The sequence below is a fragment of the Streptomyces sp. NBC_00464 genome (assembly GCF_036013915.1).
GTDB lineage: Bacteria > Actinomycetota > Actinomycetes > Streptomycetales > Streptomycetaceae > Streptomyces.
On the sequence record NZ_CP107899.1, the window covers coordinates 8,359,222 to 8,474,564 of the forward strand.

Sequence of the window (115,343 nt, forward strand, 5' to 3'; positions counted from 1 at the left end):
CTGCCACCAGGACCCCGACGGATCCCCGCCCTGCACGCCGTGGGCGCAGGCCGGCGCCTGGCACCTGGTCCTCCAGGACGTCCAGGAGCTGCCGCTGCCCGTCCCCGTCGACGGGCAGCTCGGACCCTGGAAGCCGACGCCGGACCTGGTGGAGCAGGCGCTCCAGCAACTGCCCGACTTCCGGCCGTGACCCGCAAGCGAGACAAGAAGCCACCGTTCGAGCCGGGCTGCGTTCCGGCTCCCGGCGGCCTTCTCGACTGGCGCGACAGCCAGCACTACGACCACTGGCAGGACCGCCCCTGCGCGCTGTGCGAACAGCCCACACCGCTGCGCTCCCACTCCGGGGAGCCCGCTCACAAAGTGTGCGCTTCCCTGATGATCGAGTGTGTTCTCAGTCGTCAGTAGAGGTGTGTGTTGAACGTGTGGGATGTGGTGCGGGTGCCGAATCGGAGCGGTGGGGGTCGCTGCCGGCTGAAGGTGTCCTGGGAGTACAGGACCTCCCCTCCGCCCGCCAAGCAGCTGAACCTCCCGCCCGCAGGGCCGTCCCGGCTCTCGTCATGCCGGGCAGCCCTCCTCGTTCCCAAGCACCACTTGAGCCCTGCCAGGGGGAGTGAACAGGTTCGGGTGGGACCTGGCGGTCGCCTCGCCGGGGCACCGGGGCACTGTCCCTGCGCCTGGCCTTTGTGCCTCTACGGGATACCGCCCTGGTGGGAGTCAGGTATCCAGAGGCTCTTCCAATGGCAGCGTGAGAGCGGCCGGCGGTCCAGGCCGAGTCAGATGCCGAGGTAGGGGGCGATGGTGGCTGCGGTGGTCGCGCACCGCAGGTAATTCTCGGCGTGATGGAAACGGAAGAGAGCACTGACGGCGGTGGTGTGGTCCAGGGCGATCCCGTCGAAGAACCTGCTTATCTGGGGCGGGACGGCGACGGGGTCACCGGGGTCGGCGATGTTCACCCAGCGCGTCCTCCCGGGCAGGCCCGCACCCCGCAGCTGCGGGCCGTCGGCGGGCCGGGGTGCGGGGATGAGGCGCTCGAAGACCACGCGGGGCAGCGCCAGCGGCGAGCCCAGCGTGAGGAACAGCTCAGGCTGCAGCTCCGGGTGCGCGTGTAGGGCCTCGTAGGCGACGACCGAGCCCAGCGAGTGTGCGACGACGACGCGCGGCCGGTACTGGGCGATTCGCGCGGCAACTTCCTCGCGCGCCGCTATGCGTTCCGGGGCGTCCGCAGAGCGCAGGTACGCGGTAACCTCACTGCACAGCAGCCGGATGAAGACCCCCAGCGGCCCCTCGGCCAGGTTGAACCTGCGCGCCATCCACGACGTCAGAGCGCGCAGCGGCACCGCGGCGTGCCCCTGCGCCACCTCGTCCGGCAGCCCCAGCTCTCGCGCCCACGCATCAAGCATCTCCTGCGCCAGCGGGTCGTTGAGGAAGTCGCTCTCCTGCTCCCCCTGGGCTGCCGGCCCGGGGCGGAGCCTGTCCGCGTAGTAGGCGAAGTCGACGTCGAGCCGGTCCGGGGAGATACCGAGGCCGCTTTGCAGGTCCCGTGCCCAGGCGGCGGCTTTGAGGGCGCGAAGTTCCTCCTTGCGTGCGTCGGAGATTCCGGTGCCGAAGCTGTTGTAGATGCCGTGTACGGCGACGACTCGAAGCCGCGGAGTCGCGATACTGCTCAACGGAGCCTCCTGACGAGGGGTTCAAGGCTGAGGGCGGCCACTTCGTGGCCGAAGCCGGCCACAACGGTGCCGTCCGCGGTGAGGGTCACAGCTCTCACCGCATCCGGGAAGTGAAATGTGGTGAGGCAGGTGCCGGTGGTCAGGTCCCACACCCGCACCGCCCCATCGCGGTCACCGGTGACGGCGTGCGGGCGATCCTCCAGCAGCGCCACCGCCACCGCCCTCACCGCGCCGGTGTGGCCGGTCAGTTCACGGACCGGGGTGCCGGTGGTCAGGTCCCACACCCGCACCGACCCCTCGTAGCCGCCGGTGACGGCGTGCGGGCGATCCTCCAGCAGCGCCACCGCCACCGCCCTCACCGCGCCGGTGTGGCCGGTCAGGTCGCGGACCGGGGTGCCGGTGGTCAGGTCCCACACCCGCACCGACCCGTCGCCGCCGCCGGTGACGGCGTGCGGGCGATCCTCCAGCAGCGCCACCGCCACCGCCGTCACCCCGCCGCCGGCCAGCTCGCGGACCAGGGTGCCGGTGGTCAGGTCCCACACCCGCACCGACCCCTCGTAGCCGCCGGTGACGGCGTGCGGGCGGTCCCCCAGCAGCGCCACCGCCACCGCCGTCACCTCGTCGGCGTGGCCGGTCAGGTCGCGGACCGGGGTGCCGGTGGTCAGGTCCCACACCCGCACCGACCCGTCGCCGCCGCCGGTGACGGCGTGCGGGCGATCCTCCAGCAGCGCCACCGCCACCGCCGTCACCCCGCCGCCGGCCAGCTCGCGGACCAGGGTGCCGGTGGTCAGGTCCCACACCCGCACCGACCCCTCGTAGCCGCCGGTGACGGCGTGCGGGCGGTCCCCCAGCAGCGCCACCGCCACCGCCCTCACCTCGTCGGCGTGGCCGGTCAGGTCGTGGACTGGGGTGCCGGTGGTCAGGTCCCACACCCGCACCGACCCCTCGTAGCCGCCGGTGACGGCGTGCGGGCGGTCCCCCAGCAGCGCCACCGCCACCGCCCTCACCCCGTAGGTGTGGCCGGTCAGTTCACGGACCGGGGTGCCGGTGGTCAGGTCCCACACCCGCACCGACCCGTCGCGGTCGCCGGTGACGGCGTGCGGGCGGCCGTCCAGCAGCGCCACCTCCACCGCCCTCACCCCGTAGGTGTGGCCGGTCAGTTCACGGACCGGGGTGCCGGTGGTCAGGTCCCACACCCGCACCGCCCCGTCGTAGCCGCCGGTGACGGCGTGCGGGCGGCCGTCCAGCAGCGTCACCTCCACCGCCGTCACCTCGCCGGTGTGGCCGGTCAGTTCACGGACCGGGGTGCCGGTGGTCAGGTCCCACACCCGCACTGACCGGTAGCTGCCAGTGACGGCGTGCGGGTGGCCCCCCAGCAGCGCCACCGCCACCGCCCTCACCTCGTCGGCGTGGCCGGTCAGGGTGCGGACCAGGGTGCCGGTGGTCAGGTCCCACACCCGCACCGACCCGTCGTAGCCGCCGGTGACGGCGTGCGGGCGGCCGTCCAGCAGCGTCACCTCCACCGCGCTCACTCCGCTGGTGTGGCCGGGGAGGGTGCGGACCGGGGTGCCGGTGGTCAGGTCCCACACCCGCACCGACCCCTCGTAGCCGCCGGTGACGGCGTGCGGGCGGCCGTCCAGCAGCGCCACCGCCACCGCCCTCACCCCGCCGGTGTGGCCGGTCAGGGTGCGGACCGGGGTGCCGGTGGTCAGGTCCCACACCCGCACCGACCCCTCGTAGCCGCCGGTGACGGCGTGCGGGCGGTCCCCCAGCAGCGCCACCGCCACCGCCCTCACCCCGTAGGTGTGGCCGGTGAGGGTGCGGACCAGGAATGGTGAGACCTGGCCGCCCGTTGCCCATCGCACAGTCCAGTCGGCGTCGCCGGGCAGCTCATCCTGGAGCGGCGTGTCGCGGAAGCGTGCGGCGTCCAGCGCGAGGAACTGGCGGCGTGCCGCAGGTGGCAGCGTGTGGTGGAGGCCCCAGGAGGCGCGGTAGACGGCGGCATTGAGCCTGGCCTGGTCGGAGCGGGCGTAAAACAGGGCGCCGGCGAGGGTGTGGGGGTCAGCGTGCTGGAGGTAGCCGGCGTCGTCGAGGAGTTCATCGATGCGCCCGGCATCGACCGCGTGCTGGGCGGTGTGCCGCAGTAGATAGCCGGCAGCGTGCTGCCACAGCATGCCGCCGGCCGCATCCCGGGGGACGCAGTCCAGGAGCCGCTCGAACAGGCGCTCTGCCTGACCTGGCAGGGGGTTCGCGGTCATCGGGGGGGCCTCGGCGGACGGCGAGCTGGTGGGCCGGCGGAGCCAGTCGGCGAGGCCTTCGTGGAAGAGCCGGTACAGGGTGGTGCCGTCTGTGTCGATGTCGCGGCGCAGATAGAAGCGTGCCTCCCCGTCCAGGAGGACGAACAGGTCCCGTAGGGACAGGGGAGGGTCGCCGTCGACGGTGAAGGCTGCGGCGGCGTGGACCAGGACACTTTCGGGCATGCCCCGGCCCTGGGCGAAGGCGAGGACCGTGAGCACCGGACGCAGGTGAATCCGGTCGGCGTGGCGCTGCAGGTCGAGTTCGAGGAGATCGGGCAGGCGGCGGGGCACGGCCCGGCCCAGCCGTACGGCCTCCTCGGGCGTGTCGGCGGGCAGGCTGGCCAGAAGATGGTGGATGTAGAGTCCCGCGGTGAGGAACTCGCCCCACTCAAGGGATTCGGCGTCGTGGCCCTCGCGGCCGGTCGGGGCGTCGGTGGTGAGGGTTTCGGCGATCGTTTCTGCCAGGGTGTCCCGCATACTCCGCAGGCCACCGCGGGTGTAGGGGCCGTCGGCGGTCAGGAGTCGTTTGGCATAGACGGCCACATCCCGGCGGACCTCGTGCGGTGCAATGGTGCTCAGGTCCGTGCACGCTCCGGCGTCCCGCGCCAGGCCGAGGAGTTGGTCGAACCGGCTGTCCTCGCGGGTGGCGACCAGCAGCCGCAGCCGGCCGGCCGCCGTCTGCGCGTGTCGGGCGAGGGGGAGCAGCAGGGCAGTGGTGATGTCCTGGGGTTTCAGGGCTTCATCGAGGGCGTCGATGACGATGGTGACCGGGGGACTGCCGGGGGGCAGCAGGTTCAGCAGGTGCTGTGCCGGGTTTCCGGCCGTGTCCTGGGTTTCCTCGTCCGATGGCATTGGGCTGTCGGGGGTGGTGATGTGGCGTAGTTGGCGGGTCAGGGAGGCGGTGATGTCGTCGAGGCCGAGGCGTCGTGCGTGGACGGCCGCGATCCGGTTGTTCTCGCCCGGTACGTGGTCGTCGAGTCCGGACCACAGGGGGCGAGTGTGGCGGCGCAGTGCCGGATGGGCGGCGCACAGGAGAATGCCCAGGAGCGCGGACTTGCCGGCGCCTGCTTTGCCGGTGACCACGCGCAGCCCTGGGGCGGCCGTGTCGTCGTCGAGCCACGCGGTGAGGGTGTCGAGCTGTGCGGTGCGGCCGCTGAAGTAGCCCTCGTCCCAGTCGCGGTCCACCGGTTCGCCGCCCCCGGCGCGGCGCATGAAGTGCTGGGGGTCCGCGGCCCAGTCGGCCAGGCGGGCGATTTCCGGGGGCAGTCCCGGTGCCGGTGTGGTGCTTTGGGGGGTGTAGGAGGGGTTGGGGAAGAATGGTAGATGGGACAGGTCGGCGTGGCCGGGAACGAGACTGGTCAGGATCGTCTGCGGCAGCCCGTCGGCCCGATCGGCCAGTTCGCTGACGGTGCTGTCGATGTCCCGCCAGACCGTGCCGGGCGGGATGTACCGCAAGGAGGGATCGAAGCGGACCTCCAGGTCGCGGTACCTCGCCAGCACCCGTACCAGGGCCTGGCTCAGGCGGTAGCCGAACGCCTGCTTGTCCGGTCCGGTCGCGGCCAGCACCCAGGCCCGGCGCTTGTCCACGTCCATCCGCGAGTGCCAGGCGGTCACTGCGGCCTGCCCGGCGTAGCAGACGTCCAGGACGAACAGTGTCATCGGTCGATGCCGCCGGGGGTGGTCTTCGATCAGGTCGATCCACCCGCCCACCGGCCTGCCCAGGCGATCCCCGTCGCTGCCCAGGATGTACAGCTTCTCGCTGCTGCCGTCGGCCAGCTCACCGTGCCCGACGATGTGCACGATCAGCACGTCGGCGTCCTCGGCCTCGACCGCAGCCTCGACCAGCTTCCCGTGGTCGGCCTGTCCCTCCGGCGCTGCGGTCGGGCGCTGCGTGTACCGGAACTCCTCCAGGATCTTTGCGACCCTGGCAGCATGAACGGGGGCGTCCTCCAGGACGTCCAGACCGAACCGCGGCGAGTCACCTTCCTCAGTACGCGTCAACGCGATCCCCAGCGACAGCACCACGTGCCGCGGTTCGCTCACGCCCCCCGCTTGCTCCACGCCCGACGCCACCACCCTCCGCCTCCGGCCCTTTGGCACCTCGATCAGCAACGCGGTTCGACGATAGATACTCGATACCTCCGTGATGGCCAGATCACCGAGATCGGGAAGCGACTGTTCTCCTGGAGGACGACTCGGGAGGGCGCCGGCACCGGGCTCTTTCAGTACACCGGCCGAAGGACTTCCTGAGGTGGGGTCAGGGGGCGAGGGGCCTTGACCCGCGTCCTCCTGCTGGACGGCGAACTCGCGGCTGCCGAACCCAAGAAACTCCGCTACCGGCTCTTGCACGTCGCCGCCCGGATCACCCGGGGCGGCCGCCGCCTCCACCTGCGCATATCAGCGACTTTGCCCTGACGACATGAGCTCGCGGCCGCATTCCGCCGCCTGGCCGCACTGCCTCGCCCCGCCAGCTGACTCGTCGTCCCCGCCCACCTCGACTCAAGGACCTTGGAGAACCCGACCCCGCGTCGGGCCCTCCCCATGCCCCCGGCCGACGCGGCCTCAAACAACCTTGCACAGCCGACCAGCAGCACCAACTGAAAAGCCGAGGTTAGGCTCCGACGGCGGCTGCTGATCTGAACAGAAGGACTTGACAGGGAAGTGCGCTGAGAACTGGATCTCCGAACACCCCACCGAGGCCCGCCTCGGCAGGTTCGCCTCCGACGTCCAGCCCAAACGCCGGCGCGACGACAACCACGCCTGAGCTCCTCCACCTGGAGGCCCCCGTGAACAGCACCCCTCCGCACGACGTCGAACACACCCTCGCCTACCCCGAGCCGCCCGCCTCCCCGCTCTGGCACCGCAGGGTCCGAAGCCCCGGCCACTCACCCCGGAGCAACAGCGTCGCAACTGCGAGCTTCTGCTCCGCGCGCAGCACACCTCCCGACCCCGCTCCCCGCGCACCACCAAGACCCGGGCGGAGGCCCGCTCATGACCTCTCAGACAACTTCGCCATAGACGGCTACGTCGACGCCATCCCGGCCCCCGGCTCAAACTGGGGCACTGCGACGTTCGACCTGATCCACTCCCCCAACCACGCGGGCCGGATCGCGCCCGACACCCCGGACACCGTGTACGCCTGCACCACCGGGACCCGCGTATCGCCCACGCCCTGCTGAACGAGATCCAGCCCGGCGACCTCCTGCGCGTCACCGGCACCGCCGTCCAGCCCGACGGCCCAACCGACCCGGCCCTGCTCACCGTCGGCGCCATGGAAGTCCTCAAGGCTGCCCTCACCCCGATCCTCTACGACCTGGTCCTGGAGCGCTGGGGCGGTTATGCGGCCGTGTTCGATGCTGACCACGAGGCCGTGCCGGTGTTCACCGTGGACGGGAAGTGGGTCGGCGAGGCTGCCAGTTCCGACGTGATCCTCGACCTGATCGGCGCTTTCGAGAAAGAGGACGGCCTGCGATGACGGCCGCACTCCCCGCGCAGCGCACCCTCCTGGAGCGACTCGCCGCCGGCCACCCCCGCGGCTCCTGGCCCGCCGCCGAATACGCCGCCGCCCAGCGCGACCAGGGCCGCGACGCCCACCTCGTGATGGACCTCGCCACCAACCAGCTCCTCCTGGTCACCGACACCACCACCCACTAACCACCCCACCGAGAGGTGCGGTGGTGGGCCGCTTCACCCATGTCCGGCCCGGGGCGGCCGCCGGCCACGAGCCCGGCCGCCCCGAATGCCACCCCCTCAACTTGAGGAGACCTTCGTGACCATCTTCACCGACGCCGCCCCCGACGAACTGTTCGTCCTATCCGGCACCGAGCCGGGCTTCGACCGCCTGCACGGCATCCCGGCCGCCGCCCTGGGCGAGGAAGGCGATCGCCTCCTGGCCCTGAGCCACCTCACCGACCGCACGGTCCTGGCCGTCACCAGCGCCTACCACCGGCGGGTGCTCGGAGAGCTCATCATGCCCACCAACGAACTCGCCGACATGCTCACCATCGGCACCAGGCGCACCCACATCCAGGCCGTCAGAGCGGGCAGGGACGACGACTGTCCCTGGTACGTCGACGATGCCGACCCCGACGCCCCCACCGCCCAGCCCGCCACCTTCATCGCCATCGAGTGGCTGGAGCGGGAGGACATAGCGATCCCATCCAGGTGCCCGGCCTGCACCCGCATCAGCCGCTCGACCCGCTTCACCAAGGGGCCCGACCACACCGGATGGAGCCACTACCACCACTGCCGGCACTGCACCCACCTGTGGCTGCCGCCGGTCACCGCACTCCACCCCATCACTGATCAAGACGCTGCGCACCAGAGGCGAGCGGACCTGGCGACGGTCAAGATCCGCTAGTCCGGAAAAGGGCATCTGGTCTCACCGAACTGCTTGCTCGCGAACTTCGCGCCCGCGGCCGCCAGGTCGACGTCGAACACCTCCACGTCCATCTGCCGCGCATCCTCAAGGCGGCCGGCGCCAGTACCGGAGCGAGCGCATGACCACCAAGGCCCGTAGGAGATCGAGACCAGCGAGGGTGACGACGGCACCCCGCACCCCGTCGAGCAGCTCTGGACGCCGTGCGCCGACGACGCGGCCGACAGCGGCTTCGTCGTCCATCGGGCCTGTACGTCGCCGGGATGCGTCTGGGAGCACACCGACGGGCCGCAGTGAGGCGCCGGCTGCAACCGGGACCGGGCCAGCAGAACCGAGCAGTCACCACACCGCGACGGACTCACCAGGTCCGACGTCGCCGAACTGTGATTCCTAACGGGTCGTCGTGGTGAGCGAATCGGTGACCGGTCCCAGGTTCCGTAGAGGCAACGTCCTCCCCCCGATCCAGGTCCGCCACCCCGTTCCGGACGCCTGCCGCGCAGCTGCCCCGACCCACGTACGGCTCGGGGCAGCTCCGGCCTCCAGACCCAGCCGCCCCGACCCTCGTCTGTTCATCTGCACACCCCATCTGCGAAGGAAGAGACAGACCATGAAGATCCGACTGCCATGGATGAGCCGCGCGGAACGCCAACTGTGGCGGGCCGCATCCACCCTTGATGACCTCGGCGAACTCACCGCCGCATGGCTCGAAGGAAGGGTGCAGAGCCATCCCGCCTGGCAGCCGCGCTTCGGACCGGACAACGAAACCGTGCCGCATGTACCGGTCCTTGCCACCGCCAACCGCGGCGGATACGTCACCACCGCCTCACAGCCCGGCCGTCTCCACACCGGCGCCGACGGCACCCAATGGCGCCAACGCGCAGCAGTCGAGGGATTCGTATCCGACCCCGTCGTTCTCCAGCGTCTGATCGACACTGCCGTCCAGGCCGGCCTGGACGTCGCCCTGAACGATGCCGATCACCACACCAAGAACGGCATCCCCGTCACCCTCAAGAACGGTGAACCTCACACCGCCGTCGGCCGCGCACTCCGGCCCGGGGACCTCAAAGTAATGTGGCGCGGCTTCCCGAACGCTCTCAGCCTCGTGGCCGACGCTCACCAATTGACCATCATCGACCCTGATTTCGGTCCGAGCACCCGGCTGTGGGACGTCCTCACCCACGCAACGACCCGTCCGACGCCTCACCCTCCAGCCCCAGCCCCGACCGTTGTGTGCACCAACTGCGGCTGCTCGGCCATCAGCTGGAACATCTGCGGCGACGGCTGCAGCGGAGTCACCGACCAAACAGACAGCCGATGCACCGCCTGCATCAACCCGAACGTGCTCATCGACTGGTCGAAAGAGATCGACGACCAGCCCAACGAGTGCGCCCTGTGCGGCGCCCCGCACTACTCGGCCCGCCCATACTGCTCGACCGCCTGCAAGATCGCCGACGGCGCAGGACCCGTTGAGTTCCCCGGCGCGACCGAGCCCTCCCGCCCGACCAGAGCGTGAACTGACCGCGTCCCCACCCCCACAAGCGACCACGACCACCACCGCGTCCACAGCCGAACACCGGCGGCAACACCCGACACCTCACCAGCCGTCCCGGCTTCACACCGGGCAGCACGGGCACCCGCCCAGACCTCCCCCATGGAAGGGAACCCTCATGACCAAGTTCCAGGCCCCCATCGTCCAAACCATGCGTACCGTCGGTGCGAACACCCTCATCGACACCCTCACCAGCATCGGCGGCATCGCAGCCGGCACGGCGGCCGGCCGGTGGGCTCACCAGCGCACCAGCGACCTCCACAGCCCCACCGCACGGCTCTCCGCCGCAACCGTCGTCGGACTCACCGCAGCCCTCCTGGCCGACGGCCTGATCAATGGATTGGTGACACCGCTGCGCCGCAAGATCGACACCCCGCGCCGCCCGTCCGAAGTCAGCGGGGATGTGCGCGCCGAGGTCGCACGATCAGCGTGCAACGACGCCGCGTTCACGGCATCGTTCCGCTGGACAGTGGGCGACACGGAGAGCAAGGGCTACCTGAAGAGCCGTGACCTGTGGCGCGGGTACGAGGACGGCACCGCCACCTACTACCTCTCCCCCGGCACCTACCTGCGATTCCAGCCCGCCCATCACGAACTCGGTACCAAGCACTCAGTCGGCTGGACGAACCAGTTCACCCTGGAGTCCGCAGAGGGCACCACCGCCATCACTGGCGCGGCGCACCTTCTCGAAATGCTGTCCGCCGAGGTCGCCGGGGACGACGGCGCGGGTCAGACCATCGACGTCGAGGGTCACACCCTCCCAGCTCTGAACGGTGACCTCCATGACGCGGCCGGCGCGGGGCGCGCAACCGGGCACGGGCCAGCAGCACTCAGGAACGACAGGGACGACGCCATCACACGGCTGAGGGACGGCTTGACCAGCGACTGACGGTCCTTTGTCCTGCGCGGCCGTTGCGGCCGGGGCAGGACAAGTTCGGTGGCACGGGCATCAGCGTCGTCGAGATTGTGTTGAAACGCGCATGCCTGTTCTCAACGAAGTTAGTCGCGGTCTCATCCGATCGAGTCGACACGAGTTGGGCCACGCCGACTGGTTTCAGTGAGAGCACGCGGGCGATCGGCGTGGCCTGCGGAGGGGGACGCGTCACATGCCACTGAGAATCAGCTCGCCCAGCGTGATCTGAGCACCCCACTGCAGCAAGACGACCCCCACCCTGGCGCCCGTCCACCTGACCCGGGGCCACACCAGTGCCAGGAGACCGGCCGCGAGGGCGCCCCAGAAGCAGCCTTAAAGGGCCTCGCCCGGGACCGTCGAGCACTGCTCTCCGTACGTCAGGCAGAGGCTGCCGCGATGGGAGGTGAGTACGGCGATCGACGCGACGACGACCGTCGGCACGAGCAGGACGAGTCCGGCGACGGACCATTTGGTGACGACGCGCGCTGCGGCGGGCTGCGGAGCGGGGTTCATGTCCTCATCCCAGCGCACCGCCCCGTGTGTGGTGATCCGGTCGCGTACTCAACTCTCCTGAGCACACCTGCTCAGCGCGTCCCCCTCGCGATCGCCACCCATGAGTACCCCGACTGGATTGGATGAGACGGGAGCCGGCTTCTGTGAGAACGAACAGCACATTCCACTCAAAAGCGAAGCCCAGAACGGGGCCGTGCGCGAACGATCTCACACCCGCCGGTACGAGAGGGAGTTCGCAGGGCTCACAGGCCGTCAGGAAGGCGTACAGCGGCGCGTCGACTTCCATTTGGCGTTGCCAGGTAAGTAAGCTCGCCTCATGCCGCCCCAAGACAAGCAAGATGACCGACAGAAGGTTACCTTCAAGCTCCCTGCGTCGCTGAAGGCCGATCTGAAGATCCGTTCAGCGGAACTCGGCGTCGACATTCAAGACGCGGTTGCCGTAGCGATGACCGAGTGGGGATCCGCCCCCAAGGACGAGTCCTCAGTCGTCGACACAGCCGGATCGCCGCCCTTCGCGACCTGGCTGACCGACGCGATGACCACTCAGTTCAAGGCAGAGTGCAGCGCCCGAGGAATCCCCTACGTTCAGGGCCTCGCCCAGTCAGTCTCCCTCTGGCTCACCACACACCCCTCCCCCCGCCATCGCCCGCCGGAAAGCACCACCCGACGCATCATCGTCTGCAACCAGAAAGGCGGCGTAGGGAAAACCGCCGTCACCGGAGGCCTCGGGGGTGCATTCGCAGAGGACCGCGAGCTGGCCCGCCTCGCAGGAGGCGCAGAAGTCACGGGCCTGAACGCTCTCCTGACGAGCAGGGAGGAATCGCTCCCCACCCCCGACGGCGAGACCCCTGTCGAGGCAGACGACACCTATGACGCCCCTGAACTCCGCGTCCTGCTCGTCGACTACGACCCTCAGGGCCACCTGTCCAAGCAGCTCGGCTTCAAACAGCTCCCCGCGACCGGCCCCAGCCTCGCAAAGTTCATGGCCCGCCAGGCCACAGGAGACATCCGGGATCTCATCGTCCCCGTAGAGGACGACCGATTCGGCGGCCGGCTCGACCTGCTGCCCTCCTGCCAGGACGCCTTCCTGCTGGACGTGATGATCTCAACGGCCCGCAACCGGCAGGCCACGCTCGAGCACGCCCTTGAACCCCTTGAGCAGCACTACGACGTCATCATCATTGACTGCCCACCCAGCCTGGGAATGGCGATGGACGCGGCGATCTACTACAGCCGCCATCGCGACGGCGAGCGCGAGGGCGACTCCGGCATCCTGATTGTGGTTCAGGCAGAAGACTCGTCGGCAGACGCCTACACCATGCTCGTCGAGCAGATCGACGACGGAATGACGGACTGGCGCATCAACGCCTCCTACCTCGGACTCGTGGTCAATCTCTACGACGCCCGAGACGGACACGTCGTCACCAGCTCCCTCGCGGAGTGGCGGGCACTCGGAGAGCCCCGCGTCATAGGAGTCATCCCCCGGCGAAAAGAGCAGCGCGAAGCAGCTCGGGTACGGCGCCCGCTGCTCGCCTACGACCCGTCCTGCGAGCAGTCCCGCGTCATGCGTCAGATCCTCAAGGAGATCTCGTGAGCCCCAACCCTCGACAGCGCGCCGCTGACCGGACAGGCGCCAGCGCCGCCTTCGGAGCAGCCCAAACGCGTAGTACCCGTGGTCAGATCATCGAGTCCGTCGTGGGAGCTGCTCCAACACTGATCTCCGTGGACCGCGTTGCCGAGAACCCCGGTAACCCACGGCAGGAGTTCGACAAGGACTACATCACGCAGCTCGCGCAGAACATGCGAGAGGTCGGGCAGGTCCAGACCGCCACGGTCATGAGCCGACTGGCGTTCCTCGTCTCGCACCCCGAGCACAAGGACGCCATCCCTCCGGACCACGAGTACGTCGTCATCGACGGTCACTGCCGACTCCGTGCGGCACGCGAAGCGGGAATCGACTTCCGGATCACCGTCGACGATTCCTCGGCCGGCACCCGTGAGGACCTCCTCGCCGCAGCGCTCTCCGCCAACCATTTCCGCAAGGACCTCACGCCGATCGAGGAAGCCGAAGCCATCGAGGCACTCGTGCAGTTCCACGGCAGCGCATCCGCGGTCGTGTCGATCCTGGGGGGCGCCGTCAACGCCTCCTGGATTTCCACCCGCCGCGCTCTCCTCAACCTGCCCGAAGACATCCAGCAACGCGTTGCCGAAAAGCAGGTGCCGATTGAGATCGCGCGCAAGGCCGGCAGTCTGAAGAGCGCGGAAGACCAGACTGCGTATGTCGAGACCAAGATGGCCGAGCGGAAGGTCCAGCAGGACCAGAAGCCAAAGGCAGTGAGAGGTCGCGCCGCGGCTGCGGAGAAGCGGCAGCTGCAGCACCCCTCCCCCGAACCCACCGAGACCGCAGCAGCCCACGAGTCCGTATCGCCCGCTGCCACGACCACGCTGACTCCAGCGCAGAGCGTGCCGGAACCGCGCCTTGAAGCAGCGTCACCCACAGACCGTCAAGGCCCGATCGACTGGACGAACCCTGAGTCAGTCACGACGGCCATCCTCGAGCGCTGCACCCCTGAGGTCGTACAAAAGATCGCCCAAAGCCTTACCAACACCCTGTAGTGGAGGGCCGCGAGTTTTACGGCGTAAAAACTCGTGATCTTGAACGGCGCCGTTCGTGCCACTCCCCCGGTGGTGATCTGGTTTCCACGAGGCGCCTCGGGCTGGCGCGAGGGCGGTCAGACAAGTGCTGCCGCCCGGCCGAGACCCTCACAAGACGGTCCGGAGTTTTACGGCGTAAAAACTCGTGATCTTGAACGGCGCCGTTCGTGCCACTCCCCCGGTGGTGATCTGGTTTCCACGAGGCGCCTCGGGCTGGCGCGAGGGCGGTCAGACAAGTGCTGCCGCCCGGCCGAGACCCTCACAAGACGGTCCGGAGTTTTACGGCGTAAAAACTCGTGATCTTGAACGGCGCCGTTCGTGCCACTCCCCCGGTGGTGATCTGGTTTCCACGAGGCGCCTCGGGCTGGCGCGAGGGCGGTCAGACAAGTGCTGCCGCCCGGCCGAGACCCTCACAAGACGGTCCGGAGTTTTACGGCGTAAAAACTCGTGATCTTGAACGGCGCCGTTCGTGCCACTCCCCCGGTGGTGATCTGGTCTCCAGGAGGCGCCTCGGGCTGGCGCGAGGGCGGTCAGACAAGTGCTGCCGCCCGGCCGAGACCCTCACAAGACGGTCCGGAGTTTTACGGCGTAAAAACTCCAGCTCTGGAAGGCCGCTGTCCGCAACGCTCCAAGCCAGGCGGCCGGACTCCAGACCAGCGCGAACCACCCTGTAATCACTATTCGCTGACGATCCACGATGGGCGTCCTCGAACACGTAGTGCTCATAACCCATCGTGAGAGTGTGAGCAGATGATGCAGCTGACGCGTACGCACCGGATACTCATCGGGCTCGTGGTCGCCGGTGCGGTGCTCATCGCAGCAATCGGATTCGCGGGCTCATACGCGGCCGTGCGCGAGCTCGCCGAGCAGAAGGGCTTCGGCGGTTTCTCCGTCGTCTTCCCGATCGGCATCGATGCCGGCATCTGCGTCCTGCTCTCGCTGGACCTGCTGCTGACCTGGCTGCGCATCCCGTTCCCGCTGCTGCGCCAGACCGCCTGGCTGCTCACCGCCGCCACGATCGCGTTCAACGGCGCAGCCGCCTGGCCCGACCCGCTCGGTGTCGGCATGCACGCCGTGATCCCCGTCCTGTTCGTCGTCTCCGTCGAGGCCGCCCGCCACGCGGTGGGCCGGATCGCGGACATCACGGCCGACAAACACATGGAGGGTGTCCGCCTCACTCGCTGGCTGCTCTCCCCCGTGCCGACGTTCCGGCTGTGGCGGCGGATGAAGCTGTGGGAGTTGCGCTCCTACGAGCAGGTCATCAAGCTCGAACAGGACCGGCTGATCTACCAGGCCCGCCTCCAAGCACGCTTCGGCCGCAGCTGGCGCCGCAAGGCCCCCGTCGAATCCCTGATGCCGCTGCGCCTCGCCAAGTACGGCGTCCCACTCGCCGACACCGGCCCCGCCGGACTCGCCGCAGCCAGCATCGAACCGGCCCTGCTGCCGCCGGCCCCCGCCCAGGCGATGGCCCAGGCTGCCGCCGCCGTGGAGACGGCCCCGCAGCCCGAGCTCGTGGGGGCCCCGCAACATGTTCTGGCTGCAGGAGAGGCGAATGAAGCCGCTGCTCAGCTCGTGGCACCGGTGCGCACGGAGCCCAGTCAGAACACCGGTCACGTTGGCGAAGGAGAGCAGCCGGCGCTGCCTGAGGTCGACTACAACGACGCAGTACTGGGCTATCGCAACCAGTTCGGGCAGCTCCCGAACGCCCGGCAGTTCGGGCTGTTCCTCGCGCAGTACGGAGTCGTCGACCCCGTCACGGGCGGCGTACTTCCGGAGGGACTCCTGAGGCCCGTCCTCCAGGACTTCAAGGCGACGCAGTATCAGGCCGGTGATCCCGAAGCGGCTGAAGCTCCAGGCGGTGCCGACGAGGGAGCGTCCGTACCGGCCGACGATGCTGAGCACGTCGACGGAGAACCTGACGCTGCGGCGGTTAGTGCGTCCGAGGCCGGTCGGTCCGTGGCCATGTCGTCTTCTCCGGACCCGAAGGCGGCCTCCCAGCAAGAAGGCCAGCCGACTCTGGAGCCGGTCTCGCTGATGAACGAGGCCGACCACGGTGGAGGGACACCGCAGCAGATCCAGCTCGATCTTCCGGCACCGAGAGCGCCTGAAGCACCCGTTGGCAAGCCAGGTGTCTGGGAGGCCGCCGGCACCAGCACGGGAGTTGCTGCTGCGCTGGTGCCCGCGCAGCAGAGCGTCGAGCCCGAATTGGACCCGGTTGAGCAGCAGCTCGTGACCGTGGTCAGGTGGTTGGTCGAGGCGGAGGAGTCCGGTGGCCGGCTCACGGGTGCCGAGGTCGCCCGTCGGCTGGGCCTGTCGCCGAAGACGGGTCAGCGGCGCGTGAATGCCGCGGCCGAGCGCCTCGAAGAGCAACGGCGGCAGCAGGGCCGCGCGCATCTGCGATCGGTCAACCGCTGACCGAACCAGCCCTCGCGCGTGGCCGGTGACTGTTCTTGGTCATCGGCCACAGCTATGTCCGGCCCCGAACTGCCAGGGCGGCTGATCACCGCGTGACCGATTCTCTGGCCGATGGCCGGTGACCGGTCTCCAGCCAGACCGATGCCAGCTAGTCGGTCACCCTCTGGTCGGAACGGTCACCCTCTCAGCGCACGATCTGAGTTGTCGACCAGAGCGACCACGCTCCGCCCATTGGCCTTCGTGCTCCTGCCCAGTCTTGACCTGGGCAGCTAGGGCTGTGATTCCCTGCTCGACGGAGCCTTCGTTGACGCCGCAGACCAGTCGGGGCGCGACCGATGCTGTGGCCGGTGACCGGTCCGGAGTCCGTGACCGGCGGCCGGTGGCCGACGAGCACGGTGACCGATCCGGAGTCCGTGACCGGTGACCAGTGACCGACGAGCACGGTGACCGATCCGGAGTCCGTGACCGGTGACCAGTGACCGACGAGCACGGTGACCGATCCGGAGTCCGTGACCGGTGACCAGCGGCCGACGACCACGGTGACCGATCCGAAGTCCGTGACCGGTGACCGATCTGACCTGCATCGGTCACCGGTCATGACCGGTCCTGCGTTTCGGTCATGGTCAAGGACCGGCCACTCTGACCTCGTGCCTACAGGCCCATCAGGGCTGGAGCGCGGCCGGCACGCACCAAGCCGTGGTGAGTTCTCGTGGTGAGTTCGCCTGGTGAGTTCCGCGCGGGCTCACCACGGCTTGGTGAGTGCTCATGGTGAGTGGTTGCCTCCGCCTTTGGCAGATCGGTGGCGGCCACACTATGGGCAGCTGAGGCGAGCCAGGATGTCGCGGCAGAGGCGCTGTACCTCCGCGTCGTTGCTGACGCTCTTGAATCGCCCCCCGCGTCGGGGCAGTGCGAGCTCGGCCTGGATGCGGGGGAGGGCTGTTGCCGCAGCCGGGCCCATCCGGTCGAGGCAGGCCAGGACGTGGTTGGCTGTCGCGTCGTTCTTCTCCCAGGCGGCCAGCAGCGTCTGCACGACGACGTCGGCTTCGGCCTCGCCTCCGATGTCCCAGAGCGCGGCTGCGGCGTGGACCCGGGTCCACTCGTACCCGGCGTCCAGCAGTTCGCGCAGTCGGGGCAGCGCGGTCTGGGCCGGCGGGCCGATCCGGCCGAGGGTATCGGCGGCATTGCGGTTGCAGTGGCTGTCGAGCAGTACCTCCAATCTCGGCACGGACTCGGCGGCGTTGCGCCCGAGTTCCCACACTGCGGCCGCGGCGGCCGCGCGGAGATTCACGTCTTCGGCGTCGGCCAGCGGGCGGATGACCATCAGGGCCGGTGCGGCTCCGGGCCCGAAGGACGCGAGGGCGTTCACGGCGGAGGTGGCGGTGGACCACTGCTCATGCCGGGCCGCGGCGCTGACGGCATGGGTGAGTGCGGGTAGGCCCGCAGGGTGACGCAGTGCGGCCAGGGCGGATATGAGGGCGCCGGTGTTCGTTTCGGGCCACTTCTTTGAGAGGTCGGCCTCGGCAAGGAGCCGGGCCAGTCTCGGCACGAGTTCCTCGGCGGCCGAGCTCAGGTGCCCGGCGACCTGTATGGCACGCCACGCGTCGCACCCTGTGTCCAGCGCGGTCAACAGGCAGGGCAGGGCCCGTACGTCGCCGAGGCGTGCCAGCGCCATGACGGCTTCCTGATGCGCACGGCGCCGCAACGGATGGGGAGTCGCCCACACGTCGTGTCCGTGTGTAGCGCGGTTGGCGTCGATGTAGGCGGCGAGGGCTTCGCGGGCCGGTTCGGAGACGAAAGTCAGGGATCCAAGAGTTTCGGCGGCCGCGGCGGCGGTGTACGGGTCCTCGGGTGCCAGGCATTCCGTGAGGAGCATGACGAGGTCGGTGTGCTCGCCCCTCCAGGAGGTGATGAGGTTCTTGGCCATACGGATTGCGTCGTACCGGGTGGCGGGGTCCGGGCTGCGGAGCTGTTCGGTGAGCAGCGCGGTGCGCTCGGGCAGGCGGGCGTCGAGCGTCGCGTGGAAGCGGCGCAGGAGATCTGTGGTGGGTGCGTGGACACGGTTGTGCCGTTCGAGGTCGTTGAATGCGGCAGCTAGCTGCGGCGGCACGTCCTGCGCCGTTGTGGTTGCCGGCTCGGCAGCACAGGCGCAGGCGTCGGGGCCGGCCTCGCACTTCTTGCCTCGTGGTTCGGGCTTGGGTGCGGGCGTGAGCTGTCGGAGCAGGCTGATCGCCGTGGGGACGGTGTCGGCGCCGATGCTCGCGGGGGAGCACCGTGACTGGTGGACGAGGGCGGCCAGGCGGATGTCGGGATCTGCTGTGGCTTGCCGGGCCAGGGCGTCGAGCCACGCTGTGGCGGAGGAACGGGCTGCCGGCAGCCGCAGCGCCAGGTCTGCCATCGTCCGGATGACCAGCAGTCGCTCGACAATCCCGCGTTCTGCGGACAGCCGGTCGCGGAGGAGTGCGACGGCTTGGTCGGCGTCTTCCAGGAAGTGGCCGAGGCCCTCGATCGCCGGCTGGCGTACGAAGGGGTCGGGGTCGTTGGAGTGGGAAATGAAGATGTCGGCGCGCTCACGTATGAGGGCCAGGCTGTCTGCGCCTGCTGTCGACTCGGTGCCGTCAGGTGAGTAGTACAGGCCGTCGCTTCGGTCGGCGGATTCGCGGCCGATGCTGAGCAGCAGCTGCACGATGGAGGCACGGTCGGGGGTCGCGGCGCCGTCGGCCATGGCAAAGAGGAACGGCAGGCTGGCCGCTGTACAGGGATACACGTCACCTTGGTGGTGGGCCGCGCTGTAGAAGTCGTTGAATGCCTTGTCCCGGACTTCTGGGTCAGGGGAGGCCATCGCCCGCAGCCACGTAGGGACTTCGACGGCCGGGCCATAGGCGTGACTCATCGACGACCAGTCGATCCTGTCCAGTTCGTTGATCATGAGCGGCACTCTGCCGGAGGGCACTGACAATCACCCCCGCCGCCGGCTGACGGGGCTCTGCCTCCACGTATCCGCAGAGGCACCCGCGTGTCCAACACGTTGGGCGAGCTGTCCACGACGAGCGGTCAGGCTTGTTTCGCCATACGGTCGGTGTGGGTGCCCTGACAGGACGGCATTCTCTGAGTTGGCCCCGCGGTCACTTCGCACGTACGCGGGGCCAACTGCTGTCCGGACGACTCGATGCTGATGGCCTGCGAAGATCTAGGGCTACCGCCTGGGCGGGGTGAGCCGTGCAGGCCAGACGGTGATCAGGTCTCCGTCGTGGCTGACGGTTCGTCCGGGGTGCGCGGCTTGGACGGCGCTGTGGTCCCGCGCGTCGAAGCGGCCTCGGATGACGACCGCTTCGGGCTCATGGGAGACGCCCGTGGTGCCGAGCGGCCAGACAACGATCTCGGACCCGCAGCGGGTTACATGCCGCCAGGGATAGATCGTTTGGACGGCCTGCAGGGCTTCGTCGTCGAATTTCCCGGTGAGTCGAACGAGCGTGTGGTGCCGGACGGTGCTGTGTATGCCGGGCGGCCATGGTGGGCAGATCGACCGGCGCGGGGGAGTGCCGGCCGATTGACTGCTCGGCTCGCGCGTCGCAAGACGTTCCCGTGCGTGAATGGTTGACGGCGCCCGAGACATACAGATTCCCCATCTAATTGCGGCGGCATGGTTCTCTTCCTTCGATCATCTTTGCGCATGGGAACTATATCGTTGCGGAAGCGAAGTGCAAGGTTGGGTGACCATCACGCTCAAGTCCTGCACACCAGCCCCCCCACTCCGGGGAGCGACCCCTCAGGAAGCAACCGGGGCACGGCGCTTGGCGAGGCGGCCTCTGTGCCGTTCAAGCTGGGAAGACCGGTGTCAGCCAGGAGGGTGCTCTCCGCCAATCCAGCTGCGCGACGCCCGTCGGGCCCGGTTAGCGTGCCGACTCCGAATCGGAGAGACAAGGGGAGAGCGCTTGAGCGCGATCACCTACACCGTCGACATCACCTGGTCCGACGTTGAGGCGATTGAGCGGTTCGTAGGAGAACGCATCCACCTGCAGGTCGAGCAGTATCCGGCGGAAAGCCCGGAGGGTCGGACTGCGAGGGCGCTTGGTGCACTGGTGAGCGACTCGGTGTTGGATGCGAGCCTCGCGCTGGAGGTCGACGAACCAGCGATCACAGACGACAAGCTTCAGCTGCAGCACCAGCTGAAGGAAGCCTGGCGCCGTCTCGTAATGGCTTCACGGTGCTGGCAGACGGATCGCGGCTATCAGAACGACCGCTGGCGGACCGTCACCCACACGGACGCAACCTACGAGCGCGCCCTCCGTTGAAACGTCCCGGCTGCCGTGCAGGGTTCTACCCGGTGAATGCGGTTCATGAAGCCTGGGGAAGCCTCAGATGCTCCCCGTCAACCGTCGCCGCACGGGCGACTCGGGGGCAGCCGAGCGCACACGAGCCAGTAACCCCAGGGCGGCGACGCTCCGGAGCCAGCCAGGAAGCTCACATTCGCGCACGGCCGATCAGCCACATCGCGAGCTGATCGGCCAGGTGCACACACCTGCGCGCGCTCCTGACCTGACCGGTGGTTGAAGGCCGGAGGCCGTCCGCCGCGGTTGCCGAGTAACACGCGCTCACGTCAGATTCTACAAACAGGCACTCGTCGTTGGTCTGCTGTCGCTCAGCCCTGCAGGAACTCGCGGGCACCGCGCAGCGTGGTGCGCAATTGCCGCTGGGTCGTCTGGCTGTCGAGGCGTACGTCGAGAGCCCCGGGAACCGTGCTCTCTGCCCGCAGGCCGGCGCGCAGACGGGAGGCGTCGAGACCATCGCGCCTGGCAATGAGGACGCCGAGTTCGTGGCGGCTCAGGGCGTCGGTCCCGGCGAGATGGTGGATACCTGCTGCGTCGCTCGACGTCAGTTCCAGCAGCGCGGCAGCCAGGTCCGAGACATGGACCGGGCAGCGGATGTCGTCGGTGAACAGGGCGCAATCAACTGTGTCGGCGGCGAGTTGGTGCACCAGGCGCTCGTGCACGGATTGTCCGTGGCCGATGATCAGCGACGTACGGGCGACAACGGCCTTCGGGTGCACGACGAGGACCCCGGTCTCCGCCGCGGCCTTCGCTGCGCCGTACGGGGTGACGGGGTCCGGGAGACACGCCTCGTCGTAGTGGACTCGGCCGGCTCCGGAGAACACCGCGTCGGTGGAGACGTGCACCATGCGCGTTCCGTGCTTCGCAGCGACTATCGCGAGCTGGAGTGGTCCTTCCGCGGTGATCGCCCAGTCGGCCCGGCCGCTCGATGCGTTGATGACAACGTGCGGGTTCACCTCGGCCATGACGGCGTCCAAGTTTCCCGCGTCCCGTAGATCGAGGGGGCACCATGCGGTCGGGGAGGCGTCGCCCGGCTCGGTCGCGTACGTCGCGACCGTCGTGATCCCTGCCGTTGTCGCCTGCCGGACCAGCTCGGATCCCAGAAAACCGCTGCCGCCGACGATCAGAATTGTCATCTGCGTAACCGTAGCCCCGTGGGCCCCACGGCGAAGGCGGTCACCCCGGTGTTCGGGTGTGACCGCCTCTGCCGTCAGCATGCCTGGCAGCCCGGGCGACTACGCCTGTGGCTGCCAGACGTAGCGGACGTCGGGCTCGCGCTCGTCGTTGCGCTGCCCATCGGTGCGCTCGGCCTCGGTGAAGCCGTGCCGTTGGTAGAAGCGCCGGGCCGGGCCGTTGACCTGGAACGTCCACAGCAACAGGCCGTCCGGCTGCTGTCGCTTGGCCAGGGACATGAACCGGTCGCCGAGGCCCCGTCCGCGCCATTCCGATTCGAGGTAGAGCTGCTTCAGCTCGTCGCCTTTGAGCACCAGGAGCCCCACCACGCTGTTCCCGGTGACGGCCACCCAGGTGTCGTACTGCGGCACGAGCACGCGGGCGAACCAGTCCCGCACCTCGGCTTTGCCGTGTGCGCAGCGCACGGTTGGCAAAGCCGAGGCGTAGGAGCGCAGCCACACATCGGCTGCAGCGTGTGCGTCGGCGGCGTGGGCCCGGCGGAGGAGAACGTCGTCGCTGCTCATGGCGCGGGCCGGTTCTACTTCCCCGGACGCCCGAGCTGGTGGACGGTCCAGCCCGTCGCGCGCCAGGGCTCGGGGTCGAGGGTGGTGCGGCAGTCGACGAGGAGGGGGTTGGCCGGGCGGTCCACCAGGGCGTGGGGGTCGGCCTGCCGGTACTCGGGCCATTCGGTGGCCAGGACGACGAGTTCCGCGCCGTCGACGGAGGCCTCCAGGTCGTCGGTGTAGTCCAACTCCGGGTTGCGGACCATCGCCGTGGGCACGGCCTGCGGGTCGTGGACGGTGACGGTGGCGCCGGCCTGCTGGAGGGCCTGGGAGAGCGCGAGGGCTGGGGAATCGCGTACGTCGTTGGTGCCGGGCTTGAACGCGGCGCCCCACACGGTGATCCGGGTGTCCTTGATGGGGCGGTCGCCCAGGGCACGGCTGATGAGGCCGAGGGCGACGTCGGTGCGGTTCTCGTTGATCTCCTCGGCGGCGCGCAGGAGGGTCGCGGCCTGTTCGGCGCCGAGCTGCAGGGCGGATGCAGTGAAAGCGCGGACGTCCTTGGGGAGGCAGCCTCCTCCGTAGCCAATGCCGGGCCGCATGCCGCCGGCGCCGATGCGGGGGTCGATGCCGAGGATGTCCACAATCTGGGAGACGTCGCCGCCCGCAGCCTCGCACATGTCGGCGACGGCGTTGATGTAGCTGATCTTCAGGCCGAGGAAGGTGTTCGCGGCGCCCTTGGCCAGCTCGGCGGTCTGCGGGTCGGTGACGAAGATCGGAACGCCCGTGTCGATGATCCCGGCGTACACCGCACGGATCGCCTTCTCGCCCTCAGCGGTGGTGACGCCGGCGATGAGCCGGTCCGGGCGGAGGGTGTCCTCGACTGCGTGGCCCTCGCGCAGGAACTCAGGGTTCCACACGACGTCGACCTGGTTGCCGGCGGGGGCCAGGCGCTGCGCGAGGGCGGTGACCTGGCTGGTGGTGCCGACGGTGACGGTGGACTTCCCGACGATCGTGGACGCACGGTCGAGGTGGGGGGCGAGCTGGCGGATCGCGCCGAAGACCTGTGCGGTGTCGTAGGAGCGGCCGTCTGCGTCGATGGGGGTGCCGACGCCGATGAAGTGCAGCTCGGCGAATTCGGCGGCCTCGCGAATGTCGGTGGTGAAGCGCAGACGTCTGCTCTGCGTGTGGCGGGCGAGTAGCTCGGGCAGGCCGGTCTCGTAGATGGGGCATTCGCCGGCGTTGAGTCGATCGACCTTGGCCTGGTCGACGTCCACGCCGATGACCTCGTGGCCGAGCTCTGCCATCGCCGCAGCGTGCGGGATGCCGAGGTGACCGCAGCCGATCACGGAAACGCGCATTGCAGGTCGTCCTTGTCTGGTCGGGGGCACACCGACTTCGGTGTGCCCCCGACGCTATCGGTTGGCGAGTAGGGCCCAAGACGGGTTGCTCGCAGGTTCGTTGGAGTGTTCGATCGGATGACCGCGGATCCGGTCGAGGCGCCAGCTTTGAGGCGGGCCGGCGGTTCAGTTCACGGCGTCCAGCGCGCCGGACAGCACGGTCGTCAGGAACTCGATTTCCTCGTCAGTCGACGTCAGCGGGGGCGCGACGACGAGCCCTTCGCTCTTGGGGTCCCCGGCGCCAGTGAACGGGTAGAAGAACACGCCTCGTTCCTCCGCGGCCTTCATCACGGGCCAGAGCTGCCCCTGGGCGACCTCCACCCCGTAGAGGAAGCCTCGCCCGCGGATGTCCTTCACAGGCCCGACGCCGTTCAGCGACGTCATGGCCTCCCCGAGGCGTTGGCTGCGCGCTGCGAAGGCTGTGAAGTCCATCTCCTCCAGCTCGTCGAGGACGCCCAGGCACGCGGCTGCCATGAGGGGATGGGTGGCCATGGTGCCCATCGCGGGCAGCGGATCGGCGTCCTCATGCCGGATCCACCTGGCCACCTCGGGGGACACCAGCACCGCGCCGACGCTCGTGTATCCGGCGCCCAGCCCCTTGGAAAGGATCACGATGTCGGGCTCGCAGCCGTCCCAGTGGTGGCTGGCGAGCGGTGTGCCGGTGCGCCACATCCCGGTCAGGACCTCATCGTGGATCACGAGGACGTCCCGCTCCTGGCAAATCTCCGAGACCCGCCGGAGGTATCCGTCGGGCGGCACGAAGGCGCCACCGGTGGTCCCGTTGATGGGCTCGATCAACACCGCGGCAACGTTTTCGGCACCGCGGCGGTCGATCTCCTGTCCGATCTCGTCGGCGCACGAGACGTCGCAGTCGCGGTCTTCGTGGGCGTGCGTCGGCGGGTAGGGCGCTGGGAAGCCGGGGCCGAGGTCGAGGGCGTCCTCCGGGCGTGGCCTGCGGGCGTGGTTGCCGGCCAGGGCGAGGGTCAGCACCGACATCCCGTGGTAGCTCAACGTCGAGGTCAGAATGTCCCCGCGCCGCTTCCCGTTACGCACCCGGGTGATGTTGCGCACCAGGCCCACGGCCACCTCGACCCCGAGCGTTCCGCATGTTGTCAGCGCTACGGAGTCGTCGGGGCGGCGCACGGCGCGGCACAGACGCTCCATCAGTTCCATCTGGATGTGGGGCTGGACGACGGCGGCACCGCCGAAGGAGTAGCGGAAGAACTGCTTCTCGATCCGGGCGTGGACCTTGCTGCTGCTCTGGCCCACGTTGGTGCAGAGCAGTCCGCTCGATCCGTCGAAGATCCGGGTGCCGCCGACAAGGTGCAGCCAGGGGCCCTGTGCTCCCACGACTTCGAAGTCCGGCATGGGCCGGGATGACGTCAGCAGCCGCTCACGGTTGTGCGTGTACGAGTCCACTCTGGGGAATCCCTTCTCGGGTGTGCTCGCGGGGATGGGGCCGCGCACGAGTGCGGTGCGCGGCCCCGGGGGCGCCGCGCCGGTCAGGCGACAGGCCGGGCAGCAGGGACGTTCACGCCGAGCTGGGAGCACAGCTTGATGAGCGTGGGGATGGCCTCGGCCTTCACGATCACGTCGCCGTGCTGCGGGCCCTCCAGCGGATAGGGCATGTACTTGCCGAACTCCTCCAGACCTTCGGTGTCGATGAAGAAGACCTTCATGCCGCGCTCGCGGGCCCGTTTCTCGACCGACCGTCGGTCGGCGTGCAGGCCGACGACCAGGAGCGCCTTTGCCTCGGGGTGGAACGGCACGGGCGGGATCTTCTGGTCGTAGCGGCGCACGAAGCACTCGTCGAGGCCGGCCCGTGCGGCGAGCAGGTCGAAGTTGTGCTGGAGCACGGGGCCGACGAAGTGTCCGGCGTCGTGCAACGCCTTGAGCGCGTGGTGGGCGGCCGTCGGTTCGGCGAGGAAGCTGTCTCGGAACATTGTCACCAGCTCGTCGGCCTTCGCCGTGGCGTCGAGCAGCATCTCCCGCACGAGCGTGTCCTTCTGCGGGCTCAGGACGAACGGATGCGTGCCCTTCATGACGTTGTCGGTCCTGGTGGTGACCCGGTACGCCTGGTGCAGGAAGTGCAGCGGCGGGACGCCGGCCTCGACGCTCGTGCCGCAGCCGATCTCGACCTGGAACGGGAGGTGCTTGGACAGCGCGCTCAGGTCCTCGGAGTAGGTCGGGTTGCCACGCTCGTCCTTGATGCGGATGCCGCCCGCCAGCACGTTCCACGGCATCTGGCGCACGGTGCGCGTCACCGCGAAGTCCTCGGAGACGAACACGACGTCGAGCGAGGAGAACCCGGCCGGCGTGTCCCGCGAGGCTCGCTCGTCCTGCGGGTGCGTGTCGTACGGGGTGACAGTGACACGCAGGTCGCCCTTCGACCACATGGTGTCATCGACCTGCCGCCAGCCGCCCTCGGTGAGCCAGGAGCGGACGTTTGCGCGGTACTCGCTGATCTCGGCCCTTGGGGCGAGGACCGACGTGTACAGGTACAGGTCCGCGAGAACGAGTCGCGGCACCGGGAACGTGTAGTCGAGGTCGTACCGGTATCGGTAGTGCACGATGCGGCGGCGGCCCTGCTCGTCCTCGGACCAGCCGGACTGGACGGTGTTCGCCGGATCCTGCGTCCGGCGCCAAATGCCCTCCTCGATCGCCCGGGGCCGTTCGTGTCCGGCGCCGGCGAAGTACTTCTCCCAGGTTGTCACCTGGCTGGCATCGAGCTGTTCGATCACGGGATAGGGAAGGAACATCTCGTCCTCCTAGTGAGCTGTTGGAGTAGCGCGTGCTTCCGGGCTGGGCGCGGCTGCCATCCCGCTGCAACGCGGGGAGGCTGCTGGATGTGCGGTCGCGTGGCTGTGCTCGGAGGGCAGCATCCCGGGGCCGTGGACGTTGAAGGGCCGGATGATCCCGGTGTTCACTTTGAACTCGCGGCGGTAGGCCACGGTCATCGCTTCCAGGAACCGCTTGGCCTCCTGATAGCCGGACTGAACATGGCGCGGACGCGGGCGGTGAGATCCTGCATGTCGGTGGCCGGCACTCGGGCCGCAGGCATGTGGGGAAGGACGAAGGTGCTCATGCCCTCACCCCTGCCACTGCAGCACGAGGATGCTGTGACGTGCTGTCGGTGACGGCGGCCGGTGGAGGGACGTTGGCGAAGCCCTGGTGGGCAGGGAGCGAGCACCAGGTGGATGTGCCGTCGTCGCTCGTACCCCAGGCGTCGGACAAGGCGTCGACGAGGTGTAAGCCGCGGCCGTCCTCGTCGTCCAGGGCCGTGTTCCGCAGTTCGGGGGCCGCCGGGTTGCCGTCGCGCACTTCGATCACGAAGTGGCTGACGGAGAAGTACAAGCGCACGCGGATGTCGCCCCGACCATGCTGGAAGGCATTCGTGACGAGCTCACTGACCAGGAGTTCGGCTGTCTCCACCAGGCGAGGGTGGCGCCACGCCCGCAGCGACGTTGCGATGATCCGCCGGAACTTTCTCGGCCAGAGCGCTTCTGCTGCCGAGAGGCCACCGCTGTGGCCGGTCGGCGCCCGCCCGATGGACATGTCGAGGCCGATACGCACAGCGCGAGGGCAGGCGCTGGTCCGTACAGCAGTCGCAGTCATCATCATGCTGAGCCCTTCAATGTGTGGGTCCTCAAAGCACCGCGGTATGACCCGGAGTACCGGCCGCCATCGGTTGCACGGCGGCCACGGTCGCTCCCTCCGTCAGAGAACGACCGGCCCCGACGGGGGTGACAGGGCCGGTCTCCTCTTGGCCGCCGCGCCGGAGTCGACTCGGTGGCTGCTACTCAGTCAACGAGCCAAGGGAGAAGGGCGACAGGAAGAGTTCCACGTTCGTTCCCGCCCACTACCCGGAAGACTTTGCGTCTGCTTTACACGGCACCTGTCGCCAACGTGATGGCGGCGCTACTTTCGGTGGATGGATGCGAACCTGGCCCTGAAAGGCCAGATGAAACAACTGGGCCTCACCCAAGACGAGTTGGCGGACCAGCTCAACAAGGCCGTGCACGACATCACCGGGCGCCCGGGGGAAGTGTCGTCGCGCACTGTCCGCAACCTGCTCAACGGGTCCAGCCGCCGCCCAATCGGACGCACTTGCGCTGCACTTGAGCGTGTGTTCGGCTGCCCGGTGGCGGACCTAGGACTCATCGCACCCAGCTCCATGAACCACCCCCGGGAGGACCCCGTGCGGCGTCGACAATTCGTCCTGTCTACCGGGGCGGCCGCGGCCGCCCCCGTCCTGAAGCAACGCCGGGCCGTGGGGATGTCGGACGTGGCCCGCGCCTCAGCCGCCATGGACGCCCTGGTGGATGCCGACAACCGCACCGGCGGACACTCATCCCTGGCCGCCCGGGCCCTCACCGAACGAGCCAAGCTGCTGGAACTCCAGCAGCGCAACGCCAGCGACCGGGTCCGCCGCGCCGTCTACGCGCTCGCGGCCGAGTACACCAACGCCGCGGTCTGGTCCTACATCGATCTGCGCGACCTGACGTCGGCGCAGAAGCACCTTCATGAGTCGTCAACGTTCGCCGGTCTGTCGCAGGACCCGCCCACGGGTATGCGCGTGTGGGTCCTCATGGCCATGCTCGCCTACCAGAAGAAGAACGGGCCGGAGGAACTCGCAGCGGCCCAGGCCGCCAGCGCATCCCCCGCGGCCCGCAGAGATCCTCTCTTCGGCTCCATGGGACGCGTTCGTGTTGCCCTGGCGTACTCCTCACTGGGAGAGCATGCGGCCGCCAGAAGGGCACTGGAGTCAGCGCAGAGCAGTCTCCGCAAAGCGCCAGAGGACGAACGCCCACGATGGACCGACTTCTACCAGCCGGCGGAACTCAACCACCTCTCGGCCGGAATCCTGAACCGGCAAGGAGACCCTGCCACCGCAGAGGCAATGGCCCATCGCGCCCTGGCCACGCTGCCCCCAGAGTTCCAGCGCAACCGCGCCATGGTCACCTGCGAGCTGGCGCTCGCCCAGCTACGGCAAGGGGAGCCCGAACAGGCCACGACCACCGCAGCCACAGTGTTCGCCACCATGAAGGGAGCCCCGTTGCCCGGACGGATGCGCACCCTCATCGGAGACTTCCACCGGGACCTGTTCCGGCTGGCACCGTCCACCAGGTACGCCCGCGACTGGGCAGACCGCATGCGAGATGAATGGAGTCAAAAGTGACCAGGGTGACCGACCTGCGGCACTACGTCCACGGAAGCCTCCCCGACGACTTCAAGCAGATGCTGATCGACGTGCACGCCGACTCCTACGCCGCGGCGATGGACGACGAGTTCAACCAGAAGTTCCCCTGGTTCGTCGACCACTGGTCGGGCATGGAGGGCTTCACCTGCGTCGTCGCCTTCGACAACGACGAGCCCACCGGCTTCGCCTACGGCGCCCCGCTTCAGCGGGGTCGGGAATGGTGGCGCTCCACCGGGTACAAGCCGAACACCGGCTACACCTCGACCTATGCCGTCTCTGAGGTCATGGTGCGCCCGCAGTGGCGCAAGCAGGGTGTCTCAGACCTTCTGCACGAAGCACTCCTGAAGGAACGCGACGAGAGTCTTGCCGTCCTCCTGGTCGACGCAACCCACCCGAAGGTCCAGGATCTGTACGAGGCCTGGGGCTACGTGAAGGCCGGTGAACAGCGGCCGTTCGCCGATTCCCCGCTGTACGCCGTCATGGTGAAGAGCCTCCGCTGGTGACTACTAGTACTCCAGCCGGACTTCGGTGTATGTCCTGGTCAACGGCTTGACCGTGGGGATTTTAGCTGGATGGTGCCGGGTGAGGGGCGGGTTCGCCCGGCCTGTCTCACGAACGGATGACCGCGCCGTGAGTAGTGACAGCGGCGAGCCCGGGCCTGGTGTCGGCGGCACCATCGCGACCGGGTCATTGATGGGGCCGAGGATTCCGAGCACATGAATCGCATCCACCGCCGGCGAGGTGGTCAGCAACACCGTTGGCATCAACGGTGACCAGCGGCCAGGGCCGGCGATCATTAGGGCTCGGTGGCGTGGCGCCGGGTGTCCGCGTAGATCCGGGCCCGTACCCCGGGCTCGCCGGGCATGCGGCGGGTGGCGGTGATTCCTGAGGTTGCCCAGTGCTGTTCGAGGGAGGCCATTACCAGGCGGGCAGTTGCTTCGTCGGCGGCGGTGATGTCGAGGACTACCAGGCCGTCTTGGACATGCTGCGGATCGATGGGTTCCATGCCAGTACGACGAGCGGCCCGCTGCCGGGTTGCGCCTGCTGGGAGGGTTACGTCCGTACGAGCGACAAGGACGCCCCCGGACACCCGGACTCGCTCTGCAGAAGTCGACTCTGCTCCCACGAAGGAGCACGGCCCCAGGCGCTGGTAGGGCACCTGCTGGCGTCCGCGGTCAGTCAGAGGATCTGGCGTTCACTACTTCGAGTGTTCACTGCTCACCACGGGTCCGTCTGGGGCATCGTCGGGAGCGTCGTTGTATCCGGGCGGGGGAGTGAGGTGGGTGCGATGTGGCAGACCGAGGAGTTCGGCGCAGCGCATGAAGGCAGGCCGGGCGTGGTCCTGGATGACGGGTCGGAGCCGAAGCCGGTCTACTTCGATACGGGCAGCGGCGGTCACGTGCATGAAAGCAGTGACTGGTGGATCTACGACGGGACGCTGCGCGCACCTCTGGCCACCCAGCTGCGGGCCTCGTGTGCGTGCGGATGGCGCGGCAAGCCCCGTTACCCGCTGGACTGGAACCTGGTGGACCGCCGCGACCCGGATCTGTTCGACACCTCCGGCCCCGAAGGGGACTGGGACCGGCACGTCGCGGACGTCGAAGCGCGCGCCATCCCGATCCCCGAGGACCTGGTCGCCCTCCTGGACCAGGTCGAACAGCGCCTCGACTCCCTGGTCGACGACGCCCCCCTCGCGGCCCTGCGGGCGATCAGCCGCCTGGAACGCGTCGTCGCCGACGCCGCCCGCACGGCAGCATTCCACGCAGAGGCCGACCGGCAGGAGAGATCCACGATCGGCCCAGGCCTCGGACTACCCGAACACGAAGCCCGCCAACGTCTCCTCCGCTACACCCTGAGCCGCTGAAGGAGCCGCCCCGGTCAGCATCCTGTACGGCACGCCCACGCATGAGTGACGATGCCCTCCACGCGGATAGGGTGCCGCTATCTCTGACGCATGATCATTTCTCGTTCATGGCTGCGCACTGCGGTAGCTGCTGCTGTCACACTCGCCGGCGTGTCTGCCACCCTGGCCCCGGCGTCGGCTTCCGCACCGGCCGCCTTGCCCCGGTCCGTGCAGGCTCCGTCGCGGACGATGCCCGAGCCTCCGCCTGTCGGTGTTGCCCGTGGTGAGCTCGGTGAGCTGCATGTCGAGGCGCCACATGCGATGACTGGATACAGCCGGGCGAAGTTCCCGCACTGGGCCACACAGTATGGGCAGTGCGACACCCGCGAGGTCGTTCTCCAGCGCGACGGACAGGACGTCGTCAGGGACGACAAGTGCCGGGCCGTGGAGGGCATCTGGTACAGCGAGTACGACGGCAGGACCTTCACCGTCGCCGGCCAGCTCGACATCGACCACGTTGTCCCGCTGGCCGCGGCCTGGCGGGCCGGCGCCGATGAATGGGACACCAACAAGCGCAAGGCGCTTGCCAATGACCTGGTCCACTCCCAGCTCATCGCGGTTTCCGCTGCATCCAACCGGTCCAAGGGCGACCAGACGCCGGACCTGTGGAAGCCCCCGCTGAAAACGTACTGGTGCACTTACTCCCGAGCGTGGATCGACGTGAAGCACGTCTACAGCCTGAACGTCACCGCACCGGAGAAGACCGCACTGGAAGAGATGCTCGACACCTGCGAGATCTGATGCCTTGCCCCGGCCCGGCCGTGTGCCAGGGCCAGGTCACCGCCGGGCCCGGCGGGGCGATGACCGACGAGGCGGGCGTCATCACCGGCGACCTCACCGTGCGTACCGCCCGTCTCGCTGACCACCGCGTCAGCGTCACCGTCCAGTACACCGGTGCCGAAGAGCGGTACACCCTCACCGGCAGCCCCACCGCCGTCCCCGCCGATGGCCTGGAGACCTTTCACACCGCCGTCCTGGCCGCTATCGCGCTCGGCGCCGAAGCGGTAGTCCCTCAGTAGGAGCCCCCTTACGGCGGGCAGACGAAGTTCGAGGCCCGTTCGACGCAGGACCATAAACGACAAGCTCAGCGAAGTAGCGGTGCGCGGCTCTGCCCTGGCCGAGGATCCGGGCCGCCTCGTCGGCGCGGCCCACGCGCTCCAGCACGAGGGCCTGGAGCATCTGGGCCTCCCACAAGGGGGTCGCCCCGCCAGCCCCCGTCCCAGACTTGCCGTGCGTTGTCGGCAGCGGGGCAATCAGCTCCAACAGCCGCCTTCTCATCGTCACCGAGCACGCTGAAGTCGACGTCCAAGCCGGCGTCGTAGTCGTCGGGGGTGATGCCGAGGCCATGGGCAAAGTCCTTGCCGAACCGCTTGATGTGCTCGCTCAGACACCCTCCCTCCCCGCTCCGTCCCCGCCTGCACCTTCACCTGCCCCATCTGCACGGTCCGCGCGGCCGGAATGGGACTGGGTTCGGCTCCGGGCTCGAACTACGCTCACTCAGCATGGCCCAGACAACGAGGCACATCGCGCGCTTCCTCGGAATGACCGCGGCGGTCACCGGTTTGGTAGCGCTGCCGGCAAGCCCTGCCACAGCTGATGGCTGCAGCGGGTGGCAGTGCGAATGGAACTTCTACGCCAATCAGATCCAGGTCGACAACGGTCCCAACGAATCCAACAACCAGTCATGGGTGTGGGTGTACGACGGCAATGCCGATGGAAGTGCCATCGGCGCCTACATTCAATGGAAGAACAGCCTGTCCTACTCCGACCAGATCGACGACAACGGATCCGGCAACTCGGGGAAGGCAGAGACCCACACCGAGGACGTGTTGCGGGTCAAGTTCTGCTTCTACAAGAACGGGGTGCGTGTGGACTGCGAGGACGGGCCGTGGCGATACGCGTCATGACGGGCCCCGACTGGGGCCCTTGCCATCTGTCGATGATCCGTTCTGAGCCGGCCTGCAAGTAGAGCAGGGGCTGTGCTCCCCTGAGCACAGCCCCGACGGCGCAGACCGGATCTGCCCCATGCCCGCAGGCAAGGTCACCCGGCGCGCGTTCCGTGAGGTGACGACGGGTCCGGAAAGCTGCCTTGGTCCCAAAGGCGCCCGTTCCACTGCGCACCAGCCGATGACGCCCGACCATCCGGACCGCAGCCCGCGGGACGGTTCAGGTGGCGGGGTCCGACTCGCGGAGCTCCGGCTGCGCAGTGTCCTCCCTGGCGGCCGGCCGCGGCGTGCGCGGCTGACCCGACTCCCCGGGCGGGAGAGCACACGAGAAGCACAGAACACGGTATCCGGAATGCGCCATTCCGATTGGATATTCCACCAAGACTTAGTCAAGTCCTCCACATATCACTCGACGACAGAAGAAAGCACCAAAAAGCCTTCATTTACCAGCTTTTCGCTCCTGCCTCATGAGCACGCAAGCCTCTGGATGCCTGCGCCCCGGCCGTGTCCGCGTGAGCTTCTTACTCCCTCCATGAGATCTCCATACCAAGGCTTGACCTACATCGAAGATTGGGAAGCGACTCCGCTGTGCGTTGTGGAAGATCTCCTGGCCCCCAGGTGGGGGCATCCCCTTCTTCACATGCAGGAGCCTTGGATGAGTCGTGCACGCTTGAGAGCGTGGCCGAGATCGTCGCGTTCCCGGATACCACGGGTATCGGGACGCTTGCGGCAGGTCGCCGGTGTTGTGTCACTGGTGTTGTTGGCCGAAGCTGCCTTGTTGGTGGAGTCGACCGGCACGGCGGTGGCGGTGGGAGAGCCCGCCGCGGCCGACACATCGGCGACCCAGCCCGCCTACGGTGCGGCGGAGGCGGCGGACGAGGCCTCGGCGGTGTTGATGGCCCGTCTGCAGAACCGCAGGATCGAGGTGCTGTCCGAGCGGGGTGCGGACTCCACGACGTGGGCACTTCCCAGCGGTGCGCTGCAGACTGAGGCTTTCAGCGGGCCGATCCGTGTAGAGCAGGACGGGAACTGGCTGCCCATCGACACGGCGTTGACTGATGCGGGTGCGCAGCTGGAGCCGAAGGCCGCGGCTGCTGAGGTGGCCATGTCCGACGGCGGCGACACTGCACTGGCCTCGGTGAGTCAGGGCAAGACCACCTTCGGTCTGGGCTGGGCCGAGAAGCTGCCGACCCCTTCGATCAAGGGATCGACGGCCGCTTACGATCTGGGCGGCGGGCAGACCCTGAAGGCGACTGCACTGGCGCAGGGCTTCTCAGAGAACATCTCGCTCGCCGCTGCCCCCGCCGACGCGGTGTCCTACCGCATCCCGCTGAGACTGGACGGGTTGAAGCTGTCGCAGGCCGCGTCCGGGCATCTGCTGCTCAAGGACGCGGATGGGAAGTTGGTGGCCGAAGCGCCGGCGCCGATGATGTGGGATGCGTCGAAGAACCCTGCCTCGGGCGAGTCGGACCACCGCATGACGGTGGACACGAAGATCGAGACGGGGACGGACGGCGGTCAGACGCTGGTCCTGACCCCGGATGCCGACTTCCTGGCACGTACGGATCTGACGTACCCGGTGACGGTGGACCCGACGTCCACGCTGGCGGCGACGACTGACACGTGGGTGCAGACCCCGGATTACCCGGACTCTCAGCAGGGCTCGGCGGAGCTGAAGTCGGGCACTTATGACACGGGCACGAACAAGGCCCGCTCGTATGTGAAGTTTGACGTGGCCAAGTTCGCCGGCAAGCACATCATCGATACGAACCTGGCGCTGTATTCGTTCTACTCCTCGACCTGCGCCACGACGGGTGCGGGCACCGAGGTGCGGCGGATCACCGGCAGCTGGGACTCCGCGGCAATCACCTGGGGCGCGCAGCCGGTCACCACGGCCACCGGCGCGGTGGTCAACAAGGCGGCGCTGGGCTACGACTCCTCCTGCCCTGGCGGCACGATGAACTTCGACATCGACGCCATCGTGGCCGCCTGGGCCTCCGGCTCGGCCAACTACGGCCTGCGGATCGCCGGCGCGGACGAGACGGACCCGTACACCTGGCGGCGCTTCCGCTCGGCCAACTACATCTCCGGTGACAACTCGGCAGAGCCCCATCTGACGGTCACCTACAACTCCTACGCCACCAACTCGGCCCCGGCGGTCTCGCCGTCGCAGCTCAACGCCTACAACGGCCACCGCTACGTCACCTCGCTGACCCCGACACTGTCGGCGAAGGTCACCGACGCGGACGGCGGCAACGCGCAGGCTCAGTTCGAGGTCACCACCGACCCGGCCTACACCGACGCCGCCTACAGCTATACCGCGCTGGGGAAGTCGGTAAGCTCGGGCTCCACTTCCACTCTGGCAGTGCCGTCGGCAAATGCTTTCCCGGTCGGCTCGCATCTGCGCTACCGGGTGCGCGGCTATGACGGCACGGACTACGGCACCTGGTCGGGCTACTCGACGTTCGTGATGAACACCGGGCTGCCCGCCGCGCCGAGCATCTCGTGCCCGGACTACCCGCTGAGCACCTGGTCGGCGAAGGCTTCCGGCGCGGTCTCCTGCACCCTGGACACCACCTCGACCGACGGACAGGGCTACAAGTGGGGCCTGGACGACCCGGCAATGGCCAAGCGCATCGACGACACCGTCAATGGCACCGACGGTGACCCGCTGACCATCAGCATCACCCCGGGCGACGGCTGGCACACGCTGTACGCCAAGACCATCGACTCCGGCGGCAACCTGTCCGCGGCCACCACCCAGTACTCCTTCGGTGTCGGCGCCGACGGCGCCGCGCTGCTCAGCCCGGGTGACGGCGACCGTCCCGCCCGCCGCGTGGCACTCTCGTCCACCGGCAAGCCCACCTACACCGGTGTCACCTATCAGTACCGGCGCGGCGAGACCGACGCGTGGACGAACGTGCCCGTGTCGGATGTCACCAAGAACGCCGACGGCTCGGCCATCGCCGCGTGGCCGCTGGCCGCCCCCAACGGCGCCCCGCCGGCCCTGGCATGGAACATCACCACCAGCCTGGCCGAGGACGGGCCGGTCGATGTGCGTGCCGCCTTCACTGACGGAACTACCACCGGCTATTCCCCGGTAAGCACCATCACTGTGGACCGCAACGCGGGAACTGCTCCATCCGATGAGGTCGGCCCGGGCTCGGTGAACGACCTGACCGGTGACTACACCCTGTCTGCCACGGATACGTCCGCGTTCGATATGAGCGTCTCGCGCACGGCCTCTTCCCGGAAGCCGGCCGCGGGTGCGGACGCGGAGGGCCAGGCGGCCATCTTCGGGCCGCAGTGGACCTCGGGCACCAGCGCTGAGCTGACCGATTCCGAATGGGGCTACATCCGCAAGACGTCGGACACCTCTGTGGCCCTGGTAGACGTCGGCGGAGACGGAATCGGCTTCACCGCCACCGCCAGCGGAGGCTGGAAGGCAGAACCCGGCTCCGAGGACCTCACGCTCACGGGAAGCCTGAGCGGCTCGTTCACGCTGAAGGACAACGAGGGCACGACAACCACGTTCACCAAGGTGGACCCGGCGGCGACCACCTGGCAGGTGTCGGCCACCTTTCTACCCACCAGCAACTCCACCACGACCGTGATCTCAGAAAAGGTTGTCTCGGGCGCCAAGACACTGGCCCGTCCGAAGTACATCATCGCGCCCACCTCGGCGGCCACGGCCTCGACCTGCCAGACGACACCCTCCACCAAGGGCTGCCGGATGCTGGAGTTCATCTACTCCACCGCCACCACCGCCACCACCGCCACCACCGGTGACTTCACCGGCCAGGTCAAGGAACTGCGCCTCTGGTCCACCGACGCCGGTGCGTCCGCGGCAACGTACAAGGCCGTACAGACGTACCAGTACGACGATGCCGGGCGCCTGCGCAAGGCCTGGAACCCCCAGATCACCCCGTCGCTGATCACCGCTTACGCCTACGACAGCGCGGGCCGGATCGCCACCCTGACGCCGCCCGGCGAGGTGCCGTGGACGTTCTCCTACGGCACCGCCGGTAACGCGGCCACTGCGGGCGCGGGCATGCTGCTGGCGGCCTCCCGGCCCACTCTGCAGCACGGTTCGCAGTCGCAGACCGACGGCGGCAGCGCCACCACCTCGGTGGTCTATGACGTGCCGCTGAGCGGGACGAAGGCGCCCGCCTCCATGAGCGCGTCGAGCGTCGCGGCCTGGGGTCAGAGCGATGCACCGACGGATGCCACCGCGGTCTTTCCCGCAGACGCCGTACCAGCTGCGCACGACGGCGCCGCCCTGAGCGCCACCTCCTACGCACGCGCCGCAATCTCCTACGCGGACGCCTCTGGGCGCGAAGTCAACACCGCCACCCCCGGTGGTCACCTGTCCACCACGGAGTACGACCACCTTGGCAACACGGTGCGCGAACTGTCCGCTGGCAACCGTGAGCTGGCGCTCGCCACTGGCGGGCCGGACCTGCAAAAGCTGACCCTGCTCGGTATCAACGGCTCATCCACCCCAGAACGCGCCGAGCAACTGTCCACTACCCATCTGTTCTCGGCCGACGGACTGCGCGAACTGGAGTCCGAAGGCCCGCTGCACCTGACCACCCTGACCGGCGTCCTGAAGGCCGGAGCTGGCGGCACAGACCTGCCCTCAGGCAGTGAGATCCCCGCCCGCCAGCACACGGTGACCGCCTACGACGAGGGCAGGCCGACCGACGGCAGCGCCACAGTCGCCGACCGGCCCACCACCGTCACGATCGGCGCACACGTCGACGGCTACCCGACGGACGCCGATACCCGCAGCTCCAAGACCGGCTACGACTGGATCAAGGGACTGCCCACCTCCACCACCGACGACCCCATGGGGCTCAGCCTCACCAAAACCACCACGTACGACAGCCAGGGCCGGGTCACCAAGACCACCCTGCCCAAATCGTCCGGCACCGACGCCGGCGCGACACTCACCACGTACTACGCGGCGACCGGCACTGGCGCCTGCAACGGCCGACCCGAATGGGCCGACCTGGTCTGCTCCACCGGCCCAGCCGGCGCAATCACCGGCGGAGGCGCCAACCCCACCCAGCTGCCCACCAAGACCATCGAGTACGACCGGTGGGGCAACACAGCGAAGGTGACCGAGACCGCCAACTCCGTGACACGGACCACGACCACCACCGCGGACAGTGCCGGTCGGCCCACCAAGGTCGCCGTCACCGGCGGAGTGGGCGCGGCGGTGCCGGACTCCACCACCGCCTACGACCCGGCCAGCGGTGACATCGCCACGGTTACCTCGAACGGCAAGACGATCACCCACACCACCGACCTGCTCGGCCGGGAGATCGCCTACAACGACGGGGCGGGCAACACCGCCACCACCGAGTACGACAACCTGGACCGACCGGCCAAGGTCTCCGACTCGGCCCCGTCGACCACCACTTACACCTACGACACCGCCAAGGACCCGCGCGGCCTGGAAACCTCCCGTACCGACTCGGTCGCCGGCACCTTCGCCGCCGCCTACGACGCGGACGGCGATCTGACCACCGAGCAGCTCCCCGGCGGCTACACCCTGGCCACCAGCCAGGACGAGACCGGCACGGAGACCTCCCGTGTCTACACCCGAGACAGCGACGGCCAAGTCGTCGCCTCCGACACCGCCGACCACTCCATCCACGACCAGACCGTCGCTGACACCAACGCCGCAGGTGAGGCCTATGTCCGCGGCTACAGGTACGACAAGCTCGGCCGCCTCACCCAGACCGACGACACCGCTCCCGACGGCACCTGCACCCGCAGGAGCTACACCTTCGACAACAACACCAACCGCACGGCCCTGGCCACGGCCACCAGTGCCGCCGACGCGGCCTGCACCTCCACCGGCGCGACCAGCACAAGCAACACTTACGACAGCGCCGACCGCCTGATAGCCACCGGCACCACCTACGACGCCTTCGGCCGCACCATCACCCAGACGTCCGGCGCCACCATCGGCTACTACGCCAACGACCTCGTCCAGCAACAGACCTTCGGCACCAACCGGCAGACCTGGAACCTGGACGCGGCCGGCCGCCTCGCCACCTGGACCACCGAAACCAACAGCGCCGGCACCTGGACCCAGACCGGCGCCAAGACCAACCACTACGGCAACGACACCGACAGCCCCGACTGGACCGCCGAGAACACCGGCGGCATCCGCAGCCGCAATGTGCAGGGCAGTGGCGGTGACCTGGACGCGGTCACCAGCGCCACGGGCGACACCGTCCTGCAGCTGTCGGATATCCACGGGGACACGGTTGTCCAGCTGCCGCTGGATACGACAAAGGCCCCGACCGCCACCTCGTACGACGAGTACGGCAATCCCGAATCCGCGTCCGCCACCCGCTACGGCTGGCTCGGCAGCAAACAACGCTCCAGCGAAACGGTCACCGGGGCCACCCTCATGGGAGTGCGCCTCTACGACCCGACCGCCGGTCGCTTCCTCTCCACCGACCCGGTCCTCGGCGGCAACGCCAACGCGTACGAATACTGCAACGGCGACCCGGTCGACCGATTCGACCTCGATGGAAGATGGTGGCATTTCCGTAGACTGGTCCGCAGGGCGGGCCGGTTCGTCGCCCACCATCAGACACTGGTCTCCTACGCCCTCGCGGGAGCGTGCTCCTTCGCAACCGAAGACTGGGGAGCTCCCGCCTGCGCGGCAGGTGCGGGAGCCGTGACGGGATGGATCTCCTATCGCTACGGTCACAAGCGCCGGAGCCGTCATATCGGTGGATACTGGGCCAGCAGCTGGCGCGGAGCCCGCGACGGGCTGTACGGCTACGGCGCCGGCCGCACAGCTCACTACACCCGCCGCGCGAGAACCGTATGGCGATCCGCGAGGCATTGGTGGCGAGGCCGCTACACGCATGTCTGGCCCCACTACTAACCGAAGGGAAGGCTTCGCATGTTCCGTGACCCCCGTGTCCACACCCGCAAGTGGGCTGCACGCCACCCTCTGGGTATGGGACTGGTCGTCGGGGCGATCTTCTACCTGGTGGAAGTCATCGCGACCGGAGACCTCCTGGGAACGCTCCCCTTCGCAGCGGTGATCGGGGCCATTTTCTGGGTCACCTCTCTCGGTGAGCGGCGCCGCAGGAAGAAGCACCACCTGCCGCGCTGACCGGGCACCACGCGATACGGGTGTGAAATCCGCACCCGTATCGCGCGTGCCCCCCCTCGTCCGGGCACCGCTCGCGATGCCCCGCGCCCCATTCACCCTTGCACCGGGGCAGGGGAACCCGAGCGTCACGCGGCCACGCGTCCCCCTGCCCGGTCACCGCAATCCCCACGGAAATCTCGTGCGTAAATTCGTCGCACCTATTCTTCTCCTGCCCGTCTTCCTGTTCTCCGCCTGACCAGCGGAAAGACCGCCGACGCCTGACCGAGCGGCTTGCGGACGATGCCCGAGCCTCCGCCTGTCGGTGTTGCCCGTGGTGAGCTCGGTGAACTGCTTGTCGAGGCGCCACATGCGATGACTGGTTACCGCCGGGCGAACCGCACTGGGCCACGCAGCATGGGCAGTGCGACACCCGCGAGGTCGTTCTCCAGCGCGACGGGCAGGACGTCGTCAGGGACGACAAGTGCCGGGCTGTGGAGGGCATCTGGTACAGCGAGTACGACGGCAGGACCTTCACCGTCGCCGGCCAGCTCGACATCGACCACGTTGTCCCGCTGGCCGCGGCCTGCCGGGCCGGCGCCGACCGGATCTGCCCCATGCCCGCAGGCACAGTCACCCAGCGCGCATTCCGTGAGGTGACGACGGATGGCGAGTTCCCGGGCGAGGCGGATCTTTCTGCCCCGGGTCCCACTGCACACCCTGCGCCCGGACGCGCCCGAGGAGCTGGAGCGGCTCGTCACCCAGCTCCTGGCCAAGGACCCGGCTCAGCGGCCGGCCTCTGCCGGGAAAGTCCGGGACGTCCTCAACGAGATCAACGACCGGCATTTCGGACCGCACCGCCCAGCCGTGGCCGGGACCTTACGCACGACATCGACGTCACCCCGGCGGAAGCCACCGACGGATCGGTCAATCCCCTGCGGATCACCACGCACAAGCCCTGTCCCGCCTGCGCCGCCAGGACAGACGAGAAGGCGGCACGGTCCTGCACGACCGGCGAGGGGGAAGGCCGGCTCATCCAGCAGCGCACCTACAGGTCGGCATCCCCGCAGGCATCCGGGACGGCCAGAAGGTCCGGCTCCGCGAGCTCGGCAGTCCTGGCAAGTACGGCGGTGCGCCCGGGGATATGTACGTGGCCGTGCGCGTCCAGGACTGAACTGCCGCCCGGTATTCAGCCAGGCCCGATGGCTTTGTGCCATTCGTCAGCGATCCGCCTCCAACATCACTGTGGCCCGGCTACACAGAAGGCTGCGGGTAGCGCCCTGCTTACCCTGCGTGGTGAGGCCGGTTGTGGGGGAGGTCTGAGGGTTGCTGACCATCAACGTGGCAGTGCTGCTCGCTGTCATCGTCGTCATCCGGTTGCGTCGGCGTACGCATGCCCGGAGCCGGCTCGACGAGAAGTTCACCGTCGTCATCGTCCTGGCGCTCGGGGTTCTCATCGCCCCGACACCGCTGGGCCACGGAATCATGGACTTCCTCGGCCAACTTGCGAGCGGCGTCACTCAGGCGGGCCGATGAGTCCCCGCGCACGCAAAGGCCGCCCGGCAGTTGGCAGGCGCCGCCCACTGGTGCGGCAGCGGACCCGCAGGCCCAGCAAGCGGCGGACGGATGACCGGCTGATCGGATTCCTCGTAGCCATAGTCCTGGCCGTCGCCCTGGCCGTGGCCGTCGTCCACTGGCTGCTGGTCCACTGGTGGGTTTTGATCGTCCTCGGTGCGCTCGCGGTACTGGCCGGCGGTGGCTGGCTCTACCAGAAGCAACAGCAGGCACGGTGGGAAGCGGTCCGCGCGCAGGGACTGCGCTACGAGCTTCCCCAACTGGACGCCCTACACCATTCCCAGTTCGAGGACGCGGTGCGGGACCTGATGCACCGCGACGGCTGCCAGAACGCGGTCCGCGTCGGGGGCGGCGGAGACCTGGGCGCCGATGTGAAGGCCACCGACCCTTATGGGCGGCGCTGGGTGATCCAGTGCAAACACAGGCGCAACGGCCTGGCCGGGTCCGCCGTCGGGACACCCGACCTCCAGGTACTCAACGGCACAGCCCGCCAGGTCCACGGAGCCGACATCGCGGTGATCGTGACGAACGGCCGGGTGACCGCACCGGCCGTGGCCTTCGCGAAACAGCAACGCCTCCACGTGATCGACCGCCACACCCTCGGAGCGTGGGCGTCCGGCTCACGCCCTCTGTGGGAGCTGCTGCGGGCCGTCCCGCCGCCCCGCAAGCCGACCGCTCTCTCCTGAAACTGCCCTTTGACGAAGCGGGCGCGGCAGTACGTCAGGTCGCGGTGCTTGGAGGTTGATGCTGCTGCTGGACGTTTTCGACGTGGTGTCCGAGGAGGAGGGCATTGATCCGGGTTGCGACCGGCTCTGCTTGCCTTGGTCGAGCCCGACGAGCGCGGTGACCCGATGGCGCCACTGTGGTGGACGACGAAGTCGACCCGAAAGTTGGCAGCGGCTCTGACCCGGCAGGGCCATCGCGTCTCTGCCGACACGGTCGCCAGCCTGCTGCGGGAGGAAGGCTTTAGTCTGCAGGCCAACGCCAAGGCCATCGAAGGTGCTCAAGGTATCGGGGCGGGGATGCACCGCTGCAAACCGTGCCGCCCCAGCCCTGCCACCTGGGGCACGTTGGGCTGTACGCCGGTCAGGAGCACCCGACTGCAGTGGTCATGCGGGCGTATGCCTCATCGAGTAGCTGGGGTGCTTCGGGAGGATGATCGGGCTCTGTGGTCATGCGGTGGATGGTGAGGCTGTGTTCGGTGCGGGTGAGGTCTGCCCGGGCGATCAGCTGGTCATGGGCGAGGAGGGGGCAGACGTAGTAGCCGTGGGCGCGGTGGTGGGCGGGTTTGTATGCCTCCAGGGTGTGAGTGAAACCGAAGAGCCGCTGGGTACGGGGTCTGTACCAGATCAGGTTGTCGAACGGTCCCAGGAAGACGGCCGGGCCATCCGCTCTGCCGGGGTCTGTCAGGACGTCGGGATGTGCCCAGGTTGCCTTGGTCCAGCCAGAGACGGTGACAGGGAGCAAGGGGCTATGTGGGAGGAGCCGCGTGGCGGCGCGGGTGGGGATGCGGAGGTAGTCGGCGAGGTCGCTGGTGGTGGCGATGCCGAGGGCGCGGCCGGCGTAGGTGAGCAGGGCGGTGAGGCATTCGTCGTCGGTCTGCGCCTCTGTGTGCAGGTGTGGGGGGAGGTGGCGTTCGGGGAGGTCGAGCAGACGTTCCCAGCGTGGAGTGCGGCGCACGCAGATGAGGTCGCCGGCCCACAACATGAACTCGGCGGCTCGTTTGGCCGGTCCCCAGGCCCAGCCGTTGCTCGCCCGGTCGCCGGGCTGTCGTAGCTCGCGCTGGGTGAGGGGGCCGTGTTCGCGGATCAGGTTGAGGATGCGGTCGCGTTCGGCGGGCTCGGGGTAATCGGGGCGGCGGCGGGCGGCGCGGCGGCGGAAGGCCCATAGGGGCCAGTCGTTGAGCGGTACCAGGGCGAGGGCATGGGCGGGGTACTCGAAGGCCACTGGTGGGGGAGCGATGCGCAGGTCAGCGTCGACTGCAGCTGTGGTGGTGTGGGGGAGACGGCTGGTGAAGGTGAGCTGGTGCGCCCGGGCCAGGACGTTGATGGAGTCGAGCTGGACGATGTGGAGCCGGTCGAGTACTCCCTCGACGGTTGGCTGGGGAAGGGCGGGGTGGATGCCGCTGGCGGCGATGGCCAGGCGCCGGGCCTCTGCGCGGGACAGATCGATGGCGGCCGGTGGGTGTGGGGTCATGTGCCCGCCTGAGCGGCAGGTGCCGGGGTGTCGGTGGCCGGAGGCGTCGTGGTGGCTGCGGGTTTGAGGGTTGGCAGGAGTGCGGCGGTCAGCAGGCCGAAGGCAGCGCAGCCGGTGAGGACGGTGAGGGCGGTGGTGAAGTGCTGTTGGGCGGTGAGGGCGCCGATGACGGCGGCGGTAATGCCGTTGGATACGTCGGTGCTGGCGGCGACCCAGGTGTTGGCCTCGGTGCGGACGTCGTCAGTGGCGTGGGCGTCGACCAGGAGGAAGGCGCTGATGAACAGTGGGGTGACGAAGAGTCCGGACAGGAGCAGGAGGGCGCCCAGGGCCCAGGGGGGCCGGGCGAGCAGGAGGAAGCAGGCAGGGAGGGCGAAACCTACGGTCAGCAGCCGGTAGAGGGTCCACAGCGGAAGGCGGCTGGTGGGAAGGACGGCGTAGAGGAGGCCGCCGATGACGCCGCCGGCGGATGTCGCGGCGAGCAGGGGGCCGATGAGGGCGGTGGTGTGCTCGTGCTGGCTGTAGGCGGGCACGTAGATGCCCATTCCGCCGAAGAGGCAGCCCATGACGAGCAGCGGAAGCATGATCATGACGATGCGGGGCTGGGCGAGTGGCCCCAGCCACCGGTGCGTGCTCCGTGCCGCGCTGGTTCGCACCGGTGCGGCGGGGGCCTTGGTGGGGGTAAGTCCGTAGGCGCGGGCGGCGGTCAGGTAGAGGGCGATCACCACCAGGAACATGGCGGCCGCGCTCTCGTAGGCGGTGACGGGGCCGAGGAAGGCGATCAGGGCGCCGGCGGTGAGCGGGGCGGCGACGAAGCCGGCTTCTTCGAGGATGCTGTCGGCCGAGTGCACGGCTTTCAGGTCCTGCGGGCTGGTGACCAGGCGGCGCCATGAGGAACGCAGCGCCGCGTTCAGCGGCGGGCTGCTCATGTTCGCTGTGAGGGCGAGCAGGAGGGTGGTCCACCAGGGCCAGCGGGCGGCGACGCTGATGGCTGCTGTCGCGGTCAGGGCCATGGCGCTGGCGCCCATGACCGGGAGTGCGTGCCGGTGCCCCGCACGGTCCAGGAGGCGGCCGCGCAGCGGAACGAGGAGGGCCAGGACGAGGGTGGTGCTGCCGCCGACGAGGGCGGCGCGGCCGTAGCCGTAGCGGTCGGCCAGCGCGAGCAGCAGAGCGATAGGCAGGACCGCGGCCGTGGTACGGGCGGCGAAGGCGAGGGCGAGGAGCGGTCCGACCGGCCGGCGTCCGAGCACAGCGAGGATCTTGGGCATCAGGCTTCCGTCCCCGTAGCTGTGTTCGTACCGGTCTGGGCTTCTGGCCCGGGGCCGGTTTCCGGTTCGGTGGTGTGGGTGGCGGTGGCGCGCAGGGTGTCGGCGTGGAGCAGGACCAGGCGGGCGACGGCCTGGCCGCGGTGCAGGGTGATGGGGCGTGTGGGCCGTACGGCGATGCTCATGCCGCCTCGTGCGGTCATGGCGTTGACGGTTTTTGCGGAGATCACGCCCAGCGGTACTTCAAGGCCGTCCAGCGGCAGCGGCATGACCATGAGGAAGGTGTGTTCCGGCACGTGGGCTGACCAGCCCAGTCTCCATTCCACAGTGCCTTGGCCGTTGGGGACGAACATGCCTTCCCAGCCGCCTCCTTGGCCGCGGTAGTCGCCCAGGTGCAGCCAGTCGGTGTCCTTGGTCGCCAGCCAATCCTCGCCGCGCTGCCACAGCCCCGCCCGGCTGAGCCGGTGGCCGACTTTCTGGATGTTCTCCTGGGAGGGAACGGCGACCCCCAGGTCCTGAAGCGGGCTCATCGTCACCGCGATGGGGGAGTGGATGCTCCACCCCAGCTCCTGGCCCAGAACCCATGGCGGGCAGTCGGCGGGCAGGCGGGGGATGCGCAGGTAGCGAAAGGACTGTGTGTAGGCGTCGCGTTCCGCGCGCGCCCCGGCCCGGTCGACCCGGGGTTTGTCCGGCACCAGGGCCCACGGCTGGAGCGAACGGAACATCACATCGGCCACGGCGCTCTGCTTTCTGACGACGGCAGGGGATAGGCCCCGGACACGGGCGCGGGCGCCTGGGCAGGGGGACTGAGCGGGCAAGGAAGAGGGGCCGGAGACCGCGAGGGCGGTCTCCGGCCCCGGAGGGGGTCAGGCCTGGACGTCTGCGCGTTCGATGCGACGCTGGCGCTCATCGGCGGGCAGGCTGTCGAGGTCGAACATCACCACCGAGCACGGCCCGTACCCGACGAAGATTTCCTCGTACTCGAAGACTCCCTCGTCCCGGTCCAGCGGCGCCGACTTGAGGTCGACCATGGTCAGGGAGTTCGGGGCGTGGTTGGGGTGGCCGGCCACCATCATGTTGGCGCGGGCGAAGTTCGTGATGTAGACCGTCTCGTCCCCGGGGTCGACGACGAGGCCGCGGGGCCCTGAGCCGACCGGAATCCTCCGCGTCACCTCCAGGGTCTCCACGTCGACGACCACGATGCTGTTGGTGTTCTCCACCGTCAGCAGCGCGAAGCGACCGTCGTCGGTGAAGGCCACCGCCCGGCCACCGTGGGAGCCGACCGGAATGTGCGTGGTCTCGTCGGTCTCGACGTCGATGACGGTCAGGTAGTTGGCCTGTGTGTTGGCGACGAACACGTGGCGCCCGGACGGGGCGATGGCCAGGCTGTAGGGGTGTGCCTCGCGGTCGACGGGGATACGGGCCAGCTCCGTGACCTGCTCCGGATTCCCCTCGGGGCCGGAGAGAGCGCTGATGTCGAGCTTGCTGACGTAGCCGTCGCCCCACACACAGACGTAGGCGACCTGTCCGTCGGCGGTGATGCCCATGTGGCGCGGGTCGCGGCCGGTCGCGATCTGGAGGAGCTCCACGTTCAGCTCGAGGTCCACGACCGACACCGTGTTCGAACCCGAGTTGGAGACCAGCAGGTAGCGCTCGCCCGGCACGATGCCCATGCCGCGCGGCCCGTGCCCGACCTCGATGCGCCGTACCTCCTTGAGCGTGACCGCGTCGATCTCGGAGAGCGTGTTCTGGCTCGTGTTGCACACGAAGCCACGGCCGTCCTTGGTGAACTTCACCCCGCCGCGCGGGGCGTTGCCGACCGGGATCTGCGCGACGGTCCGGTGCTCGCCCGGACCGGTCTTGGCCACGACGGAGACGACACCGTCGTCGGTGTCCGTCGAAAACAGCTGGATGTTCCGCATGTGGTTCCCTTTTCTCCTGGTGTTTTTCTGACGGGCAGAAGAGCCCGGCACATGAGGGGGGCTTTCAGTCGAGGGTGTAGTTCAGGTTCCAGGCGATCGAGATACGCGTCGCTTCTTCATGGAACGTGGGAACGGAATGCCGCAGCCAGCCAGGGAAAATAACCAGTTCACCTGGCCTGCACGTAACCCGGGTACGGTGACTGTCACCGGCCAGCGAAATACCGGGATCGTAATAGTCCACATTGGGCCTGGGGTCAAGGAAATTGATCTCACACAGGGCTGGTGCCGTCACGTAATACACCGCCGACAGAGCCGTGTTGGGGTGGAAGTGCGCCTCGTGCCGATCCCCGGGACGGTAGACCGACGCCCAGCTGCGACTGGCCGCCACCCGCACCTGCCGGCCCCCGCCACGCTCCTCGCCCTCCAGGCCGGCAGACCGCTCGAACGCCTCGGACAAGGACAGGCCCGTCAGCGACTCCACAAAACGACCCGCAGCCGCGCACACCCATCGAGTCAGCCGCACCGCCGGCTCACCGCCCCACTGGACCAGCTCACCCGCCGTCTCCGTCTTGTACCCGAAATCCTTGGACAGCGCCCCCGTCCGCTCGAGGATCCGCTCCGTCAAAGGTGCAGTCACCTCATCCGCATACGGAAAGAACATCCGGGCCACCGGAGTGGAAAACATCTGGGAAATCGTCGCCTTCGAAATGCTCTCGGCAGGCCGCTCCGCATCCAGTTCTGTCGCACCCTGAACAGGCATGGATAACCCCCTCGTTCGGGCGTGCCGACCTCGAAGCGAACACGCTTTGAACAACGGCAATAGTCTGTTCTCTCACCCATCGCCCTGGCAAGCTATTCGAACCTGCTCAAAAAGGGCGCACGCCCGGCGCTCTTCAAATAGGCATTGACGCGCCCGCAAAGGGGTATCGAAAGAAAGGAATAAACGCCCCGGCGGGATCTCCTTGGAGTGAAAACGAACGCACCCCCGCACCAGCAATCCCCCGCAGCTCATCCGTCACACCGCTCCGGCCGGGTGCCATCGGGCAACGGGTTCAGGCGTCAGGGCCGGCAGCTGCGATTCCGCCGAGCAGAATCTCGCCCAGAGCGGCGAGCGCATGATGCACGCCGCCCCCGCTGCGCCGGGTGGTGATCAGTCCTGAACTCCGCAGGACCGTGGTGTGGTGGGAGATGGTCGCCGCGGAGACTCCGATGCCCTCGGCGAGCGCAGTGGTGGTGCTGTCCGGCCGGTCAGCCACTATCAGCAGCACCGCCGCACGCGTGGGCCCCAGAAGAGCAGCCAGCGCACTGCGCCCCGGCCGCCCGCCATAGGAGGGCTGCGGTCCGGGAAAGATCGGGCCGGCCATACGCTCCGCCTTTCCGCCAACGCAGGGAGGGGGACAGGGACGAGTCAGGGCCCGGGCTCTAGGCAGCGGACCACCGCGACGCTGCTCGGCGCCCGGCCGGCCCGGACACTCTCGAACTGCGGCAGCCCGTCCTCGGTGGACAGATCCACACCATCGAGATGGATCACAGCCAGACCCCCCGACAGAGGAAGAGGGCAGTACACCGTCTGATCATCCGGATCGACCACAATCCCCGAAGGGCAAGGCCCTACCGGGATAGTCCGGGTCACCGACCACTCCAGGAGGTCCACCACCGCTATCAAACCGAGCCGTTCCAGCGTCACGAGCGCGAAATCCCCGTCGACCTCCACCGCACCACTGGGACCGCCGGGCCCGGGCAGGACAACCTCGGTCATCACACGGCCCGAATCGAGATCCACCACCGGCAACCGGTCGGCCGTGCGGCACAACACCAGCCCCGGCCCGAGACGTGTCGGCAGAAGAACGCGGGGCTGAGCATGCGCGCCCAGCGCAGTACGCCAGGCCACGGACACCGCATCCCAGCGGCCAGCCTGAAGGCCGGTCAGGTCGAGAGCGCAGACGGATCCCGCTCCCTGCTCGCACACATACGCCGCCCGGCCGTCCCGCGCCATCACGACCTGCCGCGGCTCACGCCCCACCGCCACCCGGCCCCTCTCCATACCCGCGCCGATGTCGACGACGGAAACGGAGTCGGCCCCCGCATTGCACACCAGCAGGACCCCGGCGCCGCGGACGACGACGAGGCTGCTGGGAGCCCAGCCGACCTTGATGCTGTCCAGCAGCCGACGTCGGGCCAGATCAACGACGCCGACCGAGTCCGACACGCTGAAGGAGACGAAGACGCGCCCCTCACCGCCCTCCACCACCGAGACCGGCCCGTTGCCACAGACAACCTCCCCCGCCTCCTGATAGGAGGAAGCACCGTGCTTGAGCACGAGGGCGAGACGGCTTCCGAGCGGATCCACTGCACACAGCAGCACTGACACCACACCCTCCCGCCAGCAACCGGGCCCGGCCACTGCAGGTGGGCCAGGCTGAACCAGCACAGGCGGGCTCTACCACCATGAATCATGCATCAGTCATCTAAAGGATGAACTGTCTTGATTCATCGGCTATATGACTGATCACGCAGCCTGGAATGGAGCGCTATATTCCGGTATACCCTGCCCACGCCACCCAGCCGACCGACCGACCCAGGAAGCCCACCACCATGCCCCACACCACCAAAGCCCCCTCCCCGCCCCCGGCAGGAACCCTCCACCACGTCGAAATCTGGGTCCCCGACCTCCCACGCGCCACCACCGAATGGGGCTGGCTCCTCGAAAGCCTCGGCTACACCCTCCACCAGACCTGGGACAACGGACGCAGCTGGCGCCTGAACCACACCTACCTCGTCTTCGAACAATCCCCCGCACTCACCCACCACCACCACGACCGCTGCGCACCCGGCCTCAACCACCTCGCCTTCCACGTCCCGACCACCGACGAAGTCGACGCACTCACCGAAAAGGCCCTCAGCACCGGCTGGACCCTCCTCTTCCCCGACCGCCACCCCCACGCAGGCGGCACCCACCAGCACGCCGCATACCTCGAGAACACCGACCACTTCGAAATCGAACTCGTCGCCACCCACCCATAGCCCACAGCCACGCCCGGGTCCGGCGATCTTGAGCGGCGATTCCCGGTGTGAGCGTGGTGTGGAGTAACCCCCCGCCCCCGGATGAACGAGGCCGCGTGGCGGGCACTCGACCTGATGCGCGCCTCGCGGACGGCCTCCGGGCCTGTGTCCATTGCCGCCCGGACACGGAACTCGGACTGCTGTAGCCAGGCGCTTCCGCGCGTCAGCAGTTCAGGCGCCTACGGCCGGGCTGCCGCTTCCGAGGGATCGTCGCATGGCCGGCGGCGTCTTGGTCTGGAGTCCGCAGCACAATGAGGACAGCACTCACATGGCTGTCCTGGTTGCCGATGCGGGAGACGGCCAGATCAGCTTCAACACGCAGAGCGTGCGCGGTGACGATGCGACTGAAGGGCTCGCAGACCTGCTGATGGGACCTGGGGGTGCGGAAGGTGCCGCGGTCGGAGCGTAGTTGCGGGCCGGAAGACGCCTGCTGCATGTCTGCTGGGGAGCGCAGCGCAGCATTCGTACGGCAGAGACGGCACACGAGTGCTGCACGTGTAGCAAGGTCCGCCTCACCCCGTGCAGCCGGCGGTCGATGCTCGGGGATAGCTCCACGCGGTCTCAGCTGCTACAGCTGGCGGGCCGGATGCTGCAGCGCGAGTACGCCCGCAGTGCGCAGTCAAAGAACACTCCGACGTCAACGCCGGAGTCCCGGCGCGTGACCTCGTACAGCCCCTTCATCGCCCCGAAGTCGACCACGACGGGGAGGGAGATCTCCTGGTGGGAGTCGGTCTCCACGTCCAGGTGATGGGCGAACCCGAAGCGATGGGCTCGGTCCTGCTCCGCTGTCACCACATGCTGGTGGGCCTTGCGGGCCGCCCCGAACCACCGTGTCGCGTCGTCCGTGCCCAGTTGACGACGATCGCGAGGAACGGGGTCACCTGCTCCGCACTCGCGGGCCAGCTGTCGGTCGGCGAGGCGACGGTGGGGCCTTCGGTCGGTGGGAATGGCTGGCGACCCCGGCCTGTTCGGTCAACAATGATCCGGCGGACGCGCCGACGGTGCGCCGCGCGGGAGAGGGTGACATGCGGGGGGCGATACTCGGCGGCCGCTACCAGTTACGGGAGCCGCTCGGCGCGGGCGGCATGGGGACCGTGTGGCGGGCCAGTGACCAACTGCGCCGGCGTAGCGTCGCTGTGAAGACGCTGACGGGTTTCGTCGAGTCGGAGACCTCCGAGCTAGCCCGCAGGTTCCGCCGGGAGATCCAGGTGGCTTCGCTGCTGCGTGACCCGCACATCGTGGAGGCGCACGACTCGGGCGAGGCGTTCGTCGACGGACGTCCACTGCTGTACCTGGTGATGGAGGAGATCCCGGGTGAGCCGTTGAACCGGCTGCTCGATGCCCGCACCCCGTCACTCGCGGAGATCACCCGCTGGGGCGACGGGATCTGCGCGGCGTTGTCGGTCATGCACCGGGCGGGGATCGTGCACCGTGATCTGAAGCCCGCAAACGTGATGATCGGCCCCGACGGGCACGCCACCGTCCTGGACTTCGGCATCGCCCGCCTGGAGGGCGAGGGACTCGACCTGTCCACCCTCACCCGTTCCGGCCATTTGGTGGGCACGTTCGCCTATATGTCTCCCGAGCAGGCCATCGGCGCGACCGCACTCGACGGCCGTAGCGATCTCTACGCCCTGGGCTGCCTGCTGTACGCAGCCCTGGTCGGCAGGCCGCCATTCTCCGAGGGACCTTGGCACCGCCTTCTGCGTCAGCACGTCGACGAGGCTCCCTTGCCGCCCGGAGCGCTCAGGGACGGACTTCCGGCCGCGTGGGACACGCTGGTGCTGGATCTCCTCGCCAAAGCGCCGGGGGACCGGCCGCCGAGCGCAGCCGCGGTGCGGGAACGGATCGCGGCGCTGCCCCTGCCGGTGGACGCGCCGCCCCCGCCGGTGGCGGCACCTTCCCGGAACGCGACGGTGATCGACCCGGACGCGATCACCTCTGATGCCTCAGCGGTCGTCGGCGTCCCCGCGAATCCGAACGACCCGGCCGTGCTGGGCGGGGGCGGAGCGGTGATCCCCTCGTACCCGAGCCCCAGCCCGAACCCGAAGCCGGCCTCGGACTCAACCCCCGACCCGGCCCCCACCCCCGCCCTCACCAGACCGCTGCCCGGCTCCGCGCTGCCCCCGCCGCGGGTGCTGTCCGGCGACGAAGTGATCTCGCGGAGCTTGACGACGCAGCAGTTGCTGGCCATCGGTGTGGTGGTACTGGTGGTGCTCAGTGGGCTGGTGACGCTTTCCCTGGTCGTCTCGGGACGCAAGGCCGGCCCGTCGCTGGGCACGGCCGGAATCATCACCCTGGGCGGACTACTCGCTGCCATCGTGATCGGCCTTCTCTACAGTGGCTACGTCTACGAGTGGCGACCACGCCGGGCCGAGCGGCGGGCCGCTGCCAGGAACCGGCGCGCAACCGCAGAGAAACCCGAAGCCGATGAGGCGCGGGCAGCGGCACGCGGCGCCGGAAGTCCCGCCCACCGGTACGCCCTCAAGGTCCTCACCTCGGCAATGCGGAACGGCCAAGTTCTGTGGGTGGCCTACGAGTTCCAGGGCGGGATCTGGTGGCTCCACCTCTACCCGCTCCGCTTCGACAACGGCGATCTGGTGGGGCTCACTGTGCAGTCGCAGGAGACGTACCGCATCGCCGAATTCCGGCTACGCGGGACGTCCCACACCCCACCGCCCGGCTTGTGAACGACCGCGCCTGGCAGGGCGGCGCCATGAGGTGATCCGGCTGATCACCAGCCTGATGGACCACAAGAAGTACCCGGCTGCCGACCTCGCCGAACTGTACGCACGACGCTGGGAGATCGATCTCGTCTTCGACGAGATCAAGACCCATCAGCGCGATGCCGGGAGTCGGCGTCAGGACCGGAGCACGGATATTGATCGAGGTAACGGCAGTACCTTCCCGACCGTCGGCCACCTCGCTGCCTAAGAAGACATCTCATTTGGTCAGGTAGGGCTGTCGTTCATGGTGGGGATCGTTGAGCGGCTGGTGCCGGATGAGTTGTGGGAGCTGTTCCAGCGGGTGGTGCCGGAGGCGCCCTCGCGGCCTCAGGGGGACGGTCGGCGTCGACGTGGTGATCGTGAGGTGCTGGCCGCGATCGTGTTCGTTGCCACGTCAGGCTGTACGTGGCAGCAGTTGTCAACGGCTTCGTTCGGGCCGTCAGGGGCGACGGCCCATCGACGCTTCTTCGGTGGTCGAAGGCCAGGGTGTGGGCCAAGCTCCACCGCGTGGTGCTCGACGAGCTCGGCTCCCGGGGCGAGTTGGACTGGTCCCGCCGCGCGATCGACTCGGTGAACATGCGGGCCCTGAAAATGGGGGATCTGACAGGTCCGAATCCTGTCGATCGGGGCAAGTACGGGGCGAAGATCCACTTGGTCACCGAACGAACCGTCCTGCCCCTTTCCGTCGGAATCTCGGGGGCGAACATGCACGACAGACAGTCAGGCCATGATCCCGCTCGTGCAAGGAATACTGCCGATCCGCTCCCGCCGCGGACCGCGGCGCCGCAAACCCGAGAAGCTCCACGCCGACAAGGGCTATGACTACTCCCACCTGCGACGGTGGTTACGCCAGCGTGGCATTCAGCAGCGCATCGCGCGCAAGGGAATCGAGTCATCACAGCGACTAGGACGCCACCCGTGGGCCGTCGAACGCACGATGTCGTGGCTCGCCGACTCCACCGCCGCTATAAGCAAAAAGCCGAGCACTTCCCCTTCACCAGCATCGCCTGCACCCTGATCTGCTACCGCAGGATCACGTCCTGATTCGCTGGCGTGGTACCGAACGAAGGCCCTCGCTCTACGAGCCCTCGACAGGCAGCCCCGCCACGAACTCTGAAAGAACGGAGGTTCGGGGCGGCGCCTGCCCATGAAGGAACCGCTGGTAGTGGTCGGCGACGAGACGACGCAGGTCTGCCTCGGCCGGTTCATCACCACTGAGCTCAAGGGCGACCTGGTGCGGCTCACCTGTCATGTACAACGGTCTGGCCAGGGCGTCGAACCCACAGGTGTACTCGTCGGGCATCTCCCACCATGCCTCGGCGGACGCTCGGTCCTGGAGGACGTACATGTAATAGTCGTCATCGAAGAGGATTACGGGTCCTATCGGTGTAGTCACCCGTGGAGTATGGCGCAACCAGCAGGTCAGATACGTGCCACAGCACAAGCACCAGCCCTACGTTCACGCACCAAATGAGATGACGTCCAAGCCGGACTCGCCCCAGCGACCCGTACTTCCGGCTCCTCGATCCGCGGCAAACAACCTATCCCGATGCGGAAACAAGCAGCTCAAACGGACCTTCTTCCTCTCCGCGTTCGCCGCCCTGGGCGACCCGGCATCGCGGACCTATTACGACAAGAAGATCGTCCAGGGGAAGCACCACACGCAGGCCCTGCTCTGCCTCGCCAGGCGGCGGGCGAACGTCCTCTTCGCGATGCTCCGCGATGGAACTTTCTACGAGGCCCGTCCTGCCGCATCGACTTGAGACCTTCTTGTCCTGCGGGCAGGTGCGTGATCAGCTTCGGAGATGGGGGCCGAGGATTCCGAGCACATGAAACTCATCCACCGCTGGCTCGCCGGCGAGGTGGTCAACAGCACCGTTGGCATCAAGGTGACCGGTGGCCCATTCAACGGACAAACCAAAATCGTCCAGCTCGATCAGGACGGGCTTCCACCCGCACGCCTTCGTGCTCGCGGCGGCAGCGGACAGACACCTGGAAACCCTGCTGCCTGGCACATCTACGAAGCCGTCCCGGCCCCCGATACTGCCGCCGGCTGGACCTACAGATACGCCGGAGCCGACACGACTGACGCTTCCACCGAGGGCCCCTCAGGCACCCCCGCGGCTTGACCAAGGAGATAGTGGCCCCGCCACTACGACTTGTCCAGGGTCCACCTGGACTCCCCAAGCATCAGGCTGCTTCCCACTCGATGGCATGGTCACGCTTTCTTCACTTAGTCATCACTGCACGATCACCTCCAGTAGGCTGCGGGCGCTCCGTTCGCACCACTGAGGGGGATTTCTTCATGCGTATCCGCTACGTCCTGACCACTGCCGTGACTACTGCGGCTGCCGCCGCACTCGGGCTCGCGGTAGTAGTGCCGGCACAGGCGGCCGAGTACTCCTCGGCCCTGAAGATCAAGGGCGTCCAGTACGACGCTCCGGGCCGGGACTCCAACAAGTGCTCTGGCGGCAACACCAAGAACGAGTACCTGACGATCAAGAACTACTCGAAGACGGCGACCGTGAACCTGAAGGGCTACAAGGTCAAGGACGCCGCCGGAAACACGTTCACCTTCAAGAACAGCCACGTCCTGCAGCCGGGCGACCAGGTCAGTCTGCGCGGCGGCCGCGGCGCCGACTCAGACGCCAAGAACGTCGTCTACCGCCAGAACTGCAACTTCATCTGGAACAACGACAAGGACACCATCTACTTCTACAAGCCGGGTGGAGTCCGAGCCGACGTCCACGCCTACACCAAGAAGGCCAACGACAAGGACGGCAACGGCTACATCGCCTACCACGGCTGACGAGTCGCCTCTATCCAGTGAGGGTCGGCGGCCAAAAGAACACACTCGACGGCCGACCCTCACAGCTGGCCCTACCCAATCAAGCAGATCTTGCAGCCACTGTCTGGAGCTGCCTTGGCGCCTTCCCACAGGGCGCGGGCTGCGGTGGAGGGCCTGCTCGTCGACGTCGCCCGGCGTCCGGACTGGTGGCCTCGGCCGGGTGGCGAGGAGGTCGCCGATGTCTTCGGGGCGCGTTGCTGGGTCTCGATCGTGGCCTACCTCGACGAGGTCAAGGTACGTGACGTCGGTTGGGCGGGGGTGAAGTTGGGTGGTGGTCCTGGAACTGGCTCCACGCCCTTCGCCGTCACCGTATCTCCTGCATGGCAGAAGCGTCGCCCGCAGTACAGGGATCGCCGCATGTCAGCATCCATGGCCTCCCGGCGCGCGTACCGTGAGGGGACGACCCGCCGGGAGGACCAGCCGATGAGCGCACAGCCCGACCACGCACCCTTCACGCCGTACGCCCCCGCACCCGGGGCGCCGGCCGAACTCCTCGCCCAGCTGCGCGCCGACCAGCGCGCTGATCAGTGGGTGCCGGCCTTCGAACGGGAGTGGGCGGCGGCGCTGGAGGAGTCCCGCCGTACATTCTCCCTCGCCGGGCTGTACGAGGTCGTCCAGGACTGGCAGGGCCGTCTCGCCTCCGCCCCGGCGGTCGACGCGTTCGTCGCCTCCGGCTACGACGACAGCGAGTTCATCGACATGGCGGACCTGCGGGAAAGACGCCGGTGACCGGGCGGCCGTACGCGGTCAGCTTTTCAGCTCCGGCCGCGAAGGTACTCGACACCCTGCCCGAGGACGTCGAAGACATGGTGTGGGACGTCCTGGACACGGCCGCGGCCGACCCGTGGGGCTTTCGGCAGTGGAACGCCGACGACCTGGAGGGCCAGGACGTCCGCCACGCCTCCGTCGGCCAGCTGTCCCTCACCTACTGGGTGAACCGCCCCCTGCACCGCCTGTCCGTCCTCACCATTACCTGGCTCGGATAGACCGTGACAATGCCCTGCCCGGCATCGCAACTGCCGGGGCAGGCTGTTTCCGGTCGTAGCCACCACCCGGTGAAGCTTGCCGGCGCGCAGGACGATGAAGTCGTAGGCGAGCACAACAAGGACCAGGTGCACGGCCACAAACCTCGCTGCCGCCACTGACCGCAGCCCACCGCCTGGGAGATCACGGTCAGCCTGCGGAAAGCGGTGCTCGCTGCCCGCATCTGGCTTCTCTCTCGGCTACCCGAATTGGAAGGCGTACTGCGACGCGGAGTTCGGCATCAGCCGCGCGCAGGCGTACCGGATCCTGGACATCGCCCGCTTCCTTTCGGCGGTCCACGAAGCGGTCACCGCCAGGGCGATCTATGTGACCTGTGGGGGGTGCCTCTATGTCCTTCGTCAAGGTGTGACCGTGTGCCGCAGTAGGCGACTCTTGAGCACCCCGGCAACCATTCCGGCTCGGCGGGGGTCCTCCATACCAGGCCCCGCTCGGGGCCTCGAAAACCGCGAGTCGGAGAAGCGAGCTGGTGGCAGGCCCGTCAGAGCCGGGAGCGCCTGGTCGACCGGCTGCTGGGCCGGTTCACCGACCCCGGTGCGGGCCTGACCCGCGACAAGACTCGGCGGCGGGGCCTGGGCAAGCTGCTGGACTAGCTCGAAGGCCAGCCCGGAGAGACCTGGCAGGATCGCTGGATGGCCAGCGGGGCGGACGACGCCGGCTTCGAGTGGACCGATCTGCCCCTGCAGGGACGCGGCACACCCAAGGGCCACTGGCGCGATGAACTGGCCACGGGACTGGTGCTCCTGGTCGCCGGGCAGGCGATCCGCCCCAGCTACCCGTGGCTGCTGCGGCAGCGCGTGACGGTGATGCTCACCGAGTCCCGGGCCGCCAGTGACCCCGCTGCCTTCCAGCGGCTCGAACAACTGGCCCAGCATGCGACCCCGACAGCGAGGTCCGACGCCCTGAACAAGCTCACCTGGATCGTGATCCGCAAGGGTGGCCTGGTCAGCGACATCACCGTCGGCGACTGCATCGAGCTGACCACCGCACTGGAGGAACACCACTTCCGGGGCAGCGCCGGCCGGCCGCTGTTCTATGCCCTGCTCAAGGAGACCGGCGTGCTCCCGGCCAGCGCACCGGTGCGGCTGCGGGCGCTTCGCATCGAAGGCCGCCGCAGCGTCGAGCAGATCGTCGACGCGTACGCCATCGAGTGCCGGGCCGTCCGTGACCTGCTGGTCGAGTACTTCACCGAGCGGGCTCCCGAGCTCGACCACGTCTCGCTGCGTTCGATCGCCCGCAACCTGTGCCGGTTGTTCTGGCGCGACCTGGAGATCCACCATCCCGGCATCGACTCGCTGCGACTGACGCCCGAGGTCGCGCAGGCGTGGAAGGAACGCCTGGCCTACATCCGTGACGCCCAGGGCCACCCGGTGCGGCCGCGGGTGAACTTCCGCAGCGAGCTGGTGTTCATCCGGGCGTTCTACCAGGACATCGCCCGCTGGGCCGCCGACGATCCGGCGCGATGGGCGCCCTGGGTGGCGCCGTGTCCGATCAAGGCCAACGAGTGCGCGACGAAGAAGTCCAGGTCCGGGGTGAAGTCCCGGATGGACCAGCGGACCAGGACCCAGCTGCCGCTGCTACCCGCCCTGCTTCGAGCCGTCGACCGGCAGCGCAAGGACGCCGAGGCTCGCATCACTGCGGCTCGCGCGACACCAACTGGTGGACGGTTCCAAGTCGCCGGGGAGGAGTTCGAGCGCTGCAGGTCCGGGCAGGCCCGCCGCGTCTACGTCACCGAGGTGGCCGCCGGTCGGCGGCGGAACCTGACCCACGAGGAGGAGGCGGCGTTCTGGTCCTGGGCGACGGTGGAGGTGCTACGGCACACCGGCATCCGGATCGAGGAGATGCTGGAGCTCACCCACCACAGCTTCATCGCCTACACCCTGCCCACCACCGGCGAGGTGGTGCCAATGCTGCAGGTCGCCCCGTCCAAGACCGATGCGGAGCGCCTACTGCTGGTCTCCCCGGAGCTGGCGGAGGTGCTGACCGCAGTGATCTTCCGGGTCCGGGCCGGGAACGCCGCCCTGCCGCTGGTGTCGGCCTACGACGTGTTCGAGCAGACCTGGAGCCCGCCCATGCCGTTCCTGTTCCAACGCCGGTACGGCACCGAGGACCGGCCGCTGAGCCGCAGCTACATCCGCGAGTGCCTGGTCGCGACCTCGCAGTCCGCCCAGATCACCATGGCCGGCGACCCGCTCGAATGGCGCCCCCACGACTTCAGAAGGATCTTCGTGACCGACGCCATCCGCTCCGGACTGCCCCCGCACATCGCCGCGAAAATCTGCGGCCACGCCGCTCTGGACACCACCATGGGCTATGCCGCGATCTACCCGGAGGACGTGATCTCCCATCACCGGGCCTTCATCGCCCGCCGCAGAACCGAGCGGCCCAGTGAGGAGTACCGCGAGCTCACCGCCACCGAGTGGGACGAGTTCCTAGCCCACTTCGAACTCCGCAAGGTCGCCCTGGGGACCTGCGGCCGCGACTACGCGACCCCGTGCCAGCATGAAAACGCCTGCGTCAGGTGCCCCCTACTCCGCGTGGACCCAGCCCAGATGCCACGCCTCCAGGAGATCCACGCCAACCTCGTCGACCGTCTCCAAGAGGCCAAAGACCAGGGCTGGCTCGGCGAGGTCGCCGCCATCGAGACCACCCTGGCCGCCGCCGCGCAGAAACTGGAGGCCATGCGCGAGCGTGCAACTCAGCCGTCCACCGTTCACCTCGGCATGCCCGACATCCGCCGCGACACCGGACGCAGCAGCGCCGACGCTGAGACAGCCTTCCCAACGGGTCCTAAGCTTCGCGGATGACCTACGAAGAGCTGTGCTGGGAACCGATAGCGGCGCTTCCAGAAGGCGAGCCCGAGACGTCCTTCGGCGGGCGTTGGGAGGACCGGCTCTGGTTGAACGTTCCTGGCCCCTTCTACACCGGCATCGCCGACAACTGTTGGACGGGCCGGCTGCACGCACCGCGTCATGTGCTCTACGGCGGCGAGTACTTCGGTGAATATGTGTATCGCCAGCCGACGACCACGGCCGAGGTCCTGGACCTGGTGACAGCAGCCCAGGAAGATCCGTACCGCGGCTATGCCTGCGACGGCGACAGCCGATGGACACCCGAGGCTGTTCGGAACTGGTGGCGCGACCGTGGACGGGTCACCGAGTACCTGGAGTCCCTCCTGCCCGGATGGTCGTCCAGCGACAGGTCTGACGAGCGGGAAGCCGCAGAGGGGCTGAGGGACTTTGCCGCCTACATCACTGAAGGGCTCGGCGCTGACCTCCGGAAGTACCTCTTCCGGCTTGAAGAGGGCCGTTACCCGAAGAGCTCCGGACCACTGCCTGAGCTCCGATAAACAATGACGGCCACGGCATGCTCGGTGCTTTCGCACCTGGACCCCGTGGAGTGGGATCAGGTACCTGGCTACCCGGCTGGGCCTCAGACGCCAGGCGGAAGAACCTCGATGATCTCGGCGATGCCAGCGAGAGGTTGGGCCTCGTGCATCGCTATCACGTCACCAGACTTCAGATGCCGCCACTGCTCGGGTTGAAGGGGGGCCAGACGAACGTCGGCTGTCTCTCCGGGACCGAGTTGCGGCGCGAACTCCACCCAGATCCTTGCGATGTTCAGATCTCGTTGCCCGTCTGCGGTGCGGTTGCCGATGTCCCACAGCGGCCTGAGTCGCCCATCCCCTGAGAAGGTGCTCTGGCGTCCGCCCTCGTCGGCGCCCAGCAGAGTCAGCGTCGCGCGAACGGTGCCGTGCCTAACTTCCCAAGCTCGCCACTCGCACCAACGGCGGCTGCGGTCGAGCATCATCTGCCTGGCGGCCTCGGCGAGCATCTCCCAGAAGCCGGTGGACACGGGATGGACGTCGGCGATCTCGATCAGCACGTCCAGCGCCATCTCCCATTCCTGGAAGGCGATCTCCTCGCGAACGTTCCCGACCGTCTGGCCGTTCTCCGCCATGGCGTCCTCAGGCAGCAGTTCGACAGCCCGCCGAAGAAGTGTGAACGCGTCATCCATACGCTGGATTCTCGCCTGGTCCCGGGGCTTTGTCACAGACGACCTGACCCGATCCGGCGGCACGACACGCCCGGACGCCCCACCGACCTCAAGATCTCTGACCGCTACATTCAGCAACCCGCCCATCGTCTGCCTCCGCCGGACCCAGTTGGGCTGGTTCGGATATGCCTGCGTCCGCTGCCCGATGCTCTGGCCCGACCCTGCCCAGCGCGACCGGCTGGTCGAGATCCGCGACAATCTCATCGCCCGAATCGCGGAGGCTGAGCGCGAGGGGTGGCTCGGCGAAGTCGAAGGACTGCGTGTCAGCCTTGCGGGAGTCAAGGACAAGCTCGCCCAGGTCGACCGGCGTCCCCACAAGGGAGCCGAAGTCGACCTCGGCATGCCCACCATCAGGAACGAGGACTTTTGAACGCCGATGCCGATCACGGAAACCCAAGCGGTGACCTCAGCACCTGGACGATCGAACGCCTTCAGGCGTTCGCCTCGGACGCCCCAAGCCAGCAGCTTGAGGCGGTACGTGTCGTCGCGCAGGGCCACGCCTATCGCGCCGACGAACCCCGCGAACGCCAACAGTGGGCCAAGCTGTCATTGCGGGCCAACCAGCGTCTGCACGGCGACGGTCTGTGGGTTCGAGCAAGAGCAGCTCAGCAGAACTTCATGCTCCGGATGTGGATGATCGACCAGCTCGGCCCTGACGACGAGGATGACGACTGGAACCCCGAGACGTTGGCAGCCGACACTGTCACCGCACTTGCGCTCCCCCCTGCTGAGGCCCGTGCTCTCGCCGATCGCTGGCGCGACCTCACAGCTGAGCAGATGGGCGAGCTACGGCGGCACAAGAACCTGACGGCCCATCTGGACAGGCTCGTCAACCACCTGCAACCTGGCCCAATACGGGATCAACTTCTCGCTTGGATAGAAACTCGCCAACACCTGCCCTGACCGAGGCTGCGAGTTCACACCGCTTCCTCGACGCCGATCTCGAAGTTCAGAGAAGCGGTGATCTTCCACAACGCCCTGGACATCGCGGAGATCGTGCGCCAGCTCCTTGAGGAGGGATGGGAGATCGACCCGGAAGACCTGGCGCGCATCTCGCCGTACCTGACCGAACACATCAACCGGTTCGGCGAGTACAGCACCCACGAACTCGGCATCCAGCCCGACGCGTACGACCCGAAGCTCGACGTCGACTTCACCCCGCTGCGCGAGCAGGACCTGACCCCCGCCGGCGTCGGCCAGGCCGCCTGACAATCCGTACCCGAGGGCTTCTCCTGCCGCTTCACTTGGTCCCCGGAGGCCGGGAGCTCTCACACCGCGCTTCTATTGCGTTCGCATCAGGTGTAGGTCCTCGCCCCAGGCGTCCAGCACCGCGCCGTGCCCGGCCTGCCGGGCCACTACCTCGGCCTGGGCGAAGAGGCGGCGCTGTGCGGATACGTCGCCCGTTCCCGCGATGCGGTCCGCAGCGTCAAGCAGCGTTCCGGTGTCCCAGCCGGGCAGCGGAAATCGGGCGAGCTCCCATTCCAGGTACTTGTTGTATGGGCGGGGGCGACGGTCCAGTGCGAAGAGCAGCTCCAGCAGGAACCGGATGCTGTCGGCGGCGTCGAGCTGGGCCGCGAGCGTGTGCCCGTCGCGGTCGTTCTTGACCGAGCGGTAGAGGGAGTTGGCGTAGGCGTCGAGCCATGCGTCCGCCTCTCGGAAGGCTTCGTCGGCGTCGAGCCGTGCCTTTTCGGCCAGGATCTGGGCGATGGCCCCGTCGAGCCGGTCGAGCACGATCCGGGCGCGGGCAAGGGCATACCGCTCGAAGCCTGGCATTCCGGCGGCGCGGAACTCGTCGAGAGACAGGACGACGAGGTCGAGTTCCGGGGTGCGGTGGCCCGTGAACCGGGTGAGGTCGGTTGTCGCGACATCAGCGAGAACGACGTACAGGTCGTGGTCGGAGTGCTCGGTGGTCATCCCCTCGTGAGCCCGGGAGCCCTTGAGGACAAGACCAACGACAGATGGATCAGCGACGGCGAGTTCGACGAACGCATCGTAGGTGATGGGGTTCTGAGCAGTCATTTCGTGATCTCCGGGATCATCATGATGGGCATACCAATCAGGCGACCCGAACTCATCAGGGTCGTTCCTGCACCATCTGCGGCGGCGCTTGGCCGTCGCCCGGAAAATCAACGCACGTGCGGACTCTACTCCCCAGTCAGCCCAGAGGTCTGAACTTCGTTGCTCTCGTCCCGGACTGACCGGTGCCTCCGGGATGTCCTCGTTGAAGCCCCCAGTTGCCGCAGTAAATGCCGGATTTACTGCGGCGGAGCCCCTACCGTGATCATCGCGACCTGCGGCGGGGCATTCCGGCCGGCGGGGCGAGGTGTACGCATTTACTGCGGCAGTGGCGGAAGGGCGGGGCGGGCATGAGGATCGAACCAGTGACCGAACTCGGGAGCGGGGGCGCGCTCCGGCTGCCGCGCGCTCGGGTCGTGCCCCTGTCCGCCGCTCCGGCGTCGTACACCGCGGCGGTCGAGCGGTACCTCACAGGCGCGGGCATCGCGAAGTCCTCCGCGCGGATCTACCGGATCTCGCTGACGACCTGGGGATGGATGCTCACCGGCGAACCGGCGCCGATTGGAGCCGCCCGCCGAGGCGCGAAGCCGCCCGTCTTCCCCGTCACCGCGATCGACGACCCGGCGCTGCCGGAAGTGCTGGCCGAGCTGGCCGCCGCGCGGGCGGACGAGATGGACGCCGACACCGTCAACCGGGAGCTGTCCATCGCGCGAAAAGCGATCGGCTGGTGGCAGCGCCAGGGCTGGATCGAATGCGATCCGACGATCGGCATCGAGCGACGGCCGGCGCCACCGGACCGCACCAAGGCTCTCGCGGAGAACCAGATCGCTGCCCTGTGGCGCCTCGACGTCGCGCTACGGGAGAAGACGCAGTGGAAGATGCTCTACGAGTCCGTCGCACGGGCCGACGAGGTGCTGTGCCTGAACGTGGAAGACCTCTACCCGCAGGACAAACGCGGGAAGATCACGGCCAAGGGCGGCGCGACCGAGTGGATTCACTGGCAGTCCGGCACCGCCCAGCTCCTGCCCCGCCTCATCGCCCGCCGCACCCGCGGCCCGCTGTTCCTCACCGACCGCAAGGCCCCGGCCGGAACCCCGACACTCGACGTGTGCCCGGAGACCGGCCGGGCCCGGCTCTCCTACCGCCGCGCTGAGGAGATCTTCGAGGAGAACACCCGGCTGCTGGCCAACCCCCTCGCCTCACCCGACGACATCGAGGACCTGGACGGGTGGACCCTGCACCGGCTACGTCACAGTGCCCTCACGCACGACGCGGAAGACGGCACCTCCACCCCGATGCTGCTGGCCCGCTCCCGCCACGCATCCGTCCGCTCCCTGGAGCGATACGCCCGCCCCGGCGTCGACTCGGTCGCCCGGCACGTCGCCGGACGCGACCCCGCTGCACGTCGCCGCACGTAAATCCGAGCGCATCAGGGCTTCAAGATCATCCCGTTGCCCCTTTGCCACGTATCTCGGTCACACCCCAGGCAGTGGCACCACCCGACAGCCCCGGCGGCCGGGCTGCACGGCAAGCACCGTCCCGAGGGCGACGACCAGGCTGACGGCCGCGCGCATGTCGTACGTTGCCCTGCGCCGCGACGATCCGCGATCACCGTTCGTGCTCCGTCAGCCCTCCGAGGTGCCCATGGACTCGAAGGTCTCGCGCATCAGCTCGTCGATGGTTCCCGGCTTGTCGGCCAGGGAGTCGAACAGGTCGGCGAGCAGCCACAGCACGAAGCCGTGGACCATGGCCTCCTTCGGCTCGATCGTTCCGAACCGGTCGCGCCAGGCCACGGTGTCCATGCCCATGGCGGCGGCCATGAGGACTCCGGTCACCATCGGCACCTGCTCCGGGTCGGCCATCTCGAATGAGGGCAGCCGACGGATCACGGCAGGGATGAGGTCATTGAGCGGATCGAGCTGCTCCCCGCCCCCGGGCGGCTCAGCGATCAGGTACCCGGTCAGCACCCCCACCAGGAACACCGTGCCCCGGGAGACTTCCTCACGCCCGACGGAGTCGATCGCGGCCTTCACTCGCTGCTGCGCCTCCTGGCGCTCCTTGGCGGGCGTCCGCTTCTCCAAGACCCTGTAGGTGTCCCACGCCGCACGGACCGCCTCATCCACCACTACGCCGTCGCTACTCATGAAGGTGACCGTAGGCGAGACGACTTGATCCGCGAAGACCGGCACCGGTGTCACGCACAGTCCTGCCCTGTGAGGTCCATGAGCCTTACAGGGCGTTTCCCCAGGCAGAATCGGGTGAGCTATGAGGCTGTGAGGGTGTGAGACAGAGGTCGCGCCGGTTCCTCCGCACGCCCTGCCCCGGCCGCCGGCCCGGAGGACGATGGAGTCGTGGGAACCCGCGACCAGGATCAGGACGCCGTCGTCGAACCCGCGTGGCCGCCGCTCACCGCAGACAGGCCCGTAAGATCACGGCTGGGCTGCGCGCGGCGATGGAGGACATCCGGCGCTCCGTCGCGCTGCTCACCTCCCCGGGTCCGCGCCGCCCACTCCGCCCGCGTCTGGGAGTCGCGGGCCGCGGCCCCACCACCGGGCGACTGCCCGCAGGCTCTCCGGGTGTGGCTTTGATCGTTGGTTGGCGAGGCTGGGGATTCGAAGCCCCAGGTGGCCGTGTTTCGTGGATTTCTTGCTGGCGGCTCCGTTGGCCGCTTGGTGGCGAGTCAGACCGCACAACGGTGACGCTCTGTAGTGTAGTGGCGGTTCAGAACCCGCCCCCGGCCCGGCCGGCGCATCTCCGCCGATAATGTCCCCTCGTATGGACAACGTTGAACTGAGCGACGCCCTAGCGGACTTCGCGGGTCTCGTCCGTCGCGTCGAGGAGACCGGCAAGCGGGTGTGTGTCGTCGAGGGCGGCGAGCCAACGAGTGTGCTCCTCCCCGCGGCGGAACTCGCCGAGCTGGAACACTTTGCCCAACGGGCCCGCGACGGAGCACGACACCGGCCCAGATCCAGATCGGGGCAGGGCCACCCGTTCGGCCCGGACCCGCAGGCCCCGTACATCCGGTACGTACACGCCGACGGGGGGCGGATGACCTTCGTGCGGGACCGAGTGGTCGTGGCCGAGCTGAGGTCCGTGGCAGAGCTCGACTGGCTGGAGGACAGGGCGCGCACCGCCCGCCAGGGCTACATGCCCCCGAAGCAGGCGGCCGCGTTCGAGGAGTTCCTCGCCCGCCAAGGCCCGGTGGGCGACGGCATGGCATGGATCGCCGGCAGCTGGCGGTGCCAAGAACCCTTCACGAAACTCGTGTTCATCAAAGGGCCGACCGCCGAGGATGTCGCCCTCGCCTACGGGGCCGACCCGCAAGATATCGCCGACGGGCTGCTGCTCCACCAGGTCGAGGAGCGGGACGCACGGGAGGGCACCGACGACCTCACCCGCGTGCTGGCCTTCGGGGAGGAGAACGGCTGGACGTGGCTGGGCTACCACGACGTCGACCACGCCTTCTCGCGCTCCCTCGACCCGCCTCCCGAGCAGCGGATCACGCTCAGCGCGACCATGGCCAAAGGCATCTACGCCTTCAGCTACTTCGAGGACGGCGTGTACCAGAACCCCTTCCCGATCGAGGACGGCGCCGAAGACCGGCGGGACATGTACGAGCTCATCTGGTACACCCCGGGCGAGGCGCCGTTCGCCCCGGAAGCACCACTGTCCTTCCTCAACCTGCACCTCCGCATCGCGGAGAAGGCAAACAACTGGCCGGACAACATCGCGCTCTTCTTCGAAGGCCTGGAACGGGCCTTCGGCCTCACCCTGCCCCGGAAAGCAATCACCTCCGGAAACGTACGCTGCGCCCATCCGACCCGCCGCTGAACCAGGGGCGCGAGGCGCACTACCGGGACCCCGGTACGCCTCACCACGTACAGCTGCGCCAGGACGGCGCGAACCCGCCTGGTGCAAACGAGGCCTCGAGCGAGCGTGACTCACAGTCACCGCCTGCCAGTGCCCGACCTCCCGCGCACATGTGAGGAGCACGGAGCGTACTTACGGGCCGGGTTCCCACAGAGTGCTCCCGGGCCCGCCTGCCCGGCGATACCGTGGTGAGACACGCCAGTTCTGCCCTCTGGAGCCCTCGATGAGCGAACAGCCGGCCCCCGCCGACACCGCCGCCCGGCAGCTGGAGCCCGCAGCCGCCGACGCGGTGCGCGCGTACGCGGCCAAGGCCCGTGCCGACGCCGACCGGTTCGCCGCCGTCCTGGAGGACATCGCCACCAACGGTCTGCCCGACCCCGAGCAGTGCACGCCGTGGGAGGAACTACGCGAGACCCACCTCACCCGTCTCGCCGCCCAGCGCCCGGCCGTCGCCTGATGCCCAGGCAGCACCGCCGACGCCGCGCCCGGATCACGTTCTCCGACTCCGCCGCGAAGCAGATGGAGAACCTGACCAGCGAGGCCGACATCCACGCCCTGGACCGCGCCCTGGTCGTCATCTCCGTCGACCCCGACGCCGGAGAGCCGCTCCCCGGGACCGCCGCCGGCCCCCGGCTGCGCCAGTACGCCGACGAAGTCGAGCGCGTCCGGATCCTGTATTGGGTGACGGCCCTGAAGACCGTGGTGGTCGTGGCCTTCATCGAGGCGTAGCAGCCGCCTGCTGCCCTCCCGCTGCTCGTGCTGCACGGCTGCATGGTGGCTCGGGAGGCAGCGCATCATTCGCACGGCCCGATCGGCACACAGGTACGGCTCGTGCAGCAAGCCGGCCTCCCGGGTGCAGCAGACGCTGCCGATGTGCGCTGCATCCGGATGCGGATTGGTCTGGAGGACCAGAACAACCTGGTTCACCTGGCGCAATGGGCTTGAGGATCGATATTAATGCCGCCTCTGGCACCATTCTCGGAGGTCTGGCTGCTGCAGGCGGTCAGTTCACGGTCGCCGGAACAGCAGCGGCCATAACGCTCGTGCCCTACGTCGCCAGCAAATTCATGACTCGACGCCAGGAGATCGCGACCTCGCCGGTGGCCTTCCTGCTCGCCGCTGACCGGGATCTCACTGGCAGGCGCTTGCTGAACATGCGACGAGGTTCCTGGTGGTGAGCATCTCTTGCCCTCACGGGTAACACGGCTTGCGACCTGCCCGGGGGCAGCACCTGTGCGTTGGTCGAGTGGGTTCAAGCGACACGAAGTTTCTTACGCCGTTCGAGGGCGAGCTGCTCGCGGTAGTGCTCGACGGCCTGGTGGAACCGGGTGACAAACTCCGGGTCGTCCAGGCGGTCCTCGACGGGCATGTCATCGATGGCGCGCTGCGCCGCGGCGGGTGACTCGTATCCGGCGAGCGTCGCGTTGATCCGGTAGAGGCCGTTGCGCTGCTTGGTGACCAGGCGGGCGAGTATCAGGTCGCGGAGGCCGGAGGTGACGCTGGGGCGGCTCAGTCCCGGCAGGGCCGCGATCTGGTTCTGGCCCATCTCCACGCGGCCGCCGGACTCGCTGCGGGAGCGCAGGGTGAGCAGCACGCGGTAGGCAGGCTGGGGGAGGTCCAGGGCCGCGACGACGCCTTCGCCGTTGACCGGTGTGAATAACATGCCCCCTGCTCCTTCTCCTCTTGTGCGTCGAACCGCTTGCGTCGTTCCCGTCGCTTCGCGGCGCGTTCCTTGCGGAGCTCGTCGATCGCCTCGCGCATGTGCTGCAGCGACGGGTGGCGCACCAGTTCCGACAGGCTTCCTGCCCGGCCCTGTTCTCGTATAGCTACCGCCAAGTGGCGTGTAGCACTGAGTAACTTCCGTAGCCCCTCGTTTCCCCGCCTGGGTCGCCTCGTTGAGCTGAACGAGTGACGGCGAAGGATGGGGCGCATGCGGCAGGACTGGGAGCCGGAAGACCTGATCGAGGTCTGGACGCTGCTCGAAGACGACATGAAGAAGGTACGGAACAAGTCCGGGGCGACCCGGTTGGGATTTGCGCTGTTGCTCAAGTTCTTCGAGGTGGAGGCCCGGTTCCCGGAGTCCGCCAAGGAGATGCCCGCGGCGGCGGTGGAGTACGTGGCCCAGCAGGTGAAGGTCCCCGCCGAGGCGTGGGACGCCTACGACTGGCAGGGCGACCGGATCAAGCGGCACCGCAAGGAGATCCGGGAGGCGTATGGGTTCCGGGCGAACACCGAGGAGGACCAGGAGCGGCTGGCCGAGTGGCTGGCCGCTGAGCTGTGTCCGGTGGAGCTGTCGCGGGATCGGCTGGCGGCAGCGGTGGTGGCACGCTGCCGTAACGACCACATCGAGCCGCCGGCCCCAGGCCGGGTCGGGCGGCTGGTGGGCAAGGCGGTCAAGGACTTCGAGGCCCAGTTCTGCCGCAGCAGGATGGAGCGGATCTCACACGCGACGCGGTCGCGCCTGGAGGACCTGGTCGCCGGCAGCCACGACGAGACGGGCGAGGGAGCGGACGGCCATGATGCGGTGTCGGCCGGCGGGCGTTCGCACTTCGCCGAGCTGAAGGCCGACCCGGGGGCGCCGGGCCTGGAGAGCCTGCTGGCGGAGGTGAACAAGCTTCAGCGGGTGCGGCGGCTGGAGCTGCCCGCGGACTTGTTCGCGGACGTGTCGGAGAAGCTGGTGGACGCGTGGCGGGCGCGGGCGTCGAAGGAGTACCCGGCGAACCTGGAGCGGATGAAGCCGCCGCGGCGCCTGACGCTACTGGCCGCGCTGTGTCATGTGCGGCAGACGGAGATCACCGACTCGCTGGTGGACCTGTTCATCCAGCTCGTGCTGAAGATCAACACCCGGGCGGAGCGGAAGGTCGACAAGGAGCTGAACGCCGAGCTGAAGAAGGTCCGGGGCAAGGAGGGGATGCTGCTGCGGGTCGCGGAGGCGGCGCTGTCCGAGCCGTCCGGCACCGTGCGGCGGGTGATCTATCCGGTGGTCGGCGGGGAGAAGACGCTGAAGGCGCTGGCAGCGGAGGCCGCGGCGAACGAGGCCCGCTACAAGGCGAGGGTCCGCACGGTGCTGCGGTCGTCGTACTCGGCGCACTGGCGCCGGATGCTCTCGCCGCTGCTGGGCGCGCTGGAGCTGAAGTGCAACAACACTGCCTACCGGCCGGTGATGGACGCTATCGATCTGCTCCAGCGCTACCTGGACCAGCCGCTGAAGGAGGGCGCGTTCTTCGATCCGGCGGAGAGCGTGCCGCTCGCGGGGGTGGTGCCCGAGCACTGGCGGGCGGCGGTGGTGGACGACAAGGGCCGTGTCGAGCGCATCCCGTACGAGCTGTGCGTGCTGGTCGCTTTGCGGGACGCGGTGCGGCGCCGGGAGATTTGGGTGGTGGGGGCGAACCGGTGGCGTAACCCGGAGGACGACCTGCCGGCGGACTTCGAGGACAACCGGGACGTGCACTACGCCGCGCTGGGCCAGCCGCAGGACGCCGGGGAGTTCATCGCCGCCCTGCAAGGCAAGCTCCGCACCTCGCTGGACCGCTTCGAGCAGGCGCTGGCGGAGGGCACGACCGGCGGGGTGGCGATCGTCAAGAAGCACGGCGAGCCGTGGATCAGGGTCTCCCCACGCGACAAGCTGGAGGAGCCCGAGAGCCTGGTGGCCATCAAGGGCGAGATCGAGCGGCGCTGGGGCACCATCGACCTGCTGGACATCCTGAAATACGCCGAGTTCGACACGGACTTCATCGCCGAGTTCACCTCGGTCGCCACCAGAGAGATGCTGTCCAAGGATGTGCTGCGGCGCCGGCTGCTGCTGGTCCTGTTCGGTCTGGGCACGAACATGGGGATCAAGCGGGTCGCGGTGACGGGCAAGCACGGCGAGTCGGAGGCGACGCTGCGGCGGGTGCGGCACCTCTTCGTCAACCGCGCCAACATGCGCGCGGCCTTGCGCAAGCTGGTGAACGCCACCTTCGCCGTCCGCGATGAGATGTGGTGGGGCACGGGCACTGCGTGCGCCTCCGACAGCCGCAAGTTCGGCGCATGGTCCAGCAACCTGATGACCGAGTGGCACCAGCGCTACCGAACTGGAGTAGGAGCGGGTTCCCCGGAGCTCTCCCTCGCCGCGTAGCCGCATCTCAGCAGCTCAACCACCAACCGCAGTCCGAACGCCAGCCGTACGGGATTCCGCCAGTTTCACCAGGATTCATGGAGAGATTCGTGTAATCTGCCGTGCTGTGGTGGATTCCAGGACACGCCTGCTGTCCGTCGTACGGCCCCGCGGGGGTGGCGACGCCGAGGACCCTACCGAGGAGCCGGTGCTGGAGCCGGACCTGGCCGACATCGTCACGCTGCAGCGGCGCCAGTCGGCCGCCCTCACCGATGGGGACGAGGAGTCGTTCTTCCTGGACACCGTCGCCGAGTACCAGTGGGCCCGGGACGCGGCCGGGCTGGCGGTCACGACGCTGGACCGGCTGGTCAAGCCGGTCATCGAGATCTGCCAGCACTACGGCCTGGTGCCATGGCGGCTCACCCCTCGGCAGGTCGACCGGTACTTCGCCGGGCCGGGCAAGCGCGGCCGCTCCACGGTCCGGCAGAAGATGAATCAGATCGACCACTACTTCGCGTTCCTCGAACAGCGCTATGCCGGAGAGATCGCCCGCCGGTTCGGGGCGGCTGTCGAGTCGCCCATCGACCCGTTCAACCGGCCGAAGCACCGCGGGGACTTCGGGCTGCGGGTGCCACCGTCACACCGGGCCACCCGGGAGTTCTTCGCCGGTTGGCGCAACTCGTTGGAAGACGCGCGTAAGCCCGTCATCGCCCGCCGCGACTACGTGATGGGCAAGCTCACCTACATCTCTGGAGTGCGGGCCGCCGAACTGTGCGGCGTGTGCATCGGAGACGTCCACTGGGAGTCCGGGCAGTGGGGCCGCTTCCTCGTCAACGGCAAAGGCGCCCACGGTTCCGGTCCCCGGCAGCGGGAGGCATACCTGTTCCAGGAGGGCCGCGACCTCCTGTGGTGGTACATCGAGGAGGTCCGGGGCGAGTTCAGCGACGACCCGGAGGACCCGAGGGCACCGTTGTTCCCTTCCGAACGCCTGCCGCCGGCGGTCGCGGCGCTGAACGTGCCGACGCCGGGCATCGCGGTGACGCCGTCGACCTTCCGCAAGGCGCTGAAGACGGCCGGGCAGCGGTTCCTCACCGGCCCGGTCACCCATCTTCACCCCCACCTGCTAAGACATGCTTGCGCGACCCACAACTATGAGCGCGGGATGTCGCTGTGGGAGGTGCAGAAAATGCTCGGACACGACCGGCCAACGACCACGGTTTCGTACCTCGCGACCGCTCACGCGGATCCTGAGGTGGCGAGCCTGGCCGCCTCCGGGCGGGCCGTGCAGCGACTGGTGATGGACAAGGGGAATCTGCGGTGAAGTGGAATCTGCGCTGGGCAGCGGCCAAGCGTGACATCTGGCGGCCCAGCGACCTACTGGCCGCGTTCCAACAGGTCGGCTTCAACCCGTCGTTGAGCAAGGTCGCCGCCCTGTGGGGCGGCAAGCCGATCTCGGTGAGGCTGGACGACCTGGACAAGATGTGCGCCGCGCTGAACTGCACGGTCGCCGACCTGCTGGAGGCCGAGCCGCTGGCCGCCGCCGACGGAGACGAGCGGGAAACCGGCAAACGGGCGGTGGGGGCCGAGGATGGAGCGGTCCGACCGGTCCGACCGATCCCACGCAAGGGCCAGGGCCGCTCGCGCCGGTCGCTGCCGCCGAACTGACGCCGTGGCGCGACGGAAGACATGGCCCGTCGGGCAGTGCCGGATCTGCCTGGGCTGGGGCGAGAAGCCGCAGTACGCCGACTGCACCGCCTGCTCGTCCTGGCGGCATCTGCATCCCGAGCAGGCACCCTGTCGCCGCTGCGGGCACGCCGGCCACCTCAACACCGATGGGCTGTGCCGTCTGTGTCTGCAGGTCATCCGGACTTTCGACGCCGAATGGATTGCCGACCCTGTCGCCGGGCGGCCGTGCCAGCTCGCGCTGATCCTGCCCGGCATCCGTCTGCCCAGGTCACAGCCGATCGACCGCCCGCTGAAAGGGCGGCCGCGCGACGCGAGCCGGCCGCGGTCCTGGCTGGACCGTCAGCGGATCGCGTCGGCCGAGCCGAGCGACGACCCGCGCGTGTGCCCACCGGCCGTAAGCGGCCAGCTCCTCCTGTTCCGCCCGCGTCGACACCTCGCCCAGGAGCATGTCCGGCGCATCCGCGACCGGGACTTCGCCGACTACGACCGCCTGCAGGCCATCGCCATCGCCCAGGCCGCTGAGCAGGGCTTCAGCAAGGCGTGGTGGCGGGCGGCCTGCTGGATGATCCGGCTGGCCCTGGCCGTCCGGGACTCCGACGGCGAGGACCTGGTCGCCGAGGAAGTCCTCGACGATCTGCCCCGCAGCCAGAACGCGGTCGCCGACATCCTGCGCGAGGCCGGTCTTCTCCGCCCCCGCCTTCGCCGTCGGCCCATCATCCCGCCCAAGCTGCACCGCAGCTGCCGGCACTGCGACTGCTGGGGCTTTCGCTCTGTCTGCTCGGGCTGCAGCAGCTGGAGCACGTGGCCAGGCAGGCACCCGGTCGGCGACTGCGGTCGCTGCGGACGCCGAAGCGTCCCGCTGCTGAACGGCATCTGCCGGGCCTGCTGTCTCCACATCGATCAGCACGGCCCCGACGCACGAAAAGAGACATGGACCCAACTGTGGTTCGGCGGTGACCTCGCACCAAGGCTGGCAATCCGCCCTGGGGCTCTCGGCTACGACGCACCGCATCACAGGGCCCGGCAACGAGCCGCCGCCGCGCGCCCGCCCGCACCATCCATCTCGCCGCACCTGGTCAACCCGGCCCAGACCGCGCTGTTCGACGCCCGGCGCGACTGGACCTGCATCACCGTCGGCGAGCTGGACCGCCTGCCTTCCCTCACCCCTGCCGCCGAAGCCCTGCTCGACGACTTCCGGCACCACGCGAAACAGCAGGGCTGGGACGAACAAGTATGGCGTCTCGCCGCCCGCAGCCTCCGCATCCTGCTGGCCCGCCTCGGCGCCGACGCCCTCATCCACGAGGCTGACATCCGGTCCTTGCCCGCCGACCGGCCCGGCACCAGCGCACGACGGATCCTGCAGTTCCTCACCCGCCACGGTCTGGTCGTTCCCGACCCCGCCCGGCAAGTCGACATCCACCAGCGGGCCATCGACCAGCGCATCCAGACATTCCCCGAGGACATCGCGGACGAACTCCGCAGCTGGGTCCTTGTCTTGCGCGGCGAAGGCCGCCGCGAACACCCCGCGATGCCGTTCGAGACGATCCGCAAGTACCTCGGCTACCTCCACCCGGTCCTGACGGACTGGGCCACCCGCGTCACCAGCCTGCGCGAGATCACCAAGGACGACATCCGGGACGCCCTCGCCCAGCGGCCCGGACCGACCGGCCGAGATCTCCTCAGCGCACTGCGCAGCCTCTTCCAAGCCCTCAAGCAGGAACGGCTGATCTTCCGCGACCCCACCCGCGGGACCTCGCTGTCCACCAGCGAACGCCTGCCCGTCCCCATCCCCACCGACCGGCTCCGCGGCCTGATCGACCGAGCCGGCACACCGATGGCCAAGCTCGTCGTCGCGCTCGTCGCCATCCACGGGCTCGGCCGACGTGAGACCCGCTGCCTCCTCCTGGCCGATCTCGACCTCGCTCGCGGTCGTCTGACGGTCCGGCGGGGCCTGCCGCACACCGTCTACCTGGATGAGCTCACGCACGCCCTCGCCGCCGACTGGGTCCGCGGCCGCCACCGGCGCTGGCCCCTGACGGCCAACCTCTACCTGCTGGTCAGTCAGCAGACCGTGGCCGACGACCGGCTACCGCCCGTCTCCACCATGGTCATGAACGACATCTTCCGGCCGCTCGGCCTGACTCTGTCCAAGCTCCGCCAGGATCGCATCCTCGACGAAGCCCGCCAGACCGCCGACCCCGTCCACCTCATGCGCGTCTTCGGCATCGCCGCCGAGACCGCGATGAAGTACATCTACACCGCCCACCCCGAACGCCGGTCCAGCCTCTGGCGATGACAGGGCAACCGATGAAATGCGGGTCGCCGGGTGACGGAATGCGTGGAGCGGTCACCGGGGCGAGCTGCACCGCGAGCCCGTCGGCGCTCCTTTGCGCGGCGTCTTGATGTGCTCCGCAGGCAGGGACCGGCGTCGACGGTCTGTCCACCCACCGGCCAAATGTGATCTGCGCCACATTTTCCTTCGCGTTGCCGTTGGACCCCGGTCGGGGGCCTCAAGGAGTGAAGGCACCTCTAACGAAGGGTTCTCTGATGGCACACAACAAGTTGACGAAGTCCCAGACCAGGCTCGCGGTCCTGGTCACCGTCCGGCATGAAGGGATGCCCGCGGCCAAGGGCACAGGCGCGGCGCGGGCTGCGCTCCGGTGGCTGATGGGCCGTCCGATGCAGCAGCACCGGTCGGTGGCCAGGCGGGCGGGACTGCAGACGGACAGCGTCGCGACCCGGCTCGTGGTGATCCCCGACAGCGCATCGCTGCGCAAGCACTACGGCTCCGATCGCGTCCCCTTCATCATCGGAGCGTCCGTGCCGGCCGAAGCCGTGCAGCTCGTCCGGCGGTGTCAGAACCTGATGCGGGCGGATTTGGTCAGGACGCTGCCGTTCAAGCGGCCGCTCACCCTGCTGCCGAGCGAGTACATCTACGGCAAGTTGGCACCGCTTGCGAACCAGTGGCCGGTTCCTGTGGGCACTTGCGATGCCTACAAGGAGGCGCACGACGCGATGGTCGCCTACGTCATGAACGGCGACGAGGAGAAGGCCATGGACTTCGCCAAGAAGTGGCAGTTGACCATTCACAGGCGCTCGGCGGTCCTGAACGGCCTGCTGGGGATTAGGTGGGACGGAGTCGAGCTGTTCAACAACGACCGTGTGATCGCTGCACTCAACCGGCAGGTGAGGACCGAGCGGAACAACCTTCTACCGCTGTATGCGCGAAAGCTGGAGTATCGGCACATCGACTGCCTGGACGATCCGGGCGCGGAGAGCAAGACCAGAAGCACACGCGGTATGAGCAGGCGGCGGACCGCGACCCGGCGCAATCCGGTTGAGGACCACGCGATGTACAGCCAGCCTTTCGGACATCACCCATGTCTGGATGCCCTGCTGGTCGACTTCAATCCCGAAGAGGCGCGCACTGTCGCCATGTACGTGTTCAGCAACACCAACGCGGATTGGCACGACGCCGCGCTACTGGCACAGGCGAAGAACCCGAAGCAGTTTGGCGAACGGGTGCGGCGCAAGTTCCTGCGTGCGATGCAGAAGCACCGTACGACGGCGAACCCCGCCGCGTGCCAGCATGGCGCCGTGGCCGACGAGACTGGAGTCTGAGCCATGCTGAAGCTCATCTCCGAGCTGTCTGTATCAGGGCTGCCGATCTGGCTGATCGCGGCAATCCTGTTGATCAGCAGCCTAGCGACTCTGGTCCTCGCCTTGGCCAGGGCGCGGGCGAGCATCATTCGGGCGCACGGCGCATCCGGCCGCACCGTCGCCCTGTTCGAGAGCCGACTCCGCTACAAGCAATGGAAGATCGCGCACCGGGACCGGCAGCGAAAGTGGTCACGGCGCAGCGCGGACCAGTAGGGCAGGCCTCGGCTCCTGCTGCTCGGCACCGTAACTGGTGCCGAGCAGCAGGAGGCCACGCGCGGGGCTAGCATGGTTGGCCTGACGCGAACCCACCCCACCCGAGGCCTCCATGCTCCAACCAGACGCGGGTTCCGCCCCGTTCGCGTCCAGGAATCCACGAACCCGCGCGCTTCGGGCCCCGGCGTGATGATCTACTGGCATGTCGAGCGGAAGTCCGTCTGCATCTACTCACAGCTGAAGTCCTGTTCGGCATCCGAGGTCGCCTCGGTGATCGAGGGCGTGCTGCGGCACTGCACCGACATGGTCGTTGACCGGCAGTACACCGACACGCACGGCGCCTCCATCGTTGGGTTCGCCTTCGCACACATGCTCGACTTCAAACTGATGCCGAGGCTGAAGAACATCGGCTCGGCGAAGCTGTACCGACCCGCGGCCGGGGAGGACGACCAGTGGCCGAACCTGGGCCCGGTGCTCTCCACCAAGACGATCGACTGGGACCTGATTGCCCAGCAGTACGACCAGATCGTGAAGTACACCACCGCCCTGCGCCTGGGTACCGCCGAGGCCGAGCAGGTCCTGCGTCGGTTCACCCGGGGAGGGCCGAAACACCCGACGTACCGGGCGATCGAGGAGCTGGGCCGGGCAGTGAGGACCTCGTTCGTCTGCGACTACCTGGCCGACGTCGAGACGCGGCAGGAGATCCACGAGGGGTTGCAGGTGGTGGAGAACTGGAACAGCGCGAACAAGGACCTGTTCTACGGCAAGGATGGCGACCTGGCCGGTGCGGACAAGGAGTCCCAGGAGGTGTCCATGCTCGCGCTGCACCTGCTCCAGTCGGCGCTGGTGCACGTCAACACGCTGCTGATGCAGGAGGTGCTGGCCGATCCGAAGTGGGCGGACCAGCTCACCGACGCGGACCGCCGGGCGTTGTCGCCGCTGTTCTGGACGCACGTGAATCCGTACGGCAGGTTCGAGCTCGATATGGACGGCCGCCTCGATCTCGGTCCTGGCGGAGCTGTCCCCGGCCAGCGGACGCAAGAACCGCAGCCGGCTGCCGCAGCAGCGCTCTGAGGTACTTCCGTCGGGTCGCAGGGAGGATGGGTCCTTCCCCAGGAGCGCGGTGGGGACGGGAACCTGACCGTCTCGGGTGAGCGTCTCTCGGGTAAAGACGCTGTGTACCCGGCGTTAGGGCCCTAGCGTCATAGTGCGAATCGCGGGCAGCCAGTGACAGCAGGGGGTTGGGGATGTTGAGTGAGGCGTTGACGGCGTTGGCAGCGGCGGGGGGCACCGCCGTGGTGCAGGCGGTGGGGACCGATGCGTGGAACGGCCTGCGAGGTCAGGTGGCGCGATGGTTCGGCCGGGGGGACACCGAGCGGGAGCGCCGAGAGGTGGAGCGGCTGGACAGCAGCGCGGCCGAGCTCGCGGCCGCAGACGACAGTACGGTGGAGCTGGTCCGGGAGCGCCACGAGACCGTGTGGCGGACCCGCATCGAGACCCTGCTGGGGAACCTGGGCGACGAGCAGCGCGCCCATGCCGCCGACCAGTTGAGGGAGTTGCTGGAGCAGGCCGGGGCGGGGCCGGCTAGCGACGGTGCGCTGGTGTCCGACAACACGTTCAGTGGGCCGACCGCGTTCCAGGCCGGGAACAACAACCGGCAGGATGTCCGCTTCGGCCCCGAAGCATGACCGACGCCGGCCCCGGTGGCGGCGTTCGCGGCAGCACTTTCATCGGACCGACCGCACTGCAGGTCGGTGACCACGGCACCCAGCACGTCCAGTTTGTCTACCACTGGAAGCCTGGCTACCGGATCGAGGATTTCCCCGCTGCGGCCCGTCCGGTCCGGGCCCGCGCACTTGCCGCACAGCCCTCCCGGTTGTTGCGGGCCGGGCATCAGGTGGTGCCCTTCACAGGCCGCCGCACCGACCTCGATGCTCTGGCCCGCTGGCGCGACGAGGCGGCCGACCCGTTAGCCATCCGGCTGGTCCACGGTCCCGGCGGGCAGGGCAAGACCCGCCTGGCTGCTCACTTCGCCGAACTCAGCCGCCAAGCGGGCTGGACGGTGTGGCAGGCGGCCGTCAACGAGGCCGACGCCGACCCCCTCGCCTCCACCCCACCCCCCGAAACCGGGGTCGGAATCCTGCTGGTGGCCGACTACGCCGAACGCTGGCCCACCGCCGACCTGCGCCAACTGCTGCGCGGAGCGCTCCTGACCCGCAATAGCGTCCCAGTTCGTGTCCTGCTGCTGGCCCGCCCGGCCGGAGACTGGTGGGACAGCCTTGACACCTGGATCGGCGACCATCTCGACGCCGGCGCCAGTACCCGCCTGCTGCCGCCCCTGGCCGCCGACCCGCAGGCACGCGCCGAACTGTTTCAGCGGGCCCGGGACCGCTTTGCCGACCACCTCGGCCTGCCAACCGACCAGGCCCTCTGTATCGGTCCACCCTCGACCTTGGACACCGACGATGACTACGCCCAGGTCCTGACCATCCACATCGCGGCCCTGGCCGCCGTCGACGCCCGCCGCCACGATGACCATGCCCCCACCGACCCCGCCCGCGCCTCTGCTTACCTCCTGAAACGCGAACGCTCCTACTGGAGCGAGCTGCATCGGCCCCCGGCACGAGTACTGTCCACCGGGCCGACCGCGATGGGCCGCACCGTGCTGACTGCCACTTTCACCCGGCCCCTGGCCCGTGACCCTCACGGCTGGGACGTCCTGCACCGCACCGGGCTCGCCGACACCGACGCAGCGGCCAACACCCTCCTTGACGACCACCAGCGCTGCTACCCCCCGGCCCACAGCCACACGGTCCTGGAACCGCTGTACCCCGACCGCCTCAGCGAAGACTTCATCGGTCTGACCACCCCGCCCAGCCCTGACGATCCCAGCGCATCCCACCCAGTGTCCGGAGCGGTCACCGACGACTGGGCCCACCAGATTGCCCAACGCCTCATCCTTGGCCGCACCGGCACCGACGCGCCCGCACCCTGGACCCGCGACACCCTGACCGTGCTGATCGAAACCGCCCGCCGCTGGCCCCATGTCGCCACCGGCCAGCTCTATCCCCTGCTCACGAAACATCCTGAACTCGCCCTGCACGCTGGCGGCGCCGCCCTCGCGGCCCTGGCCGGACTCGACCACATCGACGTCAACGTTCTGGAAGCCATCGAGCCCCACCTCCCCACCGGCCGGCACGCCGACCTCGACGTCGGCGTCGCCGCCATCACCTCCCGCCTGGCCCGCCACCGTCTCGCCACCACACAAGATCCCCTCATCCACGCCCGCACCAACGACGCCCTCGCCATGGCCCTTTCCCATGCCGGACTCCGCGACAACGCCCTCACAACCGCGCAGGACGCTCACGCAGCCTGGCAACGCCTCGCTCGAACCACCCCCGCCTACGAATCCGACCTCGCCGCCTCGCTGATCAACCTCGGGGCCAATCTGTCGGAGATGGGGCGGCGGGCGGAGGCCCTGACCGCCACCGAGCAGGCGGTGGAGATTTACCGCCGGCTGGCGGCAGGCAACCCGGACGCCTACGAATCCGACCTCGCCGCCTCGCTGTCCAACCTCGGGGCCAATCTGTCGGAGATGGGGCGGCGGGCGGAGGCCCTGACCGCCACCGAGCAGGCGGTGGAGATCCGGAGGCGTCTGGCGGCGGTCGACCCGGCGGCCTACGAATCCGACCTCGCCCTTTCGCTGTCCAACCTCGGGGCCAATCTGTCGGAGATGGGGCGGCGGGCGGAGACCCTGACCGCCACCGAGCAGGCGGTGGAGATCCGGAGGCGTCTGGCGGCGGTCGACCCGGCGGCCTACGAACCCGACCTCGCCCTTTCGCTGTCCAACCTCGGGGCCAATCTGTCGAGGGTGGGGCGGCGGGCGGAGGCCCTGACCGCCACCGAGCAGGCGGTGGAGATTCACCGCCGGCTGGCGGCAGGCAACCCGGACGCCTACGAACCCGACCTCGCCGCCTCGCTGTCCAACCTCGGGGGCGATCTGTGGAAGCTGGGGCGGCGGGCGGAGGCCGTGACCGCCGCCGAGCGGGCGGTGGCGATGTACCGTCGGCTGGCGGCAGGCAACCCGGACGCCTACGAACCCAACCTCGCCATTTCGCTGTCCAGTCTAGGCGTCCAGCTGTCGGAGACGGGTCGGCAGGCGGAGGCCCTGACCACCACCGAGCAGGCGGTGGCGATGTACCGCCGGCTGGCGGCAGGCAACCCGGACGCCTACGAACCCAATCTCGCCCTTTCGCTGTCCAACCTCGGCGTCCAGCTGTCGGAGACGGGTCGGCAGGCGGAGGCCCTGACCGCCACCGAGCAGGCGGTGGCGATCCGGAGGCGTCTGGCGGCGGTCGACCCGGCGGCCTACGAACCCGACCTCGCCCTTTCGCTGTCCAACCTCGGGGACGATCTGTCGAAGCTGGGGCGGTGGGCGGAGGCCATGACCGCCATCGAGCGGGCGGTGAGGATGTACCGCCGTCTGGCGGCAGGCAACCCGGGCGCCTACGAACCCAACCTCGCCATTTCGCTGTACGTCTTAGCCTCAGTGCGTTTTAGGGGGGAGCAGGATCTCTCCGGTGCGTTGCGAGCCACGAGCGAGGCAGTGGAGATCTACCGCAGGCTCATCCCGATGAGGTCCCACCCGCTTCTCTTTCTCTCGCCTCTGCGTGAGGTGTTGAGCCTGCAGGTAGAGGTGCTCATCGGCCTTGGCCGACTCCAGGACGCGCAGACAGTCCGTGACTGGCTCGCGGCCAACCGCGGCTAACCCGATTCCCACAAATGACCCTTTCTCGGAGCAAGATCAAGAACAGTCGACGGAAGCGGTCCGGGTCGCGGATTCACTGTCACAACTCGTTCTCACTCAAAAGTGGAACCAGGCGTGTTCTGGGAAATGTTTGTGACAGTATCCGGGGTCATGACGGACCCTCTGATCGCACTCATGTCCGAAGCGGACGACGTCGAGCGCCACCCCTGCCCACGCTGTAACGCTCAGCCAGGCTCACCCTGCCGCTCGCGTTCCGGCGCGGTTGCCGGGACCTACCACACCGGCCGCTTCACCAAGGTGCCCCGGCTCGCGAAACTCCTGCGCGTGCCCACCCCCGCCGACCGCGGCCCCGGCCAGCCGTGGCGGCCCGGTACCCCGGCGCCCGCGCCTGTCGATCACGACACCCCGACCGCGGACATCCGCATCGGGTACGCGCGGTGCTCAAGCCTCACCCAGGAACTCCAGTCGCAGCTCGACGCGCTCGCCGGACACGGCATCCCACGGGACAAGATCTTCGCCGAGAAGATCAGCACCCGGATGCGGGTCCGCCCGCAGTTCGAGGCCGCGCTCGCCGCCGCGAGGGAGATCAAGGCCCACGCCCCGCACTGCCGCGTCATCTTCACGGTGAACGAGATGAAGCGTCTGGGACGCGACGCCGCGGAGCTGACCGCGCTCGCCGACCACCTCACCGCCCACGGCCTGGTCCTGGAAATGCTCGCCGGCCCTCTCCAGGGGATGTACGACCCCAGCGGACCGGGGCGCCTACTGTTCGGGTTCTTCGCAGCAATGGCGGAGACGGAACGGGAGAACATCCGGGAGTCCACCCTCGAAGGGCTGGACGCCGCGGCCCGCAAGGGCAAGCACGGCGGCCGACCGCCGGTCATCACCGACGACATGCTGCACACCGTGCTCCGCCGCCGCGCGAACAGCGAGACCGTCGAGGACATCCAGCCCGACCTCCTCATCCCCACTGGCCGCCGCAAGGGACAGAGCCCCAGCCTCTCCAGCATCTATCGGGCGCTGGCCGAGCACGAGAAGACCCAGGCGTACCCGGAGGCCGTCGAAACGGCACACGCCGACTTCGCCGCCCTCCAGCAGCGCGACCGCAGCCCCAAGTAGTTACTCAGCGCTACACACCACCTGGCGGTAGCTATACGAGAACAGGGCCTGCCCGCAGCTCTTCCAACGCGTCCTGCTGGTCCACCTGCACATACTCGGAGCGGCCTTCGGCTCCGCGCGACCAGTTCAACCCGCGACGTACGAGTACGGCGGGTTGAACTGGTAGACGCCGGGTCGGCGCTTCAGCACGATTCCGTGGTCCATGACGTCCTGGTGCGCCGGGTTTGTCGCGGCACGTCCAGGATCGCCGCCATGTCGTCCTGGGTGAGAGGGATCTGCCCGCCGGCCCTCTGACCGGCGATCAGCCGCAGGGGCAGCGCTTCGCCCGCCATTCCGCCCTCACCCACCTCGGAGAGCAGGGCGCCTCCCTGCTGATGTTGATGGGGAAGTCCCAGCACAAGAAGCCGGAGAACGTCCGCCGCTTCCCGTGCCGTCGGTGTACGCGCGGCCGAACCGCAGTCCAGTCCGTGGCCACCGCCGCAGTGACGGCTCCGCCGCCCTGGGGGGCCGGCTCGCAGGGGCGCTGCGAGCGGGCCACGTTTTCTACAGGTCCGGGTGCTCGCCCGGTTCGCAGAGCCGGCGGATCTCCGTCGGCGACAACACGCCGGCATAGGTGCGTACTTCGTCCACGTCGCCGTCGAGGTGGTGGGACCCGCCCTGCCCCGCGCCGTCCCGGCCGACCTGGAGCGCTCGGTAGGCATTCCAGGCGTCGGTCGCGGAGTACGGGGCGCTGTCGGCGAGGGTCCCGTCGACGAAGAGGCGGACCTGGCCGGCCTTGCTGTCGTACTGCACCGCGAGGTGGTGCGTTCCCTCGCCGTAGAAAGCGGTCAACCTGGTCGCCGGTGCCTCGGCGGTGTCGGCATGGGCAAAGACGGCTTCCCAGGTGGTGTCGCTTCCCCGGTAGCGCAGGGTGAAGGCGTCGGCCTCGTCGCCGCCCTGGGCGAGGATCGCCATGTCCTGTTCGGGCAGCCACTCGTGCAGCCGTACCTGGGCCGTGACGGTGTAGCTCCGGTCGGTGTCGACCTGGTGCCCGTCGCTGTCGAGGTAGTCACCGTCGCCGTCGAGCGAGATGCTGCCCTCGCCGGTCAGTGGGTCGGTCGTGTCCAGGTGTGCGTCGCCGGAGAGGATGAGGCTCTGGCTTCCGCCGGCATCCGGCGTGTCGATGTACGACTCGTCGGTGCGCACGGTGTTCATCGCCCAGTACCCAGTGCGCTGCGGTGTGCGGTGGCCGATATCGGCGATCTCGTCGGGCAGCACGATCCGGTCCCAGACGCGGACATCGGCAATGTCTCCGTGCCAGGCGCCGGTCCAGTGGATGCCGTCGTCCTCCATTTCGCGCCCGATCTGCAGGTATCCCTGAGTGCCGTCGGGGACGGCGGCGTCGCCGGATCCGGCGAGGGCGCCGTCGACGTAGAGCTGCGCGGTCCCGGTCACCGGGTTGTAGACGCCGGTGAGGTGGGACCAGTCGCCCGGCATCGGGGAGCCGCCCGTGATGCGGGTCGCCCCGGCCGTCCCGGGGAGGGAGAAGGTGAAGGAGGGCTGTCCGTCCTCGCCGAGCGCCGTGCCCAGAGAAAAGTTGGAGGGTGCCAGAAAGCCGGTCTGGCTGACCGCCGTCATGCCCAGGTCGGTTTCTTCGGGACGGACCCACGCGCTGACGGTGAAGGTCTTGGTGGAGTCCGCGGCGCCGGTCTCGGCCACGAGACCGGCGCCGTAGGAGCCGTCGAACGCGGCGGCACCCACGGCGGTCGTGCCGCTCGGGCCCTCAGCGCCGAAGGTGACGCCCGCCTTCAACCAGGCCGGCGTCCCGCCGGCAGCCGCCTCGGCGCTCATGGAGCCCACGGGGTCGTCCAGCTTCCACCGGGCGACGTCGCCCGCGGGCGAGCCGACCAGGATGGTGTACCGGGTGGGCTCGCTGACGTTCCCCGCCCCGTCGACCGACTGGACCTCCAGGGTCGTCACTCCCGGGGAGGGCGGCGTCAGCCGCACGGTCACCGGCCCACCGCGCTCGTCCGGTCGCGCGGTGGCCGCGACCGCCCCCACACCGAAGGCGTAGCGATACGCGGTGACGTCGGGAGAGGCCGAGGCGAAGGTGAAGGCCGGGTAGCGCCCCACGGCGTCCACCCACTCGTCGCTGCCGAGCGGTATGTCCGACGAGGTGACCTGAGGCGCGGCTGGTGCGTGGCCGTCCTTGACGTACTGGCACCGGCCCTGGTGCAGCGAGTCGCTCCAGGGGCCGTAGCCATCGGCATCTTTGGCCCGTACCCGCCAGCTGACCGGTCCCTCCGGGACCGTGTCCGGAACCGTCCAGGAGAACGCCGACCCGTCGGCCTTGAACGTGGTGGCGGCCCGCAGACGACTCGGCTCTGTGGAGCCCTCGGTGTTCCAGGTGACTTCGAACTGCGCGCTGACCGGATCGCCGTCGGGGTCGTTCAGTACGGCCCTCAGGGTGGGGGAGAACCGCACCTCGGTCGGCGTGACCGCATCACAGGGCCGGTCCCCCGTGGCCAGTTGGTCGAGGGACGGCCGTGCCGGCCGCTGCCCGGACAGCGCGAAGGCCGGCAGCGAGGTGCCCATGGCCATCCCTGCGGCAAGTACGACGGTCAGTGCGCGAAACGTGGTTCTTGGCACGATACGACTCCCGGTCGGTCAGCACGGGGACCCGCGTCATGGCATGGCCGAAACGGGCGGCCCGCCATCCGGCCCGTCCCCCCTCGCAGGTGAAGCACTGTCACCAGCACCCCATCCGCCCCGTCGTGACCTTATCGGCGAGGTGTGACAGCCGCTCCGATTTGCGGACCAGGCGGACCAAGGGGCCGCCGCACGGTGGAAGGTCACCCCGTGACGTGGAGCTGGAGATGCGGGTCGCACGGCTGCCCGTCGCCCATCGGCCGCACCGACTGACCGATCAGGGTCCGGGGTACCGCTGCACCTGCCGCGAAGTCGTCCGTGCCGGTGCTGACGCGCAGCTGCGCTTGGCGGCCATGCCCGCCGAGGCTCCGTACAAGCCTGAGCATGACGGGCCGCACACTCCCTCGCACCGACTTGACGGGGGAAAGCCAGGTTCCGCGGCCTGATGACGTCGGCCGCCGTCTCTGTCCCGTGGCGTGTTCGGTCCCGTTCAGTCCCGCATAGAGAAATGCCAGGTCAGCATGGGTGAACTCTTCTTCCACGGGACTAACGGGACTGAACTCTGGGGTTATCACCTATATATGTACTGTCATGTACACGCGGGCGCGCACATACAAGTAGTGCTCTATGCGGCTCATAACTGACAGTTTCAGTCCCGTCAGTCCCGTGCATCGGGTCCGTAAGCCCCTGACCTGCCGGTATGTGGAACGGGACTGAAACCCTCAGCGGCTGACGGGACTGAACTTCCGACGGCACCGCCCCCCAGGCCAGCTTGCGCGGGGCTGACGGGACTCAACTTTCGGGACACGGCGAAGAAGCGCTTCTGTGGCCGGGTGAGTGGACTACGCTCTGTTTCGCAATGCCGACAGTTCAGTCCCGTCAGCCCCGTTGAGCCCGCACCTCTCCATGAGGCCGTGGCAGGTGGGGCGGACTGGGCGACATGGTTCCAGTACGTATCGCGACAAGGACAGCCGTTGCCCCGTCAGCCCGAACCCCTGCCGACCGGGTCCGCCGCGTCGCCGGACCACGGCGTTGCCGGCCAGGAGACCTCCCAGGACAGGCGGGTGGCCCCGTCCTCAGGAGGCATGACCGTCCGCTGTGTGCCGAACGTGGATGCCGGGCACCGAGTCCATCTTCGAGGACGGTCATGAACGCCGAGCCGGCGCGCTTCGACGCGCAGAGGGCAGCCGAACAGATCCATGAACACAGCCGCAGCCTGTCTCCGGAACAGCCGCTTCTGCCCGCTCAGCAGTCGGACGCCCGCTACCCGGCCGCCGACACCACAAGAGTGTTGCCAGATGCGCTGACCGACCGCGGCAACGCGAAGCTGTTCGCCCGTCTCTACTCCGACCAGTTCCGCTACGTGGTCGGCATGGGATGGCACTCCTGGAACTGCTACCGATGGAAGCTGACCGGCGGCGAGGAGGCAGCGGTCTGGGCGGCCGGCGACATGGCGGAGAGCTTCGCCGAGACCGACCCGAAGGGCCGCTTCAGCAACCGGGAAGTCGCTGCGCACCGCAAGCGCTCGGAGTCCACGGCCGGAGTGAAAGCGATGCTGTTCCAGGCCCAGGCAGCCCCCGGCATGCGCCTGGACCCGCAGGTCCTGGACGGTGATATCTACGCGCTGTGCACGCCGGGCGGGGTCGTCGACCTGCGTACCGGGAAGCTCAGCGACCCGGACCCGCTGAACGACATGCACTCGCGCGCCACCCAGGTCGCCCCCCGGGACATCCCGATCCCGCGGTGGAAGAGGTTCCTCAACGACACCTTCGGTGAGGACGAGCAGGGACTGGAGACCACCCGCTTCCTGCACCTGCTGCTCGGCTACTCCATCACCGGCGACGTCGGCGCCCAGGTCCTGCCCTTCCTCTACGGCACCGGCGCCAACGGCAAGTCGGTCCTGCTGGAGGTGATCACCCAGATTCTGGGTGACTACGCCAATGCCGCGCCGCCGGGCTTCCTGATGGAGAAGGGGAAGTTCGCCGAGCACAGCACGGAGCTGACGGAACTGCACGGCCGGCGGATCGTGGTGTGCAGTGAGCTGAAGCAGAACGACAAGTTCAATGAGTCCCGCGTCAAGCTCCTGACCGGCGGCGACAGGATCACTGCCCGCCGTATGCGGCAGGACTTCATGACGTTCCGGCCGACGCACAAGCTGTGGCTGCTGGGCAATCACCGTCCCGAAGTCGGCACCGGCGGGCACGCGTTCTGGCGCCGTATCCGTCTCATCCCGTTCGAGCGGACCGTCCCGAACGAGCTGAAGATCGACAACCTTGCCGCCGAGCTTGTCCAGGACGAGGGCCCGGGGATCCTGCAGTGGCTGATCGAGGGCGCCCGCCTCTACCTGACCACCCGAGACCCGCTGACCGGGCCGGACTCCGTACGGATGGCGACCGCGGCGTACGAGACGACCGAGGACCACATCGGCCGTTTCCTCACCGAACGCTGCACCCGGTGCGCTGACGGCCGTCCGAATCCGGACCTGCGTGTCGAGCAGAAGCTGCTGTACGAGGTGTACGGCCGCTGGTGCTCGGAGGAGATGATCCGCCCGTCGACGAGCCGGGCTTTCGCCGGCCGTATCCGCCAGGAGCTCGGCCTGACCTCACCGGCGGACATGATCAAGAACAACGCGACCAAGCTCTACCCGGGCCTTGCACTCCTTGCTGAGGACTGTGACGGAGAAGGAGCACCGTCATGATGACGACTGGCACACGGTGGCCTGGGGAAGAACGACCGTACGATGGGTGGTGCTTTCGTCAGCAGTTCCGCTCGTTCCACCGAAGGAGCGACGGAATGAATGCAAGACCTGTCGGCGGGCAGCCGGCCGCAGACAACCAGGAGGCGAAGTGAGCGCGATCCCACGGGAAGGCGATCTCGCCCAGGAAGCCGAAGTCGTCTGGCTGGAGAGCACCGAAGACCTCGACTACGTCCGCCAGGCCCTCGACAAGGTCACCACCCGCCGGGGCAAGCCCCGCTACGAACGCGACGGCCGGCTCGTCGGCTACACCAACCTCGCTCCCACCGCGCCGCGGCTCCCGGACAGCGGCCTGTTCCCCCGACGCACGTTCTACCTCCTGCCACACGACCGTCCTAACCGGCCCGACGACCCTGACGGTCCCTACGCGGTCGGCTCGCCCCTCGAAGCCGTTGACCCCCGAACCATCGACGTGGGCAAGACCGGCGCCAAGACTGCCCGGTCCCAGGCCACCGCGCAGATACAGGCCGCTTCCACCTGAGACTGAGTGCCGCTTCGGGCTGCCCCGAGGCGGCACCCCTGCGTACGTGGCCAGACCGCCGCCGTGAAGAAGGTCTTTGCGGCACGTAGTGCATGAGTTTGCCGGGTCGGTCGCGTTCGTAGCGGCGTATGACGTGGCCGTTGGCCCGGTCGAGATGACTGAGCCGGGCCAGGCCGAAGCGGACCAGCATGCGGTGCACAGTGGAGGGCACCAGGCCCACCAGGTGAGCGATGCGGGCCGGTCCCCACCGCCGTGTGAGGCGGACCTTGATGATCCGGCGTTCGGTCCGGGTCGGCGTGCGCCGAGGACTGTGGCGGGGCGGCTGGAACGGTCGCTCATCCCCGCCTCACCGAGTTTGCGGTATCGCCCGGCCCGCCGCTGGGTTGTGGTCGGCGAGACCTGGAACCGCTCCGCTGCCTGGCGCAGAGCCCATCCGTCATCCATCACGCAGCGGGCCAGCCGCAGACGTCCGGTCTCGGTCAGAGGTGCATTACGGTGGGGCATGAGGGCCTTTCGGGCTGGTGTAGACGTCGCAATCCACACCGAACCCGGAAGGCCCTCATGCGTTCAAGATCACCAAGCCGAGACCTGCATCACCGTCCACAACCTCCCTGGACAGAACACCTAGGGCCTGCCCGACCCGCCCGTGAGGGCCCGAGGCCTGTGGACAAGCGGAAAGGCTGGGCAGGTCAGAGGTCATTCCACGCCCGACAACAGAAACACCGACCCGCTCATGCGAATCCATCACTTGCTAACTGAGCCAGTGGATTCAGGAGGTGTCTCGGGCCATTGTATATTTCGAACTTTATGACCCGGCAAACGGAATCGGATCACCTTCCAAAGGAAGGTGATCGCGGTAGTACTCTGACTCGAGCCAGTCCTCCTTGACGAGCAGAGGCCTCGACATTCGCACGCCATCGACCTCCTGTGAGCGCAGAAGGACCCCCAGGTCAGTCAAAGCCAGGGAGCCATCGGAGGTGTACAACAAGCAACCTCCGTATTCGGCGGCGTAGTCGAGGAGGAATTGGTGCGTCTGCTCAGGGTCGTGGCCGGCTAGTGCGAAACCTTCCAATAGGACCTGCGGGCCCATGGCTGCATTCAAAGCAATGCACGCAAGGCTGCCTGCGTCGTAGAACGCCTGTACCCCGTTGGCGAACTCTTCTTGTTCGTAGGGACCATCCGTCACTTTCTGTGCCTCTGATACTCCGAGCGCTGCGGCGACCTCAGCTGAGGTCATCCCGTACCGCAGGGGCCCGATTCCAGCTCCAGGAATGAGCTCCCAGTGCTCCCGGCTTTCGTTTCCACTCACGTAACCCGCCCCTTCGAGTAGCCACCCGGCTCAGCGACATGCTTGAGACAAGGCAACATAGTGACACTCGGAGTGGCCGAGCACCAACTGGGGCGCTCGGCCACTCCGTGATTTCTGTATGGTCAATCTACGGCATGATTGCCCTACCTTCCACCCATTCCCACTTTACCGTTGCCGTAGGTCCACTCATTAAAACCTCCCCGTGCATTCGGCCAGTGTACCGTCAGTTCTCTCTTGCCCAGAACTCTGTTCAGCACGGCATCGCAACCGAGTGGCTGCCTGCATGGCCCTGCTGGGTTATTGATATAGATCTCGGCTTTTTTGATGTCGTCCCTGATCATGACCGCAGCAAATTTCTGTTCTGCATCACTAGCGCGAGCTGACGTCGATGCGCCCTTCGTGATGCCCAATTGCTGGAGTCTTCCATTGAGAATATCTATCAATTTCTTGTCGAGTACCTTATTGCCGCTCTGGACGCTGTAGATGCTTCCCTTGCTGGTAATCCCAAGTCCATTGGTGGGCCCACCCGCTTTATACACGTTTCGCTTAATTGCGTCCTTCAGGGCTTTCAGCGTTTGTGTAACAGAAAAAGCTTCCTCGCCGGCTCGTGCTCCTGCTAGGAGACGGCTTGGGCCACCGGGGGTCCAAGGTATGACCTGATCGCTGGGCGTTAGGTAATCGCACCGCCCGTCGACCGTACACATGAGTTGCGGCTCGGGGGGGTCCATAAGGAGCGCTGATTTAAAGAGGCGGTAGACGACGCGGGCCACCGGCTGAACGAGCCGGAGTGGAAGGTCCGTGATACCCGGACCTGTGGGTGGCTCGGGCGACGGTGCTGCTCCAGGACTGGGGCTCGGTGTCGTACCGCTGCTGCTCTGATGGCAGGTGTAGTAGCAGCCGTTCGGGCCGGTACCCCCGATGGGCTTGCCGAGATCTTTTCGCTGCTTGCCTGTGCGGTTCATGCTGTGGCCGGTGCCGTCATCGAGATACAGGCCAGTGGGGTCGGAGAAGGTGGCAGGGTTGTTGTTGCTGTACGTGTAGCCGTTCATCTGCTGGGGGTCGGCTACGTCCAGGACCGGGTCGATGGAGATGAAGCGGCCGAGGTCGGCGTCGTATTCGCGTGCGCCGAGGTGGGTGAGACCGGTGGTCTTGGTGTCGTTGGTGCCGCCCACGAAGCCCTTGGTGCCGGGCCAGGTGGCGGGTGCCGGGCCGCGCTCTCCGCCGAAGGGAAGGGAGCGTCGCTGGGTGATGGCAAGGTCGGTGGCTTGGATGGCGAGTTCGCCGGTGCCGTGGTGATCGGCGATGGTGAAGGCGAAGGTGCCGTCGTCGTTGCGGATGGCTGTCTGGCCGCCGCCGAGGTCGAAGTACCGGGTGGCCTTGGCCTTGGTGGCGCCGGTGGGAAGGGTGACTTCGGTGTTCCCCAGGTACAGGGTGGTCTCGGTCGGGGTTCGGCCTATGAGCCGGTTGCCGGAGGCGTCGTAGAGGTAGCTGGTGGTCTTGCCGCTCTTGGTGACAGTTTCCAGGTGGCCCTCGACGTCCCAGGTGAGCGACTGGCCCGGGCGGGTGATGGTGTTCCCGCTCGCGTCGTAGGTGTAGTTGTCGGTGCTGCTTCCGGCAGGGCCCGTGACGGTCCGTGAGGTCAGGCGGTGCGCGTGGGGTGAGCCGGGGGTGGGGTAGGAGTAGGTGTCCTTGACGTCCTTTGCCGCGTCACCCGCTATGTCGTGCTGCGTCTGGGTGGCACGATTGCCGGCCTTGTCGTAGGTGAAGGACTGCCAGTACGGGGCTGGGCCGCCGGTCTTGTCTGCGGCGGGTGTGGCCACGCAGGTGTCGACGGGCTGGGCCCAGGCTTCGGTGAGACGGCCGAGGTAGTCGTAGGTGAAGCACTGGTTGTCCGTGCCGGTGGTGGTGGCGTCCGATACCGAGCGGACGTTTCCTGCTTCGTCGTAGGCGTAAACGGCGTAGCGGTCGGATCCGGACTGGCCCGTTCGATCCACGCGGGAGGTGGCCAGGCGCTGGGTTCCCGGTTCGTAGGAGTTGGTGACTTCTGTGATTTTGCTTCCGCCACTCAGCCCCATCTGGAACTGCAGAGGCTTGCCGGTGTTGCTGTAGCTGCTGACGCGCGAGGTCATGCCCTCCCCATAGACGGTTTCCGGGCGCAGCGTGGCGTTGTCGTAGGTGTAGTTGACGGAGCCGCCTGGCAGTGAACCGGCTGCGGAGTAGGCGAAGGAAGCGATCAAGCCGGAGGTTTGGAAGGTTGTTCCGGTCTGGTAGGTGCCCTGGAGGGCGCCTTCGACGGCAGGGATGACAACGGCGGTCCGGGTGGGCCGGTACAGCTCGTCGTACTGGGTGATCTTTGATGTGTAGGGCTGCCCGTTCACATAGCGGGTTGATTCGGCGAGTTGTCCCTTGGCACCTGTGACGGTGTCGTAGACCTGCTTCGTCCGCAGGGTTCCGGTGGCGGACTTCTCGCGTACCTCGGTCTGGCGGCCGAGGTTGTCGTAGACGTAGGCGAGTCCGGGGACGTCGGTACGCGAGCCCTGGACGAACGTCACCTGGCCACGGTCGTCGTACTTCGTGGTCGTGGTGCCCTGGTCCGGGTCAGTCGCCGAATCCTTACGGCCCAGCTGGTCGTAGGTGTACGTCCAGTTGTTGCCGGCGGGGTCGGTTACCTCGTCCAGTTCATTGCGCGGCGTGTAGTGGTAGAAGGTGCTGTCGTAGGCAGCGGTAGCGGCACGGGTGTGGAGCTGGCGCAGTTCCGTGGTGTTGCCGCGTGCGTCGCTGAGGGTGGTGGTGGCTGTGCCGCCGACCGGTGGGATGACAGTGACACGGTCCCCGCCGTAGATGGTCTTGGTGGTGCTGAGGATCTGGCCTTCATCACCGTTGCCGGCCATCTCCTGGGCCTGTACGGCGCGGTTCAGCCCGTCGTACGCAACAAGCATCTGGGTTTCGACCGAGAGCGCGTTATTCGGCTCGAAGAGCTCGGTACTGGCCGCGTCGGTGACGTAGTACGGCGCAAAGGCCCGGGTCGCGAGGCCACGTTCGTCGTAGAAGGTGTCCGTGAGGATGCTGCCGCCATCGGGCCCGGGTTCCTGGGTCTGGCGGCTTCGGAGAAATCCGTCGAACAGTTCGTAGGTCGTGATCTGCCCGCCGGTGTTGTTCAGCGACTTGGTTGTGACCGCGACCGCCTTGCCCTCGGCGACCGTGTAAACGAACTCTGCGGTGGGCGTCGACGTATTGCGGCGATTGGCTGCCCAGACCTTGGTCGTCCGTCCCAGTGCGTCGTACGCGTACTGGGTGACGTTGTTGTTCGTGTCGGTCTGCTTGGCGACAAGCCCCCGCGCCGGGTCGATGTCCGTGGTGGTGGTCTGCGCTGTTGTCGCGTCGGAAGCCTGGGCTGGTGGTGTGGTCACCTTCGCCTGAGTAGCGAATCCGGTGGCGGGCGTGTACGCGGTCGTGGTGATGCGACCGTCCGTACGGGCGGTCCGGACCGGGGTGCCGTCATCCGTGACCGTCACATTCGCGGTCAGGTCGGTCACCGTCAGCTGCCGGCCGTAGCTGTCGAACGTGCCCCCGGCTTCGAGATAGGTCGCCTTCGTACCGTCATGGCTCTTCAGGGTGGCGATGGCAGTCACGTCCCCCTTCGTGGGGACGGCACCGTAGGCGCCACCGTCGTAGACCGAGCGGACGTCGCTCAGGACGTCCTTCTTCCGGTCGACGGACGCGTCACAGGCCTTTGCGACCGTCTCCACGCGAACCGGCATGCTGAGGATTGCGGTGGCCGCATCGCCAGCGTAGGTGGTACGTGTGCATGTGTTGTCAATCGAGGTGGAGTCGTCGCCGTAGTCGTCGGCTTCGATCACGCGGCCGGCAACGGTGTCGTGCTTGGTGGCCGTTGCGGTGGTGCGCCACTTGGTGCCTGCACCCGCGTCCAGCGACGTCCAGGTCTTGCTGCTGGAGATACCGGTGAAGTTGGAGGTGACGGTGCCCCAGTCCCGGACCTTCTTCGCGGTCTGCTGGTACCAGGGACGGCTGATCGTCTTGCCGAGAACCTTGCCACCGGGCTTGTCGAAGGTCATCGTCTTGTAGCCGAAGCCTGCAACGGCTTCGTGGTCGGTGATGGCTTCGCCTTCGTCCGCGTCCGGTGTGACGGAGACGGACTTGGTACCTCCAGCAGCGTCCTTCCGGTCGCCGTTCATGCCGCGCAGGAAGTAGCTGTCCTGCTGGGTCTTCATCTCACCGGTGCCGCCCTGCCCACCGGTCCTGACCCTGACGTGCTCGTAGCCACGCCACTGGGACCAGGTCTTCTCCTTCTCCTTGGTCAGCCCGTCGTCATCGTCGTAATGCCAAGCGGCATCGCCGATGTAGTCGTACTGCGTGACTTGGTCAGGCGACTTCCCTGTACGGTCCGTTTTGGTCACCGATGTGGTGACGTACTTGTTGAACCACTGAAGGTTCGCGCCATCGGTGCTGTCACCGCCGATGTACTGCGGGAAGCACCGAGTGGTGTTCGTCTCGGGGGTCGGCAGACCACTCCAGTTGCACGTCGGCTCGGAGTAGTTGGCACTGACCTTGCCGCCCGACTCATCGGAGATCGTGAAGAGGCGATCCTTGATGAAGGGGGCGTAGCCGTCCCCAGTCTTGTCGAGGCGGTTCGCAAGCTGTGTATAGGTGAACGTGGTCTTCGGCAGCTTGATGGTCGGCGTTGCCGATTCACCGGTGTGCTGAATGCTGTCCAGCAGCAGCTGGTAGTCGACATCCGCCTTACCCCAGTGGTGTTCGAACGCCCAGGAGTCGACCTTGCCGGGGGTCCCGTCGGCCTTGAGCACCTGAGTCCTGATGCCGGTCAGCCGCTTGCGGGTCCAGAAGGACGGGGAGAGCCGGCCGCTGTCGCAGCTGCTGGCAGCCTTGCAGTTCAGGTCCCAAGGCGTGTCGTACCAGTAGCTGGACTTTGAGTCGATCGTGTCTTCTTCGCAGGTCACGCCGGTCTGTGGAAGGCAGCGCTCTGCGTTGTCGAAGATAACCTGGGCCAGCGGCTTGGCGTAGGTGTCGTTGGACCGCAGGCCGTAATTGATGTTCTTGAGGTACCCACCGCGGACGTACGTGGTGTCGTCATCGGCCTTCAGATTGCGGCCGTAGGAGTTTTGCTCCTTGCCGTACTGGTAGGTCATGGTGTTGCCGTGGGCGTCGATGACCAGGTCGAGGTTCCACCGCCATGCCTGCTGGCACCAGGACTCGGCGAAGGTTGCGCCGTGGCACTTCTCGTCGGTGTTGTTCCCGAAAACTGGGACGGTCCACGTTGAGTCTGTGGCCGCCTTGCCCGCAGCCCATCCCGGGGGATGGTTGTAGCCGAAGTAGTAGCGGGTTCCATCCGGCGTGGTCAGTCGCCAGTACTCGCCGTCGTTGTCGCCGTTCTCCTTCTTGGTGTCGAAGAGACGGACGATCTTCGTACCGTCATCGTTCTTGAACCTGAAGGCGTTGGCACCGTCCGGTACAAGCTCGCCACCTGAGCCGTTGAACGAGATGAACGCGTTGTCGTAGGACCAGCACAGGTCGCCGGGCTTGCTGCCGTCAGCGTTCTTCACACCGTCGTCCGCGCACGGCTTGTAGCGGCGCTCGATGGACCCGGACGACAGGTCGAAACCGTCTCCGACCCAGGAACCCTGGTTGTTCGTCCCGCCGGTACGCCCGTCGATGGCGCCCGAGGAGTAGGAAAGGCCGACGCTCGGCTTCATGCCGCCCGGTACATCGGGAACCTGGAAGTCGTAGGACCAGTTGAAGTCACCGGAGTTGAGGCTGGTGCTCCATGTCGAGGAGGGCGAGAGAGAGGTGGCCTTGTAGTCGCCCTTGTCTCCCTCTGTTGTTGCCGTGGCTGCCAGGACCGTGGGTGCGACTGTCTGGAGTGCGACGGCGCTGGCGGTCAGCGTCTGCTGAGCGCTGTCGCGGACTGCGGCGACCGGCTTGGCGACACGGCACTTCTCCTGCTCAGGTGTTGTCAGTGCGCAGGAAGGCAGCTCAACCAGGTGCATGCGGGAGGCATACGAGCCGCCGAAGGACTGGGCGAAGGAGGAGTAGTCGACGGAGACATCGACCGGTGTTTCGCCCTTGCCGGCTGAGGCAGGAACCTTCGGGGCGAGGGTGAAGAGCAACCCCTTCACCCCTGCCCGCTTGGCGTGCTGGGAGTCGAGGATTCGTGAGGTGACACTGCTCGGATCAGCGGCCTCGCTGGCCGCGCCGCTCTTCGTCTTGCTCTTGCCCGCCACGCCACTCGTGGCACGCGCGAGCCCGATCGGCTGCCCCTGCGGCGAGGCGAACCGCTTCGCGCCCTTGGCACCCTGAGCCGGAAGCGCTGTGGTGACCTGGGTGGGCTGCGGCAGTTTGGCCCGAGGAGCCTTCTCCGGTACCCGGGAGCCCGTGTACTGTGCACGCGGCTTGACCTTGCCGGTCTTGCTGCCTGCGACGGGCTTCTCCGACGACGGCGCCCCCGGCAGATTGCTGGCTGCGACGGATACGGGCGCCGCTACACCCTGCAGCAGGGACGCGATGAGGACGCTGGATAGCGCGAGTGATGTTCTGCGGAGCAGCCGGGCCCCGGGGGTGGCTTTCATAAGTGGCGTGTCCATCGCTGTTGGGCGCCCGGCCACCTATGTGAGCCGAGCGCAGAAGATGAAGTGAAAATCCGCAAGAGCGCTGGTCGTATTGGGTGGGCGGGCCCGCGTGGGCCCGCCCACCCGATACGAGAGACTTCAGAAGCGGTTACCGCTGGGAACCTCGGTCGGGATGTCGAAGAGGGTTCCGTTCAGCTGCTGGACCTGGCTGTCGTCCAGGGCACCCTGGAACGCCCACACATCGTCCACCGAGCCAGCGAAGTAGCTGCCGGGCAGGTCTTCCTTCGCCCGGCCGATTTGCACGGACTTCGCAGCCTTGAAGCTGAGCGCGTCCTCTGCCAAGGACCCGGGGATCTCACAAGCAGGTTCGCCTGCCCCCTCGTCGCTGTCCGCACCACTGCAGACCGCGGTCTGGATCTGGCCGTTGACGTACAGGCGGAGCTCCTTGGCGAACCCGTCATACACCACTGCCAGGTGATTCCAGCTGGTGACATCGTTGAACGCGGTGTTGCTCACGGCAGTCACCGTGGCCCCCGTGGTGCTGTCCTTGTCCGGAACGGACAACACCCAACTGCCGAGCCCCTCAGGATTCTTCGGATCAGGTTGGAAACGGACCTCGAACGAGCTGCGGTTTGTGCCCTCGGCACTCATCACGACCATGCTGTGGTCAGGCACTGCTGCCGCCTGAGCCCAAGCCGTCATGGTGAAGCTCACCCCCGTATCGACGGGCATCGTCGAGGTTGCCGCGTAAGCACTCTCACCATCGAGTTCCAGGCCGCTGTTGTCGATCTGCCCCGACCCCAGCCGCGCAGATCCGTACAGACTCATGGGCCTGTTCTCCGGCGTCGCATCGGCCACCGTCGGCGGGAGGGTGCTCGTTGCCTCTTCGAACTGCCAGCGCCCCTCGATCACCGGGCTCTGACGGAACATCTGCTGGACTTCTTCAGCAGAGACCGGCCGGTCGTACAGACGCACGTCATCGATCTGCCCGGGGAAGTACTCGATGAGCCTGCCGCCGTCGACGCTCAGTGCTCCGACCTGGACGTTCCCACCAGCGTAGAAGGGCTCGGCCGGGGCAGCGACGCTGCCGGCCTTGGCACCGTTGACGTACAGAGTCAGCGTCTGCGCTACCTGGTCGTGGACCCCGACCAGGTGTACCCAGTCACCGGCGTAGGCCTTGGCCCCCTCCGGTTGAAGAGCAGCGATCTGGGAGGCGCCCACCGCATCGTCCGAGAACTGCTTGAAGCCCCATCGGTTGTAGGTGTTGGAGTAGTACAGCTCGTAGCCGGGCCGGTTGGTGCCCAACTGCGCCACGACTGTGGCCGCCCCGTCGGGAAGACGGTCGAGCTTTGCCCACGCCGATACGGTGAAGGGGCGCTGGGTGTCGGTGTGCGGGGCGGCGGTGCGGGCGTAGCCCGTCGTGCCATCCAGCTGCAGGGCGTGGCCGGCGAGGCCTGCGGCTCCGAGCTGGGCACCGCCGTTGAGCGCCAGTGGCTGGGTATCGGCGTGTCCGACCACCTCGGTCGTCTTTTTGGCCTCGGTCTCGTTTTCGGCCTTGGGCTGATATTCGGGCTCGTCCAGCGGGAAGACCGTACGGGCCGTTCGGCCGTTGCCTATGGGCTCGAGCCGGTACAGGTTTGCCACTTCCGCGGCGCTGATCGGCTTGTCGAAGATGCGCAGTTCATCGATGGTGCCGGGAAAGAACGACTTCAGGACGCCGTCGTACTTGCCGGCACCGATCTGCAGCCCGCGGCGTGCATCCCACGCCGTCGTGTACGGGGTGGAGCCGGCCAGCGTGCCATTGACATACAGAGACAGCGCCTTGTCCACGCCGCTGTAGATCCCGACAAGGTGCGTCCACTCACCAACGGCCACGCCGCCTGGGTCAGGTGCCATTGCTCTGATGATGGAAGCGTTCGGCGTGTCCGAGGAGAACTGATTGAAGACCCACCGCGTCTTTTCCGCGGAGTAGTAGAGCTCGAATCCTGGTGCATAGTTGCCGGGCTGCGCTGCGATGATCGCAGCGTTGTCGGGAATCTTGTCAAGTTTGACCCAGGCCGAGACGCTGAAGCCGTTCGCCGTGTTGATGGTCGGGATATCGGTTGCCGCATATCCGGTCGCGCCGTCGAGGTGGAGGGCGGTTCCCTTCTTGCCCTCCACCTCGGGGGTCGCCCCACCGTGGAGAGTGGCGACGCGGGCACCGGAGCTGCCTTCGGCCTGGCCTGCCGCGGCGTCGTCGTCCATCTCCCACATAGCCCTCTCGGGCTGGCCGGCACTTACCTTGAATTGGTACGTATAAGGAGCGCTGGCACGGCCCGATCCGTCGATCGCCTGGGCCATGATGAAGTTCACTCCCACCTTGGACGGCAGTAGTTTGATCGACTTTGCCGCCCCAGCTGATGTGGCCACTGTGTTCTTCGGGGACGGGTCGGTATTGATGCCGTACCAGTACTTGGTGACATCAGAGTCCGAGCCCTTGAGCTGGAACGTTCCGTACTTGCCTACGCCGTCGAACCAGGGATCGTCTTCGCCACGTATTGACTCGGGATAGTCGGACGACGTGATGGTCGGAGTCGCAGGAGCTGCCGCGTCGTATGTGAAGTAGCAGCTGGTGGCGCTGCCTGCGTTGGACCAGGGTGAGTACTGCGCCCCGTCGTAGGTCCGCACATACCAGTTGATCTGTGTCCCGTCCTTGGGCAATACGGACGCAGGCAGGGAGATATAGAACTGCGAGCCCGATGCTTTGAAAGTGGTCAGTGCGGGCTTCCACCGTGCGATGAGACCCTTACCGTCCTTAGTATCCCAGCCTGCCCGGAACTGAACGGCAACCTTGTCACCGTCAGGGTCGGTGACACCATTGGCGTAGATCACTCCGAGAGTGCGCACCATCGGCGGCGACGCGCTCGGACTCTTGCACGCCCCGCCATACTGCATCGTCAACTGCGACATCTTGACCTGGGCCGGCGGCCGGTTGTACTTCACCCGCAGAAACGCCTTGTTTGAAAACCGCTTCCACGCGTACCCGTCCGACTCGCTTGCCGCACGTAGCCCGAACGTCATCGTCGACGACCCGGCGTTGGCGATCTCCTGGACCGCGGACTTCACATCGAACTCTGCATCCTTCGCTGAGCAACCGTCGTACCCGTACGCAAAAGACGAAGATTTCAGTTGCTTAATCCAGAAACCAGCCGCATTCTGTGAGTTCCATGTGGTCGCGGACGATATGTCTTTCGTGCGCCACAGCTCGACGCTCCGGGCGGAACAGGAAGCAGACCACGTGTTACGCACGACGAACTCTGCGGAAAGGATCGTCTTGCCCGCGAACTTGGACGTGGGAATCCGGTACAAAAGCCGCTTAGTATCGTTCGGCTGGCAATAGGCCCAGTTGCAGTAACCCATCCCCGCAGTGGACTCGCCGTTGAACTTCCACTGCGGGGACGACGCCCAGTACTTCGACGCCATCGTCCACCCCGAGGCCAGCGGCGTATCGAACTGGGGATCGATGAACACCGGATACGCCGTGTCCGCCCCACGAAGAACGTCCGAGTCCGGCGTCAGTACCAGCTCGTCACCCTCGGCCGGAACAGCCACCTCGACCTGGGCCAGCTTCCCTGACTCGGTCGCACCCGGCTCCTCGCCCGCAGCAGGCGAAGCCGCTGCCAATGCCCGCGACGCGGAACCACTCGCGGCCGCGCCCTCACCGGGAACACTCGAGTCCCACATCATCGGCCTCGGCGCCTCGAAAACCGTCCCGCCGGCACCCTCGTCCACCGCCCGCACGCCACCCTCACTCGTGCGGACGACATCGAGCCCCTGCGCATCCAGCTTCAGCCGAACCTCCGAGAGCCGAGGATCGGCAGCCGCCTCCGCCGAGTTGACCACAAGCAACTGCGTGTAGCCGGTCTCCTGCGCCTCCATGCGCAGATCCACCCCAGGAAGCACATCCTGATACGTAGCGAGCGCACCACTGAGAACCGGCTTCGGCAGCACACCGGGCCAGGTCAGCGACAGCTCACGGCCAGCCTTCGTCATCCGCACCAACGGCGCATCGCCACCACCGGAGAACTCAAGCCCCACCGCAGCCGCCTTCGGCGCAACCGTTCCCTTCTCGGTCACTGCCAGGTCGGTGTCCACCGGCTTCCACCGACCATCCACCCGGGTCCGGACCGGCCGCAGATACTCACGCGCTTCCAAGCCGCCGTCAGTGGTCGCGAAGACATCACTGGTCTCGCTGCGCATCGATGTCACCTCAACGGGGACGCCCGTTCGCCGGGCTTTCGCCTGGGCGGCTTCGACGCTCGCCTCGCCCGATGAGGTGGGCTCACCCTCCTCCTGGAGCGCAGCGGCCTGGCCGGCAGGGGGAGGTGCTGCGAAAGCAGTGTCCGGCCCCAGACCAGCAATCACCGCCAGACCCAAGACACCCGTCAACACCCCAGTACTGCCGCGCGATCGGATACGCGCCCACATAGCCCCACCCTAGAAAAGTCACATTGTGAGAATTCCCTGAAGATGGGAACCAGGTGTGACCCTAGGCAGGGAAATCACAGACAGGCAGAGGAAGGATCTTGGGCGCACAACCCAAAACGCCCTTCTCGTCTGTGTTTCGCGTCACGGTTGTACATGGTTAGCCCTTTATTTAGTCAAATATTGTATGGGGCATCAGATTCCATTGGCTTCCTTCAGGCCTCGGCGTTCGTGACCACCCTCATGACTCAGATCACCCGCTTCCAGGGCACACCCGACAACGTTGCCGAAGCCGTCGCCGCCCGCGTGGCACGCTCCCGGTTCCTCTACGAGGGCGGCCACCGCTACGTCGTCCTCATGGAGGAATCCGTCCTGCGCTTCCGCACCGCCGACCCTGAGGCGATGCGCGGGCAGCTGCGCCACCTCCTGGCGGTGATGCAGCTCGCTTTTGTTTCGTTGGGGATTATCCCGTTCACCGCGCAGCGCACCGTGTGGCCGCTCAAGGCGTTCTACGTCCATGACGGCACCATGGCCGTGGTGGAGACGCTGACAGCGGAGATCAAGGTGACGCAGCCGCGCGAGCTCGCCGACTACGCGAAGGCGTTCGCCGGCCTCGCGGAGATGGCGGTCTACGGGGACACGGCCCGAGCGCTCATCCGGGCCGCGATCGACGCCTTGGAGTGAACTTCCGCAATTCTCCGCAACTTCGTTGAGTGCGCGGACCGTGCGTGCGTAGCGTCGACGGCACCGACGGACCACCAGCCGGAGAGGCGGGGCCCCTTGCGCGCACACCCCGAGAGCACCGCCCCGGCCCTGGAGGGCCGCGGACTCCAGTCGCCTGCCTACGGCGTCCCCTCCCCAGCCCTGCTCGCCCGCGCGGACCGCGGCTTCGCCAGGTTCCTCGGTCAGCACGACGAGGACCAGAAGGACGGAGATGGCGGCGAGGACCCAGCGTTGATCGCCGGCCACCCGCACCCGACGCTCCCGGCAGCGAGGACCGCCATGCACACCAGCACACTCACGGTCCTGCACGACCCCGACGGACTGATCGAAGCAGAGCTCCCCCAGACCGCGCACCATACGAGTGCCTCATCAAAGCCGTCCTCGCGTGGGCCGGCTCGGACACACTCACGACCGCGAATACGAGCAGATCGCCTCCAGCTGACCGGTCACGCCCGCGCGTCGCCTCCGACGTCCGCCGCCGCGCCGACCAGCTCCCGATGGACAGCGGACCCAAGGCGCTCGCCGACGTCATCCTGCGCGAGACGGAAGACCAGCTTTTCGTAAAACTGGAGGGCAACGTGCGCTGCGTCCAGAACCGCGCCCGGATGGTGCGCGCCCTCTACGAACGCCTCGACCGCCTCACGGAGACCACGCCACCAGGAGGATCCAGTGCCCTACCCGCAACTGCTCACCCCCGAGGAGAAGCTCGCCGACGCGAAGAGGCTGTTGAGCCTCCCGCGTATCGTCGTGATCTGCGGCTCCACCCGCTTCATGACCGAGATGACCGAGGCCGATCTGCGGGAAACCAAAGCCGGAAAGGTCGTCGTCAAACCAGGCTGTGACATGAAGTCGCCGCACGAACTCTGGTCCGACCCTGTCGAGGCCGAGGCGCTGAAGGTTCGACTCGACGATCTGCACCGAGCGAAGATCCGGCTCGCTGATGAGGTGCTCGTAGTCGGCGACTACATCGGAGACAGCACCCGAGCCGAAATCGCCTACGCCCGGTCGCTGGGCAAACCCGTGCGGTTCACACACCCCGAAGTCGACCCTGAAGCCTGACCGCCCGCTGCCACCTCGACAACCAGGGCCGGCAGCCCGCCGCCTGACCGTCTCGCGGTGGCTTGACCGCCGCCCACCCCAGGCCGCACATGTGTGAGTGGCCCGGCAGAGAAACGGTCGGATGTCAGAGCATGGTGAGCTGCTCATGCTCGGGCATGTCGAAGTGCGTGATCCGTCCTTCGTGCCCCATCTCCTGCAGCTCCCTGGCTTCCTGGGCGCTGCGGACCAGGGCGTGTTCTTCCCTCGTCCGGGACGAGGTTGCCAGCAGGGAGGGGCATGGGCGCACGATTCCGTACAGGGAACGGCGTCGTCTGTCCTGCGTGTACAGCGGTACTCCGCAGGCGTACACCGGGTCCATCAGCAGCTTCTCGGGGATCTGCACCCACAGCTTCTCCTCGCGCCGGGCCCGCTCGGCCACCGCTGCGAACAACTCCGCGATCTGCTGCTTCGACAGCCTGGCCCACCACGCGTTCGCCGCCTCCACAGCCTGACGCTCCCGCTCCTCCCGCTCGGCCTGCTCCCGAGCGAGACGCTGCGCCTCCGCGGCCTTCTCCTGGGCACGACGGGCTTCCTCCTCGGCCCACCGTCGGCGCCACGCCTCCATACGGATACGGGACTCTTCCTCCTGCTGCTTATTCCGTCGAGCGGTTTCCTCCGCCTTCCGGATCCGTTCCTTCTCCTCCAGCTCCTTCCGCTGGCGTTCGGCGGCCTCCTCCCGCAGGCGCTGGCGCTCCTCGCGTTCCTCTTTTGCCGCTTCCTGGCCCTGCCGCATCAGCTCGTGCCGCGTCTGGCCGTCGGCCGACTGCAGGGATGTCCACCACCGGCCCCGACGGAACCGCAGCCGCTCGCCGTCGACCACACGAGGCACCTTGCGGTAGCGCGGATAGCTCTCCACGGACACGAGTTGCCCTTGGAGCACCCAGCGGACGAACTGCTGCAGCTGCTCTTCGCGGAAGACCCAGCTGCCGGCGGCGTAGTCGAACCCGGCGACACCGTCGTCCACCACCCAGACCTGTCCCCGGTCCTCCGGCGCGCGTACCCGTACCGCGGGCACTGCGCTGATCCACTGCGGCGGCTTCTTGTTCGGGGACACCCAGCACACCAGGATCCCCTCGGCCCGGTAGCGCTCGGTGCGCTCGTGGATGTCGTCGATGGTGATGGGGGACAGCTGGGCCTCCCAGGCCATGCGCTGGATTCCATCAGTGGAGGTGGCCATGACGTCCGCGCGCCACGAGCCGTCCGCGGCCGGCACTTCTAGTTCGGCGAACCATCCGGCGTCCCGGATCGCGGTCGCCATCTCCAGCTTGAGCATGTGGTGCTCCCGCGACTCGTTCGACAACTCGCAGGAAGGCGGCCGGCCAGGGTCGTGGGCGAAGAACCGGAACCCGTAGCGGGAGACCTTGGCGTGCAGGCCCCATTCACACTCCGGGCAGGTAAGCGGCGGGCGGGGTCGGACTTTGTGGACCTGGGACCAGTCCAGCTTGTGGCCCAGGTCGGCCAGGGTGGCATCGAGGCGGCCGTGGTCGGCATGCAGCGCGGTGAAAGGCATGAATCGCATCTCCTGGCGCCGGCGTAATTCGCGACGTATCTGACGGGACAGGGAATACCAGGTGCCACTGACAACCGGCCCACGGTGCAGGACCGGCCCGCGTCCTTACTGAGTCCGGGAAGACAGGGACGGTTCGTGGCCGGCAAGGCCGAAGTGGGTGATGCGTCCGGCACGCAGGCCGCCCGCCTCCAAAGCCCGGGCCTCGCCCGCGTCACGGGCGAAGACCTGCTGATAGATCAGCTGGGGGGAGAGAGGAAGCAAGTCCGGGCAGGGGCGCACGATTCCGTACAGCCGGTTGAAGGCATGCACCGGAACCCCGTAGGCGAAGTTCGCCGCGATGCCGCCGCCCTCGGGAATCCGAACCTGAACCCGCTCGCGCTTCCATGCCGCGTCGACAACGGTCCTGAACAGTTCCTCGACCTGCGGGCGAGACAGCAGCGCCCACCACTCCTCTCCAGTGGTGTGGGCCCGCAGCTCCAGTTCCTGCAGAGCGGCCTGTCGCTGGGCATCGAGCTCCTGCTCATGCATGAACTCCTCCAGGACCCGGCGTTCTCGAAGTGCCGCCCGATGCCGGGATTCTTCCTCTTCGTGCCGCGCCCGAAGCCGACTGGCGGATACCTTCTGCTCCAGCTTCTGCGCGTCCCTCTCCACCTTGGCCTCATGGCGCCTTCGCTGGGCCTTCTGACCAGCGGGGGAAGCCAGCCACGCCCTACGGCGCTCCCTGGACGCGGTCTCCAGCTCCTGCCTCCGGGCCTCACGCCGGCGCGTGTCCTCCGCCCGCTGCTTCCGCTCCCGTTCGTACGCGCTCTGCGCCTCTACCGACTGGCGGGAGGCCCACCACAGATCGCGGACAAACCAGCGAGTCTCCTCACCGACGATCCGTGTCACCTCGCGGTGAGGCGGCAGGCTCCGCCAGGGACGCAGCTGACCGCGAAGGACCCACCTCACGAACTGGGCCAGCTCCGCCTCCTGGAAGAACCACCCGCTGGAGACGAAGCTGCCGAGACCGTCGTCCACGACCCAGGACTCATCAACGCCCTCTGGCGCCCGTACACGCACGGACGGCACAGCCCCCAGCCACACCGGCGGGCGCTTGTGAGGGGACACCCAGCACACGCTGACGCCTTCGGGCGCGTACCGGTCGGTCCGCGCCGTGATGTCCTCCACCGTGATCGGGGAAAGCTGCGCCTCCCACGCCATGCGCTGCTCGCTGTCGGGCGAGGTCGCCATCACGTCGGCCCTCCAGGAGCCGTCGGCGGCGGCGACCTCGAGTTCGGCGAACCATCCGGCCGCGCGAATGGCTCCGGCCATCTCCAGCTTGAGCATGTGGTGTTCCCAGGACTCGTTCGCCAGGGAGCACTCCGGCGGCCGCCCGCCGTCGTGGCAGAAGAACCGCACACGGTTCGGAGAGTGCTTGGCGTGTACGCCCCACGCGCACTCAGGGCAGGTGAGGGCGACACGGGGTGAGACCTTGTAGACCCGGGACCACTCCAGGCCGGCCCCGAGGTCGGGCTGGGTCGCGTCGATACGGCCCGCTTCCGGGTGCAGGGCAGTAAAAGGCATAAAAGCGCATCTCCTGAATGATCTGTCGCATACGGTGACTAACCTGACAGGACAGGAGATAGCAGGTAGCACTGACAATCCCGTTCCGGGCGGTGTGGAACCCCCGTCGGGTGCAGCAGATGTGCCGGCGGCCGCCGGTAGGGTCATGCGGATGATGGTGGGCACCACAGAGACTCGGCTCGTTCTCCTGCGCGGGAACAGTGCCTCGGGCAAGTCATCGATCGCGGCCCGCATCCGGGAGCGCTTCGGCCGCGGCCTGGCCCTGGTCGGCCAGGACAACCTCCGCCGGATCGTCCTGCGCGAACACGACCGCCCCGGCGGCGCGAACATCGGCCTCATCGACACCGTCGCCCGCTACAGCCTCGACGCCGGCTACCACGTCGTCCTCGAAGGCATCCTGTACGCCGACCACTACGGACAGATGCTCCAGCAGCTGCGGACCGAACACCGCGGGCACACCCACTGCTACTACCTGGACGTCCCCTTCCCCGAGACCCTGGCCAGGCACGCGACCAAACCCATCGCGGACGAGGTCGACGAGAACCAGCTGCGTGAGTGGTACCGGCCGCTTGATCTCCTGCCCGGCAGCATCGAGACCGTCATCGACGCCGACAGCATCCTGACGGACACCGTCGACCGCATCATGCACGACACCGACCTCGCACGGCTCCCCGCACGGGACCACTGACCAGCGCCGGGCAACGAGTACGGACGCGTGTGTCCCGACATGACAAGGAAATCGAACATACGCTCTAATGCCGGGATGGATGCCCCCACCTTCCCCGCCGACCTGGTCCAGGCCCAGCGCGACCTCAACGCCACGTACGACGCCCTCGCAGCCCCCCGCCAGCACGGCAACACCGCACTGCGCCGCCGCCTGCTCCTCCTGTCCGCCCGCATCTGGTGGCACCCCTTCTGGAACACCCGCCCGCCCGGCAGGCCGGCGGACCGGACCGAACTACGCCGCCAGGCCCGCGGTGACTGTCACGTAGCGAGGGCGGCATGAGTATCGACGCCCCGACCGATCGGCAGGTCCAGATTCTGCGGGTGATCAGAAACTGGATCGCGGATCACGGCGAAGGGCCCTCGATCCGCCAGATCGGAGAACGGGTCGGCCTGTCCAGCACCAGCTCGGTCGCCTACCAACTCGGTCGCCTGGAAGGCCTGGGACTGATCAGCCGCACTGGGCGCCGTTGGCGCTCCTGCCACCTCGGCACCTGAGTTCTTCGCTCTGCCAGCGGCACGCGGCCTACCGGGCCTTGTTCCCGGCCCGTCACAGAGCTCCGGACCGGTGACCAGGCCGACGACCTGGCGGCGGTGGCCTGGGGGGCCAGTCCGCTGCGCCTCGGCCTCGGTGGCGGGCTCGGCGCGGGTCCGCCACAGCATGCCGGGCAGGTCTCGGAGTCGCGCCTTACGGCGGGGCGTCGTACACAGGGAACATGAGCGAGGAACAGACGTCGTGGCACCCGGGCGAGATCGTGCCGGAGAGCGGGATCTACGAGTGCGACTGCGGGGCGGGTCACCACTGGAGCACCGACGTGAAAGGCCACCGGTTCCCGCCCGTTCCTGCAGGCTGCCCCGGGGCCGCGTGGGCGTTCCGGACGGACGCGCACCCCGACTCTTCGTACCCAGGCACCTGATCAGCCGGAAGGGAGCCCAGGGCGGTTATGGAGATCAGGCCGGTGGTGTACGTGAGCCGTCCTCGGGAGGCGTGAGGAGCGGGCCGGGGCCGGCGGCCCGGCGGCCTGGGACGGCGGGGGAGAGGTAGCCGCGGCCCCGGGCCGCTTTTATCCAGTCCTTGATAGTCGGTTCCGGGCGGTTGAACAGGTCAGCCAGGCGGCGATGGAGGCCAGGACCGTTGATGGCTTCACGGAGATAGGCATGGGCCACGGCGCGCAGGAGGCCACCGTCGAGCGGGGGCCGCCCTCGCTGCGCCGGCTGTGCGAGCGCGTTCGCATTCTCCAGGGCTCGCAGGGACGGTGGTGCGAGGTCTGATCCCGCGGCCCGCGATCTGCCCAAGACCGTGACACCTTCCTCCTTCCACGACTGGTCGGCCAGCTCGGCCTGGGCCCGGGCGACGATCTGACCCAGTGGGATGCGGCGCAACACGTCACTGGTGATCGGCACGGACACTGCTACCGCCGCATCCTCGTCCGGAGGGCCGACGAAGTCTCCCCAGTCGTCCCAGTAACCCCACCCTGGCCGCCAGAGCTCGAGTTCGATTACTCCGAGGCCGGTTCCTTGGTTCGCGAGGATGCCGTGCACAGTAACCGGCAGATCAGCTGCCTTGTAGAGAAAGTCCGCGACATAGCCGGGGCCGCGCTCTCGCTCTTTGACGAACAGAGTGAGTTCCGGGCCTGGTACGGCATCTTCGGGGATCTCCGCCAGGTCGGGGTAGTCATCCCAGGGTTCCATCACGGTGGAAATGAGAGAGCTCTTCCAGAGGTCAAGCTCCTGCGTGCTGCGCGCACAGTCGTAGGAGTGGTCACGGACACGAGGATGGTCTGGCTTCACGCGGAGTTCGTCTTCGGGAGCATCGGGGTTGGCGTAATCGTCGGCGCTGAACACGGGCTCGGGCATACGCCCAGGCTAAAGACAACCGGTTCGCGCAGTGGAGGGGAAAAGCGGGTGAGTAGGAGCGCGAGACAAGTCATCCTGACACTGCCCGCAGGTCTGGGGACCAGTGGCGCCCAGCTGGCGTTGGCACAGTCACCCGAGCTCGTTGTTTCCCAGCGCGTGCCGTGCCGCGGTCAGGAACATTCTTCGGGTCTCGCTCAGCCGAGTGGACTGGCCCGTCATGTACTCGAGGACGGTGATCCGGCCCTCGTTGACGGCGTCGCGCAACAGCACGGCAGCTTCTTCGCGCGGCAGGTCGGTCCTCTCGAAAAGCTGCACTGCCATCTCGTACACGTGCCGCAGGGCAGCGTAGGCCTCACCGATGGATTCGAACGGGTGGTCACCTCGCGGTACGTAGTGGCCGAGAGCGCTGATCGTGCCCGGACGGACACCGCGCGGCGTTTCCACAGCTGAATAGGCGTCGCGCATGCCGGCGAGACGTACCTGGAGGTCGAGCAGCGCGTTGACCGCATCATTAATCGGTGTGTTCAGCAGCTCCCGCCGTGTGACAGCGCTCCTCTCTTCCACCTGCCTGGCATAGAGGGCACGCCAGGTACGGGCAGCGAAACTGCTGCCCAGCGCGGCGTCAGCGATCTCATCGCAACAGATCACCAGCTCCTGCGCGGCCCCCACCAGTTCTGCGTCGCCCTCCAGCTCCAAGACAGCTAGCGCCCTCTGGAGATCACGACTGGCCGGACGCAGATTGTCCGATGCGCCCGTGCCATCCAGGACCTGGTCCAGAATCCCGACCAGCTCCCCGATGGCGAGGAGGAAGACCGAACATGCCTCCCGGCGCACGCCGCGCAGCCACTGGTCGTGAGCCGAGTCCGACTGTGCTCGGACCGTGTCCAGCGCGGCTTGGTAGGCCGTTTCCGCTTGGCGGAGACCTGCCTCGTGTGTGGCGCTGGCAGTCTGGAGTGCAGCACGAAGCTGCCAGCGGCCGATCAGTAGCGTGCACGGCACCCCCACGACAGCTACCGAGGTGGTGGCGACCAGCGCGATCCCTTGTAAGTCCATCGCAGCTCATCGTGCCAATCCGCAGCAGGTGAGACAGGGGATTCAGCTCAAGTCACCACCTGCCCAACGCAGGGGAACGCGTCTCTGACAGAGGTCGGTACGCCCTCTACGCTGCCGCGTATGGCACGCACAGCTCGGCAGCAGTCGCGGGCAGCTTCTCCGCGAACGCGCGGGCCTCTTCGACGTTCTGGTGGAACATCATGACCGTACGCAGGTTGTACGCGGCCGCGTGCTCCAGGAGCGCGGTCTGCAACAGGGCCAGGCGCCGGCCCCGCCGCGTCTCCTCCGACTTCCCGAGGACCGGCGAGGGAGCTGGCCCGCCCTGGAGTTCCCGGTAGTCGTGGCCTCGCTCGGGCTCAGCGTCCGTCTCACCGTCGCTGCCGGAGAGCCGGGCTCCCGGGCCGAGACAGTGGATGCGCCTCGTCCCGGCTCTGCGCGGCTGCCCGGAGTCGGGGACGAGCATCTGGAGGCCGGAGCCGGCCGCGGCCGTGCACGTCGCGTACGAGAAGGACACGCGGCGCGCCCTTCTCACCGGCTGGTGCCGAGGCCGGCTCTCTGGCCTGGCCTTGCCGCAGGGCTTGGCCCCGACTACTCCTTCGCTGGTCTTTCGACCAGTTCGACCAGCACCGTGGCGAGTTGATGCTGGTCGTGGGGGTGAGACTCTGAGGTGAGGCGGAGAGCCGCAGATTTGTCCGTCCCAGGGTATTGAAGCTCTACTAGGCCCAGGCCGGTTAGGGTGCCTTCTTCTAGGACTTGTCCGGCCGATCATGGTCTCGGCTACTGAGGCATAGCGGGAGCTGCAGCTCGTCGATGACATGGTCGGCCCTCGGCACCGTGTGCCAGGGTGGCGGTATGGATTGGCAGTCTGAGAGCCCGGAACTCTGGGCATTTTTGGAGACCTTGCACCGCGGCGACATCCTGTCCGGCACCGTCGCGGCGATCGAACGGTTCGGAGTCTTCGTGGCCCTGGACGACGGACCTGCCCATCCCCTCTTCCCCGGTGTCGGGTTCATCGTCATCCCCGAACTGTCCTGGAGGCGCATCGACGCCCCCACCGATGTCGTTCACGTAGGCCAGCGGGTCTCGTGCGAGTTCCTCCAGTTCGACACCTACAACCTGGAGGCCAGACTGTCCTTGAAGGCGCTGGAGCCCGACCCCCTGCGGGCTTTCGCCGACCGCACGGTGGGTCAGGAAATCCGCGGAACAGTGGAGAAGACAGTTCCCATCGGCGTCTTCGTCGAGCTCGGAGACGGGTTCGTCGGGCTGGTCCCCTCCAGAGAGATCGACGGTCGGCCCGCCGTGAGTCCGGTGGAAGACTTGAAGGCCGGAGAGGAGATCACCGTCATCGTCACGGAAATCGACCTGCCGACCCGTCGAATCTTTCTTTCCAGGCCGAAGAACGCCCAGCGCGAAGGTGTCGTGTCGGCCACGTGACGGCCAGCGTGTTCCAGCCGTTGATGTGAGCATGGGGCGGGGTGATCTGAGTGATGCCGAGTGGGAGCGGCTGCGGCCGTTCCTGCCTGTTAGCAACCGGCGTTGTGGCAGGTGGCGGGATCACCGGCAGGTGATCGACGGGATTCTGCACCGGGTGCGGACCGGCGTTCAGTGGCGTGACCTGCCCGAACGGTTCGGTCCGTGGAAGACGGTCTATGAACGCCACCGCCTGTGGTCGGCCGACGGGACCTGGGAGCGTCTGCTCCAGCAGGTCCAGGCCACGGCTGACGCTGCAGGCGAGATCGACTGGGACATCTCGGTCGACTCCACCATCGTCCGCGCGCATCAGCATGCGGCAGGCGCCCGCACCGACCCACCGCCGGCCCCAGGACCAAAGGGGGCCTCAGGGGTGGAACACCAGACCGAGACGCCGTGGCAGAGCCTTCTCGCCCGCCTGGTGGAGGTGGTGCTGGAGGTGAGGGCCTGGGCCGCTCTCGGGGCGGGTTCACCAGCAAGCTTCACCTGAGCGCGGACGGCCGCTGCCGCCCTCTGTCCCTGATCGTCACGCCAGGTCAGCGGGCAGACTGCACCCAGTTCATCGCGGTGCTGGAGAAGATCCGAGTGCCTAGACCGGGCCTGGGACGGCCACGCAAGAAGCCCGACAGCCTTGCGGCCGACAGGGCCTACAGCAACGGCCTCATTCGCGAGTACTTGCGACGGCGGGGCATCCGCCACACGATTCCGGAAAAGAGTGACAGCCAGGCGGCCCGCCGGCGCAAAGGCACACGCGGTGGACGGCCGCCCGGCTTCGATGAGGACCGTTACAAGAAGCGCAACACCGTCGAGCGGGCGATCAATCGCATGAAGCAGTTCCGAGCCGTCGCCACTCGCTACGACAAGCGCGGTTACGTCTTCCTCGGCACCGCCACCGCGGCGGCCGTCGCGATCTGGCTCCGCACATGATCGGCCGGACAAGTCCTAGCCGGCGGACTGGAGACGGATGATGGAGCAGGACGAGGCCCTACAGCTTGCGGCGGGGGTCCTTGCGCACAGTCAGCGTGATGACGAACCGCCTCTCGCCATCGACGCAAAGCGGGTCCGTGAGAGCAACGGGTTGCTGATCGTGCCCTACAACTCTGTGCAGTACCTCGCCTCGCGTGATGCGAGAGAGCAGCTGTTGGACTGCTGGCCCATCCTCGTCGACCTTGCACTTGGAGACGTGCGATTCGGAACCCTGGACGAGCGACATCTGTGGAGGAGTCCGAGCACCTGACGAGTCTGCGGCTGTTCGCCACAGCAGTTACGTGACGCCCTTACAACCGCTAACACAATGAGGTGCTGGGGCCAGTTCCTATAGGTTTCCCGGCTCGCCGTTGGCGACGAACCGTGTCAGGACTTGCTCCAACTGCTCCAGAAACTGCCGCAGGTCATCGGCCACCCGGTCGAGCTCGGGCCCGTCCAGCGATGCCGTTCGCGTCCGATAGACCGCCCCGCCAGGACCAGCGACATAGGATAGGCCGCCGCCGTTCGAGCCCATCACCAGCCCGCGGGCCTTCTGGTCCGCGCCGACTTCGACAGCTCCGCACTCCGTGAGCTGCAGAAGGACATCCCCTGCTGGGACGACGAAGTAGCCGTTGCCGACGTCCGCCCAAGTGACGTCACCGATGGTGTCGTAGAAGGTGACCAGGTCAGCCGGAGCGAGGCTCTCTTGGGCAAGCATGCGAGCCGTGGCCTGGTCGTCGTGGTCGGCGGGCCGGACCTCGTTGGTGCCCGGGGGAAAGCTGTGCCGGCGCTCGAAATCGTCGGTCATTGCCTTCAGTGCCTCTGAGACCCTGCTCATCCACGAAGCCAGCCAAGCAGGCGAAAGCGAACGGTCACTCATGAGAGCGGATCATGACATGCGTCGCGGACATTCACGAGGTGACCAGCAATCTTGCTGTTCGAGGTCAACGCAATGTCCTGAGTTGTCGGTGGGTGATGAGGCAGCAGGCGAGTTTGAGGAAGGCTTCGTGGATGTCTGCTCGTCGCTCCCAGCGGATGCGGAGGGCGTTTGAAGCCGTGGAGCCAGGCGAAGCTGCGTTCGACGACCCAGCGGTAGGTGCCCAGCCCTGTGCCGTGGAGGGTGCCGCGGCGGGCGATGGCCGGCACGATGCGGCGTTTTCGGACCTGGTCGCGGTAGATGTCGTGGTCGTACCCGCGGTCGGCGAAGAGTGAGTCCGGCTTGCGTCGTGGGTGCCCGATCCGGCCTCTGATGGGTGGGATGGCGTCGATCAGCGGCATGAGCTGGGTGACGTCGTTGCGGTTGCCGCCGGTCAGGATCACGGCGAGGGGTGTGCCGTGGCCGTCGGTGATCAGGTGGTGTTTCGATCCGGATCGGCCACGATCGACCGGACTCGGTCCCGTCCGGTCCCCCCTTTTATGGCTCGCACGTGGCTGGAGTCGACCACCGCACGCGACCAGTCGAGGCGGGCTGCCGCGTTGAGCTCGGCCAGCAGCACTTCGTGCAGCTGCTGCCAGACGCCAGCCTCGTTCCAGTCTCGCAGTCGCCGCCAGCAGGTCATACCCGAGCCGAAGCCCAGCTCCTTGGGCAGGTACTCCCATTGGATGCCGGTGTGCAGGACAAAGAGGATGCCGCACAGCACCTGTCGGTCCGGCAGCGGCTTCCGTCCAGGGTGCCGAACCCGGCGTTCCTTGCGTGGCAGCAGCGGCTCGATCCGCTCCCACAGGTCATCCGACACGATCCACGGCGAAGTCCCCATGACCGGACAACGCCCAACTCCTGACGCGGACACGGTCAACAGGACCGATCCACGTCATTGTGTTAGCCGTTGTTAGTGAACTATGGGGGAAGACTCCGAGATGGGTCAACCCCACTGCTCAGGCACACCGCGGCCCGATACCGGATAGCTCCAAGCCGGGAAGTCTGGAATTCTCCACCTCTGTAAAACCTAAGCCCCAGAGAAACACTCCCTCCGGATACGTTTCATGGGAGGCAGGCGTGGAGGGTGGCGTCACCTCTTTCATTAAGGACGGCGACGAGTGGGCCTCAATTCCAATCATCATCACAGAGGTGCGGTAGACATGGATTCGAAAGATCTTGACCCAGCAGGTATGAAAAGAATTCTCGAACGGGGCATCCATCTAGGTGATTTGAGGTTTCTCGCTCAGATCGATATCGATTCCGGAGCGCTGGAGAAGCGCTGGAGAAGCGCTGGGGCGGTCCAGAGACCGTGCGCGATGACCTTGCGGAATGGCTCTGTTTTGCATTCTCTCTAGTGAATGGAGAAGCATTCTTCCTGCAGCGGGACGTGTACCACCCTCCGACCCATGAATTTGTCCTCAGCGTGACCGCGGGCCTCTTCTCCGTGAACGCTGCCGGCCGGATCGTTGAAGCCTTGGGGGTCGCCGGGGCGCGGGCTACGCATGTGAGCGACGAGGCTGCTCCGTAGCTCGACGCTTCAAACCTCGACCTTTCGTGACGGTCCGTCGGCTTCCTCGGCGGGCCGTTTCGATTGTTCGGGCAGGCTGATGGCCCACTCGGCCCAACGGCCAGCAAATCACCTTGGCGCAGGTGGCCGAGGATCACCAAGAGCGTCACATAAAAGAGGTCCGAGGCACTCCGTATCAGTACAACGGGAACGTGGCAGGGCACCTACCGGACACCACTTGGTCGGGTAAGTGGAGTCCTTATTGCTGGCACCAACAGGATTGGCGAGTCAACTCCCTGGTTGGGGCATATGCAAGGAAGTACAACAAGGGGTACAAGCCGACCGGCTTCTACTACGCCGGAGTTTCACCGGATCCGAGTACCTACACCACGGAACGGGTGACTGGGTCAGTCAGCAGGGGCCAGTACGGTATCTGTCAGATATCGCGATCATGAGGAGTTGAGCTGTGCAGATGAAAGAACTCGTCGGACAGGTGATGGCCACGCTGGTGAAATCGTATTTCGCCGATTCCCCGATGGGCGCCGGCCGCCGCCCGGTGATCCGTCCGCCTGCGGAACCCTGGGCGTTGGCTGAGCTGGAGGCCCGCGCCGGTCAGTTGTTTGAGGTCGGATACCGGCAGTTCCTGTCGCTTACGGACGGCTTGGAGGGTTTCCCTCTCGTTCTGCTTGGCTGCCAGGACTGGGAGCCCGGGGGTTTGGGCGAGGCTGCTGAGGAGTTCCGGGAGACGGTTCTGGACAGTGATCCCGAGGATGTTGGTATCTCTCCCCAGACTCCCCTCTTTCCAGTGGCCGTCAACGTTGATCGCAGCCAGGGGATTTTCTTGATTGACACCGCTGGTGCCGCAGAGGAACGGTTTTGGTGGACCGGCGAGGGGGACAGCTTCTTCTTCGTCGGGTTCGCTGATGTCCTCGCTTTCCTGAACGACGTGGGTTCCCGTGACCCGAGGGAGTCACTCTGCACCTGAAGCGTGTTGCTGAAGTTTGGGCATACACCCAAGATTTTCGCTCCGCCAAGGACCCCTACCCTGCCCCGGTCGTGTGGTTCCAGTTGGGCTTGGGTGTCTGTGATGGCGGGCGTGGGGTGGTGGTTAGCTCGGGCAGTGCGGGAGGCGCTGCGCTGGCTTGTGGTGGGTGCGTCGGCCCAGCGGGCCGGCGCGCGCAGGGGAACGGGGCGCCTTCTCTCTGGAAGGCTCACAGGGGCCTTGAGGGCATTTCAGGAAGGTTCTGGGATATCAGCGCTGGCTGCCTGTCAGGTCAGGACGGGGCGTTTCCGTGCCCCTTCCCGGGCGTGGTTCTGTGATCTCCTGAATTCCATTGGTGACGGGTCCGGTTGGGCTGTTCCGTGGCGGTTGATGTCCCGCCCGACGGGCGGGCGGCACCCTGCTGTTTGTACGGTCGCTACCCTGGTGCATCATGTGATGCACCAGGGTGCGATGGGTGGGTTCATGGCGGGATCGCATCACCCCATAGGGTCGGTGGTGCGGATGACGCAGCCAATCACTCTGCACCAGTTGCCTTGCTGGCCGCCCTCCCGCAGCCGGTGGAGGGCGGATCACATCGAACGCGGTTCCCCTTCACTGCTGCCATCTTGAGCCCTCATCACCGGCTGGCCGCA

At 67.7% G+C, this 115,343-nt stretch carries 95 protein-coding genes and 10 pseudogenes (1 of these 105 running past the window's edge); 66 read left to right on the forward strand and 39 right to left on the reverse strand.

The window, feature by feature from the left end:
- Together OG912_RS37315 and OG912_RS37320 are read left to right on the forward strand one after the other, a co-directional pair.
- Positions 1-190, forward strand: partial view of a hypothetical protein gene (locus tag OG912_RS37315; RefSeq protein ID WP_327713217.1) — the final stretch only. It extends 254 nt beyond the left edge of the window; 190 of the gene's 444 nt are visible here — the last part of the coding sequence; the start codon falls outside the window, past its left edge; it ends in the stop codon at positions 188-190.
- A complete protein-coding gene (locus OG912_RS37320; RefSeq protein ID WP_327713218.1) occupies positions 187-405 on the forward strand; it encodes a hypothetical protein in 219 nt (72 codons plus the stop codon). Before OG912_RS37315 ends, OG912_RS37320 begins: the two co-directional genes overlap by 4 nt.
- A gap of 368 nt (positions 406-773) precedes the next feature.
- Here OG912_RS37320 and OG912_RS37325 read toward each other — a convergent pair whose 3' ends face one another.
- Positions 774-1,667 (reverse strand): hypothetical protein, encoded by an 894-nt coding sequence (locus tag OG912_RS37325; RefSeq protein ID WP_327713219.1) that lies wholly within the window; start codon positions 1,665-1,667, stop codon positions 774-776.
- On the reverse strand, positions 1,664-6,007 hold the full coding sequence (locus OG912_RS37330; protein ID WP_327713220.1) for an AAA family ATPase: 4,344 nt from the start codon (positions 6,005-6,007) through the stop codon (positions 1,664-1,666). Before OG912_RS37330 ends, OG912_RS37325 begins: the two co-directional genes overlap by 4 nt.
- A gap of 228 nt (positions 6,008-6,235) precedes the next feature.
- On the opposite strand from OG912_RS37330, the pseudogene OG912_RS37335 reads away from it, so the two are divergent.
- The 7 genes and pseudogenes from OG912_RS37335 to OG912_RS37365 all read left to right on the forward strand — a co-directional run.
- Positions 6,236-6,379, forward strand: a pseudogene (locus OG912_RS37335) (IS1380 family transposase); the annotation flags it as partial.
- 371 nt (positions 6,380-6,750) lie between these two features.
- Positions 6,751-7,143: a hypothetical protein gene (locus tag OG912_RS37340; protein ID WP_327713221.1), complete on the forward strand. Its 393-nt coding sequence runs from the start codon at positions 6,751-6,753 to the stop codon at positions 7,141-7,143.
- Positions 7,144-7,235: 92 nt separating this feature from the next.
- Positions 7,236-7,439 carry a hypothetical protein gene (locus tag OG912_RS37345; protein WP_327713222.1) on the forward strand — a complete coding sequence of 68 codons (204 nt, stop codon included), beginning with the start codon at positions 7,236-7,238 and terminating at the stop codon, positions 7,437-7,439.
- Positions 7,436-7,618, forward strand: a complete 183-nt coding sequence (locus OG912_RS37350) for a hypothetical protein (RefSeq protein ID WP_327713223.1) — start codon at positions 7,436-7,438, stop codon at positions 7,616-7,618. Before OG912_RS37345 ends, OG912_RS37350 begins: the two co-directional genes overlap by 4 nt.
- Positions 7,619-7,733: 115 nt before the next feature.
- Positions 7,734-8,324: a hypothetical protein gene (locus OG912_RS37355; RefSeq protein ID WP_327713224.1), complete on the forward strand. Its 591-nt coding sequence runs from the start codon at positions 7,734-7,736 to the stop codon at positions 8,322-8,324.
- A gap of 625 nt (positions 8,325-8,949) precedes the next feature.
- On the forward strand, positions 8,950-9,855 hold the full coding sequence (locus tag OG912_RS37360) for a DUF6919 domain-containing protein (RefSeq protein ID WP_327713225.1): 906 nt from the start codon (positions 8,950-8,952) through the stop codon (positions 9,853-9,855).
- 154 nt (positions 9,856-10,009) lie between these two features.
- Positions 10,010-10,780: a hypothetical protein gene (locus OG912_RS37365; RefSeq protein WP_327713226.1), complete on the forward strand. Its 771-nt coding sequence runs from the start codon at positions 10,010-10,012 to the stop codon at positions 10,778-10,780.
- Positions 10,781-11,137: 357 nt separating this feature from the next.
- On the opposite strand, the gene OG912_RS37370 is transcribed toward OG912_RS37365, so the two are convergent.
- Positions 11,138-11,317 carry a hypothetical protein gene (locus OG912_RS37370; RefSeq protein ID WP_327713227.1) on the reverse strand — a complete coding sequence of 60 codons (180 nt, stop codon included), beginning with the start codon at positions 11,315-11,317 and terminating at the stop codon, positions 11,138-11,140.
- A 316-nt stretch (positions 11,318-11,633) separates the two neighbouring features.
- Here OG912_RS37370 and OG912_RS37375 point away from each other — a divergent pair, with 316 nt between their 5' ends.
- The 3 genes from OG912_RS37375 to OG912_RS37385 all read left to right on the forward strand — a co-directional run bounded on the left by OG912_RS37375 (position 11,634) and on the right by OG912_RS37385 (position 16,387).
- Positions 11,634-12,911: a ParA family protein gene (locus tag OG912_RS37375; RefSeq protein ID WP_327713228.1), complete on the forward strand. Its 1,278-nt coding sequence runs from the start codon at positions 11,634-11,636 to the stop codon at positions 12,909-12,911.
- Entirely contained in the window at positions 12,908-13,933 is a 1,026-nt protein-coding gene (locus tag OG912_RS37380) for a ParB/RepB/Spo0J family partition protein (protein WP_327713229.1), read from the forward strand. Before OG912_RS37375 ends, OG912_RS37380 begins: the two co-directional genes overlap by 4 nt.
- Positions 13,934-14,725: 792 nt before the next feature.
- Positions 14,726-16,387, forward strand: a complete 1,662-nt coding sequence (locus tag OG912_RS37385) for a DUF2637 domain-containing protein (RefSeq protein ID WP_327713643.1) — start codon at positions 14,726-14,728, stop codon at positions 16,385-16,387.
- An 811-nt stretch (positions 16,388-17,198) separates the two neighbouring features.
- Here the strand turns inward: OG912_RS37385 and OG912_RS37390 are convergent.
- Positions 17,199-19,313, reverse strand: a complete 2,115-nt coding sequence (locus tag OG912_RS37390) for a HEAT repeat domain-containing protein (protein ID WP_327713230.1) — start codon at positions 19,311-19,313, stop codon at positions 17,199-17,201.
- Between the two features lie 1,006 nt (positions 19,314-20,319).
- On the opposite strand from OG912_RS37390, the gene OG912_RS37395 reads away from it, so the two are divergent.
- Positions 20,320-20,679 carry a hypothetical protein gene (locus OG912_RS37395; protein ID WP_327713231.1) on the forward strand — a complete coding sequence of 120 codons (360 nt, stop codon included), beginning with the start codon at positions 20,320-20,322 and terminating at the stop codon, positions 20,677-20,679.
- A 347-nt stretch (positions 20,680-21,026) separates the two neighbouring features.
- On the opposite strand, the gene OG912_RS37400 is transcribed toward OG912_RS37395, so the two are convergent.
- The 7 genes and pseudogenes from OG912_RS37400 to OG912_RS37430 all read right to left on the reverse strand — a co-directional run bounded on the left by OG912_RS37400 (position 21,027) and on the right by OG912_RS37430 (position 27,361).
- Entirely contained in the window at positions 21,027-21,851 is an 825-nt protein-coding gene (locus OG912_RS37400) for an SDR family oxidoreductase (RefSeq protein WP_327713232.1), read from the reverse strand.
- A gap of 99 nt (positions 21,852-21,950) precedes the next feature.
- The gene (locus OG912_RS37405; protein WP_327713233.1) at positions 21,951-22,412 is read right to left on the reverse strand and encodes a GNAT family N-acetyltransferase; all 462 of its coding nucleotides are present in this window, start codon (positions 22,410-22,412) and stop codon (positions 21,951-21,953) included.
- Between the two features lie 14 nt (positions 22,413-22,426).
- Positions 22,427-23,749 carry a UDP-glucose dehydrogenase family protein gene (locus tag OG912_RS37410; RefSeq protein WP_327713234.1) on the reverse strand — a complete coding sequence of 441 codons (1,323 nt, stop codon included), beginning with the start codon at positions 23,747-23,749 and terminating at the stop codon, positions 22,427-22,429.
- Positions 23,750-23,914: 165 nt separating this feature from the next.
- Positions 23,915-25,207, reverse strand: a complete 1,293-nt coding sequence (locus OG912_RS37415) for an aminotransferase class III-fold pyridoxal phosphate-dependent enzyme (protein WP_327713235.1) — start codon at positions 25,205-25,207, stop codon at positions 23,915-23,917.
- Positions 25,208-25,290: 83 nt separating this feature from the next.
- Positions 25,291-26,547 (reverse strand): hypothetical protein, encoded by a 1,257-nt coding sequence (locus OG912_RS37420; protein ID WP_327713236.1) that lies wholly within the window; start codon positions 26,545-26,547, stop codon positions 25,291-25,293.
- Positions 26,548-26,556: 9 nt separating this feature from the next.
- A pseudogene (locus tag OG912_RS37425) lies at positions 26,557-26,784 on the reverse strand (NAD-dependent epimerase/dehydratase family protein); the annotation flags it as partial.
- Positions 26,785-26,869: 85 nt separating this feature from the next.
- Positions 26,870-27,361, reverse strand: coding sequence for an ATP-binding protein (locus OG912_RS37430; RefSeq protein ID WP_327713237.1), 492 nt, complete (start codon positions 27,359-27,361; stop codon positions 26,870-26,872).
- Between the two features lie 625 nt (positions 27,362-27,986).
- Between OG912_RS37430 and OG912_RS37435 the strand changes: the two genes are divergently transcribed.
- Complete coding sequence (locus OG912_RS37435) at positions 27,987-28,967, forward strand: XRE family transcriptional regulator (RefSeq protein WP_327713238.1); 981 nt, start codon at positions 27,987-27,989, stop codon at positions 28,965-28,967.
- Positions 28,964-29,491 carry a GNAT family N-acetyltransferase gene (locus OG912_RS37440; protein ID WP_327713239.1) on the forward strand — a complete coding sequence of 176 codons (528 nt, stop codon included), beginning with the start codon at positions 28,964-28,966 and terminating at the stop codon, positions 29,489-29,491. Before OG912_RS37435 ends, OG912_RS37440 begins: the two co-directional genes overlap by 4 nt.
- A 293-nt stretch (positions 29,492-29,784) precedes the next feature.
- On the opposite strand, the gene OG912_RS37445 is transcribed toward OG912_RS37440, so the two are convergent.
- Entirely contained in the window at positions 29,785-29,994 is a 210-nt protein-coding gene (locus OG912_RS37445; protein WP_327713240.1) for a DUF6207 family protein, read from the reverse strand.
- A gap of 282 nt (positions 29,995-30,276) precedes the next feature.
- Here OG912_RS37445 and OG912_RS37450 point away from each other — a divergent pair, with 282 nt between their 5' ends.
- From OG912_RS37450 to OG912_RS37475, 6 genes are all read left to right on the forward strand, one after another.
- Positions 30,277-30,852, forward strand: coding sequence for a hypothetical protein (locus OG912_RS37450; protein WP_327713241.1), 576 nt, complete (start codon positions 30,277-30,279; stop codon positions 30,850-30,852).
- Between the two features lie 300 nt (positions 30,853-31,152).
- Positions 31,153-31,632: a GmrSD restriction endonuclease domain-containing protein gene (locus tag OG912_RS37455; protein WP_443061066.1), complete on the forward strand. Its 480-nt coding sequence runs from the start codon at positions 31,153-31,155 to the stop codon at positions 31,630-31,632.
- Positions 31,632-31,910 carry a hypothetical protein gene (locus OG912_RS37460; protein ID WP_327713242.1) on the forward strand — a complete coding sequence of 93 codons (279 nt, stop codon included), beginning with the start codon at positions 31,632-31,634 and terminating at the stop codon, positions 31,908-31,910. The genes OG912_RS37455 and OG912_RS37460 overlap by 1 nt, the downstream gene beginning before the upstream one ends.
- Before the next feature lie 483 nt (positions 31,911-32,393).
- Positions 32,394-32,798, forward strand: coding sequence for a hypothetical protein (locus tag OG912_RS37465; RefSeq protein ID WP_327713243.1), 405 nt, complete (start codon positions 32,394-32,396; stop codon positions 32,796-32,798).
- Positions 32,799-33,591: 793 nt separating this feature from the next.
- Positions 33,592-39,750, forward strand: coding sequence for a DNRLRE domain-containing protein (locus OG912_RS37470; RefSeq protein WP_327713244.1), 6,159 nt, complete (start codon positions 33,592-33,594; stop codon positions 39,748-39,750).
- A gap of 75 nt (positions 39,751-39,825) precedes the next feature.
- Positions 39,826-39,984 (forward strand): hypothetical protein, encoded by a 159-nt coding sequence (locus tag OG912_RS37475; protein ID WP_327713245.1) that lies wholly within the window; start codon positions 39,826-39,828, stop codon positions 39,982-39,984.
- A gap of 359 nt (positions 39,985-40,343) precedes the next feature.
- Here the strand turns inward: OG912_RS37475 and OG912_RS37480 are convergent, their stop codons facing one another.
- Positions 40,344-40,721: a hypothetical protein gene (locus OG912_RS37480; RefSeq protein ID WP_327713246.1), complete on the reverse strand. Its 378-nt coding sequence runs from the start codon at positions 40,719-40,721 to the stop codon at positions 40,344-40,346.
- A gap of 311 nt (positions 40,722-41,032) precedes the next feature.
- Here OG912_RS37480 and OG912_RS37485 point away from each other — a divergent pair, with 311 nt between their 5' ends.
- From OG912_RS37485 to OG912_RS37500, 4 genes and pseudogenes are all read left to right on the forward strand, one after another.
- The gene (locus OG912_RS37485) at positions 41,033-41,134 is read left to right on the forward strand and encodes a DnaJ C-terminal domain-containing protein (protein ID WP_327713645.1); all 102 of its coding nucleotides are present in this window, start codon (positions 41,033-41,035) and stop codon (positions 41,132-41,134) included.
- A 152-nt stretch (positions 41,135-41,286) separates the two neighbouring features.
- Positions 41,287-41,496: a hypothetical protein gene (locus OG912_RS37490; protein ID WP_327713247.1), complete on the forward strand. Its 210-nt coding sequence runs from the start codon at positions 41,287-41,289 to the stop codon at positions 41,494-41,496.
- Positions 41,493-42,221, forward strand: coding sequence for a restriction endonuclease (locus OG912_RS37495; RefSeq protein WP_327713248.1), 729 nt, complete (start codon positions 41,493-41,495; stop codon positions 42,219-42,221). Before OG912_RS37490 ends, OG912_RS37495 begins: the two co-directional genes overlap by 4 nt.
- A gap of 111 nt (positions 42,222-42,332) precedes the next feature.
- A pseudogene (locus OG912_RS37500) lies at positions 42,333-42,542 on the forward strand (ISAzo13-like element transposase-related protein); the annotation flags it as partial.
- Between the two features lie 79 nt (positions 42,543-42,621).
- On the opposite strand, the gene OG912_RS37505 reads toward OG912_RS37500, so the two are convergent.
- From OG912_RS37505 to OG912_RS37535, 7 genes are all read right to left on the reverse strand, one after another.
- Positions 42,622-43,731, reverse strand: coding sequence for a winged helix-turn-helix domain-containing protein (locus OG912_RS37505; protein WP_327713249.1), 1,110 nt, complete (start codon positions 43,729-43,731; stop codon positions 42,622-42,624).
- Positions 43,728-44,996 (reverse strand): MFS transporter, encoded by a 1,269-nt coding sequence (locus OG912_RS37510; RefSeq protein ID WP_327713250.1) that lies wholly within the window; start codon positions 44,994-44,996, stop codon positions 43,728-43,730. The genes OG912_RS37505 and OG912_RS37510 overlap by 4 nt, the downstream gene beginning before the upstream one ends.
- On the reverse strand, positions 44,996-45,730 hold the full coding sequence (locus tag OG912_RS37515) for a hypothetical protein (protein ID WP_327713251.1): 735 nt from the start codon (positions 45,728-45,730) through the stop codon (positions 44,996-44,998). Before OG912_RS37515 ends, OG912_RS37510 begins: the two co-directional genes overlap by 1 nt.
- Positions 45,731-45,859: 129 nt before the next feature.
- Positions 45,860-46,915: a YncE family protein gene (locus OG912_RS37520; RefSeq protein WP_327713252.1), complete on the reverse strand. Its 1,056-nt coding sequence runs from the start codon at positions 46,913-46,915 to the stop codon at positions 45,860-45,862.
- Positions 46,916-46,979: 64 nt separating this feature from the next.
- Positions 46,980-47,675, reverse strand: coding sequence for a TIGR02466 family protein (locus OG912_RS37525; RefSeq protein ID WP_327713253.1), 696 nt, complete (start codon positions 47,673-47,675; stop codon positions 46,980-46,982).
- 292 nt (positions 47,676-47,967) lie between these two features.
- Entirely contained in the window at positions 47,968-48,279 is a 312-nt protein-coding gene (locus OG912_RS37530) for an ArsR/SmtB family transcription factor (protein WP_327713254.1), read from the reverse strand.
- A 44-nt stretch (positions 48,280-48,323) separates the two neighbouring features.
- Positions 48,324-49,286 carry a YncE family protein gene (locus OG912_RS37535; RefSeq protein WP_327713255.1) on the reverse strand — a complete coding sequence of 321 codons (963 nt, stop codon included), beginning with the start codon at positions 49,284-49,286 and terminating at the stop codon, positions 48,324-48,326.
- Positions 49,287-49,510: 224 nt separating this feature from the next.
- On the opposite strand from OG912_RS37535, the gene OG912_RS37540 reads away from it, so the two are divergent.
- Complete coding sequence (locus OG912_RS37540) at positions 49,511-49,939, forward strand: VOC family protein (RefSeq protein WP_327713256.1); 429 nt, start codon at positions 49,511-49,513, stop codon at positions 49,937-49,939.
- 600 nt (positions 49,940-50,539) lie between these two features.
- Here OG912_RS37540 and OG912_RS37545 read toward each other — a convergent pair.
- Positions 50,540-50,770 carry a hypothetical protein gene (locus OG912_RS37545; RefSeq protein WP_327713257.1) on the reverse strand — a complete coding sequence of 77 codons (231 nt, stop codon included), beginning with the start codon at positions 50,768-50,770 and terminating at the stop codon, positions 50,540-50,542.
- Between the two features lie 233 nt (positions 50,771-51,003).
- Here OG912_RS37545 and OG912_RS37550 point away from each other — a divergent pair, with 233 nt between their 5' ends.
- The 3 genes and pseudogenes from OG912_RS37550 to OG912_RS37560 all read left to right on the forward strand — a co-directional run bounded on the left by OG912_RS37550 (position 51,004) and on the right by OG912_RS37560 (position 53,748).
- Positions 51,004-52,668 (forward strand): serine/threonine-protein kinase, encoded by a 1,665-nt coding sequence (locus tag OG912_RS37550; RefSeq protein WP_327713258.1) that lies wholly within the window; start codon positions 51,004-51,006, stop codon positions 52,666-52,668.
- Between the two features lie 31 nt (positions 52,669-52,699).
- The gene (locus OG912_RS37555; RefSeq protein ID WP_327713259.1) at positions 52,700-52,912 is read left to right on the forward strand and encodes a hypothetical protein; all 213 of its coding nucleotides are present in this window, start codon (positions 52,700-52,702) and stop codon (positions 52,910-52,912) included.
- A 36-nt stretch (positions 52,913-52,948) separates the two neighbouring features.
- Positions 52,949-53,748, forward strand: a pseudogene (locus tag OG912_RS37560) (IS5 family transposase).
- Between the two features lie 34 nt (positions 53,749-53,782).
- Here OG912_RS37560 and OG912_RS37565 read toward each other — a convergent pair.
- The gene (locus OG912_RS37565; RefSeq protein WP_327713260.1) at positions 53,783-54,100 is read right to left on the reverse strand and encodes a hypothetical protein; all 318 of its coding nucleotides are present in this window, start codon (positions 54,098-54,100) and stop codon (positions 53,783-53,785) included.
- A gap of 90 nt (positions 54,101-54,190) precedes the next feature.
- Here OG912_RS37565 and OG912_RS37570 point away from each other — a divergent pair.
- The 7 genes and pseudogenes from OG912_RS37570 to OG912_RS37600 form a co-directional block, all read left to right on the forward strand.
- Positions 54,191-54,467: pseudogene (locus tag OG912_RS37570) on the forward strand (transposase); the annotation flags it as partial.
- 66 nt (positions 54,468-54,533) lie between these two features.
- On the forward strand, positions 54,534-54,833 hold the full coding sequence (locus OG912_RS37575) for a hypothetical protein (RefSeq protein WP_327713261.1): 300 nt from the start codon (positions 54,534-54,536) through the stop codon (positions 54,831-54,833).
- A 176-nt stretch (positions 54,834-55,009) separates the two neighbouring features.
- A complete protein-coding gene (locus OG912_RS37580; protein ID WP_327713262.1) occupies positions 55,010-55,513 on the forward strand; it encodes a lamin tail domain-containing protein in 504 nt (167 codons plus the stop codon).
- A 462-nt stretch (positions 55,514-55,975) separates the two neighbouring features.
- Positions 55,976-56,281 (forward strand): DUF6247 family protein, encoded by a 306-nt coding sequence (locus OG912_RS37585; RefSeq protein ID WP_327713646.1) that lies wholly within the window; start codon positions 55,976-55,978, stop codon positions 56,279-56,281.
- Positions 56,278-56,538 (forward strand): hypothetical protein, encoded by a 261-nt coding sequence (locus OG912_RS37590; RefSeq protein ID WP_327713263.1) that lies wholly within the window; start codon positions 56,278-56,280, stop codon positions 56,536-56,538. The genes OG912_RS37585 and OG912_RS37590 overlap by 4 nt, the downstream gene beginning before the upstream one ends.
- A 687-nt stretch (positions 56,539-57,225) precedes the next feature.
- Positions 57,226-59,400 (forward strand): site-specific integrase, encoded by a 2,175-nt coding sequence (locus OG912_RS37595; RefSeq protein ID WP_327713264.1) that lies wholly within the window; start codon positions 57,226-57,228, stop codon positions 59,398-59,400.
- Entirely contained in the window at positions 59,397-59,942 is a 546-nt protein-coding gene (locus OG912_RS37600; RefSeq protein ID WP_327713265.1) for a hypothetical protein, read from the forward strand. The genes OG912_RS37595 and OG912_RS37600 overlap by 4 nt, the downstream gene beginning before the upstream one ends.
- 83 nt (positions 59,943-60,025) lie before the next feature.
- Here OG912_RS37600 and OG912_RS37605 read toward each other — a convergent pair whose 3' ends face one another.
- Complete coding sequence (locus tag OG912_RS37605; protein ID WP_327713266.1) at positions 60,026-60,610, reverse strand: hypothetical protein; 585 nt, start codon at positions 60,608-60,610, stop codon at positions 60,026-60,028.
- 184 nt (positions 60,611-60,794) lie between these two features.
- On the opposite strand from OG912_RS37605, the gene OG912_RS37610 reads away from it, so the two are divergent.
- Genes OG912_RS37610 through OG912_RS37620 form a run of 3 tightly spaced genes read left to right on the forward strand, consistent with a single transcriptional unit; the run spans position 60,795 to position 61,858 of the window.
- Positions 60,795-61,019, forward strand: a complete 225-nt coding sequence (locus OG912_RS37610) for a hypothetical protein (RefSeq protein WP_327713267.1) — start codon at positions 60,795-60,797, stop codon at positions 61,017-61,019.
- Positions 61,016-61,552 carry a hypothetical protein gene (locus OG912_RS37615; protein WP_327713268.1) on the forward strand — a complete coding sequence of 179 codons (537 nt, stop codon included), beginning with the start codon at positions 61,016-61,018 and terminating at the stop codon, positions 61,550-61,552. Before OG912_RS37610 ends, OG912_RS37615 begins: the two co-directional genes overlap by 4 nt.
- Before the next feature lie 57 nt (positions 61,553-61,609).
- Positions 61,610-61,858: a Tn3 family transposase gene (locus tag OG912_RS37620; RefSeq protein WP_327713269.1), complete on the forward strand. Its 249-nt coding sequence runs from the start codon at positions 61,610-61,612 to the stop codon at positions 61,856-61,858.
- A 72-nt stretch (positions 61,859-61,930) separates the two neighbouring features.
- On the opposite strand, the gene OG912_RS37625 is transcribed toward OG912_RS37620, so the two are convergent.
- The gene (locus OG912_RS37625; protein WP_327713270.1) at positions 61,931-62,668 is read right to left on the reverse strand and encodes a hypothetical protein; all 738 of its coding nucleotides are present in this window, start codon (positions 62,666-62,668) and stop codon (positions 61,931-61,933) included.
- A gap of 347 nt (positions 62,669-63,015) precedes the next feature.
- Between OG912_RS37625 and OG912_RS37630 the strand changes: the two genes are divergently transcribed.
- A complete protein-coding gene (locus OG912_RS37630) occupies positions 63,016-64,083 on the forward strand; it encodes a tyrosine-type recombinase/integrase (RefSeq protein WP_327713271.1) in 1,068 nt (355 codons plus the stop codon).
- Positions 64,084-64,290: 207 nt separating this feature from the next.
- Here OG912_RS37630 and OG912_RS37635 read toward each other — a convergent pair whose 3' ends face one another.
- Positions 64,291-64,809 carry a hypothetical protein gene (locus OG912_RS37635; RefSeq protein ID WP_327713272.1) on the reverse strand — a complete coding sequence of 173 codons (519 nt, stop codon included), beginning with the start codon at positions 64,807-64,809 and terminating at the stop codon, positions 64,291-64,293.
- A gap of 631 nt (positions 64,810-65,440) precedes the next feature.
- On the opposite strand from OG912_RS37635, the gene OG912_RS37640 reads away from it, so the two are divergent.
- The 4 genes from OG912_RS37640 (at position 65,441) to OG912_RS37655 (ending at position 67,713) form a co-directional block, all read left to right on the forward strand.
- Positions 65,441-66,496 (forward strand): type II toxin-antitoxin system prevent-host-death family antitoxin, encoded by a 1,056-nt coding sequence (locus tag OG912_RS37640; RefSeq protein ID WP_327713273.1) that lies wholly within the window; start codon positions 65,441-65,443, stop codon positions 66,494-66,496.
- Positions 66,497-66,758: 262 nt separating this feature from the next.
- The gene (locus OG912_RS37645; RefSeq protein ID WP_327713274.1) at positions 66,759-66,992 is read left to right on the forward strand and encodes a hypothetical protein; all 234 of its coding nucleotides are present in this window, start codon (positions 66,759-66,761) and stop codon (positions 66,990-66,992) included.
- Complete coding sequence (locus OG912_RS37650) at positions 66,992-67,264, forward strand: hypothetical protein (RefSeq protein ID WP_327713275.1); 273 nt, start codon at positions 66,992-66,994, stop codon at positions 67,262-67,264. Before OG912_RS37645 ends, OG912_RS37650 begins: the two co-directional genes overlap by 1 nt.
- A gap of 206 nt (positions 67,265-67,470) precedes the next feature.
- A complete protein-coding gene (locus tag OG912_RS37655) occupies positions 67,471-67,713 on the forward strand; it encodes a hypothetical protein (RefSeq protein ID WP_327713276.1) in 243 nt (80 codons plus the stop codon).
- Between the two features lie 74 nt (positions 67,714-67,787).
- Here the strand turns inward: OG912_RS37655 and OG912_RS37660 are convergent, their stop codons facing one another.
- Positions 67,788-68,198 (reverse strand): MarR family transcriptional regulator, encoded by a 411-nt coding sequence (locus OG912_RS37660; RefSeq protein ID WP_327713277.1) that lies wholly within the window; start codon positions 68,196-68,198, stop codon positions 67,788-67,790.
- Between the two features lie 267 nt (positions 68,199-68,465).
- On the opposite strand from OG912_RS37660, the gene OG912_RS37665 reads away from it, so the two are divergent.
- The 11 genes and pseudogenes from OG912_RS37665 to OG912_RS37715 all read left to right on the forward strand — a co-directional run.
- Positions 68,466-70,652 carry a DUF4158 domain-containing protein gene (locus OG912_RS37665; protein WP_327713278.1) on the forward strand — a complete coding sequence of 729 codons (2,187 nt, stop codon included), beginning with the start codon at positions 68,466-68,468 and terminating at the stop codon, positions 70,650-70,652.
- Between the two features lie 130 nt (positions 70,653-70,782).
- Positions 70,783-71,952: a tyrosine-type recombinase/integrase gene (locus tag OG912_RS37670; RefSeq protein WP_443061122.1), complete on the forward strand. Its 1,170-nt coding sequence runs from the start codon at positions 70,783-70,785 to the stop codon at positions 71,950-71,952.
- Positions 71,949-72,296 carry a helix-turn-helix domain-containing protein gene (locus tag OG912_RS37675; RefSeq protein ID WP_327713279.1) on the forward strand — a complete coding sequence of 116 codons (348 nt, stop codon included), beginning with the start codon at positions 71,949-71,951 and terminating at the stop codon, positions 72,294-72,296. Before OG912_RS37670 ends, OG912_RS37675 begins: the two co-directional genes overlap by 4 nt.
- A 4-nt stretch (positions 72,297-72,300) precedes the next feature.
- Entirely contained in the window at positions 72,301-74,613 is a 2,313-nt protein-coding gene (locus OG912_RS37680) for a hypothetical protein (RefSeq protein ID WP_327713280.1), read from the forward strand.
- A gap of 251 nt (positions 74,614-74,864) precedes the next feature.
- The gene (locus tag OG912_RS37685; RefSeq protein WP_327713281.1) at positions 74,865-75,938 is read left to right on the forward strand and encodes a hypothetical protein; all 1,074 of its coding nucleotides are present in this window, start codon (positions 74,865-74,867) and stop codon (positions 75,936-75,938) included.
- A 3-nt stretch (positions 75,939-75,941) separates the two neighbouring features.
- Positions 75,942-76,190, forward strand: a complete 249-nt coding sequence (locus OG912_RS37690) for a hypothetical protein (protein ID WP_327713282.1) — start codon at positions 75,942-75,944, stop codon at positions 76,188-76,190.
- A gap of 72 nt (positions 76,191-76,262) precedes the next feature.
- Positions 76,263-77,264 carry a Tn3 family transposase gene (locus OG912_RS37695; RefSeq protein WP_327713773.1) on the forward strand — a complete coding sequence of 334 codons (1,002 nt, stop codon included), beginning with the start codon at positions 76,263-76,265 and terminating at the stop codon, positions 77,262-77,264.
- 188 nt (positions 77,265-77,452) lie between these two features.
- On the forward strand, positions 77,453-77,878 hold the full coding sequence (locus tag OG912_RS37700; protein WP_327713283.1) for a hypothetical protein: 426 nt from the start codon (positions 77,453-77,455) through the stop codon (positions 77,876-77,878).
- Positions 77,875-80,958 carry a tetratricopeptide repeat protein gene (locus OG912_RS37705; RefSeq protein ID WP_327713284.1) on the forward strand — a complete coding sequence of 1,028 codons (3,084 nt, stop codon included), beginning with the start codon at positions 77,875-77,877 and terminating at the stop codon, positions 80,956-80,958. The genes OG912_RS37700 and OG912_RS37705 overlap by 4 nt, the downstream gene beginning before the upstream one ends.
- 150 nt (positions 80,959-81,108) lie before the next feature.
- Entirely contained in the window at positions 81,109-82,077 is a 969-nt protein-coding gene (locus OG912_RS37710; RefSeq protein WP_327713285.1) for a recombinase family protein, read from the forward strand.
- Positions 82,078-82,400: 323 nt separating this feature from the next.
- Positions 82,401-82,502 (forward strand): annotated as a pseudogene (locus OG912_RS37715) (site-specific integrase); the annotation flags it as partial.
- 118 nt (positions 82,503-82,620) lie between these two features.
- Here the strand turns inward: OG912_RS37715 and OG912_RS37720 are convergent.
- Together OG912_RS37720 and OG912_RS37725 are read right to left on the reverse strand one after the other, a co-directional pair.
- Positions 82,621-84,705 carry a LamG domain-containing protein gene (locus OG912_RS37720; protein ID WP_327713286.1) on the reverse strand — a complete coding sequence of 695 codons (2,085 nt, stop codon included), beginning with the start codon at positions 84,703-84,705 and terminating at the stop codon, positions 82,621-82,623.
- 203 nt (positions 84,706-84,908) lie between these two features.
- Entirely contained in the window at positions 84,909-85,091 is a 183-nt protein-coding gene (locus tag OG912_RS37725) for a hypothetical protein (RefSeq protein WP_327713287.1), read from the reverse strand.
- 761 nt (positions 85,092-85,852) lie between these two features.
- Here OG912_RS37725 and OG912_RS37730 point away from each other — a divergent pair.
- Both OG912_RS37730 and OG912_RS37735 read left to right on the forward strand, forming a co-directional pair.
- A complete protein-coding gene (locus OG912_RS37730) occupies positions 85,853-87,403 on the forward strand; it encodes a DNA primase family protein (protein WP_327713288.1) in 1,551 nt (516 codons plus the stop codon).
- 148 nt (positions 87,404-87,551) lie between these two features.
- A complete protein-coding gene (locus OG912_RS37735) occupies positions 87,552-87,941 on the forward strand; it encodes a DUF6009 family protein (protein WP_327713289.1) in 390 nt (129 codons plus the stop codon).
- 88 nt (positions 87,942-88,029) lie between these two features.
- On the opposite strand, the pseudogene OG912_RS37740 reads toward OG912_RS37735, so the two are convergent.
- The 4 genes and pseudogenes from OG912_RS37740 to OG912_RS37755 form a co-directional block, all read right to left on the reverse strand.
- A pseudogene (locus OG912_RS37740) lies at positions 88,030-88,445 on the reverse strand (leucine zipper domain-containing protein); the annotation flags it as partial.
- Between the two features lie 301 nt (positions 88,446-88,746).
- Positions 88,747-89,250: a hypothetical protein gene (locus tag OG912_RS37745; protein ID WP_327713290.1), complete on the reverse strand. Its 504-nt coding sequence runs from the start codon at positions 89,248-89,250 to the stop codon at positions 88,747-88,749.
- Between the two features lie 143 nt (positions 89,251-89,393).
- Positions 89,394-95,855, reverse strand: coding sequence for an RHS repeat domain-containing protein (locus OG912_RS37750; protein ID WP_327713291.1), 6,462 nt, complete (start codon positions 95,853-95,855; stop codon positions 89,394-89,396).
- A gap of 138 nt (positions 95,856-95,993) precedes the next feature.
- On the reverse strand, positions 95,994-100,094 hold the full coding sequence (locus OG912_RS37755) for a LamG-like jellyroll fold domain-containing protein (RefSeq protein ID WP_327713292.1): 4,101 nt from the start codon (positions 100,092-100,094) through the stop codon (positions 95,994-95,996).
- Between the two features lie 432 nt (positions 100,095-100,526).
- On the opposite strand from OG912_RS37755, the pseudogene OG912_RS37760 reads away from it, so the two are divergent.
- Both OG912_RS37760 and OG912_RS37765 read left to right on the forward strand, forming a co-directional pair.
- Positions 100,527-101,003 (forward strand): annotated as a pseudogene (locus OG912_RS37760) (Scr1 family TA system antitoxin-like transcriptional regulator); the annotation flags it as partial.
- A 708-nt stretch (positions 101,004-101,711) separates the two neighbouring features.
- Complete coding sequence (locus OG912_RS37765; protein WP_327713293.1) at positions 101,712-102,101, forward strand: hypothetical protein; 390 nt, start codon at positions 101,712-101,714, stop codon at positions 102,099-102,101.
- A 124-nt stretch (positions 102,102-102,225) separates the two neighbouring features.
- On the opposite strand, the gene OG912_RS37770 is transcribed toward OG912_RS37765, so the two are convergent.
- Positions 102,226-103,650: a competence protein CoiA family protein gene (locus tag OG912_RS37770; RefSeq protein WP_327713294.1), complete on the reverse strand. Its 1,425-nt coding sequence runs from the start codon at positions 103,648-103,650 to the stop codon at positions 102,226-102,228.
- A gap of 105 nt (positions 103,651-103,755) precedes the next feature.
- Positions 103,756-105,213: a competence protein CoiA family protein gene (locus OG912_RS37775; protein ID WP_327713295.1), complete on the reverse strand. Its 1,458-nt coding sequence runs from the start codon at positions 105,211-105,213 to the stop codon at positions 103,756-103,758.
- Positions 105,214-105,367: 154 nt separating this feature from the next.
- On the opposite strand from OG912_RS37775, the gene OG912_RS37780 reads away from it, so the two are divergent.
- From OG912_RS37780 to OG912_RS37790, 3 genes are all read left to right on the forward strand, one after another.
- A complete protein-coding gene (locus OG912_RS37780) occupies positions 105,368-105,901 on the forward strand; it encodes an AAA family ATPase (RefSeq protein ID WP_327713648.1) in 534 nt (177 codons plus the stop codon).
- Positions 105,902-105,976: 75 nt separating this feature from the next.
- Positions 105,977-106,219: a hypothetical protein gene (locus OG912_RS37785; RefSeq protein ID WP_327713296.1), complete on the forward strand. Its 243-nt coding sequence runs from the start codon at positions 105,977-105,979 to the stop codon at positions 106,217-106,219.
- Positions 106,216-106,434: a winged helix DNA-binding protein gene (locus tag OG912_RS37790; protein WP_327713297.1), complete on the forward strand. Its 219-nt coding sequence runs from the start codon at positions 106,216-106,218 to the stop codon at positions 106,432-106,434. The genes OG912_RS37785 and OG912_RS37790 overlap by 4 nt, the downstream gene beginning before the upstream one ends.
- A 453-nt stretch (positions 106,435-106,887) precedes the next feature.
- On the opposite strand, the gene OG912_RS37795 is transcribed toward OG912_RS37790, so the two are convergent.
- The 3 genes and pseudogenes from OG912_RS37795 to OG912_RS37805 all read right to left on the reverse strand — a co-directional run.
- Positions 106,888-107,793, reverse strand: a complete 906-nt coding sequence (locus OG912_RS37795; protein ID WP_327713298.1) for a hypothetical protein — start codon at positions 107,791-107,793, stop codon at positions 106,888-106,890.
- A gap of 129 nt (positions 107,794-107,922) precedes the next feature.
- The gene (locus OG912_RS37800) at positions 107,923-108,846 is read right to left on the reverse strand and encodes a hypothetical protein (RefSeq protein ID WP_327713299.1); all 924 of its coding nucleotides are present in this window, start codon (positions 108,844-108,846) and stop codon (positions 107,923-107,925) included.
- A gap of 124 nt (positions 108,847-108,970) precedes the next feature.
- Positions 108,971-109,156, reverse strand: a pseudogene (locus OG912_RS37805) (hypothetical protein); the annotation flags it as partial.
- A gap of 542 nt (positions 109,157-109,698) precedes the next feature.
- On the opposite strand from OG912_RS37805, the gene OG912_RS37810 reads away from it, so the two are divergent.
- The 3 genes from OG912_RS37810 to OG912_RS37820 all read left to right on the forward strand — a co-directional run bounded on the left by OG912_RS37810 (position 109,699) and on the right by OG912_RS37820 (position 111,553).
- On the forward strand, positions 109,699-110,280 hold the full coding sequence (locus tag OG912_RS37810) for a S1 RNA-binding domain-containing protein (RefSeq protein WP_327713649.1): 582 nt from the start codon (positions 109,699-109,701) through the stop codon (positions 110,278-110,280).
- A 31-nt stretch (positions 110,281-110,311) separates the two neighbouring features.
- Positions 110,312-111,243, forward strand: a protein-coding gene (locus OG912_RS37815; protein WP_443061067.1) for an IS5 family transposase whose coding sequence is annotated in 2 segments (ribosomal slippage) — positions 110,312-110,684 and positions 110,684-111,243 — 933 coding nt in all. Because the reading frame shifts where the segments join, the coding sequence is not laid out codon by codon here.
- Between the two features lie 37 nt (positions 111,244-111,280).
- On the forward strand, positions 111,281-111,553 hold the full coding sequence (locus tag OG912_RS37820; RefSeq protein WP_327713301.1) for a hypothetical protein: 273 nt from the start codon (positions 111,281-111,283) through the stop codon (positions 111,551-111,553).
- Between the two features lie 78 nt (positions 111,554-111,631).
- Here the strand turns inward: OG912_RS37820 and OG912_RS37825 are convergent, their stop codons facing one another.
- On the reverse strand, positions 111,632-112,090 hold the full coding sequence (locus OG912_RS37825) for an SMI1/KNR4 family protein (protein ID WP_327713302.1): 459 nt from the start codon (positions 112,088-112,090) through the stop codon (positions 111,632-111,634).
- Between the two features lie 136 nt (positions 112,091-112,226).
- Positions 112,227-113,056: pseudogene (locus tag OG912_RS37830) on the reverse strand (IS5 family transposase).
- A 1,118-nt stretch (positions 113,057-114,174) separates the two neighbouring features.
- On the opposite strand from OG912_RS37830, the gene OG912_RS37835 reads away from it, so the two are divergent.
- Complete coding sequence (locus OG912_RS37835) at positions 114,175-114,693, forward strand: SMI1/KNR4 family protein (RefSeq protein WP_327713303.1); 519 nt, start codon at positions 114,175-114,177, stop codon at positions 114,691-114,693.
- Positions 114,694-115,343 lie beyond the last annotated feature (650 nt).

Coding starts and splice junctions, on each gene's coding strand:
- OG912_RS37345 (WP_327713222.1), top strand. CDS start 7,236: ATGGAAGTCCTCAAGGCTGCCCTCACCCCGATCCTCTACGACCTGGTC.
- OG912_RS37350 (WP_327713223.1), top strand. CDS start 7,436: ATGACGGCCGCACTCCCCGCGCAGCGCACCCTCCTGGAGCGACTCGCC.
- OG912_RS37360 (WP_327713225.1), top strand. CDS start 8,950: ATGAAGATCCGACTGCCATGGATGAGCCGCGCGGAACGCCAACTGTGG.
- OG912_RS37365 (WP_327713226.1), top strand. CDS start 10,010: ATGACCAAGTTCCAGGCCCCCATCGTCCAAACCATGCGTACCGTCGGT.
- OG912_RS37370 (WP_327713227.1), bottom strand. CDS start 11,317: ATGAACCCCGCTCCGCAGCCCGCCGCAGCGCGCGTCGTCACCAAATGG.
- OG912_RS37375 (WP_327713228.1), top strand. CDS start 11,634: ATGCCGCCCCAAGACAAGCAAGATGACCGACAGAAGGTTACCTTCAAG.
- OG912_RS37385 (WP_327713643.1), top strand. CDS start 14,726: ATGCAGCTGACGCGTACGCACCGGATACTCATCGGGCTCGTGGTCGCC.
- OG912_RS37390 (WP_327713230.1), bottom strand. CDS start 19,313: ATGATCAACGAACTGGACAGGATCGACTGGTCGTCGATGAGTCACGCC.
- OG912_RS37400 (WP_327713232.1), bottom strand. CDS start 21,851: ATGACAATTCTGATCGTCGGCGGCAGCGGTTTTCTGGGATCCGAGCTG.
- OG912_RS37405 (WP_327713233.1), bottom strand. CDS start 22,412: ATGAGCAGCGACGACGTTCTCCTCCGCCGGGCCCACGCCGCCGACGCA.
- OG912_RS37410 (WP_327713234.1), bottom strand. CDS start 23,749: ATGCGCGTTTCCGTGATCGGCTGCGGTCACCTCGGCATCCCGCACGCT.
- OG912_RS37420 (WP_327713236.1), bottom strand. CDS start 26,547: ATGTTCCTTCCCTATCCCGTGATCGAACAGCTCGATGCCAGCCAGGTG.
- OG912_RS37445 (WP_327713240.1), bottom strand. CDS start 29,994: ATGGAACCCATCGATCCGCAGCATGTCCAAGACGGCCTGGTAGTCCTC.
- OG912_RS37450 (WP_327713241.1), top strand. CDS start 30,277: ATGTGGCAGACCGAGGAGTTCGGCGCAGCGCATGAAGGCAGGCCGGGC.
- OG912_RS37455 (WP_443061066.1), top strand. CDS start 31,153: ATGACTGGATACAGCCGGGCGAAGTTCCCGCACTGGGCCACACAGTAT.
- OG912_RS37460 (WP_327713242.1), top strand. CDS start 31,632: ATGCCTTGCCCCGGCCCGGCCGTGTGCCAGGGCCAGGTCACCGCCGGG.
- OG912_RS37465 (WP_327713243.1), top strand. CDS start 32,394: ATGGCCCAGACAACGAGGCACATCGCGCGCTTCCTCGGAATGACCGCG.
- OG912_RS37475 (WP_327713245.1), top strand. CDS start 39,826: ATGGGACTGGTCGTCGGGGCGATCTTCTACCTGGTGGAAGTCATCGCG.
- OG912_RS37495 (WP_327713248.1), top strand. CDS start 41,493: ATGAGTCCCCGCGCACGCAAAGGCCGCCCGGCAGTTGGCAGGCGCCGC.
- OG912_RS37505 (WP_327713249.1), bottom strand. CDS start 43,731: ATGACCCCACACCCACCGGCCGCCATCGATCTGTCCCGCGCAGAGGCC.
- OG912_RS37510 (WP_327713250.1), bottom strand. CDS start 44,996: ATGCCCAAGATCCTCGCTGTGCTCGGACGCCGGCCGGTCGGACCGCTC.
- OG912_RS37520 (WP_327713252.1), bottom strand. CDS start 46,915: ATGCGGAACATCCAGCTGTTTTCGACGGACACCGACGACGGTGTCGTC.
- OG912_RS37525 (WP_327713253.1), bottom strand. CDS start 47,675: ATGCCTGTTCAGGGTGCGACAGAACTGGATGCGGAGCGGCCTGCCGAG.
- OG912_RS37530 (WP_327713254.1), bottom strand. CDS start 48,279: ATGGCCGGCCCGATCTTTCCCGGACCGCAGCCCTCCTATGGCGGGCGG.
- OG912_RS37540 (WP_327713256.1), top strand. CDS start 49,511: ATGCCCCACACCACCAAAGCCCCCTCCCCGCCCCCGGCAGGAACCCTC.
- OG912_RS37550 (WP_327713258.1), top strand. CDS start 51,004: ATGCGGGGGGCGATACTCGGCGGCCGCTACCAGTTACGGGAGCCGCTC.
- OG912_RS37575 (WP_327713261.1), top strand. CDS start 54,534: ATGAAACTCATCCACCGCTGGCTCGCCGGCGAGGTGGTCAACAGCACC.
- OG912_RS37580 (WP_327713262.1), top strand. CDS start 55,010: ATGCGTATCCGCTACGTCCTGACCACTGCCGTGACTACTGCGGCTGCC.
- OG912_RS37585 (WP_327713646.1), top strand. CDS start 55,976: ATGAGCGCACAGCCCGACCACGCACCCTTCACGCCGTACGCCCCCGCA.
- OG912_RS37595 (WP_327713264.1), top strand. CDS start 57,226: ATGGCCAGCGGGGCGGACGACGCCGGCTTCGAGTGGACCGATCTGCCC.
- OG912_RS37600 (WP_327713265.1), top strand. CDS start 59,397: ATGACCTACGAAGAGCTGTGCTGGGAACCGATAGCGGCGCTTCCAGAA.
- OG912_RS37605 (WP_327713266.1), bottom strand. CDS start 60,610: ATGGATGACGCGTTCACACTTCTTCGGCGGGCTGTCGAACTGCTGCCT.
- OG912_RS37610 (WP_327713267.1), top strand. CDS start 60,795: ATGCTCTGGCCCGACCCTGCCCAGCGCGACCGGCTGGTCGAGATCCGC.
- OG912_RS37625 (WP_327713270.1), bottom strand. CDS start 62,668: ATGACTGCTCAGAACCCCATCACCTACGATGCGTTCGTCGAACTCGCC.
- OG912_RS37630 (WP_327713271.1), top strand. CDS start 63,016: ATGAGGATCGAACCAGTGACCGAACTCGGGAGCGGGGGCGCGCTCCGG.
- OG912_RS37635 (WP_327713272.1), bottom strand. CDS start 64,809: ATGAGTAGCGACGGCGTAGTGGTGGATGAGGCGGTCCGTGCGGCGTGG.
- OG912_RS37640 (WP_327713273.1), top strand. CDS start 65,441: ATGGACAACGTTGAACTGAGCGACGCCCTAGCGGACTTCGCGGGTCTC.
- OG912_RS37645 (WP_327713274.1), top strand. CDS start 66,759: ATGAGCGAACAGCCGGCCCCCGCCGACACCGCCGCCCGGCAGCTGGAG.
- OG912_RS37650 (WP_327713275.1), top strand. CDS start 66,992: ATGCCCAGGCAGCACCGCCGACGCCGCGCCCGGATCACGTTCTCCGAC.
- OG912_RS37655 (WP_327713276.1), top strand. CDS start 67,471: ATGGGCTTGAGGATCGATATTAATGCCGCCTCTGGCACCATTCTCGGA.
- OG912_RS37660 (WP_327713277.1), bottom strand. CDS start 68,198: ATGTTATTCACACCGGTCAACGGCGAAGGCGTCGTCGCGGCCCTGGAC.
- OG912_RS37665 (WP_327713278.1), top strand. CDS start 68,466: ATGCGGCAGGACTGGGAGCCGGAAGACCTGATCGAGGTCTGGACGCTG.
- OG912_RS37685 (WP_327713281.1), top strand. CDS start 74,865: ATGGCACACAACAAGTTGACGAAGTCCCAGACCAGGCTCGCGGTCCTG.
- OG912_RS37690 (WP_327713282.1), top strand. CDS start 75,942: ATGCTGAAGCTCATCTCCGAGCTGTCTGTATCAGGGCTGCCGATCTGG.
- OG912_RS37695 (WP_327713773.1), top strand. CDS start 76,263: ATGGTTGGCCTGACGCGAACCCACCCCACCCGAGGCCTCCATGCTCCA.
- OG912_RS37705 (WP_327713284.1), top strand. CDS start 77,875: ATGACCGACGCCGGCCCCGGTGGCGGCGTTCGCGGCAGCACTTTCATC.
- OG912_RS37710 (WP_327713285.1), top strand. CDS start 81,109: ATGACGGACCCTCTGATCGCACTCATGTCCGAAGCGGACGACGTCGAG.
- OG912_RS37725 (WP_327713287.1), bottom strand. CDS start 85,091: ATGCTCAGGCTTGTACGGAGCCTCGGCGGGCATGGCCGCCAAGCGCAG.
- OG912_RS37730 (WP_327713288.1), top strand. CDS start 85,853: ATGAACGCCGAGCCGGCGCGCTTCGACGCGCAGAGGGCAGCCGAACAG.
- OG912_RS37750 (WP_327713291.1), bottom strand. CDS start 95,855: ATGAAAGCCACCCCCGGGGCCCGGCTGCTCCGCAGAACATCACTCGCG.
- OG912_RS37755 (WP_327713292.1), bottom strand. CDS start 100,094: ATGCGCAGCGAGACCAGTGATGTCTTCGCGACCACTGACGGCGGCTTG.
- OG912_RS37770 (WP_327713294.1), bottom strand. CDS start 103,650: ATGCCTTTCACCGCGCTGCATGCCGACCACGGCCGCCTCGATGCCACC.
- OG912_RS37775 (WP_327713295.1), bottom strand. CDS start 105,213: ATGCCTTTTACTGCCCTGCACCCGGAAGCGGGCCGTATCGACGCGACC.
- OG912_RS37780 (WP_327713648.1), top strand. CDS start 105,368: ATGGTGGGCACCACAGAGACTCGGCTCGTTCTCCTGCGCGGGAACAGT.
- OG912_RS37785 (WP_327713296.1), top strand. CDS start 105,977: ATGGATGCCCCCACCTTCCCCGCCGACCTGGTCCAGGCCCAGCGCGAC.
- OG912_RS37790 (WP_327713297.1), top strand. CDS start 106,216: ATGAGTATCGACGCCCCGACCGATCGGCAGGTCCAGATTCTGCGGGTG.
- OG912_RS37795 (WP_327713298.1), bottom strand. CDS start 107,793: ATGCCCGAGCCCGTGTTCAGCGCCGACGATTACGCCAACCCCGATGCT.
- OG912_RS37800 (WP_327713299.1), bottom strand. CDS start 108,846: ATGGACTTACAAGGGATCGCGCTGGTCGCCACCACCTCGGTAGCTGTC.
- OG912_RS37810 (WP_327713649.1), top strand. CDS start 109,699: ATGGATTGGCAGTCTGAGAGCCCGGAACTCTGGGCATTTTTGGAGACC.
- OG912_RS37820 (WP_327713301.1), top strand. CDS start 111,281: ATGATGGAGCAGGACGAGGCCCTACAGCTTGCGGCGGGGGTCCTTGCG.
- OG912_RS37825 (WP_327713302.1), bottom strand. CDS start 112,090: ATGACCGACGATTTCGAGCGCCGGCACAGCTTTCCCCCGGGCACCAAC.